This window comes from Phyllobacterium sp. (assembly GCF_037994425.1).
Classification (GTDB): domain Bacteria; phylum Pseudomonadota; class Alphaproteobacteria; order Rhizobiales; family Rhizobiaceae; genus Phyllobacterium.
The window spans coordinates 1-91,542 of the sequence record NZ_JBBNAM010000054.1 but is presented as its reverse complement, the minus strand read 5'-3'; the positions used below and the strand labels follow the sequence as shown (position 1 = coordinate 91,542).

83 protein-coding genes, 2 tRNA genes, 2 pseudogenes and 1 riboswitch are annotated in these 91,542 nt (G+C 58.1%); of the genes and pseudogenes, 49 read left to right on the top strand and 38 right to left on the bottom strand.

The window, feature by feature from the left end:
- Positions 1–443: pseudogene (locus AAAB35_RS04015) on the top strand (alpha-D-glucose phosphate-specific phosphoglucomutase); the annotation flags it as partial.
- Here AAAB35_RS04015 and AAAB35_RS04010 read toward each other — a convergent pair.
- Genes AAAB35_RS04010 through AAAB35_RS04000 form a run of 3 tightly spaced genes read right to left on the bottom strand, consistent with a single transcriptional unit; the run spans position 440 to position 2,983 of the window.
- Complete coding sequence (locus AAAB35_RS04010; RefSeq protein WP_340666934.1) at positions 440–1,207, bottom strand: RES family NAD+ phosphorylase; 768 nt, start codon at positions 1,205–1,207, stop codon at positions 440–442. The pseudogene AAAB35_RS04015 and the gene AAAB35_RS04010 sit on opposite strands and share 4 nt — an antisense overlap.
- Positions 1,167–1,550, bottom strand: coding sequence for an MbcA/ParS/Xre antitoxin family protein (locus AAAB35_RS04005; RefSeq protein WP_340666933.1), 384 nt, complete (start codon positions 1,548–1,550; stop codon positions 1,167–1,169). The genes AAAB35_RS04010 and AAAB35_RS04005 overlap by 41 nt, the downstream gene beginning before the upstream one ends.
- A gap of 53 nt (positions 1,551–1,603) precedes the next feature.
- On the bottom strand, positions 1,604–2,983 hold the full coding sequence (locus tag AAAB35_RS04000) for a cytochrome P450 (protein WP_340666932.1): 1,380 nt from the start codon (positions 2,981–2,983) through the stop codon (positions 1,604–1,606).
- 239 nt (positions 2,984–3,222) lie between these two features.
- On the opposite strand from AAAB35_RS04000, the gene AAAB35_RS03995 reads away from it, so the two are divergent.
- From AAAB35_RS03995 to thiD, 14 genes are all read left to right on the top strand, one after another.
- Positions 3,223–4,983, top strand: a complete 1,761-nt coding sequence (locus tag AAAB35_RS03995; protein ID WP_340666931.1) for a hypothetical protein — start codon at positions 3,223–3,225, stop codon at positions 4,981–4,983.
- Positions 4,980–5,405 (top strand): hypothetical protein, encoded by a 426-nt coding sequence (locus tag AAAB35_RS03990; RefSeq protein WP_340666930.1) that lies wholly within the window; start codon positions 4,980–4,982, stop codon positions 5,403–5,405. Before AAAB35_RS03995 ends, AAAB35_RS03990 begins: the two co-directional genes overlap by 4 nt.
- 260 nt (positions 5,406–5,665) lie before the next feature.
- On the top strand, positions 5,666–8,107 hold the full coding sequence (gene gyrB, locus AAAB35_RS03985) for a DNA topoisomerase (ATP-hydrolyzing) subunit B (RefSeq protein WP_340666929.1): 2,442 nt from the start codon (positions 5,666–5,668) through the stop codon (positions 8,105–8,107).
- Positions 8,108–8,455: 348 nt separating this feature from the next.
- The gene (locus tag AAAB35_RS03980; RefSeq protein WP_340666928.1) at positions 8,456–9,514 is read left to right on the top strand and encodes a dipeptidase; all 1,059 of its coding nucleotides are present in this window, start codon (positions 8,456–8,458) and stop codon (positions 9,512–9,514) included.
- A gap of 33 nt (positions 9,515–9,547) precedes the next feature.
- The gene (locus AAAB35_RS03975) at positions 9,548–11,158 is read left to right on the top strand and encodes an ABC transporter substrate-binding protein (RefSeq protein ID WP_340666927.1); all 1,611 of its coding nucleotides are present in this window, start codon (positions 9,548–9,550) and stop codon (positions 11,156–11,158) included.
- Positions 11,159–11,179: 21 nt separating this feature from the next.
- Positions 11,180–12,247, top strand: a complete 1,068-nt coding sequence (locus AAAB35_RS03970) for an ABC transporter permease (RefSeq protein WP_340666926.1) — start codon at positions 11,180–11,182, stop codon at positions 12,245–12,247.
- Complete coding sequence (gene nikC / locus AAAB35_RS03965) at positions 12,244–13,173, top strand: nickel transporter permease (RefSeq protein ID WP_340666925.1); 930 nt, start codon at positions 12,244–12,246, stop codon at positions 13,171–13,173. The genes AAAB35_RS03970 and nikC overlap by 4 nt, the downstream gene beginning before the upstream one ends.
- A complete protein-coding gene (locus AAAB35_RS03960; protein WP_340666924.1) occupies positions 13,170–14,003 on the top strand; it encodes an ABC transporter ATP-binding protein in 834 nt (277 codons plus the stop codon). The genes nikC and AAAB35_RS03960 overlap by 4 nt, the downstream gene beginning before the upstream one ends.
- Positions 14,000–14,761: an ABC transporter ATP-binding protein gene (locus AAAB35_RS03955; RefSeq protein WP_340666923.1), complete on the top strand. Its 762-nt coding sequence runs from the start codon at positions 14,000–14,002 to the stop codon at positions 14,759–14,761. Before AAAB35_RS03960 ends, AAAB35_RS03955 begins: the two co-directional genes overlap by 4 nt.
- 147 nt (positions 14,762–14,908) lie before the next feature.
- The gene (locus AAAB35_RS03950) at positions 14,909–15,862 is read left to right on the top strand and encodes a TadE/TadG family type IV pilus assembly protein (protein WP_340666922.1); all 954 of its coding nucleotides are present in this window, start codon (positions 14,909–14,911) and stop codon (positions 15,860–15,862) included.
- Positions 15,863–15,919: 57 nt separating this feature from the next.
- A riboswitch (TPP riboswitch) is annotated at positions 15,920–16,022 on the top strand.
- A gap of 113 nt (positions 16,023–16,135) precedes the next feature.
- On the top strand, positions 16,136–16,879 hold the full coding sequence (locus AAAB35_RS03945; protein WP_340666921.1) for an ABC transporter permease: 744 nt from the start codon (positions 16,136–16,138) through the stop codon (positions 16,877–16,879).
- Between the two features lie 34 nt (positions 16,880–16,913).
- Positions 16,914–17,870, top strand: coding sequence for an ABC transporter substrate-binding protein (locus tag AAAB35_RS03940; protein WP_340666920.1), 957 nt, complete (start codon positions 16,914–16,916; stop codon positions 17,868–17,870).
- A gap of 14 nt (positions 17,871–17,884) precedes the next feature.
- A complete protein-coding gene (gene thiE, locus AAAB35_RS03935) occupies positions 17,885–18,547 on the top strand; it encodes a thiamine phosphate synthase (protein ID WP_340666919.1) in 663 nt (220 codons plus the stop codon).
- Positions 18,544–19,338 carry a bifunctional hydroxymethylpyrimidine kinase/phosphomethylpyrimidine kinase gene (gene thiD, locus AAAB35_RS03930; RefSeq protein ID WP_340666918.1) on the top strand — a complete coding sequence of 265 codons (795 nt, stop codon included), beginning with the start codon at positions 18,544–18,546 and terminating at the stop codon, positions 19,336–19,338. Before thiE ends, thiD begins: the two co-directional genes overlap by 4 nt.
- Positions 19,339–19,540: 202 nt before the next feature.
- On the opposite strand, the pseudogene AAAB35_RS03925 reads toward thiD, so the two are convergent.
- Positions 19,541–19,879, bottom strand: a pseudogene (locus tag AAAB35_RS03925) (lytic transglycosylase domain-containing protein); the annotation flags it as partial.
- 378 nt (positions 19,880–20,257) lie between these two features.
- Between AAAB35_RS03925 and AAAB35_RS03920 the strand changes: the two are divergent.
- The 6 genes from AAAB35_RS03920 to AAAB35_RS03895 all read left to right on the top strand — a co-directional run bounded on the left by AAAB35_RS03920 (position 20,258) and on the right by AAAB35_RS03895 (position 26,126).
- Positions 20,258–21,010 carry a FadR/GntR family transcriptional regulator gene (locus AAAB35_RS03920; RefSeq protein WP_340666917.1) on the top strand — a complete coding sequence of 251 codons (753 nt, stop codon included), beginning with the start codon at positions 20,258–20,260 and terminating at the stop codon, positions 21,008–21,010.
- A gap of 23 nt (positions 21,011–21,033) precedes the next feature.
- Positions 21,034–22,011, top strand: a complete 978-nt coding sequence (locus AAAB35_RS03915) for a sialic acid TRAP transporter substrate-binding protein SiaP (RefSeq protein WP_340666916.1) — start codon at positions 21,034–21,036, stop codon at positions 22,009–22,011.
- Between the two features lie 70 nt (positions 22,012–22,081).
- A complete protein-coding gene (locus tag AAAB35_RS03910) occupies positions 22,082–22,654 on the top strand; it encodes a TRAP transporter small permease (protein WP_340666915.1) in 573 nt (190 codons plus the stop codon).
- A 3-nt stretch (positions 22,655–22,657) separates the two neighbouring features.
- Positions 22,658–24,064, top strand: coding sequence for a TRAP transporter large permease (locus AAAB35_RS03905; RefSeq protein WP_340666914.1), 1,407 nt, complete (start codon positions 22,658–22,660; stop codon positions 24,062–24,064).
- Positions 24,061–25,107, top strand: a complete 1,047-nt coding sequence (locus AAAB35_RS03900) for an L-idonate 5-dehydrogenase (protein WP_340666913.1) — start codon at positions 24,061–24,063, stop codon at positions 25,105–25,107. The genes AAAB35_RS03905 and AAAB35_RS03900 overlap by 4 nt, the downstream gene beginning before the upstream one ends.
- A 191-nt stretch (positions 25,108–25,298) precedes the next feature.
- Positions 25,299–26,126, top strand: coding sequence for a D-alanyl-D-alanine carboxypeptidase family protein (locus AAAB35_RS03895; protein ID WP_340666912.1), 828 nt, complete (start codon positions 25,299–25,301; stop codon positions 26,124–26,126).
- Positions 26,127–26,154: 28 nt separating this feature from the next.
- Here the strand turns inward: AAAB35_RS03895 and AAAB35_RS03890 are convergent, their stop codons facing one another.
- Together AAAB35_RS03890 and AAAB35_RS03885 are read right to left on the bottom strand one after the other, a co-directional pair.
- On the bottom strand, positions 26,155–26,979 hold the full coding sequence (locus tag AAAB35_RS03890; protein WP_340666911.1) for an aldo/keto reductase: 825 nt from the start codon (positions 26,977–26,979) through the stop codon (positions 26,155–26,157).
- 16 nt (positions 26,980–26,995) lie between these two features.
- Positions 26,996–28,180 (bottom strand): MFS transporter, encoded by a 1,185-nt coding sequence (locus AAAB35_RS03885; protein ID WP_340666910.1) that lies wholly within the window; start codon positions 28,178–28,180, stop codon positions 26,996–26,998.
- Positions 28,181–28,343: 163 nt separating this feature from the next.
- Between AAAB35_RS03885 and AAAB35_RS03880 the strand changes: the two genes are divergently transcribed.
- Both AAAB35_RS03880 and AAAB35_RS03875 read left to right on the top strand, forming a co-directional pair.
- Complete coding sequence (locus AAAB35_RS03880) at positions 28,344–29,282, top strand: LysR family transcriptional regulator (RefSeq protein WP_340666909.1); 939 nt, start codon at positions 28,344–28,346, stop codon at positions 29,280–29,282.
- A gap of 14 nt (positions 29,283–29,296) precedes the next feature.
- Entirely contained in the window at positions 29,297–30,163 is an 867-nt protein-coding gene (locus tag AAAB35_RS03875) for an rRNA adenine N-6-methyltransferase family protein (protein ID WP_340666908.1), read from the top strand.
- On the opposite strand, the gene AAAB35_RS03870 is transcribed toward AAAB35_RS03875, so the two are convergent.
- Entirely contained in the window at positions 30,154–31,044 is an 891-nt protein-coding gene (locus AAAB35_RS03870; RefSeq protein WP_340666907.1) for a DMT family transporter, read from the bottom strand. The genes AAAB35_RS03875 and AAAB35_RS03870 overlap by 10 nt on opposite strands.
- 3 nt (positions 31,045–31,047) lie before the next feature.
- Entirely contained in the window at positions 31,048–31,464 is a 417-nt protein-coding gene (locus AAAB35_RS03865) for a VOC family protein (protein WP_340666906.1), read from the bottom strand.
- Between the two features lie 175 nt (positions 31,465–31,639).
- Between AAAB35_RS03865 and AAAB35_RS03860 the strand changes: the two genes are divergently transcribed.
- A complete protein-coding gene (locus AAAB35_RS03860; RefSeq protein WP_340666905.1) occupies positions 31,640–31,801 on the top strand; it encodes a Thivi_2564 family membrane protein in 162 nt (53 codons plus the stop codon).
- Here AAAB35_RS03860 and AAAB35_RS03855 read toward each other — a convergent pair.
- Positions 31,798–32,682, bottom strand: coding sequence for a LysR substrate-binding domain-containing protein (locus AAAB35_RS03855; protein ID WP_340666904.1), 885 nt, complete (start codon positions 32,680–32,682; stop codon positions 31,798–31,800). The genes AAAB35_RS03860 and AAAB35_RS03855 overlap by 4 nt on opposite strands.
- 124 nt (positions 32,683–32,806) lie before the next feature.
- Between AAAB35_RS03855 and AAAB35_RS03850 the strand changes: the two genes are divergently transcribed.
- A complete protein-coding gene (locus AAAB35_RS03850) occupies positions 32,807–33,049 on the top strand; it encodes a hypothetical protein (RefSeq protein ID WP_340666903.1) in 243 nt (80 codons plus the stop codon).
- Positions 33,050–33,063: 14 nt separating this feature from the next.
- On the opposite strand, the gene AAAB35_RS03845 is transcribed toward AAAB35_RS03850, so the two are convergent.
- Genes AAAB35_RS03845 through AAAB35_RS03835 form a run of 3 tightly spaced genes read right to left on the bottom strand, consistent with a single transcriptional unit; the run spans position 33,064 to position 34,069 of the window.
- Positions 33,064–33,252 carry a hypothetical protein gene (locus AAAB35_RS03845; protein WP_340666902.1) on the bottom strand — a complete coding sequence of 63 codons (189 nt, stop codon included), beginning with the start codon at positions 33,250–33,252 and terminating at the stop codon, positions 33,064–33,066.
- Between the two features lie 44 nt (positions 33,253–33,296).
- A complete protein-coding gene (locus AAAB35_RS03840) occupies positions 33,297–33,698 on the bottom strand; it encodes a cupin domain-containing protein (RefSeq protein ID WP_340666901.1) in 402 nt (133 codons plus the stop codon).
- Positions 33,698–34,069 carry a helix-turn-helix transcriptional regulator gene (locus AAAB35_RS03835; protein ID WP_340666900.1) on the bottom strand — a complete coding sequence of 124 codons (372 nt, stop codon included), beginning with the start codon at positions 34,067–34,069 and terminating at the stop codon, positions 33,698–33,700. The genes AAAB35_RS03840 and AAAB35_RS03835 overlap by 1 nt, the downstream gene beginning before the upstream one ends.
- 120 nt (positions 34,070–34,189) lie before the next feature.
- On the opposite strand from AAAB35_RS03835, the gene AAAB35_RS03830 reads away from it, so the two are divergent.
- Positions 34,190–35,359, top strand: coding sequence for an MFS transporter (locus tag AAAB35_RS03830; protein WP_340666899.1), 1,170 nt, complete (start codon positions 34,190–34,192; stop codon positions 35,357–35,359).
- 6 nt (positions 35,360–35,365) lie between these two features.
- Here the strand turns inward: AAAB35_RS03830 and AAAB35_RS03825 are convergent, their stop codons facing one another.
- Positions 35,366–36,154: a response regulator transcription factor gene (locus AAAB35_RS03825; RefSeq protein WP_340666898.1), complete on the bottom strand. Its 789-nt coding sequence runs from the start codon at positions 36,152–36,154 to the stop codon at positions 35,366–35,368.
- A 467-nt stretch (positions 36,155–36,621) separates the two neighbouring features.
- On the opposite strand from AAAB35_RS03825, the gene AAAB35_RS03820 reads away from it, so the two are divergent.
- The 5 genes from AAAB35_RS03820 to AAAB35_RS03800 are packed head-to-tail and all read left to right on the top strand — an operon-like array spanning position 36,622 to position 41,207.
- Positions 36,622–37,794: an MraY family glycosyltransferase gene (locus tag AAAB35_RS03820; RefSeq protein ID WP_340666897.1), complete on the top strand. Its 1,173-nt coding sequence runs from the start codon at positions 36,622–36,624 to the stop codon at positions 37,792–37,794.
- Between the two features lie 44 nt (positions 37,795–37,838).
- Positions 37,839–38,651, top strand: coding sequence for a glycosyltransferase family 2 protein (locus tag AAAB35_RS03815; protein WP_340666938.1), 813 nt, complete (start codon positions 37,839–37,841; stop codon positions 38,649–38,651).
- On the top strand, positions 38,648–39,322 hold the full coding sequence (locus AAAB35_RS03810; RefSeq protein WP_340666896.1) for a YdcF family protein: 675 nt from the start codon (positions 38,648–38,650) through the stop codon (positions 39,320–39,322). The genes AAAB35_RS03815 and AAAB35_RS03810 overlap by 4 nt, the downstream gene beginning before the upstream one ends.
- A complete protein-coding gene (locus tag AAAB35_RS03805) occupies positions 39,319–40,599 on the top strand; it encodes a hypothetical protein (protein WP_340666895.1) in 1,281 nt (426 codons plus the stop codon). Before AAAB35_RS03810 ends, AAAB35_RS03805 begins: the two co-directional genes overlap by 4 nt.
- A gap of 14 nt (positions 40,600–40,613) precedes the next feature.
- The gene (locus tag AAAB35_RS03800; RefSeq protein WP_340666894.1) at positions 40,614–41,207 is read left to right on the top strand and encodes a putative colanic acid biosynthesis acetyltransferase; all 594 of its coding nucleotides are present in this window, start codon (positions 40,614–40,616) and stop codon (positions 41,205–41,207) included.
- A gap of 31 nt (positions 41,208–41,238) precedes the next feature.
- Here AAAB35_RS03800 and AAAB35_RS03795 read toward each other — a convergent pair whose 3' ends face one another.
- From AAAB35_RS03795 to AAAB35_RS03785, 3 genes are read right to left on the bottom strand one after another with little or no spacing between them, the layout of a single operon-like run.
- A complete protein-coding gene (locus tag AAAB35_RS03795) occupies positions 41,239–42,447 on the bottom strand; it encodes a glycosyltransferase (RefSeq protein WP_340666893.1) in 1,209 nt (402 codons plus the stop codon).
- Complete coding sequence (locus AAAB35_RS03790) at positions 42,444–43,694, bottom strand: glycosyltransferase family 4 protein (protein WP_340666892.1); 1,251 nt, start codon at positions 43,692–43,694, stop codon at positions 42,444–42,446. Before AAAB35_RS03790 ends, AAAB35_RS03795 begins: the two co-directional genes overlap by 4 nt.
- Positions 43,691–44,950: a glycosyltransferase family 4 protein gene (locus tag AAAB35_RS03785; RefSeq protein WP_340666891.1), complete on the bottom strand. Its 1,260-nt coding sequence runs from the start codon at positions 44,948–44,950 to the stop codon at positions 43,691–43,693. The genes AAAB35_RS03790 and AAAB35_RS03785 overlap by 4 nt, the downstream gene beginning before the upstream one ends.
- A gap of 419 nt (positions 44,951–45,369) precedes the next feature.
- Between AAAB35_RS03785 and AAAB35_RS03780 the strand changes: the two genes are divergently transcribed.
- Positions 45,370–46,365, top strand: a complete 996-nt coding sequence (locus tag AAAB35_RS03780) for a GDP-L-fucose synthase (protein ID WP_340666890.1) — start codon at positions 45,370–45,372, stop codon at positions 46,363–46,365.
- Between the two features lie 135 nt (positions 46,366–46,500).
- On the opposite strand, the gene AAAB35_RS03775 is transcribed toward AAAB35_RS03780, so the two are convergent.
- From AAAB35_RS03775 to AAAB35_RS03750, 6 genes are all read right to left on the bottom strand, one after another.
- Positions 46,501–47,760, bottom strand: coding sequence for a polysaccharide biosynthesis/export family protein (locus AAAB35_RS03775; RefSeq protein WP_340666889.1), 1,260 nt, complete (start codon positions 47,758–47,760; stop codon positions 46,501–46,503).
- Between the two features lie 8 nt (positions 47,761–47,768).
- Positions 47,769–49,961 carry a polysaccharide biosynthesis tyrosine autokinase gene (locus tag AAAB35_RS03770; RefSeq protein ID WP_340666888.1) on the bottom strand — a complete coding sequence of 731 codons (2,193 nt, stop codon included), beginning with the start codon at positions 49,959–49,961 and terminating at the stop codon, positions 47,769–47,771.
- 49 nt (positions 49,962–50,010) lie between these two features.
- Positions 50,011–50,871 carry a response regulator transcription factor gene (locus tag AAAB35_RS03765; protein ID WP_340666887.1) on the bottom strand — a complete coding sequence of 287 codons (861 nt, stop codon included), beginning with the start codon at positions 50,869–50,871 and terminating at the stop codon, positions 50,011–50,013.
- 300 nt (positions 50,872–51,171) lie between these two features.
- Positions 51,172–51,831 carry a PIG-L deacetylase family protein gene (locus AAAB35_RS03760; RefSeq protein WP_340666886.1) on the bottom strand — a complete coding sequence of 220 codons (660 nt, stop codon included), beginning with the start codon at positions 51,829–51,831 and terminating at the stop codon, positions 51,172–51,174.
- A complete protein-coding gene (locus tag AAAB35_RS03755) occupies positions 51,828–52,640 on the bottom strand; it encodes a sugar phosphate nucleotidyltransferase (protein ID WP_340666885.1) in 813 nt (270 codons plus the stop codon). Before AAAB35_RS03755 ends, AAAB35_RS03760 begins: the two co-directional genes overlap by 4 nt.
- Positions 52,637–53,932 carry a class I SAM-dependent methyltransferase gene (locus AAAB35_RS03750; protein WP_340666884.1) on the bottom strand — a complete coding sequence of 432 codons (1,296 nt, stop codon included), beginning with the start codon at positions 53,930–53,932 and terminating at the stop codon, positions 52,637–52,639. The genes AAAB35_RS03755 and AAAB35_RS03750 overlap by 4 nt, the downstream gene beginning before the upstream one ends.
- Positions 53,933–54,267: 335 nt before the next feature.
- Here AAAB35_RS03750 and rfbC point away from each other — a divergent pair, with 335 nt between their 5' ends.
- Positions 54,268–54,807: a dTDP-4-dehydrorhamnose 3,5-epimerase gene (rfbC, locus tag AAAB35_RS03745; protein ID WP_340666883.1), complete on the top strand. Its 540-nt coding sequence runs from the start codon at positions 54,268–54,270 to the stop codon at positions 54,805–54,807.
- Here rfbC and AAAB35_RS03740 read toward each other — a convergent pair whose 3' ends face one another.
- The 5 genes from AAAB35_RS03740 to AAAB35_RS03720 all read right to left on the bottom strand — a co-directional run bounded on the left by AAAB35_RS03740 (position 54,808) and on the right by AAAB35_RS03720 (position 61,441).
- Positions 54,808–56,109: a DUF4910 domain-containing protein gene (locus AAAB35_RS03740; protein WP_340666937.1), complete on the bottom strand. Its 1,302-nt coding sequence runs from the start codon at positions 56,107–56,109 to the stop codon at positions 54,808–54,810.
- A gap of 47 nt (positions 56,110–56,156) precedes the next feature.
- On the bottom strand, positions 56,157–57,227 hold the full coding sequence (locus tag AAAB35_RS03735; RefSeq protein ID WP_340666882.1) for an NAD(P)-dependent oxidoreductase: 1,071 nt from the start codon (positions 57,225–57,227) through the stop codon (positions 56,157–56,159).
- A 176-nt stretch (positions 57,228–57,403) separates the two neighbouring features.
- Positions 57,404–58,645, bottom strand: coding sequence for a DUF4038 domain-containing protein (locus AAAB35_RS03730; RefSeq protein WP_340666881.1), 1,242 nt, complete (start codon positions 58,643–58,645; stop codon positions 57,404–57,406).
- A 91-nt stretch (positions 58,646–58,736) separates the two neighbouring features.
- Positions 58,737–60,107: a glutamate-1-semialdehyde 2,1-aminomutase gene (locus tag AAAB35_RS03725; protein WP_340666880.1), complete on the bottom strand. Its 1,371-nt coding sequence runs from the start codon at positions 60,105–60,107 to the stop codon at positions 58,737–58,739.
- 107 nt (positions 60,108–60,214) lie between these two features.
- Positions 60,215–61,441, bottom strand: a complete 1,227-nt coding sequence (locus AAAB35_RS03720) for a glycosyltransferase family 4 protein (protein WP_340666879.1) — start codon at positions 61,439–61,441, stop codon at positions 60,215–60,217.
- A gap of 407 nt (positions 61,442–61,848) precedes the next feature.
- Between AAAB35_RS03720 and AAAB35_RS03715 the strand changes: the two genes are divergently transcribed.
- Positions 61,849–63,075: a polysaccharide pyruvyl transferase family protein gene (locus AAAB35_RS03715; protein ID WP_340666878.1), complete on the top strand. Its 1,227-nt coding sequence runs from the start codon at positions 61,849–61,851 to the stop codon at positions 63,073–63,075.
- Here AAAB35_RS03715 and AAAB35_RS03710 read toward each other — a convergent pair.
- Together AAAB35_RS03710 and AAAB35_RS03705 are read right to left on the bottom strand one after the other, a co-directional pair.
- Positions 63,059–64,072 carry a glycosyltransferase family A protein gene (locus AAAB35_RS03710; protein WP_340666877.1) on the bottom strand — a complete coding sequence of 338 codons (1,014 nt, stop codon included), beginning with the start codon at positions 64,070–64,072 and terminating at the stop codon, positions 63,059–63,061. The genes AAAB35_RS03715 and AAAB35_RS03710 overlap by 17 nt on opposite strands.
- A 39-nt stretch (positions 64,073–64,111) precedes the next feature.
- Complete coding sequence (locus AAAB35_RS03705; RefSeq protein ID WP_340666876.1) at positions 64,112–65,584, bottom strand: oligosaccharide flippase family protein; 1,473 nt, start codon at positions 65,582–65,584, stop codon at positions 64,112–64,114.
- 383 nt (positions 65,585–65,967) lie between these two features.
- Here AAAB35_RS03705 and AAAB35_RS03700 point away from each other — a divergent pair, with 383 nt between their 5' ends.
- Positions 65,968–66,288, top strand: a complete 321-nt coding sequence (locus AAAB35_RS03700) for a hypothetical protein (protein WP_340666875.1) — start codon at positions 65,968–65,970, stop codon at positions 66,286–66,288.
- A gap of 4 nt (positions 66,289–66,292) precedes the next feature.
- The gene (locus AAAB35_RS03695) at positions 66,293–67,408 is read left to right on the top strand and encodes an NAD(P)/FAD-dependent oxidoreductase (RefSeq protein WP_340666874.1); all 1,116 of its coding nucleotides are present in this window, start codon (positions 66,293–66,295) and stop codon (positions 67,406–67,408) included.
- Positions 67,409–67,412: 4 nt separating this feature from the next.
- On the opposite strand, the gene AAAB35_RS03690 is transcribed toward AAAB35_RS03695, so the two are convergent.
- Positions 67,413–67,486 (bottom strand) — tRNA-Gln (locus tag AAAB35_RS03690).
- Positions 67,487–67,735: 249 nt separating this feature from the next.
- Here AAAB35_RS03690 and AAAB35_RS03685 point away from each other — a divergent pair.
- Positions 67,736–68,650 (top strand): glycosyltransferase family 2 protein, encoded by a 915-nt coding sequence (locus AAAB35_RS03685; protein WP_340666873.1) that lies wholly within the window; start codon positions 67,736–67,738, stop codon positions 68,648–68,650.
- A 67-nt stretch (positions 68,651–68,717) separates the two neighbouring features.
- Here the strand turns inward: AAAB35_RS03685 and AAAB35_RS03680 are convergent, their stop codons facing one another.
- Positions 68,718–69,227, bottom strand: a complete 510-nt coding sequence (locus AAAB35_RS03680; RefSeq protein WP_340666872.1) for a GNAT family acetyltransferase — start codon at positions 69,225–69,227, stop codon at positions 68,718–68,720.
- 466 nt (positions 69,228–69,693) lie between these two features.
- Between AAAB35_RS03680 and AAAB35_RS03675 the strand changes: the two genes are divergently transcribed.
- Together AAAB35_RS03675 and AAAB35_RS03670 are read left to right on the top strand one after the other, a co-directional pair.
- Complete coding sequence (locus tag AAAB35_RS03675; protein ID WP_340666871.1) at positions 69,694–72,846, top strand: autotransporter domain-containing protein; 3,153 nt, start codon at positions 69,694–69,696, stop codon at positions 72,844–72,846.
- A 305-nt stretch (positions 72,847–73,151) separates the two neighbouring features.
- Complete coding sequence (locus AAAB35_RS03670; protein WP_340666870.1) at positions 73,152–73,544, top strand: GFA family protein; 393 nt, start codon at positions 73,152–73,154, stop codon at positions 73,542–73,544.
- A gap of 57 nt (positions 73,545–73,601) precedes the next feature.
- Here the strand turns inward: AAAB35_RS03670 and AAAB35_RS03665 are convergent, their stop codons facing one another.
- On the bottom strand, positions 73,602–75,119 hold the full coding sequence (locus AAAB35_RS03665) for a winged helix-turn-helix domain-containing tetratricopeptide repeat protein (RefSeq protein WP_340666869.1): 1,518 nt from the start codon (positions 75,117–75,119) through the stop codon (positions 73,602–73,604).
- Between the two features lie 492 nt (positions 75,120–75,611).
- Here AAAB35_RS03665 and AAAB35_RS03660 point away from each other — a divergent pair, with 492 nt between their 5' ends.
- Complete coding sequence (locus AAAB35_RS03660; RefSeq protein WP_340666936.1) at positions 75,612–75,809, top strand: DUF1127 domain-containing protein; 198 nt, start codon at positions 75,612–75,614, stop codon at positions 75,807–75,809.
- A 65-nt stretch (positions 75,810–75,874) separates the two neighbouring features.
- Here AAAB35_RS03660 and AAAB35_RS03655 read toward each other — a convergent pair.
- Positions 75,875–75,951, bottom strand: a tRNA-Arg gene (locus tag AAAB35_RS03655).
- Positions 75,952–76,930: 979 nt separating this feature from the next.
- Here AAAB35_RS03655 and AAAB35_RS03650 point away from each other — a divergent pair.
- Positions 76,931–77,431, top strand: a complete 501-nt coding sequence (locus tag AAAB35_RS03650; protein ID WP_340666868.1) for a hypothetical protein — start codon at positions 76,931–76,933, stop codon at positions 77,429–77,431.
- A gap of 4 nt (positions 77,432–77,435) precedes the next feature.
- Here AAAB35_RS03650 and AAAB35_RS03645 read toward each other — a convergent pair whose 3' ends face one another.
- On the bottom strand, positions 77,436–78,476 hold the full coding sequence (locus tag AAAB35_RS03645; RefSeq protein ID WP_340666867.1) for a fatty acid desaturase: 1,041 nt from the start codon (positions 78,474–78,476) through the stop codon (positions 77,436–77,438).
- Positions 78,477–78,826: 350 nt separating this feature from the next.
- On the opposite strand from AAAB35_RS03645, the gene AAAB35_RS03640 reads away from it, so the two are divergent.
- Positions 78,827–79,060 carry a hypothetical protein gene (locus tag AAAB35_RS03640; protein ID WP_340666866.1) on the top strand — a complete coding sequence of 78 codons (234 nt, stop codon included), beginning with the start codon at positions 78,827–78,829 and terminating at the stop codon, positions 79,058–79,060.
- Positions 79,061–79,130: 70 nt separating this feature from the next.
- Here the strand turns inward: AAAB35_RS03640 and AAAB35_RS03635 are convergent, their stop codons facing one another.
- Both AAAB35_RS03635 and AAAB35_RS03630 read right to left on the bottom strand, forming a co-directional pair.
- Positions 79,131–80,642 carry an aldehyde dehydrogenase family protein gene (locus AAAB35_RS03635; RefSeq protein WP_340666865.1) on the bottom strand — a complete coding sequence of 504 codons (1,512 nt, stop codon included), beginning with the start codon at positions 80,640–80,642 and terminating at the stop codon, positions 79,131–79,133.
- Between the two features lie 128 nt (positions 80,643–80,770).
- On the bottom strand, positions 80,771–82,177 hold the full coding sequence (locus AAAB35_RS03630) for a VOC family protein (RefSeq protein WP_340666864.1): 1,407 nt from the start codon (positions 82,175–82,177) through the stop codon (positions 80,771–80,773).
- A gap of 121 nt (positions 82,178–82,298) precedes the next feature.
- Here AAAB35_RS03630 and AAAB35_RS03625 point away from each other — a divergent pair, with 121 nt between their 5' ends.
- The 3 genes from AAAB35_RS03625 to AAAB35_RS03615 all read left to right on the top strand — a co-directional run bounded on the left by AAAB35_RS03625 (position 82,299) and on the right by AAAB35_RS03615 (position 85,527).
- Positions 82,299–83,216, top strand: a complete 918-nt coding sequence (locus tag AAAB35_RS03625; protein WP_340666863.1) for a LysR family transcriptional regulator — start codon at positions 82,299–82,301, stop codon at positions 83,214–83,216.
- 107 nt (positions 83,217–83,323) lie between these two features.
- Positions 83,324–84,607, top strand: a complete 1,284-nt coding sequence (locus tag AAAB35_RS03620) for an FAD-binding oxidoreductase (protein ID WP_340666862.1) — start codon at positions 83,324–83,326, stop codon at positions 84,605–84,607.
- 56 nt (positions 84,608–84,663) lie between these two features.
- On the top strand, positions 84,664–85,527 hold the full coding sequence (locus tag AAAB35_RS03615; RefSeq protein WP_340666861.1) for an endonuclease/exonuclease/phosphatase family protein: 864 nt from the start codon (positions 84,664–84,666) through the stop codon (positions 85,525–85,527).
- Here the strand turns inward: AAAB35_RS03615 and AAAB35_RS03610 are convergent.
- Together AAAB35_RS03610 and AAAB35_RS03605 are read right to left on the bottom strand one after the other, a co-directional pair.
- The gene (locus tag AAAB35_RS03610) at positions 85,499–86,959 is read right to left on the bottom strand and encodes a phospholipase D-like domain-containing protein (protein ID WP_340666860.1); all 1,461 of its coding nucleotides are present in this window, start codon (positions 86,957–86,959) and stop codon (positions 85,499–85,501) included. The genes AAAB35_RS03615 and AAAB35_RS03610 overlap by 29 nt on opposite strands.
- Before the next feature lie 14 nt (positions 86,960–86,973).
- Positions 86,974–88,473 carry a HAMP domain-containing sensor histidine kinase gene (locus AAAB35_RS03605; protein WP_340666859.1) on the bottom strand — a complete coding sequence of 500 codons (1,500 nt, stop codon included), beginning with the start codon at positions 88,471–88,473 and terminating at the stop codon, positions 86,974–86,976.
- Between the two features lie 240 nt (positions 88,474–88,713).
- On the opposite strand from AAAB35_RS03605, the gene rpmH reads away from it, so the two are divergent.
- From rpmH to AAAB35_RS03585, 4 genes are all read left to right on the top strand, one after another.
- A complete protein-coding gene (gene rpmH / locus AAAB35_RS03600; RefSeq protein WP_040853797.1) occupies positions 88,714–88,848 on the top strand; it encodes a 50S ribosomal protein L34 in 135 nt (44 codons plus the stop codon).
- A 47-nt stretch (positions 88,849–88,895) separates the two neighbouring features.
- Positions 88,896–89,258, top strand: coding sequence for a ribonuclease P protein component (rnpA, locus tag AAAB35_RS03595; RefSeq protein WP_340666858.1), 363 nt, complete (start codon positions 88,896–88,898; stop codon positions 89,256–89,258).
- 30 nt (positions 89,259–89,288) lie between these two features.
- Entirely contained in the window at positions 89,289–91,142 is a 1,854-nt protein-coding gene (gene yidC, locus AAAB35_RS03590) for a membrane protein insertase YidC (protein ID WP_340666857.1), read from the top strand.
- Positions 91,143–91,283: 141 nt separating this feature from the next.
- Positions 91,284–91,542: GTPase (locus AAAB35_RS03585; protein WP_340666935.1), on the top strand; the 259-nt coding region annotated here is incomplete at its 3' end.

Here is a 91,542-nt window from a genome sequence, read left to right as displayed (position 1 = left end):
TGGATATCGCCAAGGAACATTGGGCTACCTACGGGCGCAACTACTATTCGCGCCACGACTATGAGGGCGTCGATACCGGCGCTGCCAACCGGCTGATGGATGACCTTCGCGGCAAGCTGGCGACACTTCCCGGGACCTCGGTGCAGGGATTGACCGTCGCGACCGCCGACGACTTTGCCTATCACGATCCGGTCGACAAGTCCGTCAGCGAAAACCAGGGCATACGTGTCCTGTTCGAGGGGGGCTCCCGCGTCGTCTTCCGCCTGTCGGGCACGGGCACGTCTGGCGCGACAATCCGCGTCTATGTCGAGCGCTACGAACCTGACTCCAAGCGCCATGACCTCGAAACGCAAGGCGCGCTCGCCGATCTCATCCGCGCGGCGGAAGACCTCGCTGGCATCAAGGCTCATACAGGCCGTGACAAGCCGAGCGTGATTACTTAAGGCGAGGCACGAACCGCGCCGGAGATGCGCGGGTCCTCTTCGAAAGTGGCAAGACCGAAGCCAAGCCTCAGGTCCGGCATGTCGCAGATGGCGTTGACGCCGAAGTCGGAGAAATGCAGCCGCCAGGTCGTTTTGTGCACGGGGTTTGGCATGGCGAAACAGGCGCAGGAAAGCAGCGCAAGATTGGCGCCGCCGTTGGGATCGCGAACCGACTGGTAGCGGATAAGGTCGATCCCGGCTTCCTTCGCCGCATCGACCAGTTCGAGGCAGGCGGAGTAGTCCGTCGGGTGCGTCCATAGTCTTCGTTGCTCGGCAAAAGGCGCACCGGTCAGGTCGATGGCACGGGTCGTAGCGTAACGCGCTTCGAAGGCCGTGAATTCCAGTGCGTTGCGTGGCCAAGGCGTGCCGGGGCTCTCAACGAAGAATAGCAAACGATAAAAAGCCGTTTCCGCGACGGCAGTCTCGACGGCTTCACTGGCGTAGAACACGCCCGGCGAATAGCCTTCACGGCGGAAACGGGAATTTCCGGGATACCGGCCATAGCGGAACGGGGTTGCGAGAAGGTAGTCGAGATGGACGCAGGCCGCAGGCAGCGGCGGCTTTGTCGCTTCGAGTTCATCCTCGAGCAAGGCTTGCTCGTCGAGCGTGTCGACAAGCTTCATCGTTGAAACGCGATGCTGCGCTTCTACGAGACGCCAACAGCCGCCGTGGCTGTTTCTGGTCTCAGATCGGAGCGCGGCGGGCGTCCAGATAGGCGAGGACATGGGTGAGGCCGTCAATGGTTTTGATCCGGTTGAGCGGCTTGCCGCCGAGCATGGTGTTATCGGTTCGCATCCAGGTGCGAGCAACCGCGTCGTCGCCCCCAACGATGGCGTCGAGTGATCGATAGAGACGAATGAAAAGGAGGGCGAGCTCATAGCTCTTGCCGCTGAGCGGTGCACCATCAAGACTGCGCTTCAAACGCGATATGCTGGGTTCCGAGAGGCCCACGATATGTGCGAGTTCCTTGGCGGTGAGACCAAGCAATTCCGATGAGCGCACAAGCGCCTTGGATACGACGGCGGTTCGATCGGGCGTTTCTGGTATGGGCTGACTGGCGGTTCGCATGGTTATTCCTTTCACTGGAAAGAAATATAGATTATGTTTCTCAGGAAATCAACCTAACGACGGGGTGTAACCATCATCGGTAAGCCGCCGTCAGGCTGTGTTGTCAGTTTCTGCACGGGCCATGGCTTGTAGTTTCCCGCCACATCAAACCGGTAGCGAAAGAGCAGTGTGGCGAGCGCAATGATAGCTTCCTGCAGGGCGAAACTCGCGCCGATGCAGACACGCGGGCCCGCACCAAATGGCAGGTACTGGAAACGGTCGATGCTGACGCGGTTTTCCGGGTGAAAGCGCGACGGCATGAAAGCATCCGGATTGTCCCAATAGAGCCGGTGGCGATGGACGGTCCAAGGCATGACCAGCACTGCCGCGCCCTTCGGCAGCTTCAAATCCATATATTGGTCATCCTCGATCGGCTCTCGGTTTATCGATGGCGCTGGAGGATAAAGGCGCATTGCCTCCTCAAATGCCGCGCGCGTCAGCGGCAGCGCATCAAGCCAGGCGTGCGGTGGCGGCACGTCGGCCTGACCGAGAAGCGCGTCGATCTCGGCTTCGATGGGGCCGCGCTCCCACGGCGCCTTGGCCAGGAGATAGAGGGTCCAACCCAGTGCGCGCGCGGTCGTTTCGTGGCCCGCGCCGATAAAGGTAATGATATTGTCTTCGATCTCGGCGCTCGACAGCCCGTTCGGACCCTCCGCCTTGAGCAGCAGCGTCAGAAAGTCGTTCGGCACCTTGTCGCCTTCACGGTCCATGCGGCTCTTGCGCATCGCCATCGTATTGGCAACGATCTGCCGGAAAAAGGCGAGGGCACGCCGGCCTCTGATCTGGGTAAAACGCGGCAACCAGTTCGGCGCGCCGAGAAGGTCGAGCGGATCGACGCGCCCCATGGTCTCGAACAGGCGATCGACTTCGTGCGAAAATTGGTCGGGATCGCCGGCAATCTCGCCGGAAAACAGCGTCTCGGCCAGAATGTCATAGGTGAGCATGGTCATGTCGCGTGACACGTCCGTCGGCTCCGCAAGATTTTCATAGCGCTTGGCGAACGCCTCGCTGGTTCGCTTCATGGCCTCGGCAAAACCGTTGATGTGCCGCGGCGTGAACACCGGCGCCATGGCCTTGCGCGAACGGCGCCAGGTCTCGCCTTCGGCCGTCAAGAGGCCGTCACGCAAGATCGGGCGCAGGATGCGCTGACGTACCGCCGCCATTTTATAGTTCCTGGCATTGTCCACCAGCACATGGCGGATCAATCCCGGATCGTTGGCGATGATCGTGTGCGCGAACGACCAGTCGATCGAAACCCACGGCTCGTTATAGGAAGGCTCGCCCCACAGCTCCAGAGGATTGCGATAGATGGTGCGGATAAGGCGCAATGTCCCTACCGGTCCGGTCCTGGGCACGGGGGCGGGAGGGATGAAGGCGCTTTGTACAGTATCCATGATCGGCTCCTACCGACCATGTGGGCATCTCGCGATGAAAATGCCAACGTTTCTTTTGAAACCTGTGAGCGCCATTTTTCTCTTGACGACGTAAGCGGGATAAGATGTGCTCCGCCTCGCGCCTACGGCGCGATATTGCGTTCTAGTTTTCCGGACTGCCTTCACTTTTTCAGCTTCGTCTCTTTGCTTCGATCCATATTGTGAGGTTTTTCATTATGAGTTTTCGCCTGTGCTGGCTCTTGCTGGCCGTTTTCCTGACATCATGCAGCGATGGGTCTGATTCGGATGAATCGGCGGATGCATCGTCGACATTCGAGCATCCTGCGCCCGGTCGCGCTCAACCGTCCCCACCAATCCCTCGTCCATCAACGGAACACCCGGTTTCTCCGCAAATTTCGCCGGTTACCGAAGCGGATTTTGAAGCTGGAGGCTCGTTGCACGCCTGGGAAGTCAATGAGGCAACGGCCAGTAAACCGCATACGATTACGCTCAAGGGATCGGTCATCCCGTTCACTGCAACAGCCGGGTACTTAATTGCTTCCGAACCCAAAAATGGAACGGGGCTTGCGTCTGCATTGGCAAGGCCCGAAGCCGCGATCTCGTATACCGCCTATACGCGCGACGACCAATCCGCTGACGCGCGGCCGGTGACGTTCGTTTTTAACGGAGGGCCAGGTGGCTCAGCCGCAGATCTTGACCTTGGGTTTCTCGGGCCCGTGCAAGAAGACGGACCTCCACCCTCTGATGAAGTCATCGCCCCGTTGAAGGACAATCCCAATACCATCCTCGACAAAACAGATCTCGTTTTTGTAGACCCCGTTGGGACGGGCTATTCCCTGGCAATCTGGCCAAATGACAATAAGGATTTTTGGGGTGCTGATAGCGACGCAAAAGTCTTGCGCGACTTCATTACGCGCTACGTCAACGTATACAATCGACAGAACTCTCCCAAATATATCTACGGCGTATCTTATGGCGGCTTTCGTGCCCCAATCATCGGGCGCCTGTTACTGGAAAGCGGCACCGGCCAATATACGACGTTTACTACAAGTAAAAATGTCCTTTCCGGTCTCGTCCTGAACTCCCCCATATTGGATCAGAATTCGGACTGTTACTATTGGTATGCCAGCTGCGGCGGTGCAGTGCCGACTTATGCAATGGTCGCCGACTATCACAAAAAATCGACGGCGCGTGCGGGCCAGGAAACCGAACTATTTCTTACAAGGGCGCGCACCTTCGGGGCCGAGTTTACTTTTCTTTACGACCACGTCTTCAAGGGAACTGATGCGAAAGTTCCCGACCGAAAGTCGTGGGAAGAATACATCAAGAAGCCAGACGGAGTGGCGTTCCTCAACAAACTCTTCGAATTCACGGGAATAGGTAAAAAATACGAACTCGGCGAAAGCTCCAGCAACAATCCCTGGATCGCCACACCCAACATGGACCCAGTCGACTTCAGGCAGAAATTTGCTCCGGAGAAGGGACAACTCCTGCTAGGCGATGGACGGTTTATTCTCAAGCCACAAACGGAGGAGCCTGCGTTCGATCGCACGAACGACTATTATGCGTGGCAAAAGGATTACCACGCCAAATTCATCGGTTACCGAACCCAGTCGCCCTATGTGGGCTTCAACGGCAAGATCATTGACAGCTGGGATTACAAACCCAACCCGGAGGCAATCTCAAATACGGAACGGTTCCGGACCAGTATTCCGGACATGACATTCAGTATGACGCTCAATCCCAATCTCAAAGTGTTGGTTCAGCATGGCTATTACGATCTGAATACGCCATTCCGCCAATCGGAAATTGATATCTACAATGTAGAACTCACCGCAAAGGTGCCGGTAAAAGTCTATGAGGGCGGCCACGGTGTCTCGCCGTATCGCACTGGAGGCTATGACAAGCTGATGCGAGATCTCGGTGCATTCTACGATCAGCCTTCGACCACGATGCTCGCGGCATCGAACGGGCATGTGTTCGGAAGGGTTAACCCATGAAAAAACTTGAATTTTATTTAACAATACTGATTGCAGCGATCTGTGTTGCCGCGCCAGCAGATGCTGAGGAATCTTTTGGGCAAACGCGCCAACAGCGTGGCTTGATGGAATTGCAGCGTGGCTTTGGCCAGCGCCATGCACCCACCCAGGTAGTGTCAACTCCCCTGACCCGCGAAAGCGTAGCGATTGTCGTCGACAAGCATGTCGAGTCGCTCTTCGACCGGGCGGCGGACCCCTCGACGCATTTGGTGACGCGTGCGTCAGCGGAGAAGTCGGGGCTTGGGTTCCTTGTCGATCATTTCGCCGCAATTGACCGCGACCATGATGGCAATCTGCGCTTCAATGAGGTCAAGGGCTTCCTTGATGCGCGATCGCCCGTGACGGCAAAACCGGCTTCCGGCACTATACAGATCGTCGAGTAACGGCTTCCGCTATTGCCCAAAATGGTTTGGCGGGAAATTCAAAGCCCGCCAGACCGGCCCCTGCCAAGCGCCATCAGATTGTCCATGTGCTTTCTCCAAATGAGCCAATTTGGCCATGATCCGTGGATATTAACTCCCCCAAGAATTGGAAAAACGTGCATTACGCACTATATCTATGGCAAGGACCGGGCATGATTCGCCCGGTTCTGTTATAAATACGGCACGCCGATCCTGGCGACCCGAGAAAAGATTGAATCTACATGAGTGATACACCGGAACTGACAGTTGAAACCTCGCCAGAATACGGTGCGGAGTCCATCAAGGTTCTCAAGGGGTTGGATGCGGTTCGCAAGCGCCCCGGAATGTATATCGGCGATACGGACGATGGATCCGGCCTTCACCACATGGTCTACGAAGTCGTCGATAATGCCATCGATGAGGCACTGGCCGGGCATGCGACGCGTGTCACGGTGACGCTTAATCCCGATGGTTCATGCACGGTAACGGACAATGGCCGCGGGATTCCGACCGACATGCATTCGGAAGGCGTATCAGCTGCCGAAGTCATCATGACTCAGCTTCATGCGGGCGGTAAATTCGATCAGAATTCCTACAAGGTTTCCGGCGGCCTGCATGGCGTCGGTGTATCGGTCGTGAATGCCCTTTCTGTCTGGCTGAAGCTCAAGATTCGCCGGCGGGGCAAGATCCATGAAATGAGTTTCACCCATGGCGTCGCAGACGCGCCGCTCGAAGTGACGGGCGATGCGGGCGATGCGACGGGAACGGAAGTGACGTTCCTGCCGTCGACCCAGACGTTTTCGATGGTCGAGTTCGATTTCAAGACTCTCGAGCACCGTCTGCGCGAGCTTGCGTTCTTGAATTCCGGCGTGCGGATTCTGCTCGCCGACCGCCGGCATGCCGATCCGGTCGAGCTTGAGCTTTTTTATGAAGGCGGCCTTACTGCCTATGTGCGCTATCTCGACCGTACCAAGAAGGAACTTGTCGCTGACCCGATCTACATTCGCGGTGAAAAGGACGGGACGACCGTCGAGGTCGCCATGTGGTGGAACGACAGCTACCACGAGAATGTGCTGTGCTTCACCAACAACATCCCGCAGCGCGATGGCGGTACGCACCTTGCCGGGTTCCGTGGCGCGCTGACGCGGCAGATGACAGGCTATGCCGATGCCTCTGGTCAGACCAAGAAGTCGAAGGTTACGCTCACCGGCGACGACTGCCGCGAAGGCCTGACGGCGGTTCTCTCAGTCAAGGTTCCCGATCCGAAGTTCTCGTCGCAGACCAAGGACAAGCTCGTCTCGTCCGAAGTGCGGCCGGTCGTTGAAAGCCTCGTCAATGAGGCGCTGTCGAATTGGCTCGAAGAGCATCCGGCCGAAGGCAAGGTGCTTGTCGAAAAGGTGATTCAGGCAGCATCCGCACGCGAGGCGGCGCGCAAGGCCCGCGATATCACCCGCAAGAACTCGCTCAGCATCAGTTCGTTGCCGGGCAAGCTTGCCGATTGCCAGGAGCGCGACCCCGCGAAGTCGGAAATTTTCATCGTCGAGGGTGATTCCGCCGGCGGCTCCGCCAAGGGCGGTCGCTCGCGCCAAAATCAGGCGATCCTGCCGCTCCGCGGCAAGATCCTGAATGTCGAACGCGTGAAACTCGACCGGATGCTCTCTTCCGACCAGATCGGTACGCTTATTCTGGCGCTCGGCACCAGTATCGGCAAGGATGAGTTCAATCCGGACAAGCTGCGCTATCACAAGATCATCATCATGACCGACGCCGACGTCGATGGCGCGCATATTCGTACGTTGCTTCTAACGTTCTTCTTCCGACAGATGCCGGAATTGATCGAGCGCGGCCATGTCTATATCGCCCAGCCGCCGCTCTACAAGGTGACGCGTGGCAAGTCCTCGCAATATATCAAGAACGAAACGGCCTTTGAGGGATACCTGATCGATTCCGGCCTTGAGGAAACATCGCTGGAGCTGGCATCGGGTGAAGTTCGCACCACGAATGACCTGCGTGCCGTCATCAACGATGCCCTCGCTGTGCGGCATTTGCTGCAGGGGCTGAACACACGCTATGATCGCGCCGTTGTCGAGCAGGCAACGATTGCTGGCGCCCTCAATCCCGAGGCGATCTCCGATACCGCCAAGGCGCAGGAACTGGTTGCGGAGGTCGCCGCCAGGCTCGACCTCATTGCCGAGGAAACTGAAAAAGGCTGGAGTGGACGGCTGGCGACCCCGACTGACGGCGTCGATGGATTCGTCTTCGAGCGTTCATTGCGCGGTGTCAAGGAAATGGTGACGCTTGATATGGCGCTCCTCGGCTCCGCCGATGCACGCCAGCTCGATCGTTACGCGGCCCGCCTTCATGACATCTACTCCCAGCCGCCGGTGCTTCGCCGCAAGGAGAAGGCCGATGCGGTGGCAGGGCCGATGGCCTTGCTCGAAGCGGTCTTCGCGGCCGGACGCAAGGGACTTTCGCTGCAGCGCTACAAGGGCCTCGGCGAGATGAACGCGGAGCAGCTCTGGGAGACGACCCTCGATCCGAATGCGCGCTCCCTCCTGCAGGTCAAGGTCAACGACGCCACCGACGCCGATAGTCTGTTCTCTCGCTTGATGGGCGATGATGTCGAACCTCGGCGTGAGTTCATCCAGGACAATGCGCTGAGCGTGGCGAACCTCGACGTTTGAGCTTTCGAAGCGCCGGAATGGAGTTCATTGTGCTCCCGGCCTCAAGTTTAACTTGGCATGGATCACTTTCGAAGGGGACGCACACCTCTCGGCGTCCTCGGTTCGCGCCAGGATTCCCCACTGAGCCAATTGGGAGCACGTGCTTGGCTTTAGCGAGCGCTGTTGCCAATCAAGCCAGAGGTTGAATGCCGAAGGGGTCCAACCCACAGACTTTATACTTTTGTACAACAACGCTATTGCCTGTTCTTTCGCGTCATGATTTTTTGTCACTCGGCGACGTCGGTTCGGGATGGCGGGATGCTCGCCCGACGAAAATGTCGTCTTTTGCCAACCTGATCGGGAATTGAAATGCAGCCTGTCTTTGATGGTCACAACGATGTGCTTTACCGGTTGTGGAAACATTCGAGAGACGGCGCCGATCCGGTTCAGGAATTCGTTGAGGGGACAACTTCGGGGCATATCGACAAAATCCGGGCGCAGAAGGGCGGGCTGGCAGGCGGACTTTGTGCCATCTACGTTCCCTCGGGCGATCTTGCGTTCAAGGCGCCCGACGCCAATGGACACTATTCAACGCCACTGGCCGCGCCGCTGGAGCGGGCGCCGTCTCTGGATATTGCACTCGAAATGGCGTCAATCGCCCTGCGTCTGGAGCGCGGTGGCGGCTGGAAGCTTTGCCGAAGTACGGCAGAAATTGATGCGTGCATAAACAGCGGCACCTTTGCGGCGGTCCTGCATATGGAGGGCTGCGAGGCGCTCGGCGCCGACCTCTCAGCGCTCGACGTTTTCTATGCCGCAGGCCTTCGTACGCTTGGTCCCGTGTGGAGCCGAAATAATATCTTCGCACATGGCGTGCCCTTCGCCTACCCGATGGGCCCGGATACCGGACCTGGCCTGACGACCGAGGGCGAAGAACTCGTCCGCGCCTGCAACAGGCTCGGCATTCTCATCGATCTTGCTCACATCACGGAAAAAGGCTTTTGGGACATAGCGCGCATCAGCGATCAGCCGCTCGTTGCCAGCCACTCTAATGTGCATGCCCTGACGCCCGTTGCGCGCAACCTGACCGATAGGCAGCTCGATGCCGTGCGCGAGAGCAAGGGCGTCGTTGGCCTGAATTACGCGGTCGCCATGCTGCGCCCGGATGCACGCGAGAACGCAGATACGCCGCTATCGGACATGATTCGGCACATTGATTACATGGTGAACCGCATGGGAATCGACTGCGTGGCGCTCGGCTCAGATTTTGATGGCGCCAAGATTCCGGGTGAGATTGGCGATGCGAGTGGAAATCAAAACCTCGTTGCGGCCCTGCGGGATGCTGGCTATGCGGGGGATGACCTTGCGAAAATCTGCCGTAACAATTGGCTGCGCGTCCTGCGCTCCGCATGGCATGAAGAAAAACAATAAAAATTACACCGCTCTAGAACAGGGAACTGACCAATGCTGATGAATAAGATCGACTCCAAATTCCGCCGTTTGCTCGGCGGCGCCGCACTTTCCGCAATCCTGCTTTCCGGCGCTCCGGCATTTGCAGCAACGCCAGCCGACACGATGGTTGAAGCCTTTGCCATCGACGACGTGATCACCCTCGATCCGGCCGAAGCATTCGAGCTCACCACCGGCGAAATCAACGGCAATACCTATGACAAGCTGGTGCGGCTCGACATCAACGATCCATCGAAGATCGTCGCCGATATCGCGGACAGCTGGACGGTTTCCGATGATGGTCTTACCTACACGTTCAAGATCAAGCCCGACCTGAAGTTCGCCTCCGGCAATCCGATCACCGCTGAGGATGTCGCATGGTCGTTCGAGCGTGCGGTCAAGCTCGACAAGAGCCCAGCCTTCATTCTGACGCAGTTCGGCCTGAAGCCCGACAATGTGACCGAGAAGGCCAAGGCGACCGATGGGTCGACCTTCGTCTTCACCGTTGACCAGGCCTACGCGCCGAGCTTTGTCCTGAACTGCCTTACCGCTACCGTCGCTTCTGTGGTCGACAAGAAGCTCGTCTCCGAGCACGTCGTCAATGACGACTTCGGCTGGGCCTGGTTGAAGACAGCTTATGCCGGTTCCGGCCCGATGAAGATTCGGGATTGGCGCGCCAATGAGATCATCGTTCTCGAGCGCAATGACAATTATTACGGCACCAAGGCCCCGCTCAACCGCGTCATCTACCGTCACGTTAAGGAAAGTGCCGCGCAGCGCCTGCTGCTCGAAAAGGGCGATATCGACGTTGCGCGCAACCTTGAACCGAACGATCTGGAGCAGGTCGTAAAGAACAGCGACATCACTACGACCAACGCCCCGAAGGGCACGATCTATTACTTCAGTCTCAACCAGAAGAACCCCAATCTGGCCAAGCCTGAAGTGCGCGAAGCCTTGAAATATCTCGTCGACTACGACGCGATCGGTGAGAAGCTGATCAAGGGCATCGGCGAGATTCACCAGACCTTCCTGCCGAAGGGTATCCTCGGCGAGCTCGATGAAAATCCTTACAAGCTCGATGTTGCCAAGGCCAAGGAACTTCTCGAAAAGGCCGGCTTGAAGGACGGGTTCTCCTTCACGATGGACGTGCGCAACAACCAGCCAGTGACGGGAATTGCCGAATCCGTCCAGCAGACAATGGCCCAAGCGGGCGTCAAAATGGAAATCATCCCGGGCGATGGTAAGCAGACTCTTACCAAATATCGTGCGCGCACCCACGATTCTTACATCGGTCAGTGGGGTGTCGATTACTGGGATCCGAACTCGAATGCCGATACGTTCACCAACAATCCGAACAATTCTGACGAGGGTACCAACAAGACCCTCGCATGGCGCAACGCCTGGGACGTGCCGGAACTGACCAAGGAAACCAAGGCTGCCCTGCTCGAGCGCGACAATGCCAAGCGCGCCGCGATGTATCAGGATCTCCAGAAGAAGGTGCTCGCAACCAGCCCCTTCGTCTTGATTTTCCAGCAGACGGAAGTCTCCGCCCTTCGCTCGAACCTCAAGGGGTTCAAGCTCGGGCCATCCTTCGACACCAACTACGTCTTCAACGTATCGAAGTGATTGGGCCTCAGGGCTGATAGGATGAGCAATATCGAAACACAAATGGAGTCCAGGCGTTCCGGCGCCTGGGCCACGAGCTTTCTCTGGGGAGCAGGACGATTCGTGGTGATCGGGGTCATCACGTTCCTCGGGCTTCTTGCAGTCACGTTCTTTATCGGACGTGTTATCCCGATCGATCCGGCCCTGGCGATCGTCGGCGACCGCGCCCCGGCTCACGTCGTGGAACGGGTACGGGAGGAGCTTGGGCTCAATCTGCCGCTCTATCAGCAGTTTTTCCTCTATATAAAAGGCATATTGCAGGGTGATTTCGGCAATTCGGTGCTGACAACCAACCCGGTCATGACCGACATCAAGCGGGTTTTCCCGGCAACGATGGAACTCGCGACGCTCGGTACGCTTATCGGCGCCTGTATCGGTGTGCCGCTCGGCGTGCTCGCCGCTGTCAAGCGCGGCAGCCTCGCCGATCAATTCGTACGCATCATCGGCTTGATCGGCTATTCGGTGCCGATCTTCTGGCTCGGCCTTCTCGCTCTGCTGGTGTTTTATGCCAAGCTTGGATGGACCTCGGGACCCGGCCGTATCGACGTGGTTTACGAATACACGTTCACGCCTATCACCGGCTTCTACCTCCTTGATGCGGTGATGCAGGGCAATTGGGAAGCCTTCCGCAATATCTTCAGCTTCATCATTCTTCCGGCATCGCTGCTCGGCTATTTTTCGCTTGCCTATATCAGCCGCATGACCCGCAGTTTCATGCTCAACGAACTTGAGCAGGAATATATTGTCGCGGCGCGGGCAAAGGGCCTCTCAGAAACGCGCATCATCTGGGCGCACGCCTTGCGCAACGCCGCCGTTCCTCTTGTAACGGTGATTGCACTTTCCTATGCCGGCCTGCTTGAAGGTTCGGTCCTGACAGAGACGGTATTTTCGTGGCCGGGGCTCGGCTTGTATATTACCAACTCCCTGCAAAATGCCGACATGAACGCCGTGCTGGGTGGTACCATCATCATCGGCACCGTGTTCGTCGCCATCAATCTCCTGTCCGATCTTCTTTATCGGGCGCTTGACCCACGGACCCGCGCACGATGAGCCAGGCAATCGACACACCGCCTCTCACGCGCCGCCAATGGCTGATGAGCGACCGTCCGCAATCGCGCCTTCAGGCGCGTCTCGGCCGCGCCTATCTCGTCTGGAGCCGTTTCGCCAGCAACCGCCTCGCGCTGGTGGGCCTCGCAATCATCATCGTGCTGCTGCTTGTCGCCGCCTTCGCACCGCTGCTTGCACCGCATTCGCCAATCTCCGGCGACCTTCGCAATGCGCGCCTTTTGCCACCGGGCGGTGAGTATCTGCTCGGCACAGATGATCAGGGCCGCGACATTCTCTCGCGACTGATCTATGGCTCGCGCCTGACACTCTACGTTGTCATTCTGGTCGCTATCATTGCAGCGCCCATCGGCCTGCTGGTCGGTACGATTGCAGGTTATGCAGGGGGCTGGATTGACGCGGTATTGATGCGGATCACCGATATTTTCCTTGCCTTTCCGAAGCTCATCCTGGCCCTGGCTTTCGTTGCCGCGCTCGGACCTGGTATCGAGAACGCCGTCATTGCCATTGCGATTACGTCATGGCCACCCTATGCGCGCATTGCCCGTGCAGAGACGCTGACCGTGCGCAATTCCGACTATATCGCCGCAGTCCGTTTGATGGGCGCTTCGCCGACCCGCATTGTGCTGCGCCACATCATGCCGCTCTGCCTTTCCTCCCTGATCGTGCGGGTCACGCTCGACATGGCAGGTATTATCCTGACGGCCGCTGGCCTTGGCTTTCTTGGTCTTGGCGCCCAGCCGCCATTACCTGAATGGGGCGCAATGATCGCATCTGGACGGCGCTTCATCATGGATCAATGGTGGGTGGCAGCAATGCCGGGCTTTGCCATCCTTATCGTCAGTCTTGGCTTCAATCTTCTGGGTGACGGACTGCGCGACGCACTCGATCCGCGAGGCAACAACCAATGAGCACGATGCTGACGGTTGACGATCTTCGCGTCACGTTTCCGACCCGTACCGGTAGCGTCAATGCAGTGCGCGGCGTTTCGTTCACGCTGGGGCGCGAACGCCTCGGTATCGTCGGTGAATCAGGATCCGGCAAATCTCAGACCGGCCGCGCCATAATGGGCCTGACGCCGCCGCATGCCAGCATCACGGCGAAGACCCTCAACTTCGACGGCATCGATCTTCTTCGTGCTTCGGTCAAAGAACGGCGCGCGCTGCGCGGTAATCGAATCTCCATGATCCTGCAGGACCCGAAATATTCGCTCAATCCGGTAATGAGCATCGGAAGGCAAATCGTGGAGACGCTGCGCACCCACGAGAAGGTCAGCAGGCGCGAAGCGCGCCGGCGCGCACTCGATATGCTGGCAGCCGTCCAGATACGCGATCCCGAGCGTGTCTATGATTTGCATCCGCATGAAGTTTCGGGTGGCATGGGGCAGCGCGCCATGATCGCCATGATGCTGATAACCGGGCCGGAACTGCTCATTGCGGACGAACCGACCTCGGCGCTTGATGTTACTGTACAGCTCGACGTGCTCGGCATTCTCGACAACCTCGTACGCGACAGGGGCATGGGCCTGATCTTCATCTCGCACGATCTGCGGCTAGTCTCTTCGTTCTGCGACCGGGTGATCGTCATGTATGCTGGTCGGATCGTAGAAGAAATTGCCGCCAAGGATCTGCGCAATGCCAAGCACCCCTACACGCAGGGACTGCTGAATTGCATGCCAGAGATCGGCGCGGACCGGCATCCGCTCCCGGTACTCGACCGCAAACCGGAGTGGGCAGCATGACGCCGGCGCTGAAGCTCGACAATCTCCAAGTCACGTTCAATCGTTTCCGCGCTTTGCGGGGCGTAAGCCTTGAAGTGGTATCCGGGGAATCCTTCGGCCTCGTTGGCGAATCCGGTTCAGGGAAATCGACGCTGCTGCGGGCCGTGGCGGGGCTCGCGCCGGTGACTGGCGGGACGATCGAGGTGAATGGCAAAACGCTCGGTTCATCCCGCACGAAGGCCTTTTACCGTGATGTGCAGATGGTATTCCAGGACCCTTACGGCTCGCTGCACCCGCGCCAGACGGTGGATCGGTTGCTCCTGGAGCCGCTTGCCGTGCACGGCTTCGGCGATATCGAACGGCGCATCTTACGGGCGCTTGACGAAGTAGGGCTCGGTTCGAGTTTCCGCTTCCGCTATTCGCACCAACTCTCGGGCGGCCAGCGGCAGCGTGTTGCGATTGCCCGTGCGCTCATCCTCGAACCCTCGATCCTCCTTCTCGACGAACCCACCTCTGCGCTTGACGCATCGGTGCAGGCTGAGGTGCTGAACCTGCTCGAGCAGATACGCCGCGACCGTAAGTTGACTTTCGTGATGGTGAGTCATGATCTCGCCGTCGTCACGCATATGTGCGACCGGTTGATGGTGATGCAGCACGGAGCCGAAGTCGAACGGCTCACCGCCTCGGAACTTGCGAGGCGCCACGTCACGCAGGACTATACGCGCAACCTGCTCATCGCGAGCCAGGGATTCGTCAGGCCGGCAGTGCAGAATGCCTAGTCATTTTCATTGAATATTTACCATTTGCTGAGGCATTCTCGTGGAAACTGCCGGTTCGACGGGAAATCGTGAAAATCTGAATGAATTTTCTAAGCGGGCGTTTACGCCGGGCAATTGATGGTTGCGCTCATCGACTGGAGTGGGGCCATGAAGAACTTCCGCCAATTTATAAAAGATCGCCGCGGGGCAACCGCGATAACATTTGCATTGCTGCTCGTGCCGCTTCTGGGTTTCGCCGGGCTCGCGGTGGATTACAGCCGTGCGAGCAACGAGCGCTCGCGCCTGCAGAATGCCGCGGATGCCGCGGCACTCGCTGCGGCATCCGTATTCACCGGTTCCAACAAATCGACTGCCGAGGCAAAGGCACGGGCCTTCCTGCAGGCCAATCTCGGCCTCAAGGCGGAAGATATAAATGTGAACTTCAATACGGCGAATCAAAAGGTTACGATCAGCCTTGGTGGCCAGACCAACACCTTGTTCATGCACGTTCTCAATAAAGACAACATGCCGATCAGTGTAAACGCCACCGCGCTGGCGCCGCTCAAGCCTACGACGGCCAAGATCACCATCGACAAGGTAACCGGTTACTGGTTCAAGAAAGTTTCGATCATTGTCGTGCGCAACGGCACGGAGGTTGTGGTCGGCACCATCAAGTACACGGCGACCGACCATAATCTCTACAATGGACGCGGCGGCGGCAAGACGGACCCGGACATCAACACACCCGTCACCTTCGATCTCGGTGATTACACGAAACTCTATCTCAAGATGGAGATCAAGAACGACGGTTGTGACATTGGCTACAAAAACGATTCGTCGGGCCGCTATGTCAATTGCGTAGCAACCAACAGTTCGTCCTACGCCAAGTACAATTCCACGCTGAGAACAGACGATCCAAATACTGTCAATCACCTGTTCGTGGACGGCGTACAACTGCCGGCGGGATCCAAACCGCCGCTCGATGACCTGATGAATTGTGATAACGCGACGCACAGCCACGCCTGGGAAGATGGCGGCGGTTGGGCCGACCAGGACTTCTTCTACAAGATCAACGCGGCCTGCAAATCGGTCGATGGCGAAAACGTCCGCCTGACCCACTAGGGTCAGGTTGCTTTGATGCGGCGCGATTGACTTTGCCCTTGCGCCGCTCCATCATGATTTCATTCCGAGGGGGGCACTGTACAGTGCTGAGATAGCGTCGAGCTGGACCCTTGAACCTGATCCGGGTCATGCCGGCGTAGGAACGGGAATTGAGCATAGTTCGCGCCATTTCAGCCTTATCCTCGCACATGTCCGGATCTCCAACAGAGATGGAGTCCAGAGCGTGCCTTATTTCCTGACATCGACCGCGTCTTGCCGGTAACGGCTCGGGCCATGCGCCTCGTTTTTCGCACGGTCATGGCGCTTGCCGCCGTCGCCGCGTGCTGGCAGGCGGTCGTCTGGCTGTTCCAACCACCACGCTTCATTCTGCCCGGACCGGCCGCAGTTGGGGCCGCCCTCATCGAGCAGCGACATTATCTCGGCTTGCATGCCTCGATCACCGTTGCGGAAATCGTGCTGGGCCTCCTGTTCGGCGGGCTTGCCGGAATTTTGACAGCGCTCCTCCTGGCCGGCATGCCCGCCTTTCGCCACGTCATGTGGCCTGTGCTTCTCGTCTTGCAGGCGCTGCCGGTGTTTGCGATCGCACCGCTGCTCGTCCTGTGGTTCGGCTTTGGGCTTGCGTCCAAGGTCGTGATGGCAAGCCTCATCATCTTCTTCCCCGTCGCGTCTGCCTTTGCCGATGGATTGCAGCGCACCAGCCGGGATCTGCTGGATGCCGCTTCGCTCACGCAGGCGACATCGCTTGCGACGCTGCTTCTCGTTCGCGTGCCGAGCGCCTTGCCATCGCTCGGGTCAGGTCTTCGCGTGGCCGCCGTCTTTGCCCCGATCGGCGCCGTGATAGGCGAATGGGTCGGGTCATCGCGGGGGCTCGGTTTCGTGATGTTGCAGGCCAATGCCCGCATGCAGACCGAAACGCTGTTCGCTGCGCTCATGATCCTCGCGACTCTTACCATCGCCCTGCGGTTCCTCGTCGATGCCCTTACCCGGCATCTTACCCCCTGGGCACACGAGTCATGACCATTCCTCCGTTCAACCCGACAAAGGACCACCTATGTTCCGCTCGCTCCCATTGATCCTGACGGTTTGTCTCGCGCTGCTTCCGGTACCGGCCATGGCTGCCGACAAGCTGACGGTGCTCCTCGAATGGTTCGTCAATCCCGACCATGCTCCTCTCGTTATCGCACGTGAGAAAGGCTACTTTGCCGATGTGGGTCTCGATGTGGAACTGATACCGCCGGCCGATCCTGCGGCGCCGCCACGTCTCGTCGCGGCAAAACAGGCCGATATCGCCATCCACTACCAGCCGAATCTTTATCTCGACCATGACGCAGGCTTGCCGTTGGTGCGTTTCGGAACGTTGGTCGAGACACCGCTCAACACTGTGATGACCTTGGCCGGCGGGCCGATCAAGAGCCTCAAGGACCTCAAGGGCAAGAAGGTCGGGTTTTCCGTCGCCGGTTTCGAGGATGCGATGCTAGGCGCCATGCTCAAGTCCGTAGGCATGTCAATCGCCGATGTCGAACTGATCAATGTCAACTTTGCCCTCTCGGCCTCGTTGATCGCCGGTCAGGTGGATGCGACCGTCGGGGGCTACCGGAACTTCGAACTGACGCAGATGGCGCTGGAAGCCCACGAGGGCAGGGCCTTCTATCCGGAAGAGCATGGCGTACCGATCTATGATGAGCTGATTTTCGTGACACACCGCGATCTGTTGGCGGACGACCGGCTGCCGCGCTTTCTGAACGCCGTCGAGAAGGGGGCGATCTACCTTACCAATCATCCGGACGAGAGCTGGCAGATCTTCATCAAAGCCTATCCGGATCTCGACAATCCGCTCAACAGGCAGGCCTTTACCGATACGTTGCCGCGCTTTGCCAAACGGCCAGCGGCGCTTGATCGCGGCCGCTATGAGCGGCTTGCCGTGTTCATGCACGATGCCGGGCTGATCAAGACGGTACCTGACATCGGCGATCTCGCCGTTGAACTTCGCCAATCTCCATTGCTCTAATCACAGAGAATATCATGCCAAAAGTAGATTTCCGGCTGAATGCCATTGTTGACGTCGATGCCATCGGAAGTGAAAAGGACCTCGGAATACTAGCGCTAGCGGCAGTGCGCGGCGGCGCGACCATCATCCAATATCGCGATAAGAACTCACCGACCCGTCTGATGGTTGAGCGCGGGCGGCGCATCCGCGATGCCTTGCGCGAAACCGGAATACCCCTCGTTGTCAACGACCGTGTGGATGTCGCGCTTGCCGTGGGCGCGGACGGCGTTCACGTCGGGCGCGACGACATGCTTGTCGGTGATGCCCGGCGGTTGCTCGGTCCGGATGCAATCATAGGATTGACGGTCAAGAGCGAGGCAGACGCCGAGGCGGCCATTGCTGGCGACATCGACTATGCCTGCATTGGCGGTCTGTTTGAAACACCAGCCAAGCACAACCCTGACGGGCCCATCGGCTTTGACGGATATAGTCGCCTTGCGCAGATCATCCGGGTGCGGAAGCCGGACCTGCCCATCGGGGCGATCGCCGGTATCGATCTTCAGCGCACGGCTCCAGCCATTGGCGCGGGGGCCGACGGCATTGCGGTGATTTCCGCAATTTTCCGACAGCACGACCCGGAGGGATCTGCGCGAACTCTGCGCGAGGCGGTCGACAGGGCGCTTGAGGCGCGCGCATGACGGCGATCGCATTGACAATTGCCGGCTCGGACAGCGGCGGTGGCGCAGGCGTCCAGGCGGACCTGAAGACGTTTTCAGCCCTCGGCGTTTATGGCGCCAGCGTGCTGACGGCGATCACTGCGCAGAACACTAAAGGCGTAACTGCTATCGAAAACCTGTCGCCGACAATCATCGAAGCTCAGATTGACGCAGTCCTTGCCGATATCGAAGTCGACGCCATAAAGATCGGCATGGTTTCGACCATTGGGGCAATCGATAGCATTGCGGGAGCATTGCAGCGCTGGGATCGATCGATCGTACTCGACCCCGTCATGGTGGCGACCTCGGGTGACCGGCTTCTAGATCCCAACGCGATCGATGCGTTGAAACGACAGCTCTTTCCAAAAGCAATGGTCGTAACGCCCAACCTTGCAGAAGCCGCTCTTCTAACCGGCATGCCCGTCGCCGAAAATGCGGATCAAATGCTGCAACAGGCCGAGCTCCTGTTGGAACTTGGTCCATCAGCAGTCTTGATCAAGGGCGGCCACGCCAAAGGCGCGATGAGCAATGATCTCCTCGTTGACAGAGGTTGGCCGAGCTGGTTTTCCGCGTCCCGCATCGCGACCGACAACGATCATGGAACCGGTTGTACGCTGGCGTCGGCAATTACCGCCGAACTGGCCAAGGGTAAAACGCTACAAGGCGCGGTCGCCGGCGCAAAGGATTATTTAACGGCAGCGATGGTTGCTGGTGCCAGTCTCAAAGTGGGGCAGGGGCGCGGCCCGGTGCACCATTTCCACCAGTGGTGGTAGGCGCGATCGTAGAGGCAAGGAGGTCCTGCCGCTCGAAAGGCAGCGGGATCACGGCCGGGAACACAACCTTCCCGTCGGCATAGGCAAGTTCGGTCGGCGTCATGAGGGCGCTCGCCGCTTGGGCGGCAGGAACTGTAGTTGCGTCGGATGGCGTGGCAACGAGTGCCGTTTGCACCGGCTCAGCCGAGGGTTCGAGGACGTCCAACATGCCCTTCTGCTTGGCCTGGTAATAATACCCGCGCGAGTAAAGGCGGACCGCCTGATCGGGGTTGTTGTCTGCGACCTTGTAGGCACCCGCGAGATACTTCACCCCATATTTGAGGTTGGTCTCGGCATCGAGCAATTCCTTGGCGCTGCCATCATGGCCAAGGCCGCGCGCCGTCGCGGGCAGCAACTGCATCAGGCCCCAATAGGGACCGTTGCGCGCCTGTGGGTTAAACCGGCTCTCACGCTTGACGACCCTCCGTACCAGGGACTCGGGTACAGCGTAGGCGACTGAGTATTTTGTGATCAGACCATCGACGGATGTGCCAGATGTCTTGGCTGCAGGCTTGGTTTCGGTCGCTGCAACGCGTGGTGCGGCCTCGGGAACCGGGATCGATGCCGCGCTCGGCAGTTTGGGATCGGTTGTCGAGCAAGCGCCGAGAACCAAGGCAAGGCTCAGGGCAGCGAAGGCGCGCGGCAATCGGATTTGAAGCAGCATTTGTCACCGGTCGAAGAAGTCGTAGCGTCGAGATTTCTCTTAGCTTGTTCGTGCCGGGCTGCGTCAATCACTTTCCGATACAGAGTGTAACAATACCGCCCACTGGCTGTCTGGGTGTAGGCGGTTGACTCAAGCATATATATCAATGTATCAGTTAACGATTGGTAAGGCCAGTTTACCAGTCAAGCGCGGAGAGGAGCCGTGCGGGGAGGACCAATGTTCGCAGCGATCCAGCCGCGCCGCCTGTACCAACAGGTCGCGGAACAGATCCGGGATCTGATCGAATGCGGCTCGTTCGCCGTTGGCGAGCGGTTGCCGGGCGAACGCGAACTTGCCGAAGAGCTTGGTGTATCGCGTCCGACAATCCGCGAAGCCCTTATTGCGCTCGAAGTCGAAGGGCTTGTTCATATTCGCATGGGCTCGGGCATCTATGTGACGCACCAGCGGCGCGAAAAGCCGGTCCTGGCCCCCTCCGACGATCTGGAGGGCCCGTTCGAATTGTTGCGTGCGCGTTCGCTCATTGAATGCGCCATCGTCGAGGAAGCCGCGAAAGTGGTGACGCCTGTTCAGGTCGAAGCCATGGATGCGGTGCTGACCAAAATGGCGAAAACGTTCAACAATCCGCATGCGTCCATCACGCTCGACCGAACTTTTCACACGACGATTGCCGGTATCATCGAGAATGCGGTGCTCGAGCGGTTCGTTGGCGAACTTTTCGATCAACGCATGACGCCGTTTTTCGAGCGTCTGGCCAGCTATTTCGAAAGCCCTGTCTCGTGGCGCGAGGCATTCGAGGAGCACCGGGCAATTCGTGATGCGATTGTTTCCGGCGATCCAGCGCGCGCCAAGGCAGCGATGCAGTTCCACCTGCAACAATCACAATCGAGATTTTCCAAGAGTTTCGACGAGGAACTCGAAAGCGAGAAACATCATCCGGCGGGAGGCCGGACCCCAAACACTATAATCTGATTTCAATCTGGGAGGAGAAGGACATGAAAATCAAGCTTATGGCCATTATGGGAGCGGTGGCCGCGCTCGCACTTTCTGCTGCTGCGGCACAGGCTCAGACGGCTTTGAAGTGGGCGCACGTCTATGAGACATCGGAACCGTTTCATACCGAATCCGTCTGGGCTGCTGAAGAAATCAACAAGCGCACCAACGGCCGCTACAAGATCGATGTCTTTCCGGCATCGCAGCTTGGCAAGGAAGCTGACATTAATCAGGGTCTGAAGCTTGGCACTGTCGATATCATCATTTCCGGCTCGAGCTTCGCGGCGCGCGACTACAAGCCGATCGGCGTCACATACTTCCCCTATATTTTCCGTGGCCCGGAACACCTGATCGCCTACACGAAGAGTGATGTCTTCAAGCGGCTTGCCGCCGGCTATGAAGAGAAGACCGGCAATCATATCGCCGCCGTCAGCTATTACGGCACCCGCCAGACGACGTCGAACAAGCCGATCGCGAAATGCTCGGATATGGAGGGTCTGAAGATCCGTGTGCCGGACGTGCCGGCATATCTCGCCATGCCGCGTGCCTGTGGCGCCAACACGACGCCGATCGCTTTCGCCGAAGTCTATCTCGCCCTGCAGAATGGCACTGTCGAAGCCCAGGAAAACCCGCTGACAACGATTGAAGCGAAGAAGTTCTACGAGGTGCAGAAGAACATCGTGCTGACTGGCCATATTGTGGACCATCTCAACACGGTCGTCTCTAAGCAGCTCTGGTCGAGTCTCTCAGACGAAGACAAGAAAATCTTCGGTGAGGTCATGCAGGAAGCAGCCGAGCGCACGACCAAGACCATCGAGGAGAAGGAAAAAGCGCTCGTCACGACGTTCAAGGAAAAGGGCATTAACGTGACCGAAGTCGACAAGGCCGACTTTGAAAAAGCTGTCATGGAAAAGGTGAAGTTTGAGGACTTCGGCTACGAGAAGTCTGACTGGGAGGCCATTCGCGCCATCAAGGAATGATCCACGGAGGGCCGGACGGCACAGCCGCCCGGCCATTCCACCACGCTGATGCGACGACTGGAGAATGCCGATGGCAAAGGAAGTTCATACCCAGATTACCGCCGAGGAAATCGCCCATTCCTTCGAGGAAGCGGCGCCCGTGGCACACGTTGCGGACTATGCGCTCGAAGACTGGCTGACGCTCGCCGTTTTTTGGCTGATGACCGCCTGCGTGTTCGTGCAGTTCTTTACCCGCTATGTTCTCAATAACAGCTATGCATGGACGGAGGAGATAGCAACCAACTGCCTCATTGCAGTCGTTTTCCTGGGCTCGATCATGTGCGTGCGCGTATCGCGCCACATCCAGGTCGACGTACTCTATCACTATCTTCCGGTTTCCATTGCCCGCGTCCTGTCGACGTTTGTCGACATCGTGCGTATCGGTTTCTTCGCCTATGGGGTCTGGCTCATGTGGCGCTATACCGACATCGTCGCCGACGAGCGCATGGTGACGATCGACCTGCCGCGAAACATCGTTTTCTACGCCGTCTTTGCCGCATTCGTATTGATGCTCGTTCGCTCCATCCAGGTTTTCATCAGCAATATGCGCCGGGGCTATTCGGTTCTCGAACGGCCCGAGGAATTTCACAAGGTAGAGGATTGATCCATGCTGCTGCTCGTCGGAACATTTCTCGTCCTCATGCTTGTCGGCGTCCCGGTGGCGATCTCGATGGCCGTCGCATCGGTGCTCTATCTGGTCTTCTTTGGTGTCGCCCCTGACATCATCGTGGCGCAGCGCATGATCGCAGGCGTCGAGAGCTTCCCGCTACTCGCGGTGCCGTTCTTCATCCTGGCCGGAAATCTCATGAACTCGGCGGGCGTCACCGGCCGCATCTATTCCTTCGCGGTCGCGCTCGTCGGCTGGATGAAAGGCGGGCTTGCCCAGGTCAACATCATCGGCTCGGTCATCTTCTCCGGCATGTCCGGTACGGCGCTTGCCGATGCCGCCGGGATCGGCACGATCGAAATCAAGGCCATGAAGGACCACGGTTATCCGGTCGATGCGGCCGTCGGTGTAACCGCCGCCTCCGCGACCCTTGGTCCGATCTTTCCGCCCTCATTGCCGTTCGTCATTTACGGCATGATGGCCAATGTCTCTATCGGCGCGCTTTTCATGGCCGGCATTTTGCCCGGTATCGTCATGACCGTGCTGATGATGGTCACGGTTGCCATATTCGCTTACGTCAAGCGCTGGGGCTCCGACGCACCATTCGAGATCAAGCAGCTTCTCGAAGCCTCGCTGGAAATCGTCGTTGTCCTCAGTGTCCCGGTCGTGATTTACCTTCTGACCCTTACCGGGCTGTCGATCAACGCATCGGTCGGCATCGCGCTTGTCCTTTTGCTTGCAGCCGACTGGTACTTCGACTTTTCGGCGGTCATGGCGCTCATGACGCCGGTCATCCTGATCGGCGGCATGACGATGGGCTGGTTCACGCCGACCGAGGCCGCGGTTGCCGCCGTGCTCTGGTCCCTGTTCCTCGGGCTTGTCCGCTACCGCACGATGACTCTGTCGAGCCTGGCGAAGGCGAGCTTCGACACGATCGAGACTACGGCATCTGTGCTGTTCATCGTCACGGCGGCATCGGTGTTTGCCTGGCTTTTGACCGTAAGCCAAGCAGCGCAGCTTCTTTCGTCGACAATCCTCTCGATCACGGAAAACAAGTGGGTGTTCCTCATCCTCGTGAACCTGTTGATGCTGTTCGTCGGCTGCTTCCTCGATACGATTGCCGCGATCACCATCCTCGTGCCGATCCTCTTGCCACTTGTGCTCAAGTTCGGCATTGACCCCGTGCATTTCGGTTTGATCATGACGCTCAACCTGATGATCGGCCTTCTGCATCCGCCGCTCGGCATGGTATTGTTCGTCCTGTCACGGGTCGCCAAACTTTCTGTCGAACGCACCACCATGGCGATCCTGCCTTGGCTCGTTCCGCTCTTTATCGCGCTGATCGCCATTACCTTCATCCCGGCGATTACACTTTGGCTGCCAACACAATTGGGTCTGATCAGATGAGTACGAAAGGCATAGCTGCTACACTCTTCGGCGCGGAGGATCTTCGCGTCGTCGATATCGAACTTGGCGAAGTTGCGCCCAACATGGTCCGTGTCAAGTTCGGCGCCGGTGGTATCTGCGGGTCGGACATGCACTACTTCCGCCATGCAAGGACGGGCGATTTCGTTGTCACGTCTCCGTTGATCCTTGGCCACGAGATTGCCGGCGAGGTGGTGGCCCTCGGCAGCAATGTCACGTCGCTCAGCGTGGGCGATCATGTTGCGGTCAATCCCTCGCGCTGGTGCGAGACCTGTGTTTATTGCCATGAGGGCCGCCCCAACCTCTGCGAGAACATCTATTTCATGGGATCCGCTTCCAAGACGCCGCATATGCAGGGTGGGTTCGCCAGCCTCTTCGACGCAACCGCGGCCCAGTGCGTGAAGGTCCCGGCAGACCTTCCACTGGAGGCCGCGGCACTCGCCGAGCCGCTCGCGGTCTGCCTGCATGCAGTCCGGCGTGCCGGCCATGTCAAGGGTTTCTCCACCATAATCTTCGGAGCGGGGCCAATCGGCCTGCTGACGATGCTCGCTTTGAAACATGCCGAGGCAGGTTCGGTGACCATGGTCGATGTTGCCGCGGCACCGCTGAAATTTGCCGAAGAACTGGGCGCCGACCAAATTGTAGACTTGTCAAAGGGCGAAGAACAATTGGCAACACTGGCGCAGGCGACGCCATTCGATATCGCCTTCGAAATTTCGGGAACCGCCGCCGGATTAGCGTCGGCTATCCGGACCGTGCGTCGCGGCGGAACCGTGGTCCAGGTCGGCAATCTTGCAGGAGGCACCATACCCGTGCCGGCCAACGCTGTCATGGCCAAGGAACTCGACCTCGTCGGGACTTTCCGGTTCGGCGAGGAATTCTTCGAGGCGGTCGAATTGATAGTCGGAGGCAAGATCGACGTATTGCGATTGGTGACTGGGGAATATCAGCTTTCGGATGCTCCGGAGGCCTTTTTAACCGCGCTCGACCGCTCGCGCAGCGTCAAGGTTGTTTTGAAAGCATGAGGCAGCGGCAATTTACGTTGCGCGCCGGTGCTTGGCGAATTAGCCGAAATCGGCTAACAAGCGCCGGTAACGCTGATTTATTAACGATCCTGCGATAGGATTTTGCTTCTGTCGCGGGTAAAACGATCCGGAAGACAAACGTGGGGCGAGTTCTTAGGGCTTTGTATTCGTTATCGAAATCCGTAACTTTGATGGCGGTGATCCTTGGTATCGCGAGTGGTTGCACGACGGCCGCCACGCTCGATCCGACCCCTGCGACGGTCGCGGTCGTGCCCCTGAACTCCGAAAAATATGCGTCCGTCGTCGTTGATGGCAGCACAGGGGTTGTTCTCTATTCGGCAAATGCCGATTTGCCGCGCGTTCCCGCATCATTGACCAAGATGATGACGCTCTACCTCACGTTCGAAGCCCTCCAGTCGGGTCGGATCTCCAAATCGACCATGATCCCGGTTTCGGCGCATGCGGCATCGCAGGCCCCCAGCAAGCTTGGCATCCGCCCGGGCCAGGCCATTGACGTCGACACGGCGATCAAGGCGATCGTCGTGAAATCGGCGAATGACGTTGCCGTGGCGCTCGCGGAATATCTTGGCGGCAGCGAAGACCAGTTTGCGGCGCTGATGACCGAGAAGGCTCGACGCCTTGGCATGAGGGGCACGAACTTCCATAACGCCTCTGGCCTGCCCGACCCACAACAGATCACGACGGCGCGCGACATGGCCCTGCTCGGCCTCGCATTGCGTCGGCATTATCCCGGGCAATACTACTATTTCGCCGCGCACGATTTCGTTTTCAACGGCAAACAGATTCGTGGTCATAACCGCGTTCTCGACCAGGTCAACGGCGCCGACGGCATCAAGACTGGCTACGTGCGGGCTTCGGGCTTCAACATCGTCACCTCTGTCAGCGATAATGGCCGTCAGCTCATTGCTGTCGTGATGGGTGGCAATACAGCCAGAAGCCGCGACGCCCAGGTCGTTAACCTCGTCAACCAATACCTCCCTCAGGTTGCATCGCGATAGCGCGGGTTGAAGGTCGCGGCGGCGCTCACTAGTCCCATTTCGGGGCAAGATGCCCCGGATTGACGATCCGGCCGTTGGGCCTCGCCAGCGCATACAGCGCCTGCATCTCGTCACCCGATAACTCGAAATCGAAGATCTCGAAATTGCTACGGGCCCGCTCTTCACTCACCGTCTTCGATAGCGCAACGACGCCCTTCTGTTGGACGAGCCAGCGAAGCACCACCTGTGCCTCACTCTTGCCGTGGGCCGCGGCGATCGCCTTGATCGCCGGATCGCCGATAACCTTGCCGTCGGCCATTGCATAATAGGCGGTAATGCTCATGCCATGCTTGCGTGCCGCTTCGAGCACGGCGGTCTGGTCGAGATAGGGATGATACTCGACCTGATTGGTGACGATCGGCGCCTTGCTAAGCGCAACAGCCTCGGCCATCAGCGCCGTATTGAAATTGCTGACGCCGATGTGGCGGACCTTGCCGGCTTCGTGCACTTCATTCAGTGCTCCGATACGTTCCGCGAGTGGTACGTCGCTTTGCGGCCAATGCAGCAGGAGGAGGTCGACGTAGTCGGTCTTCAGCTTCCTGAGGCTCTCGTCAACAGACTTGACGAAGGCATCATGCCGGTACTTGTCAACCCAGACCTTCGTGGTGAGGAAGATCTCGCCTCGGGCGACACCCGAGCTTGCGATGGCTTCACCCACTTCGGCTTCGTTGCCATAGATTTGAGCCGTATCGACATGGCGGTAACCGAGCTTGAGGGCGGCCGGCACCATGCGAAGCACGTCATTGCCGGGCATACGGAACGTACCGAAGCCGATTGCCGGAATTTCTGCGCCATTGGCGTTTACATTGAACATCGCTTTTTCCTTTGTCTTAACAGGTGGCCAGAGCTTCGACCGATGCGCGCCGGTCGAGCAACTGGCTCCAGAGCGTCAGCCCGAGGGCTCCGACGACGAGAAGGGCACCGACCCAAGGTGTCGCACCGAGCCCGAGCGGGGAGGCGACGATGGTGCCGCCAAGAAAGGCGCCGCCGGCAATGCCAAGATTGAACGCGGCAATGTTGAGCGCCGAGGCGACATCGACCGTATCAGGCGTATGCACCTTGGCAAGCTGTACCACATAGAGCTGCAGGCCCGGAACATTGGAGAAGGAAAGTGCTCCCAGTGCGGCAAGTGTTACCAGCGACCAGACCGGAGATGCGGCAGTGATGGTGAAAGCGGCGAGAACGGCAGCCTGAAGCGCGAACATCACCACCAGGGCGCCGACCGGATTGCCATCGGCAATGCGCCCGCCGGCCATGTTGCCGACTGCGATCGCAAGGCCGTAGAGCACGAGAATGAGGCTGACCGTCGACTCGCCGAATCCGGTGATCTGCTGCAGGACAGGGGCAAGGAATGTGAACATCACGAAGGTGCCGCCATAGCCAAGAGCTGTCATGGCGAATGCGAGAAGCAGCCGGCCGCTTGCGAGGACGCGCACCTGGTCGATGAGGCGGGCAGGAGCGGCCTTGGCGATCTTCGAAGGCAAGAGCATGGCTATCGCTGCGAATGCAATGACGCCGAGGCCTGATACGGCCCAGAAGGTGGCCCGCCAGCCGAGTTGCTGGCCGATGAACGTGCCGAGCGGCACGCCGGTGACGATAGCAACGGTAAGGCCGAGGAACATCATAGCGATGGCCGAAGCGCGGCGGTTGGGCGCGACGAGATCGGCCGCGATGGTGGCGCCAACTGAGAAGAATACGCCATGAGCAAAGGCGCTGAGGACGCGCGCAACCAATAGAAGCTCGTAACTTGGCGCGAGGGCTGCAGCTGTATTGCCGACGATGAAAAGCACCATCAGTCCGAGCAGCAACGGCTTGCGTTCGAGGCGGCCGGTCAGAGCCGTCAGGACTGGCGCGCCGAACGTCACGCCAAGCGCGTAGACACTGACGATGAGGCCGGCAAGCGGCAAGGAGATGTTGAGGTCATTGGCGACCGTGGGGAGCAGGCCGACGATGACGAACTCCGTCGTCCCGATGGCATAGGCGCTGATCGTCAACGCCAATAGAGCGAGTGGCATTGTGTTGTCCTTTCAAGAAGGCCGTCTTGGGAACCGGCCGCGAAATAGGGTTCATCCAACCCTGGGTTCATTTCCGGCAAATATGGCTCGCGGCGATTAACTTGATAATCTGGACCTAATGCGCAATACTTGTGAAGTGAGTTCACAAGTGGCGGGCTTAGACATGGATAATCGGGCCGGGGAAATGGACGTCTTCGTGCAGGCGGTGGAACTCAACAGTTTCTCTGCGGCGGGACGACGGCTTGGCCTGTCACCTTCAGCCGTCAGCAAGATGATAAGCCGCATCGAGGAACGGCTTGGCACGCGCCTTCTCGTCCGTTCGACACGCACGCTGCAGTTGACACCCGAAGGGGAAGTCTATCACCAGCGCGCCATGCGCATCGTAGCGGAAATCGAGGAGGCGGAGCGGGCTGTCGCCCACGGCGCGTCCGCCGCGCCGCGCGGCGTTTTGCGGGTCAACTCATCAGTTCCTGTGGGCGTAACCTGTATTCTGCCGCTCGTGCCGAAATTCCTGGCGAAGTATCCGGACGTCAGGCTGGATGTTTCGCTGAGTGACGGCGTCGTCGACCTTATCGAGGAACGGGCCGATATTGCGATCCGCGTCGGACCCATGCGCAATTCCGCATTAAAGGCGCGCAAGCTCTTCGAGAGCCGCGTGGTGGTCATCGCTGCGCCGGATTATCTCGAAAGGCATGGCGTTCCAAAGCGGCCAAGCGATCTCGAGCAGCATAATTGTCTCAATTTCAACTTCCGTCGCGCGTTGAACGAGTGGCCTTTTCGTGACCCCCAGTCTCAGGAAACGGAACTTTTGCCTGTTTCCGGCAATTTCGTTTCCAACAATGGCGAAACCGCACAACAGATGTGCGTTGCCGGGCTCGGGATTGCCCGGCTTGGTCTCTTTCACGTGATTGACGACCTTCGAAAAGGACGCCTGAAAGTGCTTCTCGAGGCGTATAATCCCGGCGACCTCGAACTTATCCATGCGGTATTCGTCGGACATGAATATCTCGCGGCGAGGGTCCGCAGTTTTGTCGATTTCCTTGTGGAGAATATCGGGCCGTGTAATGAACTTTCAGCACCTGAAGCAGCCATCGCTAGCTGATCGAGACCGTGGCAATGACTGACGCCGAAGACCTGAAGCGCATAAGGCGAGCCTTTGCCAATAAGGTGCTGGCAAGCGTTGGCGTGGACGATCCGCGTATCGAGCGGGCCTTTGCCGAGGTGCCGCGCGAGAATTTTTTGGGTCCGGGTCCATGGCCAATCAGCCGGTTCGGGATGGGCTTTGGTTTGAGTCCTGACGATGATCCAGTACACCTCTATACGGATGATCTCGTTGGCATCGCGCCGGAACGACACATCAACAATGGCGAACCGTCGTTGCACGCTCACCTTTTGTGGCATGCAAACATTTCCGAAGGCGAACACATCGTTCATATCGGCACCGGCACGGGCTATTATACCGCGATCATGGCGCGTCTTGCTGGACCGTCTGGACACGTTCTCGGCATCGAGCTTGAGGAGGATCTTGCGGTACGTGCTGGGCATTATCTGGCCGAATACACCAATGTCGAGATCGTTCACGGCGATGGCACCAAGGTTTCCTTCTCGCCAGTCGATGTGATTTATGTCAATGCCGGCGCAACCCGCCCCGCCGATATCTGGCTCGATCGCCTCAAGGATGGGGGCCGCCTTCTCCTGCCGCTCACGACCGATGATGGCTTCACGCTGATCGGTCGCGGCGCACGTCCGCGCGGCGCCGTTTTCCTGATCAAGCGGCTGGGTGACGACTACTCTGCCCAGGCGGTGTCGGGCGTGGCGATCTATCCTTGCGCAGGTATGCGTGATGCAAAGTCCGAAAAGGCCCTTGCAATCGCTTTTGCCACTGGCGGGCTAAAGCATGTGACCCGGCTTTATCGCTCGGGTGATATCCCCAGTGCCCGTTGCTGGCTCAAGGGCGATGGCTGGTGCCTGGCCTATGATTGAGACAGGGAGACTGTGTCCTGGGTTCGGGTCGCCGTTCGGTTCTTCAGATTGAGAAGATTGCCGCAAAGAATAAGGATAGCGCCGAGGGCAGTGAACATATCCACGCGCTCTGCATAGATCAGCCAGCCGAGGACTGCCATTAACGGCACGCGCAGGAAATCCATTGGTATGACAACGGTAGCATCAGCATATTGCAGCGCCTTTGCCATGCAGAAATGTGAGAAAGTGCCGGTAAAGGCAATGATGACGACCCAGGGCAGGACGTGCAGGGACGGCCATTTCCAGACATGCAGGGCCGGGAACAGGCCAATAGCCGACTGAATGACCAGCATCCAGAATATGATCTTCACCACACTGTCGGTACGTGTGAGCGATTTCACCATGGTGAAGGAAATGCCGAAAGTGAAGGCGGCGCCAAGGACAATCAACTGCCCGGTTTCCACCGAGCCGATGCCGGGACGCACTATAATAACGACGCCGACGATGCCGAGGATGATGGTGAGGACCCGCCATATATTGAGCCGCTCGCCGAGGAAAGCCACCGCCATCACCGCGGTCCAGGCGGGTGTCGTGAACTCGATGGCGATAACCTGCGCCAGCGGAATCATGGACAGGGCCTGAAGCCATGCGAACTGCCCGGCATAATGTGCCGTGTTGCGACCGAGGTGCTGCCAGATGCGGGTTGTCCTCATCGCCTTAACGCCGCCGGAAGAGCGGATGAGCGGATAGAGCATGGCCAGACCGATCAGCGAGCGCATCTCCATGATCTGGAAGACGTTGAGTTCCCGCGAGGCCTCGCGACCCGATATCGCCATCAGCAGAATCGCGGTAAGCGATCCCATCATCCAGAGCGCAGCCTTCAGATTGGATTGCGGCATCATGAATTATTGCTTGGCGTAGATTCCGGCAAAATCTGCGAAACCTTTCACCTCGATCGGATTGCCCGAGGGATCACGGAAGAACATCGTCCATTGCTCGCCGGGCTCGTCCTTGAATCGCACCGTCGGCGGCATGACAAATTCGACCTTCGCCTTGTCGAGCCGGGCGGCCAGATCGTTCCACGCCTCAAGCGGCAGGATGACGCCGAGGTGCGGCATCGGCACCATGTGGTCGCCTACCTTGCCCGTATTGGTCGTTTCGAATGGCTTGCCGAGGTGTAGCGAAATCTGGTGGCCGAAAAAATCAAAATCCACCCATGTCGAAGTGCTTCGGCCCTCTTCGCAACCGAGGATCGCCCCGTAAAAGTGCCTCGCCTTGTCGAGATCGGTTACGTGGTAGGCAAGGTGGAACAACGAGCGCATGAGAATCCTGACAGATAAGCGGGAGCGCGGCGACGCTAACAGCAAATATGCAGCCAAACAATCAGCAGACTCACCAATTTGGCCGTCACGCGGCGGATTTCGTGGAACTAACGGTCAGCGCCGGGAGTTATCCGAAGCTACTCTCATATTGATCCCCGAAAACAGGAAGTTTGTAATGTCGATATTGATCAGTCTCTTGATCACCGTCCTGGTGATTTTCCTCGTGCTTTACCTCATCCAGATGCTGCCGCTCGACGGGCGAGCGAAACAGATCGCCCAAGTCATCGTCATCGTTATCGGCATCATTTCGCTTTTGAAGTATCTCGCAATTTTCTAAACCGCGTTCTCCAACTGGCCGAGAAGCCAGTCCCTGAAGGCGCGGATCTTTGGCACATTTCGCCGCGCCTCGGGATAGACGAGCCAGTAGTAATGGTCGGCCGTGCCCACGATATTGAATGGCTGGATAAGCAGGCCTTGTGCGAGTTCAGTCTCGTAGAAAGCCGGGGTCAGGATGCCGACGCCCTGGCCGGCGATCACGGCTTTTCCTTCAAGGTGCTGATCGCCGAACCGGCTGCGCGGATCGCCGCGCAGATCGGGGTTCGCGATACCCGCCGCACTGAACCACAATTTCCACCAGGGATCGCCAGGATCCACGATCGGCAGTCTCAGGAGATCCTCCGGCGCTTTCACGCCGCCTATCGACGCCGCAAGCGCGGGGCTGAGCATCGGGCTGAAATCGGCATCGAAGATTCGGTGGGCGACTAGTCCGGGCCACTTACCACTGCCCGAACGGATACCCACATCGGCGTCTTGGCGTGAAAAATCAATGATTTCTCGGTTCGCCTGCAGTCTGACTGCCAGATTTGGCTGGGCTAGCTGGAATGATCCAAGCCGTGGCACCAGCCAGTTGGCGGCAAAGGTCGGGATCGTGCTGATGGTCAACACGCCATCGGCATTCTCGCGCGTCGCGGCAATGGCCGCCCGCATCATGTCGAACGCGTCGCTAATGACCGGCGAGAGACGCCCACCCACCTCGGTAAGCGTGACCTGCCGCGGTCGGCGCAGGAACAACTGGGCGCCGATGCGCTCCTCCAGAAGCTTGATCTGATAGCTGACCGCGGCCTGAGTCATGCCGAGTTCCTCCGCTGCCTTGGTGAAACTGCCATGGCGGGCAGCGGCTTCGAAAACCCGGATGGCGGCGAGGGGTGGAAGATTCATTGACGTCTCACATAAGCTCTACTTATGCATGCTACTTGGTGTTTTGTTGGAAAACAAGCGTCGTCGGGCGCATGTTCATTTCACCCAAGACTGAACCGCATAGGATTGAATTGGAGTTGAAACAATGACCACTGTACCCACACATGCCGCCCATGCCTTCGGCCATCTGACGTTAAAGGGGCTTCTGACTAAGCCCGAGCGGCAGGCACCCGTCGAACGGCGGCCTGTCAGGATCGACGCCGAAGAGTTTTCCGATCACATGTTGCGTGATATCGGCATGATCGACGGACGGCCGGCTCGGGGCGAACGCCCGGCTACTGACGATCTCGGCTCATTGTTCCGCGATGGTCCGAAGCGGTTTGTCTAGAACGCTGTAAGCAATCAGGAGTCGAAATCTGTTTCGAGCCGCTTTTCAAGCGCAACAAGGTCATCGGGCAAGGGCATGCCCATGGCCCTCAGCTCGTTGAGCTTTTCGCGCAGATTCTCGTGAATCTCATGGGCATCGGTGGGCCGTTGGACCATCGCTTCGAGCAAGAGGGCGATCTGTGCCTTGATGTCTTCGAAAGCCATGGTGTCTCCTTTCACTCCGCACGCTGCCTGCGTAACATAGCAGATTATTCTTGACCGGAGTATTGTGTATCCGAGACCTTTTCCAGCCATTCGGCGGACTTGCCGTCAAGCCGTTCCTGCATGGCGAGATGGGCCATGTAGGTGTCGGGTCCGGCACCGTGCCAATGCTTTTCGCCGGGTGGAATCCACACCGTATCGCCGGCTCTGATTTCGCGGATAGGTTCGCCCCAGGCCTGTACCAGTCCCTTTCCCGCCACCACATGCAGCGTTTGCCCAAGCGGATGGGTGTGCCAGGCTGTGCGCGCACCGGGTTCGAATCGAACCATCACCGCCTGAAGCCGTGCGGGCGCCGGCGTTTCAATAATCGGGTCCTGCCAGACGGTGCCCGTGAACCACTCGGACGGCGCGCGCCGCGAAGGGACCGAACCAATTGCCTTGATATCCATTACATACCTCCCGCAGTTTCTGCAGTTCTTGCAAAGTCGAGGGCTTCTGGCATTTGCATTGCCGTAGCCGATGTAACCACCGAATCGAGAAAACCCGGGAATCTCCGGTCGAGATCGTCGCGGCGCAGTGTCAGGAGACGGCGCGTGCCATCAGGGCGCACATGAATGACGCCAGCCTCGCGCAGCTTCGCCACGTGATAACTGATCGCGGTCTTCGAGCCGAGTTGCAGAAACTGCCCGCAAGTCATCGCCTTTTCGCCGTTCCGGGCAAGGATGGCAATGATGGCGAGGCGGGTCTCGTCGCCAAGTGCGGTCAGCACTGCCGGCAGTGCTATGTCGTCGGCGGCAGGGTGGTCAAGATATTCTGTCATACAAATTCAATAGCAATTGGCAGGAGTGTTTTCAATGTTCAATATTTGTTGAACTTTTCGCTTGACTTCCGGGAGACCGCGGCGTTTGTTCAACATTCATTGAACATTGAGGTCACTCCCATGAATATTCGCCTCTTCGGATTGGCTCTTGGCGCGTTCGCCATCGGTATCGAGGGATTTGTCGTGGCCAGCCTCCTGCCGCAGATCGCCGGTGATACCGGCGTCACACTGGTACAGGCTGGGTATCTGGTCGTTGCATATGCGTTTGCCTATGCGATCGGCGCCCCGGTGGTTGCGGCGCTTACTGGCTCGCTCGACCGCCGTACGATCCTCGCCGGCAGCGCCACAGTCTTCGTCATTGGTGCGTTGTGTGCCGGCTTTTCGTCTACGTACGCACTGCTCATGATCGCGCGCCTTCTGATTGCCGTCACCGCAGGTCTCTATGCGGCAACGGCGCAGGCAACTGCCGTTGCGATTTCGGAAGCGCATCACCGCGCCCGGGCCGTTGCAGCCGTGGTCGGCGGCACGACGCTTGCCGTGGCGTTCGGCGCGCCGCTCGGCGCCGCTATCAGTAGTGTCGCAGGCTGGCGGGGAACTTATGTATTTATCGCGCTCATCGGCTTGATTGCCGCCGTCGTCGTCTGGTCCCTGTTACCACGCGGACTTTATGCGGACCGCCTCAGTCTTTCCCAGCGCCTTTCGGTGATCCGCCACCCCGGCCTGTTGCCCGCACTGCTGACGACGCTCCTCTACATGACCGGTGCCTTCGCGGTTTATACCTATATTGCTGCGATTGCCGTTGATGGCGTCGGCCTTGCGAAGTCGATGATGCCGGTGGTTCTGCTCTCCTTCGGCATCGGTGCGGCAATCGGCAATATCGTTGGTGGCCAACTAGCAGATCGGCTGGGCGCGACCCGCACGGTGATTGCCGCTTCCGTCCTCAATGCCGTGGTGCTGGCAACCGTCAGTTGGATCATGCAATTGCCGCATGATATCGCCGGTCCCGTACTCATCGCTCACATGTTCGCTTGGGGCGTCATCGCCTGGATGTTTCCGCCAGCGCAGGCGAGCCGCGTTCTCACCATTGCGCCTGAAAGCGCGCCGATAGCCCTCTCGCTCAATTTTTCGGCGCTCTATCTCGGCGTGGCTTTCGGATCGATGATCGGAGGTCAGATCCTCTCCCACATCGGGTTGATTCACCTTGGCTGGCTGGGCTCGGCGTTCCCGCTGCTCGGTCTCGTCGTGCTGCGGTTTGCCGGACGTGCGCAAGGACGATTGTCGATGGCCTGAGAGGGGTTAGTGGACCACTGTCGCATCGAAAGGCTTCAGACCGGGGTGTTCCATGCTGTCGCGATATATCGCTGTCGCCTGGGTGCGGTTGTGGGCGCGCAATTTACGAATGAGGTTGTGGACATGCACCTTTACGGTATGCACCGAAAGCGCAAGCCGGTCTGCAATGATCTTGTTTTGCAAGCCCTCGGACAGAAGCTGCAGGATCTCGTGCTCGCGCAAGGTCAGCGTTTTTACCGGCCAGGCGTTCATCGACGTATTCTTCGGCTGGGCACTGAACGACGCCTGCGCTTTACCTTGCGCGCCATTTGCGGTCTTTGCCATCGAACGAACGATGCTTGAAGGATAGTATTCACCGCCATTCAGCATCAACCAGACGACCGCGAGCCAGGCATCAAGCTTCAGACTGAAGGGCAAGAGCCCCTGCACCAGCTTGTTGTCAAAAAGCGTGTTGAATTCAGGAATGGACGCGCTTGTATCATCGATCATCAGCGTTACGTAGGCGTCGGGAAAGCGCATCTTGCAGCGCGCGACGCAATCGACGAGGTCAGCTACAAAATCGGCATGGATCATGACAAGGCCCACACCATCATCGTGTTCGCCAGACTCGGCAAGCTTGTTCGAGAGGTCAACCTTGAGGTCGGGGAAAGTCCGTTCGAGCGATTGCACAAGGCCCTGGAATACGACCCCGGCCTCGGCATAGATGAGGATGCCGCTCTTGAAATTCGCCCCGCCCTCGGTCTGGGAACCGCTTTGGATTTGGTCAGTCCTCATACGCGCCACTGTCACACTCATGATCCTACCCTACGCCACTTGATGAGAAAAAACCGCGTGATTCTGCTATGATTTTGTCGAAAGCGGGCCTGTCTAAAAGTCGATTCGATGCGGCTAACCCCTTGTATTTCATGTTAATCGGTAATGGTAATGGACCAAACGTGACGCGGGCGTGACGCGAAGGCGCGCCTCGCGCGCGCGAAAGGCCCCTGGTCGGGAAAAGGCAAAAATTCGGGTCTTACCCTGCTGACCCGTTTGCCCAGTAAGCTCCCGGAAGCGCTTGTTTTCCCACAGGCGACGTTCTTTCACTAGTCCAAACGGACACACCCGTTCCCGCCGGGTTCATCCATCAGGTGGAACCTCTTCTCACTTCTCCTAAATGGCGCGGAATCATCCCCGCCGGTACTGTTTTCCAAAATCCACTCGGTATGGCCGTGACAGGTGAACACACCTTGCATGGCGAGTGTTCAATTTACTGGGGGTGTGTCTTGTTTGCATGGATCACCAATGTTCTCGCAGCACTGATTGTAAGTGCTGCACTGGTCGTCATTCTGAAACGGGTCTCGCCTGTGTTCTCCCTCGTCGATCATCCCGACCGGCGCAAATTGCACGATGGCGTCGTTCCGCTTTGCGGTGGCATTGCCATTTTCGCGACTTTTGCGATTGTCATGATGCTGCATGAACGCGCGACGTCGCTTCCCGTAAATTTCTGGGCAGGGCTGCTGGTAACCTTGGTAGTTGGCGTGATCGATGACCGCGTCGACCTGCCGGCCGTGCGACGCTTGGCTGCGCAGTTCCTGGTGGCGTTGATGCTGGTCAATCCATTCTCGGGAATTACCATCGTCACCGGCATTGCCTTGCCACCCGCGCTACTCGCCATCTCGTTTCCGCTGCTTGCAATCGTGGCGGTTTTCTTCGTCATCGGCCTCATCAACGCCTGGAACATGATCGACGGCGTCGACGGTCTTGCGGGAGGCTGCGCGGCCGTGGCGCTGTTCTGGTTATCGGTCATCGCAGCCTATAAGGGCGTGACGGAGCTGATACTCCCGATGCTTGTACTCCTCGCCGCCGTATGCGGGTTCCTTGCCTTCAACATGCGCAGTCCGTGGGTTGCCCGCGCCAAGATTTTCCTTGGGGACGCCGGAAGCACGGCTCTCGGCGCTGTCATTGCTTATCTGATCATTACACTTTCGATCCGCGCCAATATTGCATTCACCGTGCTGCTCTGGATCGTCATCGTGCCCGTGATCGATACGCTCAGCCTGATCGTCCGGAGGGTGCAAGCTGGCCGCAGTCCGCTGGCTGCGGACCGCTGGCACCTGCATCATCTTCTGCTCGACCGCGCGATCCCGCCGGCGAAAACAACCATGGCCATTGTTGCCACGTCAGGGGTCTGCGGCGGCATCGGCTGCATGAGCGTCGTCCTGGGCGCTTCGAACCTTCTGATGACGTTCGCGCTGCTGGTGCCACTCATCGCGCATAGCGTTTTCGTCTATCTGACACCGACGGGGCGTCTGACGACGCCTCAGCGCCGGCCAGCGCCAGTGCCGCAGTTGTCGGTGGTACCGGCAGGGATGGGTCGACCCGACCTGAACATAAACCATGCGTCCGTACAGCCGGCCACACCCCCTCGGCCCGGCATCCTGTCGGACGCAGTTTGACGATCAAAGAAAACCGGAGCGAGACAGTGATTTCTGCATTGATCATGACCCTCAACGAAGAAGAGTGCTTGCCGGCGTGCCTGGCATCCCTCAGCTGGTGTGACGATATCGTCGTGCTCGATTCGTTCAGTACCGACCGCACGGTCGAGATCGCCAAAGCGGCCGGAGCCCGCGTCTATCAGCACAAGTACGAAACCGAAACCAACCAGCGCATGTATGGGCTCAAGGAGATCGAGTTTAAGCATGAATGGGTCTACATGCCCGATGCTGACGAGATCACACCCGACGACTTGCGCGACGAAATGCTGGCGATTGCCGCCGATCCGGACCGCCCGGAGGCTATGTTCAGCGCGCGCTACAAGAACATGTTCATGGGGCGCTGGATCAAGCGCTCGAGTCTCTATCCCACGTGGATCACTCGCCTTGCTCGCCCCGAGCGCATTCGCTATGAGCGCGAGTGCCACTCCCGTCCGGTGGGCGATGGACCAACCGGACGCCTGAAGTCGCATTTCATCCATTATAGCTTCAATAAGGGCATGGCGGCCTGGTTCGACAAGCACAACCGCTATTCGGGCTTTGAGGCGCGCGAATCCCTACAGATCCTGCGGAACAAGAGCGTCCCGTGGCACAATTTCTTCAGCGCCACACCCGAGGCGAGGCGCAGGGCACTGAAGGAGTTCTCCTATCGCCTGCCATTCCGCCCTGCCGCCAGATTCGCTTACATGTACTTTTTGCGCGGCGGTTTTCTCGACGGTTGGCAAGGTTATCATTATTGCCGACTGATTGCGTCCTATGAGTACATGATCGTCATCAAGATGCAGGAACTGAAGCGGCGTGAGCTTGGCCTTTCGATATGACTTCTCTCCAAGCCGAGCCCAGGACGACATTAGAGAAAAGACATAACAGCAAGGCAGCCGGCCGATTTCTCGCTGGGGGATTGCTGATCGTGGGCGTGCTGATGATATCGGCTGTTGCCCCGGCATTTCTCCTCGCAAATATACTGCTCGCCGTCCGCGATAACGTAAAAAAGGCGGACGTGATCGTGGTCCTCGGTGGCGACGGTCCTTCCAGAGCAGCTTGGGCATCTGACCTCTGGCTCAAGGGCATTGCGCCGCGAGTCCTCGTCAGCGGTGATGGCGATTGTTACTGGATTCGTCAGGGCATGATCGAACGCGGCGTGGACGAAGGTTCGATCACGGTTGAGTGTCAATCGGGCACGACGTGGGAGAACGCCCTGTTCTCCGCCCCGATCTTGAAAGACATGGACGCCCATACAGCCGTTTTGGTAACTAGTTGGTACCATTCGCGCAGGGCCAAAGCGAGCTTTGCCGCAACCTCGGCGAATATCCACTGGAAGTCCGTGCCTGTGGAACGCAGCCAGCCACTCTGGAAGCTCGCCTTCAGCGCCGACGGTGTACAACTGCTCAAGGAATATCCCAAGACTATTTGGTATGCTGTGAGGCTGCTACTCGGTGTCGAACCGACGAGGGGCGCGCCTCCGGAATATTCCCGTGAGGTGAGAACATGAATTGGCTTTTGACCTGGTTGATGTTGTTCACCGTGCTTGCGCTCCTCCTGTGGGGCTACATGCGCGGAGACAGGATGTATCAGTTCCCGTTCCTCGCGGGCGTCATGACGCTCACATTCATTATGCCGCAGGTGCCGGCCCTTGCCGATGACCCCTTTTTACCCGAGGGCGCCTACGTCAAGACAATAGCCTTTTCAATCACCTGCCTTATAGCCTGTTGGCTCGGCTGGGTGCCCAATGCCAAACCCTACGGCTTCTTTAGGTGGAGCTTTGACGAAAGGAAGTTGGTCATTGCCTCCTACCTTCTGTCTCTTACGGGCGCATACTTCTACTTTAAGCTCAGTCGACTGGCGGGTGACGTTTCCGTTGGTGTCCAGATGAGCGGAGCGCCGGTCATCTGGCTCTTCTTTGCCCGCTTTTTGACCTATGGCCTGGCGATTGCCACTCTTTGTCTCGCCCGTCGCTTCTCATGGACGACGCTGTTCATCATCGGCATCGATCTGGTATTCTATCTCGATCGGATCGTGGTCACGGGAAAGCGCGCCGAAGCGGTGGAACTGGCTGCGATATTTGCATTGTCATTCTGGTTTTACAGGGGATGGATCGTGCCACGGACCCTGGCCGTGGCCGGCATGGTTGCAGGCATGCTCATAATGAGCAGCATGGCGGACTATCGCGACATAACGCGCGCGAATTCAGCACCTGTATGGCAGGATATTGCCAATATTGACATCGTGAATAACTTCGACAAGCTGCTGGAAGAGGGCGGACCCGAAATGCGCAACGCTGTGTTGCGCATGTATTTCTCGGAATTGGCTGGGGCTTACGATTATGGTCTGTTTCACTGGAATCGGCTCGTCTTCAATTTCGTTCCATCACAATTGGTGGGAGAAACTGCGAAAAGAGCGCTGATGTTAAATCTGGCGCCGAACGGGCGGTTCTACAACCCACTTACAGGCACGACCGAAACCGGAATGGCCGACGCATTTCAATCGTTCTGGTATTTCGGAGCCATCAAGTTCCTCCTTTTATCCTATGTAGTCAGGCGCATCTGGGTATCTGCCATTGCCGGCGAAATGTCGGCCCAGATCGTCTATATGCTAACCATCGTACCGGCGATGCATGCGATATCGCATCAGACCGACTGGGCCGTGATGGTCTGGGTACACATGCTGATCTTTCTCCTGCCGACGCTGATGCTGTGCCGGGCTCATCCAGGTGTTCACCCGCGTGTTCCCCTTGGCTTGGCTAAACCACGCCTTGTGGCGGCGAATTGAAGGAGAGGCACATCATGCGATCACGTTACAACGACCCGACGTTCGACGCTGCGAGCGCAGCATTGCCACGTTTGGGGGGCGCGACATTTGCCCTTCGGTTTCGGCTGATGCGGTTGCTCTGGATAATCTCCTGGACGCTCCTTGCCGCATGGACACCTTCACCGCTCAGTCCATGGCGGGGTTGGTTACTCCGACGGTTCGGTGCACGCATCGATAAGACTGCGATCGTCCGAAGCAGTGTGAAGATCTGGTGGCCGGGTAACCTTACGATGGGTAAGCACGCATCCATGGGCCCCGGCGTAATTTGTTACAACGTGGCCGACATTACCATTGAGGATTTCGCCATTGTTTCGCAGCGTACGCATCTCTGCACGGGAACGCACGATGTGGATGATGAGGACTTTCCACTGAAGAGCCGGCCGATCACGATAAAGAGCAACGCATGGATCGCCGCCGAAGCCTTTGTCGGCCCCGGCGTTGTCGTCGGCGAAGGCGCCGTTCTCGGTGCGCGGGGCGTCGCAACCCGCAAGCTCGATCCATGGATGATCTATGTGGGCAATCCGGCAAACCCGGTCAGAGCACGCAAACAAACAGTTACGCCCAACTGATTGGGACGCTTCTGCTTAGGCAAGAGAAGCTTTACTGGTGATCAGAAGCGATGAGAAGTCTGGCCGAGCCGGCCGCCGGCTTGATGCTGGGCGATGTATAGCCCTGGAGCGTCAATTCCGCTACACGCGGCCACGTATAGTTGTCGCGCACCAGGCGCTTGCCGTTCTCACCCATGATGTTCGCCATCGCAGGATTGTCGAGGATATTGGCGAGCGAAGCGGCGACGTCTGACGGATCAAGTGAGACGACTGTGCCGGCGTGAGCGGTTCGAACCTCTGGAAAATGGCAGGCCTCGCTGATCACAACCGGCAACCCGCAGGCAAGGGCCTCGGTGATGGCCACGCTGAAACCTTCCTGGCGGCTCGGCAGGCAGAAACACGTCGCGTCAACGAGAGCCCGCAGCTTTTCCGCGCCGTAGATCGGGCCGGTCAGATGCACCCGATTCGTGATCCCCAATTGCGCGACAAGACTGACGAAGCCGTCCTTCGCCCCGCCATCTGGGCCCGCAACGGCGAGATCGACGTCCGGATGCGATTTTGCGAGCAACGCAAACGCCCTCGCCAGGATGTCGAGCCCCTTTTTGGTGTGAAGGCGCGACAGGAACAACACAACGCGCTTGCCCCGCAGTTGCGGAATGCGTTCGGCAAAATATCCTTCGGCCGGCAGTTCAGCGAACTCTTCAAGAAATATGCCGTTGGGTATAACAAGCCGGGGCGGCGTAAGCCCCAAGGGTTCCAGCAAATTTGCCTCGTCCGCATTGAGAGCGTGGATGAATTTTGCGCCGTTCAACATCTTGCGGTAGCCAAGAATCAGGGCGGCGCGCTTTTTCAGGCGCTTCTGCTGCATGCTCCAGACGTCGAGCATTCCGTGCGGCTGGACACAGTAGGGGATGTTCAAGCTTCGAGCGATTCGGGCGGCATGCCTCAGAATGGGCTCCCAAACACCGTGCAGATGGATGAATGACGCATCAGGCAAAACGCTTCCAAGCACTTTCGAGGCGTTGAGGCCAAGAACGTTCTCGATCCTGTCCGGATCGGCAAGCAGATGCCAGTGCAACTTCGTAAGATGGGGTACGTCATGGGCCGCGCGAAAAGCGCGCTGCTGAACGTCGCCGCCACCATAGCTGATAATTTCGACGTCATGGCCAAGGGCCGCCTGGGCCGCTGCAACTCGGATGCAGCCGCTTTGAGGGCCGCCCTGGGCCGGATCGATCGAGGTGATGACGTGGTATATTTTCATGAGCGAGCCGCCTGGTTCTGCCGTGGCGAAGGAAGCATGGAAAGGGCGTCGAGCAAGCGCTCACCGTAGCGTTTGACCGTGAATTCTGCGGCGCGAGACACGGCATTTTCCGACATGGCGGCCCTTGTGCCAGGATGATCACTGAGTTCGGTAATGGCTTTGGCGATGGCCTGACTATCACGTATGGGTACGATGAAGCCTTCGACACCGTCCCGCACGACACTGCCGGCATTTTCGGTGCAAATGACCGGCAGGCCGGCCGCGAGTGCCTCATAGATGGCGGTTGCCGAACCCTCACATATGGAAGGCAGAAGGAATACATCCGCCCATTCATATTCCTTGGCCATTTCGGCTCGCGGTATGATCCCACGCAGTTCGACGGATTGGGAGAGACGGGCCTTGACCTCGGTGGAGAGCTTGCTTGGGCCCGCCATCCTGAAGGTTGCGGATTTGCCCAGCAATCGCGCCGCTCCGGCGACGTAGGGTGAGCCCTTGCGCAGGCCGACTTCGCCGACGGTCAGGACCCGCAAGGGGCCGCCGATGCGGATGATGTCCTGTGCGGGAAATTGCGGGTCGATCCCGTACGGGACGACCACACAACGCTCCGGGCTGCCGCCACGCTCAATGACATTGCGCCGAACAAATTCCGAAGGGCAGACGATTACGTCGGCAAGCGCCCATTCGGCCTTTTCCCGTTCCGCGAAAGTCTGCGCATATTGGTTCTCGATGTAGGGTCCCGCCCAATCTGGAAAGCTGGCATGTTCGCCCCGCACGAGTTCTTCAACGACATTCCACGGCGCGATCATCTGCTCGACCGCGGTCCACATGCCCTGCTGCTTGGCGGCCTGCATCTGTTCCAACGCGTCGCCGCTGAAGGCATAAAGACCGTCGGCGTCGTGGAACCCGCTCGATGCGACCAGGCGGGAGAATTCGGAACCTGCCCATACGGTGTGAGCCATATGGTCGATACTGTTTTTTTCCCGTAGGCGGCGGATCGCCGACCTCGCGCCGAAGTTCGGAAATGTTGAGGTGAGTTCTGCGGGCACGCCTTTTGGAATGCGACCCGACAGGCGTTTCATCGAGGAGGGAAGCAGCCGGCGCGGTAGCCGATTTACAAGACGCGGCCACCCTTCCGTAGCGCAGATGTCCGTATAGAAATGGGCAAGTCGGCCCTCCGATGCAAAGATGCGCGGAACGGCATAGTGCATGCGTGCACCGAGCTGACTGACGACGACGCTGCCGCTCATTCTGCTGGTCCATAAACTGACGTTTGCGATGACCCTGCCGATTGCTGGCGGAACCGGTGCATAACATCCGACCATGCCCCGACCGCCTGTTCGCGCGAGAACACCGTGTCGAGCGTATGCCTGGCATTGATCCCCATCTCCGCGCGGCGAGCAGGCTCGTTCTTCATTTTGAGAATGTAGTCAGCGAGCCTTTGACCCTCACCGATCTTTACCGCCGCACCACAGTCCGCAGAAGCGACGACGCGGGCAACCTCGCCATTACCGTCCCCGATGAAGAGCGTCGGGCGGCCGCAGGCAAGAACGCCGTAAAATTTGCTGGGGACGATGCAGTGTTCGAGCCTCGGTATGAGCGAGACGATATGCGCATCGGCCGTGCTCAGGCTCTCGGCAATTTGCTCCGACGGCTGAAGCGGTTTGAAAATCACGTTCTTGAGTTCGCGGTTGCGCACGACTTCTTCGACATGTCCACGCTGTTGGCCGCCACCAATCAGCAGGAACTGGATATCGTCATGGTCACTGAGAAGCACGGCGGCTTCCAGTAGTGTTGAGAAGTCATGCGCACGACCGAAATTGCCGGAGTAACCCACGACGAACTTTTCCTGGAGCCCCCAGCGCGTGCGCAAATTATTGTCGGCGGGAAAAACCGGATAGATTTCGTCCCCGTCGGACCAGTGATGCATGACGTTAAGCCGGCGCTCATCAAGCCCGTGCTTCGCGAGGTATGACGCCATCGACGCGGTCGGACAGACGATCATCGTGGATTTGCGCATCGACCAGTCGCGCGCAACCTTGCTCATCCTGCCGGCGATGCTCTTTTCGGACAGCATGCCGAGTTCCATCGCCACCTCCGGAAAGAGGTCCATGACCCAGTTGACCATGCGTGCTCCGCGCCAGCGGATCGGCAGCGCCGTCGTAACTGAAAGGAGTGGCGGATCGGTGCAGACGATGCAGATATCCCCCTTTTCGAGATTGGCGAGGCACCAGAAGAACGCTGAAATGTGAAAGGTAAGATAGTCGATTGCCCGACCGAGGATGTTGCTTCGCCCGAAACGTGTCGCCCAGAGACGCTTGACCGTTACACCGCCAACCGTTTCATCGGCGGCAAGCTCGACATTCGAGTTGTCGTGCATGGTCCGGCTGGCTATGGCGGAAACATCGAAGCCGCGCCGTCGCAACGCGAAGGCGAGCCCTGATACCATGCGACTCGTCGCGGACTGATCGGGTGAGAAATAGCGGTTTGCAAAAACGATCTTCATTGCGCCTGCCTCAAGCCATGGCTGTACCCCAGCCCCGGAAAAACTTGATGCCGATTGTTGCAGTTCGCGGCTGACAGGGACAGTTCAACAAAGGCACTACCAATGTCGGTGCTCTCTTCCCCGGACCTACCACTTCCGGAGAAGTGCTCACCCATAGTCGCCCCTTTTAGCGACTTGAACCTGCCCGATACCTGCTGGGTTCCATCGCCTTGGACACCGCGCCTATCCCTATTGCCGAAGTGTTTCCCGGCCAGCGGCCGCTATAGTGAGACAGGGATTCTTCAGTGTTTCGGTCGGCGCTTTCTGGAAGGCTTCCGAGAAGCGCGGAAGGACGCATACGGGTGTTGTCGAGCACTGCGCCGACGATGGTTGAATCCGACCTGATAGACATCATGCGCGAAGAAGGACGGACGATTTCCATGTCTGAAAAAAACGAATACCACTTCGATCTCCGCGGTAAGCGTATTTGGGTCGCCGGCCATACCGGCTTGGTCGGCTCTGCCCTGACGCGGCGTTTGCAGCACGAAGGTTGCGAGCTCATCGAGGTCACACATGACGAGCTCGACCTCACGCGCCAGAGCGAAACGGAAGAATGGATGGCGAAGGCACGTCCTGATGCCATTTTCATTGCCGCGGCCAAGGTTGGCGGCATTATTGCCAATTCCACCTATCCTGCCGACTTCCTTTACGACAATGCGATGATCGCCATGAACATCATGCACACGGCCTATCGGATCGGCGTGCAGAAGTTGCTATGGCTCGGCTCGAGTTGCGTCTATCCGAAATATGCGGAGCAACCGATCCACGAAGACTCGCTGCTGACCGGTGCGCTTGAGCCCACCAATGAAGCCTATGCGGTCGCTAAAATCGCCGGACTGAAACTCGCGGAAGCCTACGCTCGCCAGTATGGCCGCCAGTTCATCACGGCCATGCCGACCAATCTCTATGGTCCGAATGACAATTTCGATCTTCAGAATGCGCATGTATTGCCGGCATTGATCCGGAAAATGCATGAGGCCAAGGTCGCGGGAAGTCCCAACGTTGTGGTGTGGGGTACGGGAACGCCGAAGCGTGAATTCCTCCATGTCGACGACCTTGCCGATGCCTGTGTATTCGTCATGAAGCAACATGCAGGGCCAGAAATCATCAATATTGGTTCGGGCCGGGAGATCTCGATCGGCGAGGCGGCAATCCTCATCGCCGGGATCGTCGGTTATGAAGGCTCTATCATATTCGATACGACCAAGCCCGATGGAACGCCGCGCAAACTTGTCAATCCGGCGCGGCTCGAGGGTATGGGCTGGCGTCCGAGCATTTCGCTCGAGACCGGGATCAGTGATCTCTATATGCGATGGCAGCAATCCATGCATGGACCTCATGCCCAGGCGGCGCTTGCCGTTTCAGCCGGCCTGTAATACGCACCTTGCCTTGAGTAGGATCGCTCTGCCGAACAATCGGAAATGGAAATAGGCCCGCTCGATACGCGAGCGGGCCTATTTTTTCATTCGTGGCTAGCCAGGTCGATCGCCGGATGGCACACCGGTGACTGATCAGTTGATCCCCTGCGCGACCTCTTTGGGCAAGCTCAACTGCGCACGCAAGATATCGCCTGCCTTGATGAGATCATGCTCGGAGATTTCGGTTTCCATGTATTTTCCGTCGACCATGCGCGCGACAGAGAAAGTTAGTTTCACCGCACGGTCGCGCGTCGTTGCCCGCTGCGCCGCAGCACCGATCTCGGCCATTGTTTGCACGATGAACGTCAGCTTCTTTCGCAGGCGCATAATGTCGAGATCCATATCTCTCAGTTCCTTGGCTGCATCATTTGCACGTTGCTCGTTGAGGGCAAGGATGCGCTGTTCGATCGCGTTCTCATTCTGCCGCGCGCGTGCGAGGAATGAGCCGAATTCGAGCGCGTCGCGGCGCATGGACGAGAGCTGACGCTGCGTGTCCCGCAGTGCCGACTGTGAGGTAAGACCTTTCTCGACGAGGGTCTGCGATGCATTCACATTTTGCTCCAGCAATGTGATTTCATCGTTGCGAAGTTTTGTGCTCTGTTCGAGCGTCGTGATCTCTTCACGATAATTATCCTTTTGCGCTCTGAGAGAGTTCTCTTCATTGTGGAGTGCCGAAAGTCGCAATTCGAACAGTCTGCGCTCCCCGTCAACGATCTGCTGGCGAGCCGGCTGATCTTCCGTGGCCACATCTTCCATAACATATTCGAACGGCTTGTTATCCAGTTCCGCCGCAAGTCGCGCACGTTTCACGCTCTGGGCAAACAATTGCAGCGTCGTGTCAGAATAGTCCTGGCGCGCTGTAACCAGTTGAGTCCCGGCGGTGTCCATCTTATCGGTGGCCTCCTTCAAACCGCCGCTCAATGCGAACAGTTCGAGGGCGATCATGCCAGGTCGGTATTCGTACTTGCCGGGGTTTTTGACCTCACCAATGACGAAGACCGGCGCGTATTCCTTTACGGCGATCGAAACTGACAAACCTGGTATATGCTGAAGCAGGGCTTGGCTGATCGTATTGCTGACTTCCGGTATGGTTTGGTTGGCGACCGGAATGTTGCCGAGGATAGGATACCCGATCGTCCCGTCCACGCTTACGGGAAAGATGCCGGTCAGGCCTGCATCGCCGTAGACGGTAACCTGCAGGACGTCGCCAGTTGAAATTTTGTAAGGCTCCGCAGCCCACGCCGGGGAAGCCGTGGATGAAAGCAGCAACAGGGACGAAAAAGCCCAGGCCGTGACGATTCTGTTGACACTGAGACGAAACCCGTTGTGATTGTTCTTCAATTTGTTCGACATTGTCGACCTCATGCTTTTGCGACAGAGCGTGATTTTGTGTGGCCGGCCATCTTCTTGACGACGCTTTCCCGGACAAGCTGAATTGGCGGCGGCGGCGCATCGACTCTCGGAGCCTTACCGCTCCGCCGAACACTGTTAAGGACGATACCGCACACTTTCCGGCCATCGGCGCGCAGCCTGGTTACAGCGGCCACAACATCGTCCATGTTGGCAGTATCACGACGTACGACGAAAGCCGTTGCGTCCGCCAAAGATGCCACACGGATGGCATCGGCGCTGCTGCTGACTGCCGGCGTGTCGATGAGCACGATCTCGTATTGACGCTTGAGCTCGGCAATCATCTTTGCGAATTGTTCGTGACCCAACAGAAATTCTGCAGGAACCTGGCAGGTCTGCGCTGCTACAAAATCAATGGATGTTGCGAGATCATGCTGGACAACCGCCTCGAGGGTCTGTCGGCCACGAATGACTTCCTCAATGTAGGGCCCGAATTGATCTCCGAACTCCTGCGCTATCATTGGACTACGGAAGTTCGCGTCAACAACAACAGTCCGAATGCCGGTGGCCGACAATGATCGGGCAAGACCGGTAACGACGAGGGTCTTGCCTTCCTGGTCTCCGGCGGAGGTGATGGCAATGGCTCTGGCGGCCTTGGGCGATGCCGACAGCAACAGGTTCGCCTGCAGATCCGCTATGGAGTGGCCAAGACTTGATTGGCCATCACTTACCATGCGGGCGACGTCCTTGCGCTCACGTGCCGACAACTGTGGTATCTTGCCAATTATCGACAGCCTGGTGGCACTCTCGAGAGCTTCCGGCGAGCGAATGGACCTGTCCCGCAGTTCCAGCACGAATGCTACAATGACACCGAGAAATATCCCGCCCATTATTCCCATCGCCAGCCACGTCTGCAATTGCGGGCTTGTCTTAGACATTGCCGGAACAGCGCGCGAAATCATGCGCGCATCAGCCGAAGCAATGCCGTCCTGTTCGATCGTCTGCTTATAGCGGGTTAGATAGCTCTCATATATGGCACGGTTGGCTGCCGCCTCTCGGTCGAGCTGATCCGCATGGACGAGCGCTTGGTTTGCAGCCGACGTGCCGTACTGCATCTCTTTGAGATTCGCCTCTACCGCTGTCTGTTGGCGTTGTATAACGTTGATCTCATTCCGGAGACTGTCGATTATCTGCTCCACCTCGTCGGCGATCTGTGCCTTGAGAGAGGCCAATTGCGAGTTCAGCTGCGGTAGTTGAGCGCTCTGTGTTGCACCACTTTGCTTAATTTCAAGAATTGATCGCTCGATGCGGGACTGTTCCGCCCGCAACGGCAAGATCGCCTGGGAACTGAGGATCTCCGACAAGGCCACGCCATTATGGTTGTTGGCGGCTTCGATGGCGGTGGAAAGCCGCGCTTCGGTGCCGGCAAGCTTCGCCCTTAGATTTGCGAGTTCAGCATTGAGCGCAGCAACCTGCTGCGATTGGAGCGTCATGCCGTTGGCCTTCTCGAGGCCGGACTTTTCACGGAAATCAGCTGCTGCACGTTCTGACTGTTCAAGCGTCGTGCGCAGGCTGACCAGCTTCCCGCCAAGCCAGTCGCTAACTCGCCGAGTCGCGGATGTCTGCTGGTCGACCTGGTAGTCGAGATAAGCTTCGCCAAAGGCGTTCGCGGCCGCGGCAGAGTATTCCGGATTATCAGCCCGATAGTTGATGTAGATCGTATAGGATCGGCCGTCATTCATCACGCTGACATTTGAAAGGAGTTTGTCGATCTCGCTTCGGTTGTGATCTTCGTCGAAAGGGGTTGATGCAACGGGTTTGCTCTGGTTCGCGATCGGCGATAACTGTTGTTCCGCAGGCACTTGCCTGCCGTCGGGCGTGAATCCTTCATGATCGAGCCGAGCAAGCACCCTCTCGGCCATCGATCTTGAGCTGATGATGTCCAACTCGGTTCGCAGCACCGGACTCTCTTGCGGAAGAGCTGAAACGACGGATTCGGTTGGTAGTGCCTGCAGCTTGCGAACGTTTAGAGCGAGGATGGCCTCTGCTTTGTATTGGGCTGGCGAGCGCATGTATCCAAGTACCGCCAGGCCCATACAAAGTGCGACGCCTGCTAGAACGACGAATTTTCTACGCCACAAGATTTCAACGATTCGAGGTATTGCCATGCCGCCATGGGATGACGGGACTTCGGAAACGATCATGATTGACCCCCCTGCATCTTCAGATTTCGATTAGCTGGCCCAGGTTGGGTCAGAATCTGGTTTCATGCGGGATCATGTCGCTAATCTTGTAGGCAACTTCGGTCCGGTTCGTGGCGCCCAGCTTCTTCATGATATTGCGAATGTGAACCTTAACCGTGCTTTCGCAGAGATTCAGCTCATAGGCGATGATCTTGTTGGCTTTACCGCGGCGCAGGCCCTCGGCAACAGCTGATTGACGAGCCGTGAACGAGGTTGCGATGTGGCGGAATTCGTCATTGCGGCTGCCTAGCATCTTTCGCAGTGCAAGAACGCTGCTTGCCGGAACGAATTTGCCACCGGCGATTGCAAGCTCGATAGCCTGCATGCAGATTTCGATGCCGACGGTTGTCGGGATGTAACCGCGAACGCCGATCTCCAAGGCTTTAAGAACATAGTTGAGATCATCGTTTTCGGCGACCACGACAACGGCTGCAGAGTCGAATGTTGCGACAAGTTCGCCGATTTCTGCGGTCAGATCCGCATCGTCCATGTTCCGGTTGCCGGTATTGACGAGGACAGCACGGAGGTTGGAAACGCTCCGCTTTGATACGCGCCATTCTTCCAGGCTACCAAAAGTATATACTTTAAGGCCGATGTGATGATTGTATAACGCCTGAGCAAGGCATTCGCGTTCGAGCGCGCGCTTGTCTATGATTGCGAGATAATCTTCAGGCTGGTATTTCTGGAATTGGCGATCGTTGCTGTATACTGAGTGTTGGTGATGATTGTTGTTTACAACGATTTCGCGGGAATAGGATTCATGCTCGACTTTCCCCATGAGGGACGAATGTGTATTATCCATTTTACTACCCCAGTTTTTATATTTGTTGCGAGTTGATATATTGAACGCGTTAACCACGCTCAGCCGCACTTCTTTTCACGATTTCAATTTACGCCGTTTATTTCTGAGTGTCTTTAATCCTCGGATAATTCATTTGATGGGGGAAAAATGGCCGATTTAGGCAGCATTCGAACCTGACCATAGACAGGATTAGTTCGACATAGGCGGTGTTTAGTCATAAATTTGAAAAGAAACGCGCGGGCTAATCATATAATCCCTGGGTTTATACTTCCGTTTAACCTCTTAACGTTCCGAATCCGGCGCCCGAGCGCAGAATTGGCAGCTGGTTCGTTTGATTCGCCTGGGTTGCTTGTGGAGATACCCCGAGAATCACCGGAATGTGATCGCGAGCTTGCGAACGATAAAGGCTTCGGCAAAGCGATCGGCGGCTCGGCATTCCATGCCGCGAAGCCGCGCCAGGCCCTTGAACGTCAAGTCGTCAAACCAATCCTTGGATCGCTGCGTGCCGAAATGCCTCATGAGCAGCTCCACCTTGCGGTCCATGATAGGCGCGCTCAGTGGCACATAGGTGTTTGGCTGTCCGAAGTCACCGTCCCACTTGGGGATCTCGTATTCGAGCACGAGATGGTTGCGGAAGACATTGGTGGTCAGGCGATTGACCTCGCGATGATCCTGATGCGCATCATCGCGGGCATGCGTGAAGATGACGTCCGGCGAAACCCTGTCGCGCAGTGCCGTCAGCCACTGCTTGATCTCCCGGCTTTGATTGGGAAAGTAACTATCCTCGAACTGGCCGAGGTCTATCATGTAAGAAGCGGCGCCCTGCAGGAACGAGACGGCTGAATCATTGGCTTCCCTGGCCCGGACTCCTGGCGCGCTCAACACACACCAGTGGACATCTACGAGAACTCCGTCGGCGATCAGGCTCAAAATAGTGCCGCCGGCGCCGATCTCGATGTCGTCCGAATGCGCGCCGAGGCAAAGAATCGAGAGATGTTCGCCGCGCTTTGCCAGGGGCAGATGTCTCATAGTGCCTTGACCATGCGGATATTGGTGCCGTCTCTCGCCGTCCCATGAGCTGTCCATGGCATCTCGCCGCGCTCCACCATTTCCTGCAGAGACTGCCAGTCACGCAGCGTATCCATGGATCGCCAGAAGCCTTCATGCTTATAGGCCATGAGCTTGTCCTCAGCGATGAGGCGGCTAAAGGGTTCGAGGACGAGTTCTTCGGTTTCGCGCATATAGTCGAAGATCTCGCCGCGGAAGAGGAAATAGCCGCCGTTGATCCATATATCCGAGCGGTCGGATGAACGGAATTCGCGTACGCGGCCGTCCTCGGCAATATCGGCAAGATGATAGGTAAGAGGCGGCCGAACGGCGAGGAAGCAGGCAATCTTGCCGCTTGCCTCGAACTTGGCGATCATGTCGTCAAGGTCGACATTGCATAGGCCGTCGCTGTAATTGGCGAGGAAGATGCGCTCGTTCTTCACCTGGTCGCGCACGGCCCACAGGCGTTCGCCGATGTTGCGCCAGATGCCGGTATCGATTAGCGAGATACGCCAATCCTTTTGTGACTCGCCCAAGAGTTCGACATTGCCGTCGCCGGTGACGACGCAGTCCGAGAAGGTCTGCGGACGAACGTTGAGGAAGAAATCCTTGACGACGTTCGCCTTGTAGCCAAGGCAGAGAATGAAGTCATCATGACCATAGTCGGCATAATACTGCATCACATGCCTGAGGATCGGCTGGGAGCCCAGCGGGATCATCGGCTTTGGCACGTTCTCGGAGTATTCGCGGATGCGCGTTCCCATACCGCCGCAGAAGAGTACGACTTTCATGGCTTCAACTCCTTCGGGTCGATGATGCTCACACCCGGAATGGGTACGATGAACTTGGCGCCCCATTCCCCGACATGGCGCATTTGTGAGATGATTTCGGTCTTGAGATTCCAGGGCAGGATCAGGATGTAGTCGGGCTTCATCAGGTCGATGGCCTCAACCGGTTCGATCGGTATATGCATGCCCGGTGTATAGCGGCCATGCTTGTACGGATTCCTGTCGACGGTGAAATCGAGGAAGTCGGTTCCGATGCCGCAATAGTTGAGGAGTGTGTTGCCCTTGCCGGGCGCACCGTAACCGCAGATCGACTTGCCCGAATCCTTGGCTTCGATCAGGAATGCGAGAAGTTCGCGCTTCACCTTCCTCGCCCGTTCGACGAAGGACGTGTAGACGTTGATCGTGTCGAGGCCGGCCTTCAGTTCGTTGTCGCGGATGCGTGCGACGCTCGGCTGTACCGGGCGGACGCTGTCCTCATGCGCAAAGTGAATGCGAAGCGATCCGCCATGGGTGACAAGCTCCTCGACATCGATGACCCTGAGGCCGTGCCGCTTGGCCATGTGCTCAATCGTCAGCAGCGAGAAATACGAGAAGTGTTCGTGGTAAATCGTATCGAACTGGTTCTCGGCGATCAGCTTTTCGATATGCGGAAACTCGAGTGTAATGACGCCTTCGGGCTTCAGGAGAATTTTCATGCCGGCGACAAAATCGTTGAGATCCGGGACCTGTGCGAGAACGTTGTTGCCCACGATCAGATCAGCGCGCAGTCCCTCATCGACGAGCTCTCTTGCATAACTCTCGCCAAAGAATTCAACCCGAGTCGGAACGCCCTTTTCGATCGCCACCTTGGCGACGTTCGCTGCGGGTTCTACCCCGAGCACCGGAATGTTGAGCGGGAGGAAATGTTGCAGCAGGTAGCCGTCGTTGCTGGCGAGCTCGACGACCAGGCTGTTGCGGTTCAGTTCGAGTTGCCTTGCCATTTGGTGGCAGTATTTCTTGGCGTGGGCGACCCAGCTCGTCGAATAGGAGGAGAAATAGGCGTATTCCTCGAAGATGGCCTGCGGGCTGACATATTCGGCCAGCTGCACGAGGAAGCATTCCTCGCAGACGAAGACGTGGAGTGGATAGTAGGCTTCCATGGAATCGATCTGTTCGCGGGGCACGAAGCTTTCGCACGGCGGCTGCATGCCGAGATCGATGAAGGTGTGCTTCAAACCGGTGCCGCACAGGCGACAATGGTGAACTTTGTCACTTGGGCGGTTTGCCAACAAAAGCGTGCTGGTTTGAATGTTCATGCGGTCGCTCCTGATCCATGGACGCGATCCGCACCAAAGGAGACCTCCCCGGCGGACCGATCATCACTATTCCATGGCAAGAAGGTACGGCCCTGGCGCTTCGGCGGCGATATGTCTATGCGATCAGTGGGGTCATCCGAAGGTGGAACACATGTGCGACAAGTCCGTCAAACGGAGGCAGCCTCCCGCAGAAACCGCGGCAATTCTTAGATTGCTGGGGCGGCGCGGCACCCACTGAGACCCGCCGCTGCTACCTCTTATTGTGAGTTTCGCCGGAGCAAAGAGTTTGACAGAATTGCAGTCGCAAAAAGCTAAACTATGCGAGGCCCCAAAGCATGCGATTCACCGAGACCGAACTGAGCGGGGCATGGCTGATCGAGGCCTTGCCAATATCCGACGAGCGCGGTTCGTTCGCACGGACTTTCTGCTCCAGGGAATTTGTTGAGCACGGGCTGGAAGCCAACTTTGTCCAGCACAGCATCTCGCATTCCGTCAGGAAGCATACTTTACGGGGAATGCATTTTCAGACCGCGCCCCACGCCGAGGTGAAGGTTGTATCGTGCATTGGGGGCGCGATCATGGACGTCATTGTCGACCTTCGCCCGCACTCGCCGAATTACCTCCACTGGACCGCCTACGAACTTTCGGAAAGCAATAATCGGCGGCTCTATATCCCGAAGGGCTTTGCCCATGGGTTTCAGACGCTCAGCGATGACGCCGTCGTGTCTTACCTGATCTCGGAATTCTACAATCCTCAAGCGTCTACCGGCGTCCGCTGGAATGACCCGGCCTTCGCCATCGATTGGCCGGCCGAACCGACCGTGCTTTCGGAAAAAGATCAGGCTTGGCCGCTCCTCGACAGATCGCCCGCCTGATCAGAGCGTCTCGCCAAGAAGTCCGTTGTCCCTGAGCAACTGGGCGGCACGCACGACGTCGTGGAAAGCCATGCCCGAGCGCTCCGCTATATCAAGCAGGGTGTGCGCCCCGTCCGCGAGGTTGAGAACCCAGAGGTACGCCATGGCGGTTTCGCCGGCGGATTTGTCGCCTCCGAGTGCCGAATAGAGGCCACGACGCCCGAGCTGTGGCTCGCCCTTCGGAAAAAGATTGACCGGCGTCCAGTTTAGCTCGAGGACATCGATCGCCTCCATGATCATCCGGTAGGACGAGGCAAGATGCTCCGGTGCAATGAAATCGAGGTTGTCCGCGGATGTGTGATACTGCGGAAATGTGCCGAAAGCGCTGCGCTGAAACAAACCGACAGGAAGGTTGAAGCCGGGCGAACAATATTGGCGTTCGTCGTAGCCGTAGGGGCTGAAATCCTTGATCGTCCCCTTGCGACCCTCCCTGCTCAATACGTATTCCATCACCCGATCGATCGTAGCATCGCCGCGCCGGCTGCGCTTGTAGTTCGGCCCGCCGCCATCGCCCACGCAGGAGACTATCAGGCCGTGCTCTATACGGGCGGCGTTTGTTTCGTTGTGAGCAAGCCAGGTGAGCGCGCCGATGGTGCCGGGCGCAAAGAGGAAGCGGTAGTTGTAGCGGGTCTTGCGCCCCCGTAGGGCCTTGGCAAGACAGGCCAGAAGCGCCAAGCCCGAGCAATTGTCATTGGCGAGCGACGGATGACAGATATGGGCGGAAAGAAGGACATCCCGGTCCGTCGAACCTCTGTGGACATATTCGCCATAGGTCAGATGACCGTCTGCCTTTTGGGCATCGATCATCACCTCGTAATCGCCGTCCTCCATCGCGAGGAAGCGATTGTGGGTCATACAGAATCCCCATTGTTCGCTGTAATAGGAGGTCCGGTAGGGGATGAGATCCGGTTGGTCGGGCAAGGTGTGGATGTGCGCCTTGAGTTCGCTCAGCGGCATCGTCCTGTGTATCGCCGCGCTATAGCCTAGAATGTGAAGATTATGGTCGGCAAAGTCGACGATTTTTCGGCCCGAGGCGTCCTTGATAAAGCCGCTGCGGATGTTCCATTCCTGCGGTACCGTCCAATCCAGCACCTGGGTTCCGGTCGGAACCGCGTGCTGGGTGAGGTCGATCTGCTGGCCGAGGATCTGCAATGTCTTGCGCACCCCGTCGCCGGTGATGCTGCGGCAGATCGGATAGAGGCGGGCAGCCAACGCATAGATGCGGATTCCCACATCCACCTCCGCGTCGGCCGCTGGCCGCATATTCTCGAACGAGACCATAAACGTATTCATGTCAGCCGCTTTGCATTTCAAACGACAGCGTCTGCCAGGGCAGGATGTCGGCTCGAGGAAGAAACACGCCGCAGACTATCGTTGAGTGTTCCCTCTTCAAGCGATTTCCGAATATTGGCAATGCGCTGGTAGCGCGGTCCCTCGAATTCCTGCAGCGTCAAACCAGACCCCGCATAGGCTGCGTGCAGCTGCTCGGCACCCGCCCGCGCGTCCCAGACCGGCTTGAAGGCCGGCAGGACCCGCGCGATTTTCTCGAAGCTGACGCGATAGGACCGTGTATCCGGACCAGCATCGGCAGCGAATTCGAGCTTGCAGCCGGGTACGACTTCGGCAACGATCTCGGCGATCTCACGAATGCGGTAGTTGTGTGCCGACTGGCCGACGTTGAATGCCTCGTTGTGCACCTTGTCCTTGGGCGCTTCCATGGCGGCAAGGAACGCCCGCGATATATCTTCTATATGGACGATCGGCCGCCAAGGCGAGCCATCCGACTTGAGGAGGATCACACCCTCGGTAACCGCCCATGCAACGAGATTGTTGAGGACGATATCAAAGCGCAACATCGGCGAGAGGCCGTAGGCAGTCGCTGGGCGCAAATAGGTCGGGGTGAAACTGTCGTCGGCCAGCTTGGCGATATCCTTTTCGGCAAGGACCTTGGAAGATCCATAGGCCGTTACGGGATTGAGTTCGCCCGTCTCGTCGATCATGCCCTCGCCGGACTTGCCGTAATTGCTGCAGGATGATGCAAAGAGGAAGCGTGGTACGCCGGCTTTCTTGGCCATCTCGGCAAATTTGACGCTGCCGCGGTGGTTGATCTCGTAGGTGATATCAGGGTTGAGGTTGCTCAGGGGATCATTCGACAGCGCCGCAAGGTGAATCACTGCATCGAAGCCTTTGAGATCACTAACCTCAACATCGCGAACGTCCTTGCAAACACCCGGAACACCCTGGATCGCGCCCCCCGGCGCATAGGTGCAACTGCGATAGAGCTCGGCGTCGTAGCCATGCACTTCATGCCCGGCCTTCATCAGGAAAGGCACCATGACCGATCCAATGTAACCACGATGCCCTGTCACGAGTACTTTCATTATTCCAGTCCTTCTGAAATTTGCGTTCGGTTGCGGAAACGGTACTTCCGGACGGGTCCGACAGCGAGAGAGGAGTTCGGTGGATCAGGGTGTAACAAGGACTAGACTTTGGTGAGGTTGCTCTACGCCTTTTGCCCAAGTCGGGGCCCTGTCTGCGTGATTCTGGCTCACGACGATCAATCGCGATCAGTAGTCAGCACAAGCACCCAATCAAAAAAGCCGGCTGAATTTTGCGAACGCGGAACCCGAAACCTTATGACGTCCGGCCTGTCGGTCTTTTCGGTTGCCGCTTCGCTATATTGACCGGAGGAAGGATCGACCCAACGTGCAGTTGGCGTAGTAGAGGCCAATTGCGCCGTACTCAGCACTGCGGCACCTCGATCGGCGACGTATATCATGGCAAGTTTTCCGTCGGCGGACAGGCTGCCGATCGCGTATCCGGGAAGGGGCGGATCGAGGTTGACCAAGAGCTTTCCTTGCTCTGGTTTGAGCGTCCACCATGCGAGCGAGTCAAAAAGAGTCTTGAGATGCGTAATGCTCTGTGCGCCGCGGCTGGCTAGAGCTTCCTGCCAGTTCGTCGGTTGCTCAAATAGGCTTGGACCCGCAAAGTGCCAGATCGGGTTGTTGCCGAACACCTGCCCGCTGGCGCCGGACAGCAGAGCGCCATAAGCGATTCCCCGAATCGTCTGCTCGGTCGAATGGTGCTCACCCTCATAAATGCCTTCGATGAAGATGTAAGGGCGCGCCGGCCCGTCGCGATAACGCTTCAGAGTTGCCGCGGCCACGTCGCCATAGGTGTAGACCGTATCGAATTTTAGCCAATTTTCGCCCCGCCAGATTGACGCGACATCGGTATCCCTGCCCGCGTGCATCGTCTGAATCGCATCGGGATCGATCTCGCGAATCCCCTCTGCGACGGCATTGACGAGTGTTTTGTCAGGCGGATCGTAATCGCCGCCATGTACCCAGACGATGTTTCGGAAATTGCGATAGCGCTGGGCGAGGTAACGGCCATAGGATTTGAGGGCGTAGGGACCCGCAGCAACCATCTCGCTGAACCATCCCTGACCGCCACCGTTCGCGCCCATATACGCCGGTGCCAGCAGGACCAGGAACCCTCGTTCTCGCGCTCGCTCGAGAATCCAGTCGGCATCAGCGAAATAGGCGTCGTTGGGTTTGGAAAAGGCTCCGTTCGGCAGGAAAGGCTGGCGCTTGTAGAAGTTCCGCGGGGCATTGCGGCTGAACTGGTGCTCGATCAACGAGACGAGGATCGTATTAAAGCCACGCCGTTGGCGGTCCGCGAGATATTTGTCCGCATCCTCGCGTGAGAGATCTCCGATCAAAGACCAGGCGGCATCCCCGGTGATGAGGAACGGCCGGCCCGCGGCATCCTCCAGGTAACGGTTATTCTCGGCCATCCGCAATGGGAACACCGGCTCCTGCGCACTCGCGGCCAACGGGCAGAGGGCCAATAGCATTATCAACCGGCAGACGCACCGCCGGACAAAACTAGCCATGTGTCGCCATTTCAAGGTCACGCGTGGCAACGTGATGGCTATTGAATCGGCGGAAGACAACATCGGAAGGGCGGCCGACAAGGTAGTTGCCGACGCCATTTTCAAGTGCCTGTTTATAAACGCCAAGTGCTCCATCGACGGCGTCGATGGTCTTGGCCAAATCTTCGTCGCTGTGTGCATAGCTTACGACCAGCGAAGGCATGAGCACGCCGCGCTTGATGGTCTCTTGCAGGAACAGTGTTCTGAATGCCTGAGAGGGAACGCGGTCCTGGTCGAGCGTGGCGTATGCGAGACAACAGGCGCGACCGACGACCTTGACATAGGCATTGAGCCCGTGCCGGGTGGTCGCCTGTGCGATGCCTGCCCGTAGGGCCTGCCCCTGGGCGTAGAGATGTTCGATGACGGGCTCGTGCCGGTATACGTGCATGGTGGCGATTGCGCCGGCCAGCGCGTGCGTTTCGGCCCCGTGCGTTGTCGACAGTAGAAAGACGCGCGGCCGGTCGGTTTGCTCCAGACCACCGAGTTGCATGTATTCGCGCTTGCCAGCAAGCGCGGAGACCGAAAACCCGTTGCCGAGGGCCTTGCCGAAGCATGAAAGGTCCGGCTCGATGCGATAAAACTGTTGAGCGCCCCCCGTGTGCCAGCGAAAACCGGTAATCATCTCGTCGAGGATCAACAACGCACCGTGGCGATGACAGAGATTGCGGACCTCATGCAAAAAGTTGTTCTCCGGATCATCACCGCGCGAAGCCTCCAATATCAATGCGGCGACCTTCCCCGGATGTTGATCAAAGAGTGCCTGTACGCTGGCAATGTCGTTGTAGTTGAAGGAGAGCGTCAGATCCTGCACCGCGCGCGGAATACCGGCGTTCATTTCCGTGGTGCCGATGAACCAGTCATCCGTCGAAAAGAAAGGATGGTCGCGGCAGCGTGCAATATAGTCCCGTCCGGTCGCAGCGCGTGCCAGGCGAACGGCACCCGAAGTAGCATCCGATCCGTCCTTGCAGAACTTGACCATTTCGGCGCCGGGCACTGTTTCGAGGAAAGCTTCAGCACATTCGACTTCGATGCTCGCCGGCCGCGTGAAGTTGCACCCAAGTTGCAATTGGCGTGTCACAGCCTCGAGCACAGCCGGATAGGCATGCCCAAGCCCAACGGCCCTGTTGCCCATCCCGTACTCGATATATTCATTGCCATCGACGTCCCAGACATGGCTGCCCAGCCCTCTGGCGATGAAGCCAGGCGACAGTATCGGATATTGATCATCGCCCTTGGCGTAAGTGTGAGAACCGCCTGGAATCAGATGATGCGCTAACGGGCGCAGCTGGTTCGACTTTTCGAAATTCCTGATCATTGTAGCCATATGCCAAACCCCGATTAGATAGTCGGCTCCGTGCGCCCGGACGGCGCCATGACACCCATGATGTAAATATGAAGGCGCGCCGGCAAAACTTCACTTCGGCAATTCAGTCAGCGCGTGGCACCAAAAGGCGTATATCTGTACCGCTCCCTGACGACGCGCAGCCAGTTCTTGACAGGCTTCGGCAGATAGGTGCGCAGCCCGGGGCGAAGGCCGCGCGGCAGCGCCCAGTCGTCGAGATCCAGCGCCGGGGCGAGCACCGGTCGTTTCACCCTCATGCGGCTGATGACGTTATAGTATCTGCTGGCCATGCCTTCGACTGTGAATGATTGTTCCGCGATTTGTCTGGCCGCCCCTGACGCGCTCGCGAACTCGGCGCGATCGCCTTGCAATCTCGCTACGAGCCGCCCGGCTGCCTGGCAATCACCAACGGGAAAAAGAAATCCATTTGATCCATTCTTCACGATCGTATCTGTCACGCCTCGTATATGCGATACGATTGGCACGCACCCTGCAGCCATCGCTTCGATAAGCGTGAGCGGGTAGCCTTCGAATCTCGATGGCATCACAAGCGCGTCATGGCTGTGCAGCAAGTCGGGGACCCTATCCGGTGAAACCGCCCCGAGGAAGGTGACCCTCTCCGAGTGCCGGGACATTCTATTTCTGAGTTGCTCAAGGTCCGGCCCGTTCCCAGCAATCGTCATGCGTACGGACGACGGTGAATTGTCGAGGATCGTCGGCAGCCAGAACACGCCCTTGGACGAATCTTCGATTCGGCCGAGAAAAAGTGTTTTGAGGTTGTCGCCTTCTCCGCGCGAGGCGGGCCGCATTCCTTTGTAGGGCGTGATGTCGATCGCGTTGGGGATAACGAAAGTCCGGTCTTCGTCGAAACGGTAGCGCTCTACCAGATCTGTTCGACAACGCTCCGAAACGCCTATCGTAGCATGAACATGATCGCGAATTGCTCCCGCCGCCTCGTAGGTGCCGGGGGTAATATTGTGGACGATCATGATCCTCAATATATGCTTCGGCAGGTAGCGGGCTATGTTCATCTGGGTCCGGTTGGCGAGAACGTTGACGAATACTCCGTCGAAGCCGCCCTCAAGCACCGCGGCGGCCAGACACCTTGCCTGTTCGCACTCATCAAGCGTCTCGGGCGTTTCAACCATGGTCCCGATCCCGGCCTCTGACTTCCATTCCGGGCTCTTGGTCGGATCCTTTCCTCCAAATCCGAGCCAACGCACATCGATGCCGTAATCCACCAGGCCCTTACGCAGCTGCTTGAACACGGTGTAGGTACCACCGATGTGCGGGACGACAAAATAGGCAAACTTCATGTAACCTGCCCTCGAAATGATCCTGACACTGATTGCCAGCATCTTTTTGCAGCTATCATAGAACGATTGGCCGCTTAAGCAGAATGCGCCGCGATGGGCAACCACAGCAGCCTTTTGTATAAGCACCCCCGTCGTTCGGCGGGTGCCGATGGCCCAATAGCCATGTGTCGTTTGCGGGCGCGTGGCCGCATGATCAAGAAGACAAATCGGACCACGCTCGGTCGTGGTGATGAGGCATTTGCATGGTCGAGACGGATGGATCGACTACTCCGAAATGGCATCTTGGTAGCAATGCCCAACCGGTCGTAGGATCATGAACAGAATGGAATGGCAAGGATGCATGGCTAGCTCGACTTTTCGAGTGCCGCGCTGCTTGAGCGATTTCCAAAGGATGTTGTGAGGCTCGCATGAAGGTTGGCTTGTTGGGTCAATTCGGCAGTGGCAACACGGGGAACGATGGGTCCCTGGAAGCCATGCTCAACTTCTTGCGTGCATCGCGCCCCGATGCCGAGCTCATTTGCATCTGTTCGAACCCCAAGGCGGTCACCGAGCATTATGACGTTGACGCCATCAGTATCGGCGGGATTCCGGATAGAGGTCCGAAGTTCAACCAGATCAACCGCTTACTCGGCGGCATTCCCCGCCGGTTGCTCAGCTTTCGCGCCGCCCTGAATCAGCTGAAGGGCACCGATCTCGTCATCGTGCCGGGAACCGGAATACTGGATGATTTCCAGGAAACCGCCTTCGGATGGCCGTTCGTGATCTTAAGATGGTGTCTGGCCGCGAGGCTGCGCAATGCGAGCATTGCGTTTGTGAGCATCGGCGCCGGTCCGATCACCCAGCCGCTAAGTCGGCTGTTCCTGAAGACCGGTGCGCGCATGGCAGGGTATCGTTCCTATCGTGACGATCTGTCACGAGATTTCATGAAGAGCATCGGTTTCGATGTACGGCGGGACCCCGTCAGCGCTGATCTCGCATTTGCTCTGCCCCCGGCGGACGAACCGGTCGTGCCGGCCGGCCACGATGTGCGCGTCGGTGTGGGGGTGATGTCCTACTCCGGATGGAAGAAAGCCGGAGAGAAGGGCGAACTAATCTATCGCACCTATCTGAAAAAGCTGGAAACCTTGATCACCTGGATGCATGAGCGTGGACTCGAAGTCAGGCTCCTGACCGGCGATTCAGTGGACCGGCAGGCAGTTACTGATATCATGAAGATGATCGATTCCCACGATCTTGCTGACGGTCCGCGTATAATTGCAGAAGAGATGACCTCGCTGCACGACGTCATGGCCCAAATTGCGCAAACCGATATCGTCGTGGCAACACGCTACCATAACGTCGTCTGTGCGTTGCGCATGGAGCGGCCTGTGATCTCCATCGGATACGCAGAAAAGAACAACGCGCTCTTGGGTGCGACGGGCCTCAGCGAATATTGTCATCACGTCGAGACCTTCGATGTGGACGTATTGAAGCAGCAGGTTACACGGATGCTTGCCGACAGGACCCGGCTTGCAGGGGAAGTGAAGCGCGGCGTCGCTGTGTTCCATGCGAAATTGGCCGAACAGGAAGCTGTTATCCGGGGTAAGCTGGGTGATCCTCCGGCGCTGAAGCCAGCGGTCAAAAGCGCGGCGTAGCTTCCTTAAACCTGAAAGATTTAGTGCTTCGCGACCAGAGCGCGCCTAGGCGGTCCAGCCTGGCCAGCGTATCCGGACGATGCAGCAGATAGCCCAACGGCGGAAGAAGGGCTGTGACGGGTCGCCAGCGTACGGCAAGTCGCCACAACTCGCCGGCGCCTGGTTCTCCGCGAAGCAGATGCGACACTGCCGACCAATAGGCACGTTCTGCAAGTCCGCGCCGGGACAGACGGTGAAGTTTATGGGCATGGGGCATGGCGCCCCCCTCGTGGGCAAAGAACGACTCGGCTGCGTCGGCCGTGTTCTCGATGTGGCGAATCTGCCGGGCCCAAACCTCAGTCGAGCGGTTCGCATCATGCGTGCGAATACCTGCCTGGATGCAGTCGAGTTCAGCGACGCTGCCGTGCAGCGCCAATCGTAGCCAAAGCTCATAGTCGTCGCTGTGTGGCAATTCCGTTCGGTAGTGGCCAGCGCGCTTCTGCGCGCTCGTCCTTATGATGATGGACGGGCCAGGTATCTGAAAAACGCCCAGCCGGCAAAATCGCTTGATGAAGTCATGGCTCGTATGAACTTTGAAGGGAACATTTTCCGGCTGATCGCCAACATCCGGAATATCGACGTCACCCCTGATCGCCACGTCACGGCCATAGGTATAGGCGATGCCCGGGTCGTTTTCCATAATGGCAACGGCGCGGGACAGTGCTCCGGGGATGAGGAAGTCATCGGCGAACAATAAAAGAAAGTAGTCCGATTCCGCCCAATCGATGCCTTCGTTGAACGAAGAGTGCGGCCCCATGTTCTTTTCGCGCAGGCGCAGCTCGACGCGCGGGTCGGAAGCGGCGATCTCCCGTGCGACTTGCGCGCTGTCGTCTGTTGAGCCGTTATCAATGATGAGCAGACGCAGCCGGTCAATGTCCTGGTTCAGCACGCTTTCCGCGCAGGCGCGCAGGTAGCGGGCGTAGTTGTAGTTTGGGATGACAACGTCGACAGATCTCATGGCATCAGAACCCTAAATCAGAGCAATGCGCCTGTCGTATTATTTGACAGGGATAACGTGTTTAAACAGCGGCAGTCTCGGCATCACAATATCTGCAAATCTGGTCAGTTCGTCGAGGAAGGGGTGTTTGGTTACGATAAGTGCTGAAACCCAGCCGATCCCTGACAAAACGATCGACAAAATTGCCTGCAAAAACGATTGATCGAAGGCAAAGCCATTGGCAGCAAGAACCACCAGTGGTCCGGCACAGGCGCAAAGGGTCACCTTTCCGCTCTTGTACATGATTGCAAACAGCTCCGACCAGTCAAACCGGACATGCTTGCGCACATAAAGGAAGGATAGCAGGGATTGGAACGGCAGAATAACGAATTGACTTAGCACCAATCCGTACAAGCCGAAGAAACTTGCGGTAACGATGATAATGGTCGAAACGCCACGACCTATAAGGTTCGATTCAAAGGCTTTCCTGTTTTCGCCAAGGGCTACCAGTACCGGATAGGTCAGGATGTTCGGGAACCACAGAACAGCGGCGAGCGAAAGAAGTTGCACGAGCGGGATTGCTTCATTCCATGTCGGCCCAAGGGCGATGTGTACGATCGGGTAGGCAAGGATCGCCAACACGAGCTGCGCTGGCCAGTAGAGTGCAGTGATATAGCTGATGATCCTGAGATATGCCGCCTTGACGCAACGCTGCGCCCGGACTTCAGCCGCAAAAGCTGGAAATGCCACGGAGAACGTAGCTGATAGAAGGACTTTGTCGGGGAGGCCGCTCACCAGGTTGGCGCGGTTATAGAGACCGACCGCAGCCAGGGGCATGATACGTCCGAGCACAAGCTGGGGCAACGCCTCGTAGGCCCGGTCGAGTACCGTCGAAGCGCCCTTGAAACCGCCGAATATGAAGAAGGAGCGCCAGCCGGACAGACACGGATTGTACATCCAGAGAATTGGCCGCGCGTGAAAGCCGAGCGTCATTCGCACGAGCGAGGAAGCGAAGGTTCCCAAGGCGAAACTCATGTAGCCATGGCCATGCCACGCAAAGAAGATGGTTACAGTGGCATGCGTGAGGTTGCCGAGAGCATTGATCCTCGTAATCGTCCCGAATTCCATGTCTCGCTTCAGAAGCGCGGATATCGTGCTGACAGATGAATCAATGATGCCGGACACCGCCAAGAGCAGGATAAAGTTCTTCAAACCGGGCTGACCGTAAAAGCTCGAGAGCCAGGGTGCCAGCAGAAAAAGAAGAGAGGAAATGATGAGCGAAGCCCCGATCATCAGCGTGAAAGCCGTACGCACGTCGTTGCGGCTCACATCATCGCGCTGGATCAGATATTCCGACGTAACGAACTCGCGGAAATTGAATGCAATCGTACCGATTCCGAGCCCGATGACCGCTATACCTATTTCAGAACTGCTCAACAGGCGCGACAGTATCGCAATCATGGCGACGCTGACGATGACCTGCGAGTATTGCTCCAATGCCGCCATGAAATATGCCTTGCGAACAGCGCTCACCCTATGGACCCCGCATTTTGTTATGGCGCACGGCAAACGCCTTTTCGTTGATGCGAAGGAATCGTTTGGTTAGTACCCGATCGCATATTTTGCCCGTGAAGTTCGACTCGCCCAAGGTAGTCGGTTGTTGGCCGGGATTTAAGCTGGACATTGAGATAAGCAGCAACATAGCCGATTGTGGTATGAGAATGAGACAAACGGAACATGGCGAGAGCTAATACGGTGTAGCCGTTACCGTCGTCGTATCGATCAAATGTGTATCAGGCTAGCATTCCCGCCGGTCGTACCCTACTGACGATCTGCTTTTGGAGGTGTCTGATAGCCGGGAAGCCAGATTACCAATAAAGAGCTAAAAGGTCTTTAGTTAGACGGCTTTAACTGTCATGGCTGGGCTCGCAATTCTCATGATCGAAGACGAACAAATACGCATCGAACTTATGGCCACACAGTTCTGGCTCCGTGCACTTTTCATGCACGTGGCGACGGGCACACCTCCGAGCTCCTTTTCGGTGCAGGAATACCTGACCGAGCTCAAGAACTCCGCGCCGCAAGATACCTGCGCCCACGGCCTTTCGCCCGCCGATTGGGACAATGAGCATCTTCTGCATTATCCATGCTACGAACGGGTCGGGCTGCAGATCATGGAAACACTGCAAAGCCTTGAGCGCAAGCTCGCGCCCCTCGCAACGCATGGGAGGCACTGAAGCATTGGAACGTGTCGAATGTGTCATCGCAGGCGGCGGTGTCATCGGCCTAGCGATTGCTCGGGCGCTGGCGTTACGCGGCATTGAGACCCTGATCGTCGAGGCCGCCGAAACGATCGGCACCGGCACGAGCTCCCGCAACTCCGAGGTCATCCATGCCGGCATCTATTATCCGCAAGGAAGCCTCAAGGCGCGGCTCTGCCTTGCGGGCAAGGGAGCGCTGTACGCCTTTGCCGAAAGCCATGGGGTCGCACACAAACGCTGCGGCAAGCTGATTGTAGCGACGAACGACGACCAGATAGGAACTCTTGCCACTATTGCTGCCCGTGCGCGAGCCAACGGCGTCGATGATCTTCAGCAACTGTCGGCCTCGGAGGCGAAACGGCGGGAGCCGGACCTTGCCTGTAACGGCGCACTCTTATCACCGTCGACCGGCATCATCGACAGTCATGGCCTGATGTTGGCCTTGCTAGGCGAGGCGCAGGAGAATGGTGCAGCAATCGCATTTCGCACCAGAGTCGTGGCTGGCGAGGCCAATGGTGATGGACTGCGGCTCGAAACCATCGATGCCGAGAGTGACAGACACTACGAACTGCAGACATCCATCTTCATCAACGCCTGCGGCCTTGATGCGCCGGCCCTGGCGTCAAAGATTGTCGGACTGCCGCGAGAGTTCGTTCCCCGCACGCGTTTCGCCAAGGGCAACTATTTTTCGGCCACCGGCAGGACGCCGTTCAAGCATTTGATCTATCCCGTTCCTGAAGAAGGAGGGCTCGGTGTTCATCTGACCCTTGATCTCGATGGGCGGATGCGTTTCGGGCCGGATGTCGAATGGGTCGAGGGGGTCGACTACTCCGTCGATCCAAGGCGCGCGGATGGATTTTACAATGAGATCCGCAAGTATTGGCCTGAACTTCCGGATGTCGTGTTGCAGCCTGCCTATTGCGGCATTAGGCCGAAGCTGGTGACCGGCGGCGAGCCTGTGACGGATTTTGTCATTGATGGACCGTCAACTCACGGCGTAAAGGGTCTTGCCAATCTGTTTGGCATCGAGAGTCCCGGCCTCACATCCTGCCTCGCAATCGCGAAGCACGTTTCAGAGATAGTTGAGATGTCCTGAAGCTTGGCTGGGGAACCTGGATTCGAACCAGGACTAACGGAGTCAGAGTCCGTGGGTCTACCGTTAACCTATTCCCCAACAGTTGCCCGGCAATGGCCGGTGCGGGTCGTCATATAGTTGAATTCTTGAAGGATGCAAACCCCCGATCGCATGTTTTTGGCATTTGTTATTCATTTTGCCGAATGCGGTGCGGAAGCGACGCCACGTCCGGCGGGGGCGGCGCTTTTGGGCTACGTACGACCGAAAAAAGCTGTATGTGCATAGGATAGCGCGAATGATTCTTCAGCAGGGAACTCGATAGCATTGCCAGGCGCCCAATCAAACGGAGTGGTTTCAGTCCTCCTGGCGACCTTTAATGGCGCCCGGTTTTTAGACGAGCAACTGGTGTCGATCGCGAACCAGACCTATCCAACGATCGATATGTGGGTCTCGGATGACGGATCGACCGACGCAACCCTTGAGGTGTTGGAGGCATGGCACCGGAAATGGTCGAAGGGCAAGTTCACCATCCTATCCGGCCCCCGCAAGGGCTATGCAGAAAACTTCCGCTCGCTCATCGTCAACACCGACATCGCTTCAGATTATTATGCCTTTTCCGATCAGGACGATATCTGGGAGCCGGATAAGATTGCAAAATCCATTGGCTGGATCGAGCACAATTCCCCGACAAAGCCGGCTCTGTTCTGTTCGCGGACTCTCGCGATTACCGAGGAAGGGGAAGTCATCGGCCCATCGCCCCTGTTCACCCGAAAGCCGAGCTTCAGGAATGCACTGGCACAGAGCCTCGGCGGCGGCAACACCATGCTCTACAATCGCGCCGCCCACGAGACTTTGGCCAAAGCTTCGCGTCGTACCGACTTCGTTAGTCACGATTGGTGGGTCTACCTTGTCATATCGGGTTCAGGCGGCTCCGTGCACTACTCGCCGGAGATGCTTGTCCATTACAGGCAACACGTGAACAACCAGTTCGGCTCCAATATCGGCACTATGGCGCGGGTGAGACGAGTCGGCCTTCTTTTCAGAGGGCGGTTCGTTGAATGGACTGATCTCAACATGATCGGGCTCACAATAAGCCGGGACTTGCTCACGGATGATGCCCGTAGCGCGTGCGACGCGTTTGACCGGGTCCGGAAAGCCAACCTTTTCGGCCGGGTATTCTATCTCTTCCGATCGGGCGTATATAGGCAAACCCCGCTCGGTCAGTTGGGCCTCTATGTAGCTGCGATTTTTCGTAAGATATAGCTCGATGTGCCGAGCCGCCTACGGGCGTGCTAGCCCTGCTGGCGAATGGAAATTCGCGTGCTTGGGTTCAGGCTGTGCGCCGGGCAGGGGCGGCGCGCGCCGGCTTCCTCGAAACCTCAGGATCGTTGGTCTCTTTCTCCACCATGGCGCTCAACCGCTGGTAGATTCCGAGGCCAATGACAAGAGTAACGCCAGTGAAAAGAAGCAGCGTCGGATAGATCATCATCCGCAGATCCTCCTTGCCGGCTTCGAACACGGCAACCAGACCTTCGAGGAAAACAGCGATGGCGATCGTCGAAATGAATTTCGTCAAACTGCGGCGCGCCTCGGCGGCCTGACGCATCTCACGGGCGCGAATGGCTTCCTCTTCGAGCAGATATTTCCCGACATCGAAGACGGCGATGGCAATGACTGTATAGCCGACGGCTTCGAGCAGTGTGGCTCCAATGTCTCTGTCGTAGATCACGAAGGAGCGCACGACCTCATAGCCTGCATAGGCGATCAGTCCAAATGCCAGAAGCATCAGGAACGCGCTGGCAACACCGAAGGCTATGCGCGTAATCCGGTCGAAGATCATCTGCCGATTTCCCCCTCTGCCATCCTCGTCCACGTTTAAATCATTTCGGATCGCCACCCACCAGCGAAAAATCAGCTGTCTGGCGGCGTCGGCCAATCGGGGAGTCAATGTGATCTGATCCGGGGTGTGCTCCAGCGTGCCGAGATGGTTGGGAGAATTGGGATAAAGAACGCATGTGAAACAGCGCCCATGAAGCGCATCGTGAGGGTCCCGATCACCCTAAGGTTGCGTTCGACATATTCCGCAACTCGTACGGGGCCCAGTAGGTTGGGACCAGCCGCCGTTAAGTATCTATTCCGCAACACCTGTCCCCAAACATGAATGCTCGCCCTGATTGTATTCGGAAACTAAACCTTTAGACTTATAAGAGAGCTTTGACTCGAACGACTTTTATGCATTTTCTAGATTCAATGCGGCGGAGGGGATCTTGGCGGCTTCGCGGGGATAAGGTGGGATAGATATCGGCATGACTTCAAGCAAAGCTCTCCGTGCATCGACTGCGCTGACCGTGGTCTCTGTTCTAGGCATGACGGCCACGATCTCCCTCTCGAATTTCGGCGAAGCAAAGGCGCAGACTTGGAATGGAGCGGGACCGGATTATGGTATCGGGGCAAACTGGTCGACTAATACTGTGCCGGGCGCTGGACAGACCGCCACGTTTGATAATACCGGTGCAGCCCAGCCAATAGTAAATCTTGGGGGCACATACTCGGTCGACAGCTGGGTAGTCAACGGCACCACCACCTACGATATGATAAACGGCACCGTGAACTTCCTCACGCCCGCTGGGTTGATGAATAATTCGGCGGGCGGCACGGGGATATCCGCAAATATTACGGGCGTTGGCGGCGTAACGCAGAATGGCACCGCTACGCTCTTTCTCCTGAGCACCAATACCTATAGCGGCGGTACGAACGTATTTTCTGGCACAGTTGAAGCGCGAGGAACTGGTAGACTAGGGACGGGTCCAGTGGTTGTCGGCACTCCGGGGGGTGGCGCCTTTGCCGTGCTGCAGTTGACCAATGGGTTCGATGCGCAATCGTTGTCGATCACCAACAACCAGACAGGCAACACAATATTTCGCGGTGGAACGGCGGGCAATGCCACCATCAGAAACAGTCAGGGCGGCGGCACCACTTTCATGAACAACAGCACCGCCGGCAATGCCACGATTACCAACGATATTAGCGCCTTCCCGCAGCCAAGTGTCACGTTGTTCAGGGATACCAGCACGGCCGGAAATGCCACTTTCTCGCTTCCGGGTGGCGATGTTCGCTTTGAGGATAACAGCACTGGCGCCAATGCCACCCTGACCGGGACCGCAACCATCGTATTTTCGCAGAATGCGACTGGTGGCAATGCCCGAATCAATATCGATTCGGAGACAGGTATCGTTCGCTTCCTCGGGAGCAGCACGGCGGGTTCAGCCACGATCATGAATACCGGCGGCAGCCAGATCGAGTTCGCCGACGCAGGCACGTCTGCGGGAAACGCCGCCATAACCAATAGCGGCATCGACGTGCCGAACAATCAGAGTTCGACGACGACATTCAATATGTCCAGCACCGCTGGCAACGCTTCGATCACCAATATCAGCGATGGACGGACCGAATTTGTGGATAGCAGTCGCGCGGGCAGCGCCACGATTACCAACGACAATGGCGGCGGCACGTTTTTCGAAGACACCAGCACTGGCGACAATGCGCGCCTGATAACGATTGGTACCGGTTTCGTCGATTTTTCGCGCAGCACCGCGGCCACAAACACGGCCGGCTCCATCGAAGGCAGCGGCATATTCAGCCTCGGTGATATTGATTTTACCGTCGGCTCCAACAATCTGTCGACCACATTCTCCGGCGCTATCCAGGATGGCGGAGACAGCGGTGGCACTGGCGCATCGCTGACCAAGACCGGCACAGGTACCCTGACGCTTTCCGGTATCAATACCTACACAGGCGGAACGACGGTCAATCAAGGCACACTCGCCGTCAATGGCTCCATCGGTGCTGTCGATGTGATGAACGGTGCTACACTCGGCGGTATCGGCACGGTCGGCACCACAAGTATAGCATCCGGTGCTACCATTGCGCCGGGCAATTCGATCGGCACGCTGAATGTCGCCGGCGACATCACCCTTGGGGCCGGTTCGATCTACAGTGTCGAACTTGCCGGGTCGGGTGCATCGGACCTGATTGCCGCTTCCGGTGTTGCAACCTTGCAGGGTGGTTCGGTCTCTGTCACGGCACTCGATCCGCAGACGAGCTACCAGAATGGCCAGGTCTACCGCATCCTCACGGCGCAGGGCGGTGTCAGCGGCGCTTTCGATCCGAACGTGTTGAGCAACTCCGCATTCCTGGACGCGACGATCCTCAATTCGGCCAATGCGGTTGATTTGAGCATCGCTGTCGCACCCAGCCCGCCCCCTCCGCCCGGTCCACCCCCTCCGCCCGGTCCACCCCCTCCGCCCGGCGCGCCGGCTGTGTTCGTTACGGCCGCCCAGACACCCAATCAGTTCGCCACGGCAGGCGCTCTCGATACGTTGGTTCAGAGCGGAAGTTCACTTGCACTCTACAACAGCCTTCTCATACTTGATGCGGCTACGGCACGCGAAGCTTTCGCTTCGCTGTCCGGCGAGATCTACTCTTCGACGGCGACAGCGCTGATCGAGGACAGCCGTTTCATCCGCGATGCAGCGATCAACCGGGTCCGCAGTTCCTTTGGCGGCGTAGCCACGGCTGCCCTCCCACTAATGGCTTATGGCGAAGGTGGACCGGAACTCGCCCCAGCGACGACCGACAAATTCGGCGTGTGGGGAACAGGATTCGGCAATTGGGGCACAACCGATAGTAATGGCAATGCAGCATCGCTGGACCGTACCACTGGCGGCTTTGTGATCGGTGCTGATGCACTTGTCGGGGACAATTGGCGTCTCGGTGTGCTGGCCGGATATAGCCGCACGTCGTTTGATGTCGATGACCGTTCATCGTCGGGAGACAGCGACAATTACCACCTTGGCATCTATGGCGGGTCGCAATGGGGCAACCTCGGTTTTCGTGCCGGCGCTGCCTATACCTGGAGCAATATCGAAACGGATCGCTCTGTCGTGTTCCCGGGCTTCTCCAATGATTTGAGTGCGGATTATGATGCAGGGACCGCACAGGTCTTCGGGGAGTTCGGCTACCGCATCGATACCAGCCGAGCTGCGTTTGAGCCCTTCGCCAATCTCGCCTATGTCAATTTCAGAAGCGATTCATTCTCCGAATCAGGCGGCGCCGCGGCGCTATCGGCATCGAGCGAAACAACGGATACAACCTTCAGCACGCTGGGTCTGCGGGCATCCACCGATTTCACAATGGGCAGCATGTCGGCGACGGCGCGCGGCATGCTGGGCTGGCGCCACGCATTCGATGATGTGACACCGCAATCCAGCCTCGCCTTCACCGGCAGCGATGCGTTCACGATATCGGGCGTGCCCATCGATCAGGACGCGCTTGCGGTTGAGGCCGGCCTTGATTTCAAGATTACCGACAGTGCGACATTCGGTGTGTCCTATGCTGGACAGTTTGGCAGCAAGGCGCATGACAACGGATTTAAGGCGGACCTCTCCTTTAAATTCTGAGCGGGATAGCACGCAGCGGCCTATCGATTGGCGGTAAGGCCGCTGCGTGCTCGCTCAAGCTCGACATATTGACCACCAGTATCATCGAGTATGCGCGCCGCACGAAATGGAAGGGCACTTTTATGTATTTGTTTTTACATGTTTTGTTCGCCTAGCCTAACTGGAGACAAGCCGTGGGCCTGGAAGCGATGACGACAATTGCACGCTACGGATGAACGACGGGTCCCGCCCGCAGCGGGCAATTGCAATGGCAGTGCTGTTCGTTGTAACCATTCCGTCCGCTTGATTTTTGGAGGACACGCGGCATGGATCGATTTACCGGCGGTTGCCTGTGCGGCAACGTCAAAATTGTGGCGTCGGGACCCCCATACCGGGTTGGCCTTTGTCACTGCCTCGACTGCCGCAAGCATCATGGGGCACTTTTCTATGCTGCCGCAATATTCCCTGAGGATGCTGTGACGATCACTGGAAAAACCCGCGACTATGCCGGGCGGTTTTTCTGTCCCCGCTGCGGCTCGTCCGTTTTCGCACGCACTGACGATGAAATCGAAGTGCACCTCGGGTCGCTGGATGCTCCTGACCAGTTGATGCCAACCTATGAACTCTGGACCGTTCGTCGCGAGTCCTGGTTGCCGCCATTTCCGCTCATGAGACGATACGAGCGCGATCGTGAGGCCAAGGGTCGCTTTGAGGAGTAGGTCGCGCGACCGGCAGCCTTCGGATCGAATGGCAGTTTGAGAAATCGGGCCGGCGCCTCACTCCGGAAGACCAGCCTTGAGGTAGCCATCAACGAAATGCTCACGCGTCGCGGCGTCGCGGAATGGCTCCGTCGTGGCCCAGTGGCGAGTTGTAAAATGCGGGTTGCTGACGAGGAACAGTTCGACCTCTGCACGCGCCTCGTCGAGCCGGCCCAGTTGGGCAAGGCTTGCCGCTAGGAAGCGGCGCGAGCTGGTACGATAAGTCTCGTCCCTGCGCAGTGTCTCGACAGCAGCTTCATATTCGCCCGCCGCATATTGCGCCTGGCCGAGCGTCAGATAGTACCAACTCGCCGGAAACGGGTTTAGCCGGAACGCCTTGCGAATGTGCTCAAGGCCCTCCTCGACCCGTCCGGCCAAGACCGCGATGTCGGATAATGTCGCCCAGGTATCCGCCTCGTTCGGGTCGAGCTCGATTGCCTTGGCAAATTCCGCATCCGCCTCGGCGAAGCTGCGCTCGTAGGCAAGCAGGTTCGCCAGGACCCAGTGGCAGCCAGCATCGTTGGGATCGATCGCGACAGCTTTGCGCGCGAGTTCCAACGCGACGCTCCGGGTCGGTTCGATTGGTTCACCCCAATGCACCCATCCCATCCAGTGGTTCATGGCAAGCCAGCGATAGGCTTCGGCGTATTCCGGATCGAGGGAAACCGCGCGCGAGAGCATCAGATGCGCTTCCCGCGCCGTCTGCGGCGAATCATCGATCAGCTTTCGGGCCCGCACGCAGAGATCGTAAGCCTCGAGATTTTTGGGGCGATTGCGCGGCGGCGGCGCGCGCAGCCGGCCGAGCAACGCCTCCACGATCTTGCCGGTGACCTCGTCCTGAACGGCGAAGATATCTTCCAGGCTGCGATCGAAGCGCTCCGCCCATAGATGCTCGCCACTCACCGCATCGACCAGTTGGGCGTTGATGCGCACGCGTCCGGCGGCGTGTCTTGCACTCCCCTCCAATAGGTAGCGCACACCAAGGTCCTGCGCGATCTCGCGCACGTTGGTGGCTTTGCCTTTGTAGGCAAAGGCCGAATTGCGTGCGATGACGAACAGGCCGGAGATCCTGGAAAGGTCGGTGGTCAGGTCTTCGGCCAACCCATCCACGAAGGATTCCTGCTCGGGATCGTTGCTGATATTCAAGAAGGGCAGCACGGCAATAGATGGTTTGCCGGGCAGCGGCAAAGGTTTTCGTTTCGCGCCACCGAACTGTTCGATGGCGCCCGTGAAGCGGTAGCCGACGCGTGGAACCGTGGAGATCCATTCACCGCCGTCTGCCGCCGCACCAAGCAGCTTGCGCAACTGCGCAATCTGGACGGTGAGGTTGCCTTCCTCGACGGCGGTGCCCGGCCACGCCGCGTCCATCAACTCGGCCTTGCCCAGGATTTCGCCGGGGCGACCGACGAGTGCCGCAAGCAATTTTAGCCCGCGGTAGCCAACGGCAACGGGGTCATCGTCCCGAAGGAGCGTTCCCGCACCCGGATCAAGCACGAACGGACCAAAAGCAAAACGCGATCCCTGCATACGTTGCATCTATAGTCGGTTTGGAAGTTCTTGAGAACTATTTGGCAGAGTTTAGAAACAGGCTTCGCCAATAACCGCTTTTAGAGCGGCCTGATCAACAATCCCGCAACGAGCCGGCAGTCAGATACGTCGTCAATCGTTCATTTGAGTTTGCTGGACGATGTCGGATGCCGACAACGTTGAGCAACAGCCGTCCGATGACAAGAGGTCCGCTGCCGTCGATGTCTTTGGCCGGCTGAAACTAGGTGAAGGCGATGTTGCGGTCTGCACAAAGCTCAGGCCGCCAGGTCAGGCGATCCCACCGCAGACGGGATATAGCTGCGTTTGGAAGTTTTGAGAACTATTTGGGAAGGTTTAATTACGCCGCTGGTCGCAACCTGCACAATTCCCGCTCTTTCAGGTCGAGGACCCCCAGGATCCTCAAACCATATGGAGGTTGTTATGAACGATACTCGCACCTTTGCGCCGGTCCCGCATCAGGCGGCGCGACCGGGAGCGCCCATGGGACTAAGGGAAGCGTTGCTTCGGCGCTACAGCCTCCCGACCCCGCAGAGCATTATCGCGACCTGGAGCGAGCGGGCCCGCTTTCGCTGGGCGCTTGCGCAAATGGCGAAGGACAATCCGCACTTGATCGACGATATCGGCCTGACGAGTTGGCAGGTCGAGGAAGAGATCGCCAAGCGCTTCTGGGAAGAATAATGAGGACGCCATCAGCTGGTCGGCCACGGCCGGCGGCGATCACAATGAGATCTGTCGACGATTGTTGGCGCACCCGACAGGATTCGAACCTGTGACCTCTGCCTTCGGAGGGCAGCACTCTATCCAGCTGAGCTACGGGTGCCGATACAAGGCGTTGGCCTTGCATGCGCGAAGCGTTTCTAGCCGATGCGGGCCTAGGCTTCAATGGCGAATTTTTGAGATGGTGCGATATCCCAAGGCAGGGGTCACACGTTCGAATCCTGTCGGGTGCGCCTGATGCGTGCCGGCGACGATCCTAATCCAAATGCTGCCGTCGACAGGGACGCCCGTCTTCCGCGCTTTTGCCAGGATGTGGGCATGAATATCATCAACACAGAGAGCAACCAGTTTTGGTTACGGAACCTGACGGCCTGATCTCGACTCCTCGGATAGCTTTTGCGTGCAGTCGGGGCAGTGGTCATTTCGGACGAGCATATCCCAGTCGTCACAGGTCCAGCCGGCTGCTCTGGCGTTGGCTATAGCGCGAGAATGCCAGCCATTTACAGCCACGATGTCCAATCTTAAGCGGCAGCCGTCGCATATGATGGTCACCATTGTCATGGTTCCTATTGCTCAGCTAAGCGACGAAGCCCAGTCAACACCACGGCATCCGGCGTCCAACCTTTCCCACCACGGCGACGGCCGTTTGTTCTTGGCCTGGTTGTTTATGACCAATCTCGGGCGATCACGCATGCTTCCCCTCCTTTGCAACCCAGAATAGAACGCGAGCCATAAAGGACAGCTTGCGAAATCCATTAAATTTTGGGGAATGAATTGGAGGGGTCGTCCTGGGACCTAGATCGCCCGTAATCAAACCAGCGCTTAATCGCGCTGACTACAACGCTCTAGGGACTGGCATGGAACTACATACGCGGCAAGAATGTTACAAATTGGTCTGGTCCAAACCAATCGATAAACGCGCGAAGGGATTGGTAGTTTCTGGGACATGCGCCATGTGTCTCTGGAAGGTCTCAATGGCGAATTTTGCGTTGATTCCCACATCGCATGGCGCAATGATATTTCCGAGCTGCTTGGCCGGCCTCGCGCGTTGGGGCTGTGTTGACTGAAAAGGGAGACTTCCCATGGCAACCAAGACAGATTTCACCACAGAGGAATGGAGTGAGGTACTCGGCAGCGTCATGCTGGCGGGAATGGCCATCACGCTCGCCGATCCAAGCGGCCTGATCGGCATGACCAAAGAGGGGCTGGCGAGTGGCAGCGCACTGGTCGCGGCCAAAACGGATCCCAATTCGAACGCCTTGATCAAGTCGGTGGTATCGGACTTCGAAACCTCCGAGGGACGCACAGCGGCGCGCGGTTTGATCAAGGGCAAGCTCGCGGGCAAGCAGGCCGCCGAGATGAAGAGCACTATCCTGGAGACACTTGGCCAAACCGCTGCGCTCGTTGACGCGAAAGCACCAGATGATGCTGCCGCGTACAAGGCTTGGCTTCGCAGCATAAGCGAGCGTGTGGCGAATGCTGCCAGCGAGGGTGGTTTCCTGGGTTTTGGGGGCGTGCAGGTGAGTGACGCCGAACGATCGACTCTTGACGAGATTTCGAAGGCTCTGAAGCTCACGGCTTGACCGATCAGATCGGGGACGCCAGCGCGCGCGCCTCGCGAAACGAAACGAGCTTTCGACGATTTTCGTCCCAAAGCACGAGCTTCACGCAACGCAGGCTTTCCATGATGGTGATGCGGCCGATATCGCTCAGTTCCGGATAGTCTCTAAGCACTTGGGGCAACCGGTAACACGGAACCTTGCTGGACAGATGGTGCACATGGTGGATGCCGATATTGCCGGTGATCCAACTGAGGAAGCCAGGAAGAATATAATAGGACGATCCATGCAATGCGGCCTCGTGAAATTGCCACTCCGTCGCTGATGACCAATGCGTTTCTTCGAACTGGTGCTGAACATAGAAAAGCCAGATGCCCGCAGCGCCCGCGAGGGTTACGATGGGCAGGTGAATAAGCAGGAATGGGCCGACACCGATCAACCACATCAAGGATATCGTGACAACGGCAATACCGAGATTCGTGGCCATGGTTGAGATCCAAGGCTCAGCGCCAGATTTCATCATTCCGAAGGGCAGTCTTTGCTTGAAGAAAAACACCCAGATGGGACCGACGCCGAACATGATCGCCGGATGACGATAGAGGCGATAACCGAGCCTGCCCCAGCGAGACATCGCGCGATACTCGGCGACCGTCAGCGTCGTAATATCGCCAATACCGCGTTCATCCAGGTTGCCCGCCGAAGCGTGATGAATGGCGTGGCTGCGCCGCCAATAATCATAGGGTGTCAGCGTCAGCACACCGATCACACGACCCGTCCAGTCATCTGTGCGCCGATGCGCAAAGAATGACCCGTGCCCGCAATCGTGCTGGATCATGAACAATCTCAGTAAAAAGCCGGCAGCGGGTATGATGAGAACGAGACCCCACCAGAACCCATAGTGGACCGCCAGCCACGACAGCGTCCAAAAAACCGCAAACGGGACCACCGTGACGGCGAGTTCAAAAGCACTGCGTCCCCGATGCGGCCTGCGATACTGGCCAAGAATCTTGAGCCACGGACGTGCGTCAGGGCTTGTTGCGGAGCTTTTTTTCAAGGGAGCAGTTTGCATCGGCCGTTATAGGCTTGGCCGACAAGCCGGCGCAAGATGGCGAAACGATAAACCCTTGGTGAGGGCCAGGATGTTCAATCCTTTTGCACTATATGTAGGACAGGCCCAACTTTCCTCGATGTTCCGCCAGCAACAGGCCCGGATTGTTCCAAATGTAGGTCCACTCACACCATGGACCAACTGGCCGCGATGCCGCTTCGTAGTATTAGAAACCTAACCCTTCCCCAAATCCAAATAGTAGTCGACGGGATACCTCGGGCACCACCGATGCCCCCCTAACTGATTAATTGTCCGATGTGATGGCAAGGCGTAAAATGGGGCCGCGGGTATAAAAATAAGGCACTGGGGCCATGAAAAGAACTCGAGACTACTACGACGATGAAAATAGAGACGCGCGATCGTTTCTGGTAAAGATATGCGATTACGGCGTTGCCGTACTCCTTCTCGCAGGTCTGCTCTATTCGACATTTCTCGACGTTCAGGGGCGCTTCAAGCCAAGCAATCAGGAAATAGTCGCAGCGCGGCAAGCCAAGATCGCGGCCGAGCACGCCAAACTCGACGCCCCGACGACCATCGTCGAATAATCGGATAGGCTCTTCGCTGCAGGTGCCGTCCCCGGTTACAGGACCGGGAACGGCGTGTTGTGCTTTGAACTTATTCGATGTCGAAGGACACGCCCTGGGCGAGCGGCAGGGCGGTCGAATAATTCACGGTATTGGTTGCCCGGCGCATATAGGCCTTCCATGCGTCGGAGCCGGATTCGCGGCCGCCGCCGGTTTCCTTTTCGCCGCCGAACGCGCCGCCGATCTCGGCCCCTGAGGTCCCGATATTGACATTGGCAATGCCGCAATCCGAACCGTCGGCGCTGAGGAAGCGTTCCGCCTCCTGGAGGTTAAGCGTGAAGATCGAGGACGAGAGGCCGGCGCCGACCGCATTGTGGTCGGCGATCGCCGCGTCGAAGTCCGTGTATTTCATGACGTAAAGGATCGGCGCAAAGGTTTCCTCCAGCACTGGGCCATCCTGCTTCGGCATCTCGACGAGCGCCGGGTGCACATAATAGGCGTTGGCATGGGCAGTATCGACGCGGCCGCCACCGGTGACCTTGCCGCCATGGTCGCGGGCTTCACTGAGCGCGTTCTGCATGTTGTCGTAGGCGCCCTTGTCAATTAGCGGGCCGACAAGCGCCGATGTTTCCAGCGGGTTGCCGACGCTGACGCTCTCATAGGCTTTCTTCAGGCGCGGCACCAGCGTGTCATAGACGCTCTCATGCACGAAGAGGCGGCGAAGGGTCGTGCAGCGCTGCCCGGCAGTGCCCATGGCGCCGAAGGCGATGGCGCGCAGCGCCATGTCGAGATCGGCTGATGGGCAGACGATGCCGGCATTGTTGCCGCCGAGTTCGAGGATCGAACGGGCAAAGCGCTTGGCGAGACGCGGGCCAACCTCGCGGCCCATGCGGGTCGAGCCGGTGGCCGAAACGAGCGCTACCTTTTTGTTGTCAACGAGGGACTCGCCGATCGTGCGGTCGCCCATCAGCGTCTGCGAAAGGCCGGCCGGAACGTCACCGAAGCGAGCCGCGGCGCGCTCGAAGATTGCCTGGCAGGCAAGGGCCGTGAGCGGCGTCTTCTCGGACGGCTTCCAGACGACGGCATTGCCGCAAACGAGCGCCAGGGCCGTGTTCCACGACCAGACGGCGACGGGGAAATTGAATGCCGAGATGACGCCGACGACGCCGAGTGGGTGCCAGGTCTCCATCATGCGGTGGCCGGGGCGTTCGGTTGCGATGGTGAGGCCATAGAGTTGGCGCGACAGGCCAACGGCGAAATCGCAGATATCGATCATTTCCTGGACTTCGCCGAGGCCCTCCGACGGGATCTTCCCGGCTTCGATGGAAACAAGGCGGCCCAGTTCATTCTTCAGGGCGCGCAACTCCTCGCCGAACAGGCGAACGAGTTCGCCGCGCTTCGGCGCGGGAACGAGCCGCCACTCGCGGAACGCAGTGTCGGCCTTGTCGATGATCTTCGCGGTCTCGTCGGCAGAGTGAACGGCGACGTCGGCGATCTTTTCTCCCGTGACAGGGCTGAACGAGGGCATCGCGCCGCCCGTATAGGCAGCCTCCGCAACGCCTAGCTTGGAAAGGAGTGTCTTTACTTCTTGAGCAATGGTCATCGTGCTTCCCTTAATTCTTGTCTGGCTGCCGATTGGCAGAGCTATTGGATGCGTGACAGGCTTTTACCAGCCGGTTTCGAGGCTCAGTCACATTAGCAGGTCTTGACCCCAAGTTTTATAAAGTTCTCTCAATCGGCGAGTGCGACCGGCTGAAGATAGCGGCGGCAGCGGACGATTGATGCCTTTTCAAGGCCTTCATAATGCGCGAACTCATCGAGCACCGGCATGCCGAGATGCGCTTCGAACTCCTGCTGGCTCGGGCTTGCTGCAAATTTCTGCGCGCCGTTGTCGCCGAGGTTGGACTGGAAAATTCCGGCGGCGCTGACTGGGAGAAAATCTTCGTAGACGATCGGGTCGAATATGACTGCGCCCATTGCAACAAGCGTTTCAATGCTTGCCATTTCACGCGTCGAGAGCGCTGCACGCGGGAAACCTTCGACGGGCGTATAGCGGAAGTAGCCCAGGCCTTGCTGGCGTATGGTGTTCCAATCATCCGGAAAGGCCACGAAGGCCTCACTCAGCGCTGCGATATAGGCCGCGGCATTCGAACCATCGGGAGCAGGGCGCACGACCTTGCGTGCCTCTGTAAGGAGCCGGTCGTAGAGCGCCCGGCCCTTGGGAGTGAGGGCTATGCCGCGCTGCTCGATTTCGCCAAAGCGGGCCGTGTGCGAACCCTCCTCCCATTTGCCTTGGGCATCGCGGAACGACACGGCTTCCTCGAGCGCCTTGAACGAGGTCTGCCGCAACAGGATAGGGCAGGCACGCGTTGGCGGACCTTCGATGACCGCCTTCGGCGCGATGCCGTGCGCCGGCATCAGCTTCTGCACGGCATCGATGTCGAGCGTGCGCGGCGTCAGATGGTTGATATGGGGCCCCTTGAACGAGACGACATCGGCGATCAGGCGATGCGCATCATGCAGGCGGCGATAAAGGTCGCTGCTGACGCTGGCCTGGTCGTGCCAGCGAAAGGTCTCAATGATCTCCTTGACGAAGAGCGCGGCTTCTTCCGCTTCGAGGCCACCATTGGCCTCGGCCTTTTCAATGAGGAAAATCGCCTTGGCCGTGAATATCTGACGTGTCTCGAGGGTCCTGCGCGCTTCCTCGCGCAATTCAGCGTCTTCGATAAGATCGAGGCGCAGCAGCGAGGTGAATACGCGGAACGGATTGATTTTCAGCGCTTCGTCTCCGACCGGTCGAAACGCAGTCGAATGTACCGGCACGCGAGCCGCGCTGAGATCATAGTAGCCGACCGGATACATGCCCATCACGGCAAAGGCCCGGCAAAGCATGGAGAGCTCGGCGGCGGTCCCAACGCGGATCGCGCCGTGCCGCTCTTCCGAAATGCGGTCGAGCGTATCGGTCTGTTCGAGGCGGTGGCGCAGTTTCGGCGAAGCAGCAAGCGTGTCGGCATTGACTTGCGCGACCAGCGACATAAGCGTCCCATAGGCAGGAACTTCGGTCCTGTACATGGCCGACATCGCAGTCGAGAACGATGCGCGGATCACGTCCGTTGAGGTAACCGTGTCTGAATTCATGAAGTTGGTTCCGTTATTCGTTGAGACGGCAATTTCTTTCCGTTCATGCATGTTATGGATTATAGAGTGGTGATGCGCCCGCGGATTGCGAAGATTCAAACTGGGTTGATGCGAGATTGGAATGAAGTTAAGCCGACGATTAATCCCGGATATCGACATACTGCAGACGTTCGAATGTGCCGCGCGCCATGGCAGCTTCACGCAAGCGGCGAAGGAACTCTCGCTCACCCAGAGCGCGGTGAGCCGCCAGATGAGCGAGCTTGAAGGCCAGATCGGCGTGCTCCTCTTCGAACGCGTTCGCCAGCGCGTCGTACTCTCCGAAGCCGGGCAGAAATTCCTGCCGGAAGTGAGGCATTTGCTCGGCCTTACCGAGGAGACGATGCTGCGCGCCATGGCGGCCTCGCAATCAGCGTCATCGTTGAGCATTGCCACGCTGCCGACATTCGGCAGTCGCTGGCTGATGCCAAGGCTTCCGGACTTCGTACGGCGGCACCCGGAAATGGCGCTGAGCGTCGCCTCGCGCTCGCGTCCCTTCGATTTCGAGGAGGAGCCGTTCGATCTCGCGATTCACTACGGCCAGCCTGTGTGGGCGCACGCCACGTGCACATATCTGTGCAGCGAGCTTATAGTGCCGGTCGGCAGCCCGGAACTGCGCGCCGCAAATCTGATCGCCAATGCATCAGAACTCGCCGATGCGCCGCTTCTTCACATTTCCACCCGGCCCAAATCCTGGGCTTCCTGGTTCGAGGCGGCGCAGGTGAGCGTCGCCAGTCCCTATAAGGGCCACCGTTTCGAACATTTTTCCATGGTCATAGAGGCTGCGCTTGCGGGGCTCGGCTTCGCGCTCCTGCCGCGCTATCTGATCGAGCAGGAGCTCGCTTCGGGCCGGCTGATCGTCCTGTTCGATCAGCCGCTGCAGACCGAGAACAGCTATTATCTAGTCGTACCCGATCACAAGAAGGAAAATCCGCTGATGCAGAGCTTCGTTGCCTGGATCGCCGATCAGGTAACGGAACGGCAGCCGTCGGTCATTCGCTAGCCGCATCATGTCTTCAAAGAATTTCACTTCCGGTTGCGCAATTGCGATTTATAACCAGCATAGGTAAGTGTGCCGCAAGCTCTCGGCCGACTCTTCACGGTGATCCCATGCTCAATGATGAACGTTCCCACGGACTGTGGGAAAAGACTGCCCCGCCGGCGCCGAAGACGGAGCAGCTGCGCGGAGATATTTCGGTCGACGTTGCCATCATCGGCGCGGGCTTTACCGGGCTTTCGGCGGCGCTGCATCTTGCGGATGTCGATACGAAAGTCGCGGTTGTCGATGCGGTGGAGATCGGCTTTGGCGGCTCCGGCCGCAATGTCGGCCTGGTCAACGCCGGCATGTGGGTAATGCCCGATGATCTGCCGGGCGTTCTCGGGCAAGTCCATGGCGAGAGATTGCTGGAATTGCTGGGCAACGCACCACAATCGGTGTTCAACCTAGTTGATCGATTTGAAATCGATTGTGAACTCGAGCGGAATGGTACGTTGCACTGCGCTGTTGGCGATGACGGCGTGAGACAGCTCGAGCAGCGTGCGGAGCAATGGCTGGCGCGCGGCGCGGCAGTTCGGCTGCTGGGCGCCAAGGAAACTGCGGCGAAGGTTGGCTCGACGGCCTATGCGGCGTCTCTTCTCGACAATCGCGCCGGCACGATCCAGCCGCTTGGTTATGTCCGCGGGCTTGCACGCGCGGCGCTTTCAAGAGGTGCAGCCATTTACGGTGCTACACCTGTCACCGCGACCGAGCGCAGTGGTGACCGCTGGCTCGTGCGCACGCCATCCGGCACTGTCTCGGCCGAATGGGTCATCGTTGCAACCAACGCTTACACGACCTCACCCTGGCCGCAATTGCGGGCGGAACTCCTGCATCTTCCCTATTTCAATTTCGCCACGGCACCTTTGCCGGATGAGGTAAGAAGGACGGTGCTTCCAGAGCGGCAGGGTGGCTGGGATACGAAGGAAATCCTCAGCTCCTTCCGCATGGACAAGGCCGGGCGGCTCGTTTTCGGCAGCGTCGGCGCGCTGCGCGGCACCGGCATGGCGGTTCACAAAGCCTGGGCGGCCCGGTCCATCCGCAAGATTTTCCCGCAGATAAAGGATGTGAGGTTTGAAGCTGGCTGGTACGGCCAGATCGGCATGACCAGCGACAGCCTCCCGCGCTTCCACACGCTCGCGCCCAAGATCATCAGCTTCAGCGGTTATAATGGCCGCGGCATTGCCCCCGGCACGGTATTCGGCCGTATCATGGCAGAGCATATTGCTGGCAAGGTCGCCGACGCGGACCTGCCATTGCCCGTTAGCCAGCCAAAGGAGCAGGGCTTCCGCTCGGTTCGCGAAGGCTATTACGAGGTCGGCGCACAGTTGGCGCACTTTGTGGGAAGCAGGTTTTAGAGCCTTCTCAGCTAAATAGAATTGCCATCTGGAGCGTACCGACATATTTCTAGCGCATGGATAGCAAGAAGCCGACGCGGCCATTCAGACCAAGCGTCTCCGCCAGCATTCTCGCAGCGGTCAGGAATCGCAACAAGCGCCACACTGGCGCAACCAAGGTCGTGCGCAGCGATCTGCTCATTGCTTCTTATAATGTTCACAAATGTGTCGGCATCGACAAGAAGTTCGATCCGGACCGCATTGCCCATGTTATTGGCGAGATTGGCGCGGATGTCGTTGCTATCCAGGAGGCCGATAAGCGCTTTGGCGAGCGCAGCGGACTTCTGGATCTGGCGCGTCTGGAGCGGGAAAACAAGCTCATTCCTGTCCCGGTTGCGTCACTCTATCCCAAGGGCCATGGCTGGCATGGCAATCTTCTATTGTTTCGCGCCGGCATCGTTCAGCGCGTGCAGCAACTGGTCCTGCCGGGGCTTGAACCGCGCGGGGCGCTGGTGGCCGATATCGACCTGCAGGCGGGACCGCTGCGCATCATTGCCGCCCATCTTGGATTGTTGAAGCATTCGCGCCAGCAGCAGACAGAAGCAATCCTCGATGCGGTGCATGCCGATCCGTCGCGCCCGACCCTGCTGCTCGGCGACCTCAATGAATGGCGCGTGGGGAAGGGATCTTCACTTCATTTCCTGAAGCCGATATTCGATCCGGCACGAAATGCCGTTCCAAGCTTCCCTTCGCGTTTCCCCGTCCTTGCGCTTGACCGCGTTCTGGGTCATCCGCACAGCCTCGTCACAGCCATCGAAGTGCACGATACGCCCCTTGCCCGCGTCGCGTCCGATCACCTGCCGATCAAGGCGCATATCGACCTCAAGGCGGCTCTCGCCGAGACGGGCGTAATCACAAATAGGGCGAACCTAGCCAGATAATCCGGTCGATCAGCCTCGCCCAGAATGAGCGCGCCCGAAGATTCTGCAGTAGGACCGGTTTGGCTGACGCAATGGCCGCATCGACGAGCGCCTCGACCTTTGTGGCAAATGCCGTATCCATCACTTCAAGATCGACCTCGAAATTCAGCCGCAGCGAACGCGGATCGAGATTCGACGATCCAACGTAGGACCAGGCGCCATCGACAGCGAGAAGTTTCGAATGGTTGAAGTTGCCGCTGGCCCGCCAGATACGACAATGGCTCTTCAATATCTGGTCGAACTGCGCCGTCATGGCCCGGTCGACCAGCTTGAGATTGTTGACAGAAGGAACGACGATGTCGACCTCGACGCCGCGCCGGGCGGCGGTAACGAGCGCGCTGATCAGCTCGCGGTCAGGAAGGAAATAGGGCGACATGACCCGTATATGCCTCTGGGCGACAGAGAAGGCGCCCATCAGCATGCGGTGGTTTGCTTCGACACTGCGATCGGGACCGGAAGGAACCGCGCGTATGAAAACCGGCTCACCCGGCCGCCTGTCCGGGGGCGCAATGATCCACGCATCGCCGGTAAGATGTTCGTTCGTGGTGAAACGCCAGTCTTCCGCCGCCACATGGAAAAGATCGGTCACGATCGGGCCGGTGAGGCGGAAGTGCGTATCGCGTGCATTGTCCTCGCCGACAATCTCTCGGGAGAAGCCGGCACGGATATTCATGCCGCCGGTGAACGCCACCCTGCCGTCAACGACCAATATCTTCCTGTGGGTCCGAAGGTTCGCATAGGGTAGGCGCAGGCCAATGATGATGTTGCCGTTGAAAACGTCGACTTTCACGCCGTGCTTCGCAAGATAGCCTACGATGGTCGGGATCGAGTATCGCGCCCCGACGGCGTCGATGAGTACCCTTACCTGCACTCCGCGCTTTTTGGCGGCGATAAGCGCGTCCGCCAGGCGTAGGCCGATTTTGTCCCGGTCGAATATATAGGTCTCGACAAGGATACTGCGCTGCGCCGCCTGAATTTCTCCAAGCATGGCGTGATAGGCGTCGTCCCCGCCCTGTAGCATGACGATATCGTTGGCGGTGGTCAGCCGGCAGCGGCTTACCCGATCGCCAAGCGTCTTCATCGCGGCCAGGCGCTTTTCGAAATGCGCAAGGACGTCCTGGTCGCGTGCGTGGAAGCGCACGAGATGATCCTGGCCGATTTCGCGCAGGAATTCGCGCTGCGACGAAATGGTGGAGCGCCGGATGCGATTGATGCCGGCTACGGCATAAATGAGGGCGCCAATGACCGGCGATAGGATGATGACGCCGACCCACCCTATGGCGGCCCGCACCTCTTCCTTAGTCATCGTTGCATGGATCGCCGCCGGCACGCCGAGCAGGACCGACAACACAAAAAATATGTGCGGCCAATAGGTTGGAATGAAATCAGCCATGCGCACGCATCATATCAGGAGATTGAATCCCGACGCGAACGCCATTCGGCCAGCGAAATCGGCTGATCGGGAATGCGAATCTCGAAACTCGTTCCCGCGCCTTCATTATCACGCAACTCAATTGTTCCCCCATGTGCCCGTACCAACTCATGTACGATTGCAAGACCCAGTCCAGTACCCCCGGAGCGGGCCGACCCCCTGAACGCCCGGAACAGATTCTCGCGGGCTTTGGCAGGCAAGCCCGGCCCCGTATCTTCCACGCCGATGATCGACGTCGTGCCGATCTGGCCCGCCGTTATCGTCAGTCGCTTGATGATGGCGGCATCAGTTCGCGTGTCCCCGGTCATCGCCTGCACCGAATTGCGGCTAAGGTTGAGGATGATTCGAAAAAACTGGTCGGGATCGGCATCAAACTCAAACGACTCAGGCACGAGGTTTTTGAATTCAATGCCGGATTTGGCATCGATACTGAGCATCTCCTCGACATCGTTGACGAGCGTGCGCAGCTTCACGCGCCGGCGCTGCGGCGGCGGCTCCTGCGTTCCCCCATAGGCCAGAACGGTCTGCGAATAATTGATTGCGCGGTCAATCGTGCGCACGAGCTTTGGAACGAGGCGCTGGATCGCCGGATCGCTCGTACTGGCAAGGTGGTCGGACATGAGCTGCGCCGACGCCAGTATGTTACGCATGTCGTGGTTGATCTTGGAGACGGCAAGACCGAGATCGGCGAGATGCTTTTGCTCCGAAAGCGTACGCTGCAATTGACGCTGCATGTCGGCGAGTTCGCGCTGGGCGATGCCCAGTTCGTCCTCACGGTTCTCAGGCTTGATGACCTTCTGCGGATCGTCGGGAGAACGCGCAAAGGCGAGCATGTTGTCGCTCATGCGCTGGATGGGGCGGATAAGCAGCCGGCTGATGGCAAGGAAGACGAGGCCGGCGGTAATTGCCGAGATGAACAGCGAGATGAGCGCCACGTTGCCAGCATAGCGCAGCATCGCATTGCGCAGCGGCTCGTCGGAGGTCAGGAGTTCAATGACCTTGCCGGTATCGCCGATCGGGCCATAGACGCGGATGACGCGGTTGCCGCCGTTGATTACCGTGTCGAACGCGTCGCGGATCACCGTGACCGGATCGGTCACCGTTATGTCGACGTGGCGATCGACCTTGGAAGGCATTTCGGATACAGCGAGCAGCCGGGACGCTCCCTTCTCGCGAAGTGCTATCGCTTTCGTGCCGGTTGCAAGCAGTACGTCGTCCTGGACCGTGCGGGGAATATCTTCACTGTCGTTTGCAGCAAGAACAACGCTCGCAGCGGCAACAGTGTTGAGGCGGTCCGAGAGCCAGCGAATGCGCATGTCGGCCATGGTTGGCACGAATATCATCACTTCGGCCACGAGGCCAAAGAGCAAGGTAAGGAGCAGGAGCTTGCCCGAAAGGCGCTTGAAGATGGGCAAACGTCGTCCCGCGTGCCGCGTCACACTTGTCTCCGCTGGCGTTTGCTCGGTTGCAGTCATTTGATCTCCGTCGTCAGGCGATGTAAGTCGCCTGAAGAATTAGCACAATAATTCACTTGGCCGTTTTTGCCTATTTTGAATCACGCCAACGAATTGACTTATCGGTATCGGGCCTCTATAAGCCGCGCACGTCCGGGTTGACCGCCCCGGCGGCGTATTTTTATACGCTATTGGCGGTCCTGATATGCTCCTGTCAAAGAACAGACCACAAGAAGGGCCGCACACCGCGGTATTTAACAAATGAAGCGTACTTATCAGCCATCCAAGCTTGTCCGCGCACGTCGTCACGGGTTTCGCGCCCGCATGGCTACGGCTGGCGGCCGCAAGGTAATTGCAGCGCGCCGCGCCCGCGGTCGCAAGCGGTTGTCGGCATAAAGGCACACCGCGCGACTTGGTGCGGTTGCCAAAGTTGGCACTACACGATGAATGAGCAAAAACCACTCCGCCTTCGCAAGAGAGCGGAGTTTTTGACTGTTCGGAACGGAGAAAAGCGCCGCGGCGCCTACTTCCTTCTTGAAGTCAAGGAGCGCGAGGACCGGGCTGGTCCGCCGCGCGTCGGTTTCACGGTTACCAAGAAGAACGGCAACGCCGTCACCCGCAATCGCATCAAGCGCCGGCTTAAAGAAGCCGTGCGCGTCAATGTTGCTGATGACATGGCTGCGGGAACTGATTATGTGATCGTTGCTCGCCGTGACGCGCTTGACGCGCCGTTCGCGGCACTGACCCGGGAACTCTCGAAACGGGTTTCCAAGAAAACACAGACCCGGCGTTCGACGAAGCCTTGATGGCGCACCCGACCCGACCCAAGGACTACAATGGAAACCAATCGTAACTTCTTCATCACCATTGCCTTGTCCATTGTGATCCTGACGCTTTGGCAGGTGTTCTACATGAACCCCAAGATCGAAGCGCAGCGCGAACAGGCCCAGATTGAGGCTACGCGACAAGGACAGACGCGCGTTGACGGTCAGGCGAGCACGCCGGCCGGAACGCCGGCAACCGGCACGGCAGCAAACCTGCCGTCATCGACGCCCGCAACGCCTGGCGCCAATATCCCCGGGCAATCGCAGGATGGAGCACAGGCTGGCAGCCTGACGCGCGATGCGGCCCTCGGCCAGACCTCCCGCGTGAAGATCGATACGCCGAGCCTCAGCGGCTCGATAAGCCTGACCGGCGCGCGGCTCGATGACCTGCAGTTGAAGAAATACCACGAGACCGTTGACGATAACTCGCCGAGCATCCAGCTCCTTAGCCCCGCGCAGATGGCGGATGGGCAGTTTGCCGAGATCGGCTTCACCGGTAACGAGTTGACCGGCACGGTTCCAGGACCGGCTACCGTTTGGACCGTCGAGGGCAACGGCACGCTGACGCCGTCGAATCCGGTTACTCTCTCCTTCACCAATGAGAAGGGCCTGACGTTCAAGCGCACCTTCAACGTCGACGACCGGTACATGTTCACTGTCAAGGACACGGTGACCAACAGCACCGCCACGCCCGTCTCGCTCGCCTCCTATGGCCGCGTCACACGCTTCTCGAAGCCACTCCATGCGAGCACATATGTGCTGCACGAGGGGCCGATCGGCGTGATTGGCGATGAGGGCCTGATCGAATACAAGTTCGCTGCCATCGAGAAGGCAAGGGAAGTCTCCCCGCCGAAGGCAACGACCGGCGGCTGGATCGGCATCACCGACAAATATTGGGCAGCGACGCTGGTTCCTTCAGCAGCGAAGCCATTCCAGGCACGCATGTCCTATTTCGACGACGGACGCCCGCGCTATCAGAGCGACTACCTTTCCGATCCGACGACGATCGAACCAGGTCAGTCCGCGACGATCGAGAACCTGCTCTTTGCCGGCGCCAAGGAAGTTGGGACCATCAATGCCTATGAAAAGGAACGGAGCATTCGCCAGTTCGATCTCCTGATCGATTGGGGCTGGTTCTATTTCATCACCAAGCCGATGTTCTATCTGATCGATACACTCTACAAGGCGATCGGCAACTTCGGCGTTGCCATCCTTCTGGTGACGGTGATCCTAAAAGGTCTGTTCTTCCCGCTGGCCAACAAGTCCTATGCTTCAATGGCCCGCATGAAGCTGGTGCAGCCGAAGATGACCGAAATCCGCGAGAAATACGCCGATGACAAGGTCAAGCAGCAGCAGGCCCTGATGGAGCTCTACAAGACAGAAAAGATCAACCCGATCGCCGGCTGCTGGCCGATTCTGATCCAGATCCCCGTCTTCTTCGCGCTCTACAAAGTTCTCTATGTCACCATTGAAATGCGCCATGCGCCCTTCTTTGGCTGGATTCAGGACCTTGCCGCACCCGATCCGACGTCGGTCTTCAATCTCTTCGGCCTGGTGCCTTGGACAGTCCCGGCGTTCCTGATGATCGGCGTCTGGCCATTGATCATGGGCGTGACGATGTTCCTGCAGATGCGCATGAACCCGACGCCGCCGGACCCGACCCAGCAGATGATCTTCAACTGGATGCCGCTGATCTTTACGTTCATGCTGTCGAGCTTCCCGGCCGGTCTCGTGATCTACTGGGCATGGAACAACACGCTCTCGATCATCCAGCAAGGCATCATCATGAAGCGCCAGGGTGTAAAGGTGGAGCTGTGGGACAACCTCGCCGGTATGTTCAAGAAGAAACCAAAACCAGCCGAGTAGCCGCCCGTTTCACGCCCCATCCAGCCCCCGGCACTGTCCGGGGGGCTTTGTTTGTGCCGGTTGACAAGGCCAAGATAAACCTTGATTGCAGACGTGCCGCATAAACAACGAACGGAAAAAGACGTGACTGAACCCGAGGACATGACGAATGGGATAATCGAGAAGGGCAGGATGCTCTTCGCGCAAGGATGGGTTTTCATTCGCGGTGTTCCGTCAATGAGGTTCCTGCCGCCCGAAGGACCGCTCGAAATCGCTTTCGCTGGGCGATCCAATGTCGGCAAGTCGTCACTAATCAATGCGATCTTTGGCCAGAAGCTCGCGCGCACGTCGAATACGCCGGGCCGCACCCAGGAGCTCAACTATTTCATTCCGGATGGCTATTCGGGCGAGGGAGCCGACC

Excerpts from the sequence above, each read along its gene's own strand:
- AAAB35_RS03785 (WP_340666891.1), bottom strand. The coding sequence starts at position 44,950 with ATGAAGATCGTTTTTGCAAACCGCTATTTCTCACCCGATCAGTCCGCG.
- AAAB35_RS03740 (WP_340666937.1), bottom strand. The coding sequence starts at position 56,109 with ATGCGGCCAGCGGCCGACGCGGAGGTGGATGTGGGAATCCGCATCTAT.
- gyrB (WP_340666929.1), top strand. The coding sequence starts at position 5,666 with ATGAGTGATACACCGGAACTGACAGTTGAAACCTCGCCAGAATACGGT.
- AAAB35_RS03710 (WP_340666877.1), bottom strand. The coding sequence starts at position 64,072 with ATGAGATCTGTCGACGTTGTCATCCCAAACTACAACTACGCCCGCTAC.
- AAAB35_RS03795 (WP_340666893.1), bottom strand. The coding sequence starts at position 42,447 with ATGAAAATATACCACGTCATCACCTCGATCGATCCGGCCCAGGGCGGC.
- AAAB35_RS03715 (WP_340666878.1), top strand. The coding sequence starts at position 61,849 with ATGAAGGTTGGCTTGTTGGGTCAATTCGGCAGTGGCAACACGGGGAAC.
- AAAB35_RS03845 (WP_340666902.1), bottom strand. The coding sequence starts at position 33,252 with ATGGCTTTCGAAGACATCAAGGCACAGATCGCCCTCTTGCTCGAAGCG.
- AAAB35_RS03805 (WP_340666895.1), top strand. The coding sequence starts at position 39,319 with ATGAATTGGCTTTTGACCTGGTTGATGTTGTTCACCGTGCTTGCGCTC.
- rnpA (WP_340666858.1), top strand. The coding sequence starts at position 88,896 with ATGAATGAGCAAAAACCACTCCGCCTTCGCAAGAGAGCGGAGTTTTTG.
- AAAB35_RS03730 (WP_340666881.1), bottom strand. The coding sequence starts at position 58,645 with ATGGCCGAGAATAACCGTTACCTGGAGGATGCCGCGGGCCGGCCGTTC.
- yidC (WP_340666857.1), top strand. The coding sequence starts at position 89,289 with ATGGAAACCAATCGTAACTTCTTCATCACCATTGCCTTGTCCATTGTG.
- AAAB35_RS03830 (WP_340666899.1), top strand. The coding sequence starts at position 34,190 with ATGAATATTCGCCTCTTCGGATTGGCTCTTGGCGCGTTCGCCATCGGT.
- AAAB35_RS03960 (WP_340666924.1), top strand. The coding sequence starts at position 13,170 with ATGAGCACGATGCTGACGGTTGACGATCTTCGCGTCACGTTTCCGACC.
- AAAB35_RS03700 (WP_340666875.1), top strand. The coding sequence starts at position 65,968 with ATGGCTGGGCTCGCAATTCTCATGATCGAAGACGAACAAATACGCATC.
- AAAB35_RS03880 (WP_340666909.1), top strand. The coding sequence starts at position 28,344 with ATGGATAATCGGGCCGGGGAAATGGACGTCTTCGTGCAGGCGGTGGAA.
- AAAB35_RS03875 (WP_340666908.1), top strand. The coding sequence starts at position 29,297 with ATGACTGACGCCGAAGACCTGAAGCGCATAAGGCGAGCCTTTGCCAAT.
- rpmH (WP_040853797.1), top strand. The coding sequence starts at position 88,714 with ATGAAGCGTACTTATCAGCCATCCAAGCTTGTCCGCGCACGTCGTCAC.
- AAAB35_RS03840 (WP_340666901.1), bottom strand. The coding sequence starts at position 33,698 with ATGGATATCAAGGCAATTGGTTCGGTCCCTTCGCGGCGCGCGCCGTCC.
- AAAB35_RS03890 (WP_340666911.1), bottom strand. The coding sequence starts at position 26,979 with ATGTTCAATGTAAACGCCAATGGCGCAGAAATTCCGGCAATCGGCTTC.
- AAAB35_RS03950 (WP_340666922.1), top strand. The coding sequence starts at position 14,909 with ATGAAGAACTTCCGCCAATTTATAAAAGATCGCCGCGGGGCAACCGCG.
- AAAB35_RS03635 (WP_340666865.1), bottom strand. The coding sequence starts at position 80,642 with ATGACCATTGCTCAAGAAGTAAAGACACTCCTTTCCAAGCTAGGCGTT.
- AAAB35_RS03940 (WP_340666920.1), top strand. The coding sequence starts at position 16,914 with ATGTTCCGCTCGCTCCCATTGATCCTGACGGTTTGTCTCGCGCTGCTT.
- AAAB35_RS03815 (WP_340666938.1), top strand. The coding sequence starts at position 37,839 with ATGACCCTCAACGAAGAAGAGTGCTTGCCGGCGTGCCTGGCATCCCTC.
- AAAB35_RS03955 (WP_340666923.1), top strand. The coding sequence starts at position 14,000 with ATGACGCCGGCGCTGAAGCTCGACAATCTCCAAGTCACGTTCAATCGT.
- AAAB35_RS03670 (WP_340666870.1), top strand. The coding sequence starts at position 73,152 with ATGGATCGATTTACCGGCGGTTGCCTGTGCGGCAACGTCAAAATTGTG.
- AAAB35_RS03860 (WP_340666905.1), top strand. The coding sequence starts at position 31,640 with ATGTCGATATTGATCAGTCTCTTGATCACCGTCCTGGTGATTTTCCTC.
- AAAB35_RS03780 (WP_340666890.1), top strand. The coding sequence starts at position 45,370 with ATGTCTGAAAAAAACGAATACCACTTCGATCTCCGCGGTAAGCGTATT.
- AAAB35_RS03640 (WP_340666866.1), top strand. The coding sequence starts at position 78,827 with ATGAAAAGAACTCGAGACTACTACGACGATGAAAATAGAGACGCGCGA.
- AAAB35_RS03605 (WP_340666859.1), bottom strand. The coding sequence starts at position 88,473 with ATGACTGCAACCGAGCAAACGCCAGCGGAGACAAGTGTGACGCGGCAC.
- AAAB35_RS03770 (WP_340666888.1), bottom strand. The coding sequence starts at position 49,961 with ATGATCGTTTCCGAAGTCCCGTCATCCCATGGCGGCATGGCAATACCT.
- AAAB35_RS03800 (WP_340666894.1), top strand. The coding sequence starts at position 40,614 with ATGCGATCACGTTACAACGACCCGACGTTCGACGCTGCGAGCGCAGCA.
- AAAB35_RS03760 (WP_340666886.1), bottom strand. The coding sequence starts at position 51,831 with ATGAGACATCTGCCCCTGGCAAAGCGCGGCGAACATCTCTCGATTCTT.
- AAAB35_RS03720 (WP_340666879.1), bottom strand. The coding sequence starts at position 61,441 with ATGAAGTTTGCCTATTTTGTCGTCCCGCACATCGGTGGTACCTACACC.
- AAAB35_RS03945 (WP_340666921.1), top strand. The coding sequence starts at position 16,136 with ATGCGCCTCGTTTTTCGCACGGTCATGGCGCTTGCCGCCGTCGCCGCG.
- AAAB35_RS03610 (WP_340666860.1), bottom strand. The coding sequence starts at position 86,959 with ATGGCTGATTTCATTCCAACCTATTGGCCGCACATATTTTTTGTGTTG.
- AAAB35_RS03910 (WP_340666915.1), top strand. The coding sequence starts at position 22,082 with ATGGCAAAGGAAGTTCATACCCAGATTACCGCCGAGGAAATCGCCCAT.
- AAAB35_RS03970 (WP_340666926.1), top strand. The coding sequence starts at position 11,180 with ATGAGCAATATCGAAACACAAATGGAGTCCAGGCGTTCCGGCGCCTGG.
- AAAB35_RS03645 (WP_340666867.1), bottom strand. The coding sequence starts at position 78,476 with ATGCAAACTGCTCCCTTGAAAAAAAGCTCCGCAACAAGCCCTGACGCA.
- AAAB35_RS03990 (WP_340666930.1), top strand. The coding sequence starts at position 4,980 with ATGAAAAAACTTGAATTTTATTTAACAATACTGATTGCAGCGATCTGT.
- AAAB35_RS03750 (WP_340666884.1), bottom strand. The coding sequence starts at position 53,932 with ATGAACATTCAAACCAGCACGCTTTTGTTGGCAAACCGCCCAAGTGAC.
- AAAB35_RS03630 (WP_340666864.1), bottom strand. The coding sequence starts at position 82,177 with ATGAATTCAGACACGGTTACCTCAACGGACGTGATCCGCGCATCGTTC.
- AAAB35_RS03650 (WP_340666868.1), top strand. The coding sequence starts at position 76,931 with ATGGCAACCAAGACAGATTTCACCACAGAGGAATGGAGTGAGGTACTC.
- AAAB35_RS03680 (WP_340666872.1), bottom strand. The coding sequence starts at position 69,227 with ATGATCTTCGACCGGATTACGCGCATAGCCTTCGGTGTTGCCAGCGCG.
- AAAB35_RS03725 (WP_340666880.1), bottom strand. The coding sequence starts at position 60,107 with ATGGCTACAATGATCAGGAATTTCGAAAAGTCGAACCAGCTGCGCCCG.
- AAAB35_RS03885 (WP_340666910.1), bottom strand. The coding sequence starts at position 28,180 with ATGCCACTCGCTCTATTGGCGTTGACGATCAGCGCCTATGCCATCGGG.
- AAAB35_RS03900 (WP_340666913.1), top strand. The coding sequence starts at position 24,061 with ATGAGTACGAAAGGCATAGCTGCTACACTCTTCGGCGCGGAGGATCTT.
- thiE (WP_340666919.1), top strand. The coding sequence starts at position 17,885 with ATGCCAAAAGTAGATTTCCGGCTGAATGCCATTGTTGACGTCGATGCC.
- AAAB35_RS03895 (WP_340666912.1), top strand. The coding sequence starts at position 25,299 with ATGGCGGTGATCCTTGGTATCGCGAGTGGTTGCACGACGGCCGCCACG.
- AAAB35_RS03790 (WP_340666892.1), bottom strand. The coding sequence starts at position 43,694 with ATGAGCGGCAGCGTCGTCGTCAGTCAGCTCGGTGCACGCATGCACTAT.
- AAAB35_RS03850 (WP_340666903.1), top strand. The coding sequence starts at position 32,807 with ATGACCACTGTACCCACACATGCCGCCCATGCCTTCGGCCATCTGACG.
- AAAB35_RS03915 (WP_340666916.1), top strand. The coding sequence starts at position 21,034 with ATGAAAATCAAGCTTATGGCCATTATGGGAGCGGTGGCCGCGCTCGCA.
- AAAB35_RS03625 (WP_340666863.1), top strand. The coding sequence starts at position 82,299 with ATGAAGTTAAGCCGACGATTAATCCCGGATATCGACATACTGCAGACG.
- AAAB35_RS03835 (WP_340666900.1), bottom strand. The coding sequence starts at position 34,069 with ATGACAGAATATCTTGACCACCCTGCCGCCGACGACATAGCACTGCCG.
- AAAB35_RS03735 (WP_340666882.1), bottom strand. The coding sequence starts at position 57,227 with ATGAAAGTACTCGTGACAGGGCATCGTGGTTACATTGGATCGGTCATG.
- thiD (WP_340666918.1), top strand. The coding sequence starts at position 18,544 with ATGACGGCGATCGCATTGACAATTGCCGGCTCGGACAGCGGCGGTGGC.
- AAAB35_RS03980 (WP_340666928.1), top strand. The coding sequence starts at position 8,456 with ATGCAGCCTGTCTTTGATGGTCACAACGATGTGCTTTACCGGTTGTGG.
- AAAB35_RS03665 (WP_340666869.1), bottom strand. The coding sequence starts at position 75,119 with ATGCAACGTATGCAGGGATCGCGTTTTGCTTTTGGTCCGTTCGTGCTT.
- AAAB35_RS03620 (WP_340666862.1), top strand. The coding sequence starts at position 83,324 with ATGCTCAATGATGAACGTTCCCACGGACTGTGGGAAAAGACTGCCCCG.
- AAAB35_RS03675 (WP_340666871.1), top strand. The coding sequence starts at position 69,694 with ATGACTTCAAGCAAAGCTCTCCGTGCATCGACTGCGCTGACCGTGGTC.
- AAAB35_RS03825 (WP_340666898.1), bottom strand. The coding sequence starts at position 36,154 with ATGAGTGTGACAGTGGCGCGTATGAGGACTGACCAAATCCAAAGCGGT.
- AAAB35_RS03905 (WP_340666914.1), top strand. The coding sequence starts at position 22,658 with ATGCTGCTGCTCGTCGGAACATTTCTCGTCCTCATGCTTGTCGGCGTC.
- AAAB35_RS03615 (WP_340666861.1), top strand. The coding sequence starts at position 84,664 with ATGGATAGCAAGAAGCCGACGCGGCCATTCAGACCAAGCGTCTCCGCC.
- rfbC (WP_340666883.1), top strand. The coding sequence starts at position 54,268 with ATGCGATTCACCGAGACCGAACTGAGCGGGGCATGGCTGATCGAGGCC.
- AAAB35_RS03920 (WP_340666917.1), top strand. The coding sequence starts at position 20,258 with ATGTTCGCAGCGATCCAGCCGCGCCGCCTGTACCAACAGGTCGCGGAA.
- AAAB35_RS04010 (WP_340666934.1), bottom strand. The coding sequence starts at position 1,207 with ATGTCCTCGCCTATCTGGACGCCCGCCGCGCTCCGATCTGAGACCAGA.
- AAAB35_RS03975 (WP_340666927.1), top strand. The coding sequence starts at position 9,548 with ATGCTGATGAATAAGATCGACTCCAAATTCCGCCGTTTGCTCGGCGGC.
- AAAB35_RS03870 (WP_340666907.1), bottom strand. The coding sequence starts at position 31,044 with ATGATGCCGCAATCCAATCTGAAGGCTGCGCTCTGGATGATGGGATCG.
- AAAB35_RS03775 (WP_340666889.1), bottom strand. The coding sequence starts at position 47,760 with ATGTCGAACAAATTGAAGAACAATCACAACGGGTTTCGTCTCAGTGTC.
- AAAB35_RS03755 (WP_340666885.1), bottom strand. The coding sequence starts at position 52,640 with ATGAAAGTCGTACTCTTCTGCGGCGGTATGGGAACGCGCATCCGCGAA.
- AAAB35_RS04005 (WP_340666933.1), bottom strand. The coding sequence starts at position 1,550 with ATGCGAACCGCCAGTCAGCCCATACCAGAAACGCCCGATCGAACCGCC.
- AAAB35_RS03810 (WP_340666896.1), top strand. The coding sequence starts at position 38,648 with ATGACTTCTCTCCAAGCCGAGCCCAGGACGACATTAGAGAAAAGACAT.
- AAAB35_RS03660 (WP_340666936.1), top strand. The coding sequence starts at position 75,612 with ATGGGACTAAGGGAAGCGTTGCTTCGGCGCTACAGCCTCCCGACCCCG.
- AAAB35_RS03855 (WP_340666904.1), bottom strand. The coding sequence starts at position 32,682 with ATGAATCTTCCACCCCTCGCCGCCATCCGGGTTTTCGAAGCCGCTGCC.
- AAAB35_RS03865 (WP_340666906.1), bottom strand. The coding sequence starts at position 31,464 with ATGCGCTCGTTGTTCCACCTTGCCTACCACGTAACCGATCTCGACAAG.
- nikC (WP_340666925.1), top strand. The coding sequence starts at position 12,244 with ATGAGCCAGGCAATCGACACACCGCCTCTCACGCGCCGCCAATGGCTG.
- AAAB35_RS04000 (WP_340666932.1), bottom strand. The coding sequence starts at position 2,983 with ATGGATACTGTACAAAGCGCCTTCATCCCTCCCGCCCCCGTGCCCAGG.